Consider the following 115343-nt stretch of genomic DNA (forward strand, 5'->3'; position numbering starts at 1 on the left):
CGAGTTCTCCGTCTGCATAGCCTGGTCTATCAGTTCATTTTGAATGACCTGCAATGCCGACAATTCTTCATTCGTAGTTTTGGTCAGTCCCCACAGGGCACTCCTCGCCACGCGATAGTCAGAATCGAAAGCATACCGCCGAGCAAAGCCCAGGAAATCACCAGTAGCCTGGATATCCTGGTATATCTCCCGCGCTCCGTCCTCGGAAAACGTCTGTCTCAGTCTCTCGCTCGTCATGGTCATATCGTATTAATAATCCGTTGCAGTTCTTCCAGGAACCGGGCGGCGTGCTTGCCGTCCATCTGGGCATGGTGAAACTGGAAGGAGATGGCCCTGTTAGTATCCTTGGGATTGATTTCCTGTTTCATTTATTTCTTTACTCTTGAATAAATGATTTCAGTTTCCCGTTGAACATCTCAGCCTGCTCCATGTGGATAAAATGGCCGCAGGTGGTCAGTTCGGTGTAGTCGAGATGGGGATACAGCCGTTCCATCTTCTGACGATTGTCAGGATCGAGACCGCTGTTCTGCGTGCAGACGACCATTGTCTTCACCAGGATAGGCTTTTGTGACCACCACTGGCGCTCCACCAGGTTGCGCATGGTGCTCGATGCCACATACTGCGGCGTCTTAGGCATCACGCTCATGGCATAGTCGGTGATGCCCTGAGGCGTCTCAGGACCAGCCAGCGAAGTGACGAATCCTGTGATAACCTCACTACATTCAGGTCCGTCGAAAGCATGGCCAAACTGATTCACGGCTTCCACATATTCAGGCGTTTCTGTACCGTCGTAGAAGCAATAGACGCCATCGATATCAACAAGACTGCCCTGTCGGCCACCCTTCAGTACCTGACGGCAGACAGGCGTACCAAGACTATGTCCCACAAGGACAACATCCCCCACATTTTCCTTGTCCAGCACCGCATTGACGGCCTTGGCAAAGAAGTCGAGCGTGTACTCCACATGTGGCTTACTGCTCTCGCCATAGCCAGGCAGGTCAATGAACAGCAGGCGCAGATGACTGTCATCGCTCAGTCCCTCGAACTGCTTCTCCCAAGTATTGAGGTCGCAGCCGAAGCCATGAACGAAACAGATGGTCTTGTCGCCATCGCCATAAGTCTTATAATGTACGCGAACGCTATCGTTGACCGTTGCATACGCTGAGTCGATATCACCCAGCTTCTCTGGTTTCACACAACATCCTGTCAGCATCAAGCCCAACAGGAATAGTAAAAATACTTTTTCTTTCATTGCATTTATTTGTTTTGATGTTGCAAAAGTAGTGTTTATCACCGATTTCACCAAACAATTGGGATAAACTGCACAAAAATGTGACGAATAACTTGGAATATTCGCCATCTTTCCTCGACCTAGAACTCCACGCGGTAGGCGATGTTGGGGAAGGTCAGCGAGGTGAACTTGTCGACAATCTCGTGGGTCTTCAGGTCGAAGGTCTGTCCCTGGAAGGTCTTCATCTGCAGGTATTCCAAGATGATGTGGTGCGCCGTGTGCTGCTTGTTGATGGTGTATTTCACAGAGAAAGCATAGCCCACGTTCATGCCTTTCTGCTTGGTGTAGGGATCCATGCCCTCGTCAATGGGAACAGACTTGTCAGGACGCTTCATCACATCCTCGAAGGTGATGCCGTCAGGGATGGGCGTATAGCGGTCGCCACCCATCATGGTCAGTCGGCCGTTGATGCCGAAGACGTTTTTCTTGGCCTTGCCGATCATCCACTCCTTACCACCAAGGATATTGGTGATATAGCGGCGATCATGGCGCGAGTGGTGCCACTGGCCCTGTGCGTCGCGATACTCCGCCTTAAACAGCGTGGCCGTCACCATGCCATAGAATCCGTCCTTCAGATAGCGCTCCAGCGTGAAGTCGATACCATAGTTGCGCCCGGCACCCTCGTTGACCAAGGCACGGTCCTGGAAGAAGTTGCGATGATTCAGGATAGAATAAGTACTACCCATCATTCCCGACGTACCGTCGCCTACCCGTAGCCTTTCTACAGGTACATCAAACAGCCACTGCCAGTAGGGCTCAATCTTCAGCATGATGTTCTCGCCCAGGCGCTGTGCAAACGAGGCCGAGATATGATGCGAGCGCGTCAGACCGAGGTTCTTGTTGGGATTCTTACCATCCATCAGTACGAAATACGTATCCGTTGTTTCCTTGCGGCTGTTCATCGCATAAGCCACTGAGAAGGTGCTCGATGGCGATATCTTGTACTGCATGCTGACGCGAGGCTCCACCAGCCACTGGTCGTTCAGGTTGAACCACATCACGTTGACACCTGCCACCGTTGACAACCGGCTGCTGAGTGCCACCTTGTGGTTGGTGTAAAGACGCGTCAGGCCCGTATTGCCATCAGAATCATACACACGATAGAGCGGACCGCCCGTCTCGTGGATATAGTCCATCCAGGTGCTGAAATCCAGGTGCTGATGTTCAAAACCATTCTGCATGGTGTATCGTGAAGAGAATTTGTGTTGGTGCTGGGTGCTGATAATCACGTTCCACTGCGAGTTGCGACCAGCCATCTCAGGCGTCATGTTCATCTCCGTGGTGTAGTCGTTGACGCCCAGTTTACGATAAGAGCCCGTAAAAGCCACGCTGGAGTGGAGCGTGCCGCCTGTGCGGAACCGATAGTTGTGCGTGAGCCCCACGGCACAGTTCTTCTGGCGCGACCACGAGTCGTTCATGTCCCACAGCGTCTCCCATTCCGACACGTCGGGCACCTCGTTCTCATAGCGGTCTATCAGTCCCGTGAACCACAGGGCGAAGGTGCCGGCACTCCTGGTAGGCATGTTCAACTTGAAACTCAGGTCCTGATAGTCCAGCGTCTCCTTCTCCATATTGATGGCATGCAGTTTCTTGGCTATCTCCAGGAAACTGTAGCGGTAGTTCACCAGATACGACGCCTTCGAGCCCTTTGCCAGCGGACCCTCGGAGGCGAAATCAACGCCCAGTGTGCCCACCTGGATGGCATGCTCGTACTTCGTATTATTACCCACGCGCATCTTCATGTCGAAAGCACCTGAGAGGGCATTGCCATACTCGGCAGGCATGGCCCCCGTGAGGAAGTCGCTGTTGGCCAGTACCGTACCGTTGAGCGAGGTAAACACACCGCCGCCAGCCTCGGTTATCTCGGCAAAGTGGTTGGGATTAGGCACCTCTACCCCCTCAATGCGCCATTGCAGCATCTGGGGCGAGTTTCCATGAATAGAGATGCCATTGGTGGCACCGCCTGTGGCCACGCCGGCAAACATCGAGGCCGTGCGGGCAGGATCGGCCATACCGCCTGCATAGCGACTGGCCTCCTCAACGCTGAACATGCGAGCGCCTACCTGCGCCATGTCATTCAGCGGCAACTGTTTGTTAACGCGAGGCTTTACCACCACCTCGCCCAGTTCGGCGACATTCTCGCACATTCTCAGCGTGAGTACCAGTTCCTTACCCGACGATACCAGCTGTTCCTTCAGCAACACGGGTTCATAGCCTATGAAAGTGGCACGAACGGCATGTCGGCCCACGGGTACATTATTAATGACAAAGTTTCCGTCTGTATCAGATACGGTAGCCAGGGTGCTTCCGTTTTCCACCGTTATCGTCACACCTATCATTGGTTCGCCAGAGGCCACGTCGCATACATGTCCGCGAATGGTCTGTGTAGCGGTTTGGCTGACCTGCGCCATCATCTCCGTAGCGCCAAGCAGCATCATCAGGGCTGCTCCTAAAAACATTCTTTTCATCTTCTTTTTTTCTTACATCGTTATCGATTTGACGCTGCAAAAGTAGGTTTTATTACAGATTCTGCAAAATATCTGGGATAAACTGCATGAAAATGTGACGAATTGTAGGTGATAATTGAATGATATTTTGTAATTTTGCGCCCAACGAATCTTATACATTAAAAAACAAGATGAAAAATTTACTTAGTTTTCTGGGATTTGATGCCTCCACAATGACCATCCGCAAGGAAGTCATCGGCGGTATCACAACCTTTCTGACGATGGCCTATATCCTGGCCGTGAATCCAGACATCCTCTCTGCTACCGGCATGGACAAAGGTGCCGTGTTTACCACTACCTGTATCTCTGCCGTTGTGGGCACCATCGTGATGGCCCTCTACGCCAAGTTGCCCTTCGCACTGGCTCCTGGCATGGGTCTGAATGCCTTCTTCGCCTTCACCGTGGTACTGACCATGGGCTACAGCTGGCAGTTTGCGCTGACGGCCGTATTCATCGAGGGTCTCATCTTCATCCTGCTCACCATCACGGGTCTGCGCAGCTACATCGTCAACGCCATCCCGCTGATTCTGCGACGCGCCATCAGTCCGGGCATCGGACTCTTCATCGCCTTCGTTGGTCTGAAGAGTGCAGGCATCGTGGGATCTTCTGATGCCACGTTTGTCACCATGGGCAACCTCCACGACCCCGCCGTTCTGCTGGGCATCTTCGGCATCTTGATTACTGCCGCCATGCTGGTCAAAAATGTCAAGGGTTCTCTGCTCATCGGCATCCTGGTGACCACCATCGTGGGTATCCCCCTGGGCGTCACCCAGTACAATGGTATCATGTCTACCCCACCCTCTATCGAACCCATCCTCTGGCAGTTCGAGTGGCACAATATCTTCACCGTCGATATGATTATCGTGGTGCTCACCTTCCTGTTCATCGATATGTTCGACACCATCGGCACCCTTATCGGTGTGTCCAACCGTGCCGGCATGGTTGATGACGACGGTAATGTGAAGAACCTCAACAAGGCTTTCATGGCCGACGCCGTAGGTACTACCGTGGGTGCTATGCTGGGCACCTCTACCGTGACTACCTATGTGGAGAGTGCATCGGGTGTCAACGCCGGTGGCCGTTCTGGACTCACCAGCCTCGTCACGGCCCTCTGCTTTGCCGTTGCCCTGCTCTTCGCCCCACTGTTCCTTGCCATTCCTGGTCAGGCCACAGCATCGGCCCTGGTACTGGTAGGTGTGATGATGATGTACGACATCCGCAAGGTCGATTTCTCTGACTATGTGACGGCTATCCCCTGTTTTGTGTGCATCGTGCTGATGCCGCTGACCTACAGTATCTCTGACGGTATTCTCATGGGTGTCATCAGTTATGTGCTGATTCACCTGCTGTCGTTCAAGATGAAGGACAAAGACGCGCGCAACAATATCAACTGGGGCACCATCCTGCTGGCTGTGCTATTTATCTGCCGCTATGCGTTCTTGTAAGAATTTAGGAGTTAAGGAGTTAAAGAAGTTAAGGAGTTAAGACGTCAGTCTTTTCCTTCACTGCACATAAACTATTGTCTTTAACTCCTTAACTCCTTTAACTCCAAAAAAAAATTCAAACAAAAAAATAACAAACAATGAAAAAGATTTTTTCTATTGCGCTGATGGCTGTAGCAGCCCTGAGCGCCAACGCACAAAACATTCAGTTGCACTACGACTTCGGTCGCAACATCTACAGCAATGAGGAGGCCGACCGCCAGAAGGTCACCGCTACCCTGGAACAGTTCAAGGCCGACGACTGGGGTTCATGGTACTATTTCTTCGATGTAGACCTCACCAGCAAGACCACACGCAGCATCTACACCGAGATTTCACGTGAGATTAACCTGAGTAAGAACCTGCCCCTCGCTGCCCACGTGGAGTACGACGGTGGTCTGTGGCACGCTCCTGCCATCGGCAACGGCAGCTACCAGCAGGCTGGATTGGCAGGTATCGCCTACAACGGCCACAATGCCGATTTCTCAAAGACATGGTCTGTACAGGCACTCTATAAGCAGTTCTTCAAGAGCTACGAGGGCACACACTCGTATGCCAGCTTCCAGCTGACAGGCGTGTGGGGACTGAATTTCCTCGACAATAAGATGACTTTCTCCGGATTCATTGACTTCTGGCGTGGCGAGAAAGCCAACAACCACGGATGTCTCGTGATCCTCAGCGAGCCTCAGCTCTGGTATAATGTCAACAAGCACTTCTCAGTAGGTACCGAGGTTGAGTTCAGCAACAACTTCATCGTCAACTACTACAACGACAAGACATTCTTCGTCAACCCCACCCTGGGTGTGAAGTGGAACCTATAATCACAAGGTCAATACATACAGAAAAAGAGCATCATCTCAAATGATGCTCTTTTTCTGTATCCTTACTGGTGTTCTTTTCTATTCTTTCAGATGCTCTTTCTTCTCCTTGCCGTGAACGCTCTTCACCTTCATGCCCAGTTTACCAGGCAGTATGGCATTGAGGGTCACACCAACGATAGCCGAGAGGGCCAGACCCGAGAAATGGATAGGACCAATGTTCACATTGTCATCGGCACCATACTTCACGCCGATGGCAATAACCAGAATCAGGGCTGCCACAAACACGTTGCGTGATGAGTTGAAGTCCACGCTGTCCTCTATCAGGTTGCGCACACCCACAGCCGAAATCATACCATACAGAATCAGGCTCACACCGCCAATCGTGGCAGCAGGCATCAAACCTATCAGGCAGGCAAACTTAGGACAGAACGACAGCAGGATGGCGAAGCAGGCAGCCAAACGAATCACGGCAGGGTCGAACACCTTCGTGAGGTTCAGCACGCCCGTATTCTCACCATACGTGGTATTGGCAGGAGCACCAAAGAGCGATGCTATGGCTGTGGCCAGTCCGTCGCCCATCAGCGTGCGATGCAGTCCTGGTTCCTTCAGGAAGTCCTTGCCCACGGTAGAAGAGATGGCACACATATCGCCAATATGCTCCATGATGGTGGCAATGGCGATAGGCATGATAGCGATAATCGTAGAGATCAGGAACGTGGTGTCCAGATTGTCAAACACGGCCAGGGCGGTCTGCTCTCTGCTGAATGGCAGTCCAATCCATGCAGCCTCGCTCAGCGACGAGAAATCCACCTCGCCCATCGCCACGGCCGTCAGATAGCTCACCACCACGCCTAGCAGGATAGGAATAATCTTGATGATGCCCTTGCCACACACACTGGCGATAATCACCGTGGCCAGCGCCACGATAGCCAGCGGCCAGTTGGTGGTACAGTTCTGGATGGCGCTGCCAGAGAGCACCAGTCCGATGGCGATAATCATAGGTCCTGTGACCAGAGGTGGGAAGAAGCGCAACATCTTCTCTACGCCAAACGACTTAATCAGTCCGGCCATCACGAAATAGCACAGTCCGGCAAAGAACACGCCGATACAGGCATAGTCCAGCGCCAGCGTCTCACTCATTCCCTGCTCTACGCCCAGTGCCTTCACCGACATATAGCCGCCCAGGAAGGCAAACGAAGAGCCCAGGAAGGCAGGCACCTGCAACTTGCTGACAAGATGGAACACCAGTGTGCCGATACCAGCAAACAGCAGCGTTGACGACACGGAAAGACCGGTCAATACGGGCACCAGCACGGTGGCACCAAACATGGCAAACAAGTGTTGAACACCCAGGATCACATACTTAGGCATACCCAGTTTCCTGGCATCTGTAATGCCCTCTTTCTCTACTAGATTCATTTGATTATTGTTTTAAATTTCCGTCTATGGTATGAATTTGCCTGCAAAGGTAATCATATAATTGAAAATTTCCAAGTCTAAAACCAAAAAGAAAGTAAAAAAAATACGGCTCCTGAGGCGTAAGTGCTTCGGGAGCTGTTGTTTGTATATGGAAAGCTTGGGTTAGCCCTCAAAAGCCTCCTTGTATCGGGGCCAGAGCAGTCGGACGATGATGATGAGGTGCATGATGCCGAGCATAGCGAAGCCGATGCTGACCACGTATCGGGGCAGCATCATCTGGATGCCTTGCATGTCGTAGTCGCCCATAAAGAGCTGGAGCACCGACAGGTAGAGGGGATCACAGATCAGCAGGGCGATGGTGGTGTACAGACAGCAGGTGAGGAGAAACGGTGAGTAATTGCCCAACTTGATGCCAAACCACTTGACGAGCACGGTGCTGTGGATGGTCAGTACCCAGGCGGCAAAGATGGTGGCGATAGCACCCGACATGCAGAAATGGGCGAACTGGATATCCGTGAGGCGGTCGCGATAGATGTCCACCTGCACGCCCAGGGGCATCATATGAATCTGTTTGAGCGCTCCATGCCAAAGGGCATAGAAGAGATGGGCGCCTTCGTGGACGCAGTAATAGGTCAGGATAGCTATAAGAGCAGCAAGGTATTGTTTCGTTCTTTTCATTTAGGTTAAATGCTATGTTTGACGCATTATTCGACTACAAAGGTACAATTTGTCCCAGAAACCTGCAAATTTCTGGGACAAGTTATGAGAAAAAAATATTGAATGGGGTATCAATTCAGTTTGAAAGTGATAGGCAGAGTATAGGTGGTCTCAACACGTTTGCCATTCTGTCTGCCTGGTTCCCAGCGGGGCATGTTGCGCACCACGTAAACGGCTTCCTCCTTCAGAGCCTCAACGGTATCATAAAAAGCTTTGGCCTTTTCCGCAGCTTCTTCATCACCTTCTTTTGCATTCTCGGCAAAATCAACACTCACTGTACGGGATGGGGTGCTCACGTCCGTCATCTTGGCGATGGGAGAAGAAACCTTAACCTCTGCAGCCTTTGGTGAGCGCACAAAGCCGGTCTTATCGATAACAAACTTCACAGTGACCTCTGCCTCTACCTGCATCTCGCGAGCTACGACGGGATAACGCAGGTGGGTGCTCAGATACTTCATGATCTCACCTTGTCCGCCAGGGAACGATGGCGCCTGTTCTACCAAGCTGAACGTGTTGTCATCACCACTGGTCATGTCATTGTCCTTATAGCGTGGGTCGTTACTGTCGACATAGCCTTTAACACCCGTCACCTGTATGGGGGTGATCACCGTGTTGGGTTCCATCGTTATTTCCAGTTTGTTGCTGGTAATGTCAATGGTCTTTGTCTTCAGTCCCACGAACGAGACACGGATTTTGTTCTCGGGGTTCTTTACCTTCAGCGTAAAGTTGCCGTTGGCATCGCTGATGGTAACACCCACGATGCGGCCGTAGCCATCAATCTCCACGACATTAGCTCCTGTCAGCGCACCTTTTTCGTCTTTCACAGTGCCGGTGACCTTATCGCCAGCCTTTACGGCCTCTACTGCCTTCACGGCTTTCACTTCCTTCACTGGAGCAGGGTCCTCGACGATTTCAGTCTCCTCTGCATCAGAGGTGATGGCCTCGACGATGGGCTGTTCAATGACCTTGACACTATGGTCTACTGCTTCCTGCAAAGCCTCCTTGGGTTTTGAGAAAGCCATCAGTGAGACACCTATCAGAGGGAGCGTCACGGCAATCCAGGTCATGCGCCACCAGTTAGATTGTTTTTTCTTCATCATAATAATTCGTTTTTTAATGTTAAGATTAAACGAACTGGCGAGTGCGTAGGCCTCCGCTCCCACTGTCCGCAGGATTAATAATCGCTGATAGTCACGGCTCTGAATCCTGTAATGATTGATCACTTCATCGTCGGCTTCATATTCATGTACTATCTTTATCTCTTTCATCACCAGCCAGCATACGGGGTTGATGATGACACATATCATCGTAAAGAGAAGGTCGAGGTGATGGAGCAGCAGGATGTGCGACAGCTCGTGGCGGATGCTGGCACGGCGTCCGAATCCCTCTTCATGGGAGGAGATGACGATAAAGTGCATCCAGCTGAACGGTCCGTACTCGCCATCGTGCTCTACCAGCCATATCCAGCGGCCCAGACGGTGGCGACGCTTGCCGCGCAGGAACCACAGCATCCTGGCATAGGCCTTGCCCCACCCTACGACCTGCGTCAGCACATAGAGCAGATAGACCGCGAGGAGTACCAGGGCTCCTTTCTCGGTGGCCGTGAGACCATCGGTGGTGACCTCGAGCGCCGACTCGAAACTGATGCTGGTCAGCGGCGACTCATCCACCCACGCAGAGGTTCTGCACGACTCGGCCACCGGCTCCACCTGCTGCGACGGGGCGATATGCACCAGGGGCAGGATGGCAGAGAGCAGCGTGGTGGCCAACAGGTATATGCGGTTGAAACGATGGAACGTGGTGCCACTGAAACACATCTTGTACAGCAGCAAGAACAGCAACAAACATGCCGACCACTCCAGAATATATACTACAAATGCGCCCATAACTTCTTACATCTTACTTCTTACATCATACATCACACATCTCACATCACTCCTCTTCCACCATCCGGATCAGTTCCTTCAGCTCGTCGACGCTCACCTCGTGATGCTTCACCAGACGAGAGATGAAATCCATATAGGACCCGTCAAAGAAGCGCGTGATGCTCTCCTTGTTGATATAAGAGACATACTGTTCGCGCGAGACGGCAGCCTGATAGGTATAGAACCGAGGACTCAGTTCCTGATGCTTGATCATGCCATGCTGCTCCAACCGGCGGATATAGGTGGCAATGGTATTGAAATGCGACGTAGTATCGGGCAGGTGCTGAATGATATCACGCGTAGAAAGCGAGCCGTTTTCCCACAGCACCTCCATGATTTGCAGTTCCTTGTCTGTCAACTTCTTCATATGCGTATTGTTTTAGGACGCTGCAAATATAACTACATTTTGTAATAACCTCCAAATATCTAAATACTTGTTAAGATTTTATTTGTAGTTATTAACGTATTTCCAGACAAAAAAAATCCGTGATTTCTCACGGATATATCAAGGGGGAAGACAAGCGGCTATCTGCGCGTGGCAATGAGGGGCGGGATATCGCGCCGGATGGTGAGAATCCAGTCGTCACCCTCAGAACGATAGTCCACACGGTCGGTATGATTGCCCATGACACGCACCATACGCTCATTGATGGGGCGCCCCTGATGGCGGAGCGTCACCTTCATGCGCTGGGCGGTGACAAAAGCACTGGCATCATACGGACGGTCCTTCAGCTCGTCCACCACGATACCCACCAGTTGTTCCACAATACGCAACGGCTCACAGTCGTCCTGCGCATTGATGATACGACGAACAAATTCCCTGGCGTCCTCGTCCCAATCCAGTCTGTATGTTTTTTCGTTATTCATATCATGGTGTTATAGAAAAGGGACTTCAAAGATAGAAAAAAACTCATTATATTTTATCGCTGAAAGGTCAAAAAGTGATAGAATTTTAAATTAATTAACTTAAAGATAAGATTTTCTGTAAAATATTTGGAAAAACAAAACCAATTTCATATCTTTGCAGCATGTACAACTAAATCAGATTTAAGCCTATGAAACTACCAACCAACAGAAAAGTGAATATCTATGAAGAAGCCAACCGCTGTCTGCTGTGCCAGGATGCACCCTGCACCAAGGCCTGTAAGACGGGCGACCCCGCACGTGCCATCCGCGCCATACGTTTTGATAACCACAAGCCGGCCCTGCTCTGGGTAAAGGATTGCAGCGACGAAGACCTGGAACGTGCCGAGGAGGCCTGTATCCACTACAACTGGCCTATCCGCATCAAGGAGATAATCAGGGCCATCAATCCTGACGACGTGGACAACAGCCACTATCCGTCGCTCGCCATCAGCTTCTGTGGCATCAAGTGCGAGAACCCGTTTTTCCTGGCCTCATCGGCCGTATGCACCAACTACGAGATGGTGGCCAGTGCCTTCAGGGCCGGATGGGCAGGCGTGTTCTACAAGACCATCTGCATGCAGGAGATCAAAGAGGTGTCGCCACGGTTTGACGCGATGCACACCAACGCCACCCACGGCGATTTCTACGGCTTCCGCAATATGGAGCAGTTGAGCGAGAACCCCGTGGAGATGGACTTCGACATCCTGCGCCGACTGAAGCACGACTTCCCCACAAAGGTGGTGGTGGCCAGCATCATGGGACAGACGGAGCAGCAGTGGCAGACCCTGTCCAGGATGGCCGAGGAGGCCGGATGCGATGCCGTGGAACTGAACTTCTCGTGTCCGCAGATGAAGCACAAGGGCATGGGCAGCGACGTAGGTCAGAGTGCCGAACTGGTGAACACGTATACGGCCTGCGTGAAGCGGAGTGTGAAGATACCCGTGATTCCGAAGATGACGCCCAACATCACCCATATCGAGGAACCGGCGATGGCGTGCATCGAGGCGGGTGCCGATGCCATATCGGCTATCAACACCATCAAGTCGGTGACGATGGACGTGGATGCCGAGGTGGCAGGACAGCGCACCATATCGGGCTACTCAGGACGTGCCGTGCGTCCCATCGCCCTGCGCCATATTCTGGAACTGGCCCAGATGCCCAGGAAGACACAGTTGAGCGGCATTGGCGGCATCGAGACATGGAGAGACGCCCTGGAGTTTATCCAGTTGGGCTGCCACAACGTGCAGGTATGTACGGCCGTGATGCAGTATGGCTACCGCATCATCGACGACCTGACGCTGGGCATGCAGCGCTATCTGGCCAAGCGGGGCCTGACATCACTCGACGCCCTGGTGGGCGAGTCGCTGCCACTGTTTATGAAGCCCGACACCCTGAACCGCGACACCATCATCTATCCGAAGTTCAACAAGGACCTGTGCGTAGGCTGCGGGCGCTGCGAGATATCATGCAACGACGGCGGACACCAGGCTATCACGTTTGACCACGAGACGCGCCAGCCACGACTCAACGGTGCGAAATGCGTGGGTTGCCACCTCTGCCGACTAGTTTGTCCGGCGGGGGCCATCGGACTGACGAAACGCGTGCCGAAGAAATAAGGCAAATCAGCGTCTTCAACGCATAAAAACGGAGAAAGATAACACGTAAATGAAATAAAATTGCTAACTTTGCAAGAAATTTACAAAGTTAGCAATTTTATGTATTTTACAGGCATAACCATCGCCGTGATGACATTCCTCACCATCGGCATCTGGCATCCCATCGTGATCAAGACAGAATACTACTGGGGCACCCGTCCCTGGGTTCTCTACCTGATAGTAGGCATATGCTGCTGTGCAGGCGCCCTGTTCACGGACAACGTCTATCTGTCGTCATTCCTTGGCGTCTTCGGCGCCTCGTCCCTCTGGGCTATCGGCGAACTCTTTGAGCAGAAGAAGCGCGTAGAGAGGGGATGGTTTCCCATGAATCCAAAGAGAAAGAGTGACTACAGGCAAGCCTGAGTCACTCTTTTACAGTTTTACTTGTTAATCCTCAACACCGGCGCAATCTTGTTGCAAGGCTTGGGTAGTTGTACCTCAAGGCCTGCAGCCGTCTGGCGCGCCTTCAGCTTACCATAGCCCAGCAGATAGACACTGCTGATGGATTTCTTGAAATGGGGTCCCTTCTTAGCCAGCGACTTGATAAGCAGTTTGCCATCCTCAGGCCAGCCCATCGCTGTGACGTAAAGATATTTCCGTGTCTGGTTGAAGCGAATGTCGCGATAGTCCATCCCGTTATACTGCGCCTCGTTGAAGCCCTGGTCGCTGATCTTGATGTCCTTCTCGGCCACAGGACCCTCACCAAACTTCACCCACGGACGGGTACCGAAGATGCTCTCGCCGTTCTGCGTCATCCAGGGTTCCAACTCATCCAGGAAGGCAGCCGCCTTCTCATCATAGGTGCCATCGCCACGCAGGGGGATATTCAGCAGCAGGTTACCATTCTTTGATACGATATCCACGAGTTGCTTTACAATATTCGTCGCTGTGCGATAGCCGCGACGATAGGTACGTGTGTTGTAATGCCAGTCGCCAATACAGTTGCACGTCTGCCAAGGCTGCTCAATCATCTGATTGGGAGCGCCACGCTCCACATCCCACGTCAGCGCTTTCTTTTGGTCCTCGTTTAGAATCTTGCCAAAGACCACGCCGCGCGGATTCTTGTTATAGAGGTGGGCTGCAATCTTCAGGCCACAGTCGCTCAGGGGATAGAACGGCAGCACGGTGACATCGAAATAGATGAGGTCAGGCTGATAGCAGTTGATGGCATCGAGGGTACGGTCATAGAAGTTGGTGACAAACTCCTGTGACGGCGGACAGGCACCGTGGCTCCAATCCCATTGGGAGTGGACACGTCGGTTGTCCCACGAGCCTTGACTCATGGGGTGTTGCTGCTGATAGAGCATCTGGGGGTCCAGTCCTTCCCACCATTTGCCCTTGCCGTCGGCCTTTGTCAGGTTACCGTCGTACCACACACCCGCCTTGTCGCCTTCAAGGTCATAGCGCCTTGAGGGCTCGAACCAGGTCCACGCATGGTCGGCATGGAACGAGATACCCAAGGGTAGTCCCTGCTTCTTGGCAGCCTTGGCCCATTCGTCCAGGATATCACGCTTAGGACCGATATTCTTAGAGTTCCAGGGCTGATATTTGGAATCCCACAGGTCGTAATTGTCGTGATGATTGCCCAGCACAAAGAAATACTGGGCGCCACAGCGCTTATAGCGCGCCACGAGACTGTCTGGATTCCAGCGCTCGGCCTTGAATAGGGGGAGCACATCCTTATAGCCAAACTCAGAGGGGTGGCCATAATGCTCACGGTGGTATTTGTACTGGTCGCCGCCCTCCAAATAGAGACCGCGGGCCATCCAGTCGCCGCTACCCTCTACACACTGGGCACCCCAATGGGCCCAGATGCCGAACTTCGCATCACGGAACCACTCTGGTGTCTGGTGCTGCTCGAGCGACTGCCACGTAGGTTCAAACTGTCCCGTCTGCATCTGTTCGTGCACTTCGCTGACGGGAATCCGGTAAGTTTCCTGAGCCGTCATCGTCATCGCGCAACAGCCCAAGAGCATTGTTACTGAAAAAATCTTCATTCTATATTATTCTGTTGGATTTAGTTTCCGATACATCATTCCATAGACGGCACATGCCACGAAGCAGACAAGGGGCACGATGTAGGCTATCTGGTAGACCTGTGCGTTATGGTGCATGATAAATGCCGTGAACTGAGGTACGCAGGCATTGCCCACGATAGCCATCACCAGGAAGGCAGAACCCGACTTGGTCTGCTCGCCCAGTCCGTCGATGGCCAGGGAGAACTGCGTAGGATAGATGATGGACATAAAGAAGGACACGGCCAGCATCGCATAGAGACCCACATAGCCGCCAAACACCATGATGACCACGCAGAGCACCACATTGGCCAGGGCATAGACGGTCAGCATATGCTCGGGCTTGAAGCGTCCCATCAGCAGGGTGCCTATCCATCGGCCTACGAGGAAGGCCAGCATATAGAGGCCAAAGAAGGTGGTGGCTGTATCCTCGTCGATGCCGGCATACGTACAGCAATAGACCAGGAAAAGACTGTTGACCGCCGTCTGACCGCCATTATAGAAGAACTGGGCTATGACGCCCCAGCACAGATGCGGTTTCCTCAGGGCAGAGAAATCGATGAGCTTGCCCTTGGCTTCCTGTTCTTCATCGCCAACCTTGGGCAACTTCACCCACACCAGGATCAGGGCCACGAGAATCAGGGCCGATGCCAGCAGGAGGTAAGGCAGTTTCATGGAGTCGGTCTCCGTCTGGATATAGGCGTCCCATCCGCCCAGATAATCGGCAGGCAGGGTGTCGCGCGTAAAGTCGTTGCCACTGAGCACCAGTTTGCTGAGGAACATGGCCGAGATGAAAGCGCCCAGTCCGTTGAACGACTGCGCCAGATTCAGTCTGCGGGGTGCCGTATGGGCATCACCCAGCACGGTGACATAGGGATTGGCTGCCGTCTCGAGGAAACACATACCCGTGGCAATGATAAAGAAGATGCACAGATAGACGCCGTAGCTCTTTACCATGGCTGCAGGGAAGAACAGCAGACCACCCATGGCGGCGATGAGCAGACCCGTGATGATACCCACCCTGTAGCTATACCGGCGCATGAACATGGCGATAGGGATAGGACAAACAAAATAGGCCAGCCAGTAGGCACTCTCGGTAAACGAGGCCTCAAAGGTGTTGAGTTCGCATGTCTTCATCAACTGACGAATCATCGTAGGAAGCAGGTTACTGCTGATTGCCCATAAAAAGAACAGGCAGAAAATCAGGCCCAGGGCCACTTTGTTATGTTTCATTCTATCTCAAGCTTTAGGTTTATGAAATTTTGTGGGCACAAAGGTAATAAAAATCTGCCAAAACGAATAAGACAAAAAGAACTTTTTATAGCACAAAATGAAAAACGCCCCTCAATGCGGGATGCATCAAGGAGCGTGTCGGAAAGGAAACGTGAACCTTCTTTAGAAATGCATACGCAAATCTACGCCAGCATGCAGGGGATTGCCCTGATGGGCAAAGCTCTGATTGGTCATCTGGCTGTTCACGAGGAATGTATGATAGTTTGTGTTGGTCAGGTTGCGGCCCCAGAAATCCACCTCTACCTGGTTCAGACGGAACATCAGGTGGGCGCCCAGTGTGGCATAGAACTTCTGGTACATGTCATTATTGGCCTCCCAGTAGGTCTTACCCTGTCCCTTGACATTGAAGCCCAGGGTGATGCTGCTCAGGATATCATCCTCTACATCGAAACGGTAGTCGCCGTTCACGCTGAACTGATGCAGAGGGATGAAAGGCACGTACATGTCCTTGTAGCTGATGAGGTTGTGCGCATTGTCATAGTCGTCATACTCCTTGAACTTGGCATGGGTGAAGCTGTAGGTGGCACCCCACATCAGGTGGTTGTCGAAAGCCTGTCCGCGAAGGGCCGTCTCCACACCGCAGCTATAGCTCTTGCCGGCATTGTCGATGATACGACCGAAGCCATAGTCGGCACTCATACGTGAGATTTGCTGGTTGCGGATCTGGGTATAGAAGAGTGCCACGTCGGCCTTCACCTTATGGTCAAAGAGATTCAGGTGAGCGCCAGCCTCGTAGTTCCAGGTGGTCTCTGCATCATAGCTGATCTGCTGGTCCTTCTGAGCCTGGTCGTCGGCCGTATGCTGCACCTTGCCGTCGCGGGGGAAGTTGGCACCCAGCGAGCGCATCTCCATCTGGAAGATATCGCTGAAGCCCTGGAAGTTATAGCCACCTGCCAGATAGCCCTTGCTCACCACGGCATAGACATTGGAACCATCCTCGCAGAGGCGGCAGGTCAGGCCGAACTTAGGCAGGAGCTGGTTGGAGGTCTTCTTCAGGGACGACTCGAACGTTGACTCGTATGGGATATTCATCACCATAGGTGCCGGACGACCGGGAATCGTCATGGTCATGGTGATATCAGCCAGGGCGCTGGTCAGGTAATCGTTCTTGATCTGATGATGCTCAAAGCGCAGGCCCAGGGTAGCCATCAGACGGTCAGAGAGATGCAGGTTGGACTCATGGAACACGGCTGCATTCATCTGAGGGGTACGGAAATCGCCAGGCACGCGGAAATTATCGAAGGTCATCTGATGCGTAGCGGGCAGTACGCGCTGCATCATGGCGTTGAGCATGTCGGTCATGCCCTGGCCAAAGCCTACAGGGGCATCGATATGGAGCCACTGGTAACTGCCGAAGACACCCGTGGCGTGCTGCCAGCGACTGGCGTTCTTTGAACGGAACACGATCTCCTCGGTCACGGCATTCATCTTCTGTGTCTGCTGCAGGCTCAGATAGTCCGTTGGCACATAGTCCTGGTCCATCTTCATGCGGTCCCAGAGGTACTGGTGACTGGTTGTTGACGTCAGCAGATAGCCGTTGAGGTCGTAGGAAACGGTCAGTCCTGTATTCACCATCTGACGACGATAGGTATTCATGAAAGTGGTAGAGGGGTCGGCCGTCTCGTCCTTGTCAGCATCATAGGCACCATAGGGAAAACCGTTCTGGATGGTGAACTGATAGTCGCTGGTCAGGTCGAAAGTGAGTCTTGAACTGGGTTTCCACATCAGGCGCACCTTGGCTCCAGCCTCATCAATCTTGTCGTTGCTCTCGTTCAGATTGGTGTTGTGGAAGAAACCGTCCTCACTATTATAGAAGCCTGCCACCATAAAGGCGAACTTATCGCAGGGACGGTGATAGTGAGCCACCTCGGCCTTGCGGCCCTGTCCGAGGCCCATACCCAGACCCAGGTTCACGTCCGTGCCCTGATAGTTCATGGGGTTCTTGGAATAGATACGTACGATGCCGCCCTCGCTATTGCCACCATAGAGGGTGCCCTGAGGACCACGCAGCACGTCAACTCGGTCGAGCTGGTAGAAATGGGTATTGAAGGCCGACTTCGACATCAGGGGGATATGGTCGTAATAGATACCTACGGCCGAGTTGTTCAGACGTGAGCCGATACCTCTTATATACATAGAGGAGGTCAGGCGACTGCCATACTGGGGCATGACGAACGAAGGGACATAGTCAGACAACTGGCCCAGGCTCTTCACCTGGAGCGTCTGCATGTCCTGCATGCCGAAGGCACTGCTGCTCATGGGCTGCTGACGAAGGAACAGGCCCTCCTTGGGCTGGGCCACTACAACCACCTCGTCGAGGTCGATCACACGACTGGTATCGTTGACACTCTCAAAAGAAGCCTCCTTCACATTATCAGCAACCACCATGGTGGCCGACAACAGACAGAGGCTTGTTATAACAATCTTTTTCATCCTTAAAAAATATACCATAAAAAACTGGATGCAAAGGTACGGCGATCTTTGCATCCATGCAATCCCTATTTATATGGATTTTTATTTATTTGCCAATAAACTTTGCAATGGTCTCCAGGCACTTGGCACTACTGATGGGCTTGGTTAGGAACTCATCACAGCCTACCTCAAGCGCCAGCATACGGTCGCTGTCGAAAGCATTGGCCGTCAGAGCCACCACAGGCAGGTCTGGCATCTTCTCCTTAATCAACTTGGTAGCCTCCAGTCCGTCCATTACGGGCATCTTGATATCCATCAACACCATGTCGAAACCACCAGCCAGCGCCATGTCTACAGCCTCACGTCCGTTGACGGCACGCTGGAATTCGTAGTCACGCTTCAGGATGTAGGTCATCAAGATGAAGTTACTGTCATTGTCTTCTGCTACTAGGATTTTCTTCATACCCAAACATGTTTAGTTAGTTAATTTGTTACAAAAGTAATCATTTTCCCTGACATTATTTGCATCTTTCATAACTTTTAACTAATTTTGCACGATAAGAATTGACAATCACCAATTATATTATAACTAACAACATGAATCTGAAACTCTTATCTCTCGCATTCGCCTTATCAGCATCACTCGCTGGCGAGGCTCAGCACGTGATGGACGTGAATGCAAAAAAACTGGGAGCACCAGTACAGTCAACCATGTATGGTATCTTCTTCGAGGATATCAACTATGCTGCTGACGGCGGTCTCTATGCGGAACTGATTATGAACCGCTCGTTTGAGTTTCCCAACAACTTTGCCGGCTGGGACATCTCAGGAAACGTATCGCTGAAGGACGATGGTCCCTTTGAGCGCAACCCCCACTATGTACGTATGGCTCCTGCAAGCCACAGGGACAAGCACACGATGATTGAGAACCAGGGTTTCTTCGGCATCGGCGTGAAAGGTGGCGAGGAGTACCGCTTCTCTGTATGGGCCCGCGTGCCCGATGGCGGCAGTGCCAAACTGTGGATCGACCTGGTGGACAACGCCACGATGGGCGACGACCAGAAACTGGGCAACGCCAGCGTGGACGTCAGTGGCAAGGAATGGAAGAAATACACGGCTGTCATCAAGCCCAAGCGCACCTTTGCCAAGGCACATCTGCGTGTGTGGGGCGACAGTAAGGCAACGACCGACGTAGAACACGTGTCACTGTTCCCCGTCAAGACCTGGAAAGGTCGTGAGAACGGCATGCGTCAGGACCTGGCACAGGCACTGAACGACATGCATCCTGGTGTGTTCCGCTTCCCTGGCGGCTGTATCGTGGAAGGTACAGACCTGGAGACACGCTATCAGTGGAAGAACACCGTGGGACCTGTAGAGAACCGTCCCCTGAACGAGAACCGCTGGCACTACACCTTTACAGGACGCTACTTCCCCAACTACTACCAGAGCTACGGACTGGGCTTCTTCGAGTTCTTCCAGCTCTGTGAGGATTTCGGTTGTGAGCCCCTGCCCGTCATCTCATGCGGCCTGAGCTGTCAGTTCCAGAACCCAGACCCCACGAAGCCAGGCGTACACGTACCTGTAGACCAGCTTGACGAGTATATCCAGGATGCACTCGACCTGGTGGAGTTTGCCAATGGCGACGTGAACACCAAGTGGGGTAAGGTGCGTGCCGACATGGGACATCCCGCTCCTTTCAACCTGAAATTCCTGGGCGTGGGCAACGAGCAGTGGGACTACGACGAGAAGCACGGCGGCTATGGTCCTGTGTTCACCGAACGCCTGAAGAAGTTCAGCGACGCCCTGCGTGCCAAGTATCCCACCCTGAAGCTCATCGGCACCACTGGTCCTAACAGTGAGGGCTGGGACTTCGACCTGTTGCAGCCTCGCATGAAGGAACTGAAGGTGGACCTTTACGACGAGCACTATTATCGTGACGAGAAATGGTTCCTGAGCCACGGCTTGCGCTACGACTCATACGACCGCAAGGGTCCGCGTGTGTTTGCCGGTGAGTATGCCTGTCATGGACGCGGCAAGAAATGGAACCACTACGAGACCTCACTCTACGAGGCAGCACATATGACTGGTATCGAGCGTAATGCCGACCTGGTGCACATGGCTACCTACGCTCCCCTCTTCGCACATGTGGAGGGATGGCAGTGGCGTCCGGATGCTATCTGGTACGACAACCTGCGCTCTTTCAAGTCCGTCAGCTACTATGTGCAGCAGATGTTTGCCATGAACAAGGGTACCAACGTGCTCCCGCTCACCATGGACAAGAAGCCCGTTGCCGGTCAGGAAGGACAGGACGGTCTGTTTGCATCAAGTGTCTTCGACAAGACCACAGGCGAGGTTATCGTCAAGGTTGTGAACACCTCTAAGCAGGCTCAGCCTGTCACATTGAACCTGCAGGGTATCAAGGGCAGTCGCACCGCCGAGACCCTGACACTGAGCTGGAGTGGTTCGATGGACGACGAGAACACGCTGGATCAGCCAGAGAAGATTACGCCAAAGACGGGCAGCATCGGTTGCACAGCCGACAAGAAGCAGGCAGTACTCAACGATGAGTTGCCAGCCATGTCGTTCCGCATCTACAAAATCAAGAAGTAACCGCTGACAAGCAATCAATAAAAAGCCTCCAGCCCTGGCATCACAGGACTGGAGGTTTTTTCTGTCTGTCTGGAAAACCTATTCTTGTATCAGGGCGTCAAACTCATCCGGTTTTCCCACGATATTAAACACGCTCTTCAGCAATTGCTTGCGTCGCGAATACAGGTTCTGGGGCGTGATATCCATGAAGGCGGCAACCTCAGAGAGGGCGAAACGCAGACGGATGAGCATGCAGATACGATAATCGGTATCTTTCATGTTGTGGTTGGGGTCAACCTTCTTCCTGAAATCAGGCAGGTACTCGTCGACCGCCATTTCAAGCGCGTTCCAGTCGTCCCTCGAAATACTTTGCAGGGGATGCTTGCCCAAGTCCCTGAAACGAAGGTAGACATCCGACTCGTAGATTCTGTTCTCCTGTATTCCGTTCTCCTGCGAATCCTGTTGCTGGGGTTTCTTCTTCCGCTTCAACAGGAAGCCAGCGACACCCAGGAGTGCCAGAAAGACCAGTCCGCCTACAACCCAGATGAGACCACCTGCCGACTCCGTTTTCTCTTCCTGGAGCAGAAGGGCCTGACTGTGTACCCTTGCAAGCAGATGACGGTCGCAGTCCGTTGCCGTCGTATCAGCACAAGCCTCAGCCTTCTGAAACTCATCAAGAGCCTGACTCACCTCCCCCATCTCGGCATAGGTCCGCGCCAGGATATAATGACCCAACATCTGTTCGTTGGGCGTACCATGCCCATCAAAGTATTCACTCAGACTAATCGCCAATGTATCACCAGGCACCAGGATATCGTCCTGCTGCTGATGATTCCCGCATCCCAGTGACAAGAGAGAGAGACAGGCGAAAATGATGGCGATGAATCTGTGCACGATACCCTGTTTTGAGCGTTAGTAACTGGCAGTACAGGGAATACCCATGGCTATCACACGGTCGCGAATGGCATCCAGCTCCTCATGAGTAGCTTTCTGAAGCAGACGGTCAGGCGTCTCGCGGTCTATTGTATAGATCATCACCTGACTGGGTGCTATCTGCCTGACGGCCTCCAGCCAGGGACCTACATACGCCTCACCCGTATTGTCACTATGGTCGCCCTTCATAAACATGGTCTGGATAATCACATGACTATTGAAGCGCTTCAGGTCCTCTATCACCTGGTTGACATCATAGTGGCCACAAGGACGGTCCACCTTATTAATATATATAGGGTCGACGGTATCCAGTTTCAGTATGTTATTGTCCACACGCATCAGGGCATCATGGACAGCCTGACGGTGAATCATCGTCGAGTTACTGAGCACAGAGACCTTGGCATTGGGGAAATACTTGTCGCGCAGACGCAGCGTATCATCGATAATCTCAGGAAACTCAGGATTGACCGTTGGTTCACCATTGCCTGCGAAAGTCAACACATCAGGCGCAGGTCCGTTGGCCAGCATATCCTTCAGTTTAGCCTCGAGTGCCTCGGCCACCTCCTGACGACGAGGCATTGGTTTGGTGGGACGATGATCAGCGTTGAAACCACATTCACAATAGATGCAGTCAAACGAGCACACTTTGCCATCGGCAGGCAAGAGATTGATACCCAGCGAGATGCCGAGTCGACGACTATGAACAGGCCCGAAAATGGGCGAAGGATAGATGATTGTTGACATAATTGATGCAAAAGTACGCAAAATATTTGTAAGTTCCAAATAAATTCCGTACCTTTGCACCCGCTTTTCGGAAAATCCGATGCATTCGACGACGCGATTCGTTGTGATTAAGGCGCTGAGCGTGGGAAGAATGTTATGGCAACAACTTATTAATCATCAAATTACAATTATGTATCTCGATCACGCAAAGAAAGAAGAGATCTTCAACGAGTTTGGCAAGGGCAATACCGATACTGGTAGCGCTGAGAGCCAGATTGCACTGTTCACCTATCGTATCAAGCACCTGACTGAGCACCTGAAGCAGAATCACAAGGATTTTGTTACCGCTCGTTCACTGACCAAGATGGTAGGTCGTCGTCGTAAGCTCCTGAAGTACCTCTACGTCAACGATATCAATCGTTATCGTGCTATTGTGAAGGCTCTGGGTCTGCGTAAGTAATCCCACCTCACAAGGAGAAAAACAAGCCCCGCCAGTCATCAGATTGGCGGGGCATTTTTTTATTTTCTTATCTCGTTGAGCGGAATCATCACAAAATCCCGTTCCTCCATCAATGGATGAGGGATTTTCAACCCTGGCTCATCCATATGGAGATCGTCATAGAGCAGGATATCGATGTCAATGGGACGATCGTGGTAGATGGGAGGTCTGAGGTCTGAAGGCTGAAGGCTGAGGTCTGAGGGGCGCTCCGTGGCATGTGTCTGCGTCTTGCCCAACAGATGTTCGATACACTGATTGGCAGTCAGGACATCATAGGGTGAAAGGGATGTCTCCACAAGAATCACAGCATTGACGAACTGGTTATCTGACTCATACCCCCATGGTTCGGAATAGAAAAAAGCAGACTGGCGCACCACGGTGCCAATCTGCTCATTTATCATCGAAATGGCTTTGCGCAGGTTTTCCTCCTTGTTTCCCAAATTGGAACCAAGTCCCAGATACACCTGATGCAAATTCTCAATTATCAATTCTCAATTATAATCAATCGTCCACTACCAACATGGCATCGCCATAGCAACCGAACTTAAAGCCGTTCTTGATGGCAATCTTGTAGGCCTCAATGGTCAGCTCATAGCCAGCGAAAGCGGCAGTAGCCATCATCATTGTAGACTCAGGATGATAGAAGTTGGTAATCACAGAGTCAGCCAGACCAAAGTCATATGGAGGGAAGATAAACTTATTCGTCCATCCGCTAAACTCCTTCAGCATGCCATCCGTACCTACAGACGACTCCGTAGCACGCATCGTGCTGACACCAACGGCACAGATATGATGACCCTCCGTCTTAGCACGATTCACAATCTCGCAGGTCTCTAGAGAAATCTCAACCTGTTCGGAGTTCATCTTATGCTTGGTCAGGTCTTCCACCTCAATAGGATCAAACGAACCAAGACTGCAGTGAACGGTGAGGTAGGCAAACTGATATCCGCGAATCTCCATCATCTTCATCAGCTCACGACTGAAATGAAGACCTGTGGCAGGTGCCGTCACAGCACCCTCGTTCTTTGCGAAGATCGTCTGGAACTGTTCCATATCATCTGGTTCAGCCTTACGACGGTCTACGATATAGCGAGGCAGAGGAGCCTCACCCAGGGAGAACAGTTCGCGCTTGAACTCATCGTGAGGACAGTCATAGAGGAAACGCAGCGTACGTCCACGACTGGTTGTATTATCAATGACCTCAGCCACCATGGGACCCTCGCCGTCGAAGAACAGCTTATTGCCGATACGGATCTTGCGTGCGGGCTCTACCAGCACGTCCCACAGACGCAGCTCCTCATTGAGCTCGCGCAGCAGGAATACCTCAATCTGAGCATCAGTCTTCTCCTTAGTACCATAGAGACGAGCAGGGAAAACCTTTGTATCATTAAATATAAAAGTGTCTCCTTCATCGAAGTAATCAAGCAGGTTGCGGAATGTCATGAACTCCTCAGTATCGTTGCCATCAGCATCCTTCTTGAAGATTTCAATCTTCCCGCTCTTACGGTGCACCACCATCAGTTTACACTGGTCGCGGTTGTACACGCGATCAACAGTACCGTCCTCATTCTCAAAAGCACGGTGAGGCGGGTAAAGAGCCACCAACTCCTCAGGTAGTTTGAATTTGAATTGTGATAGTTTCATATATTATACAATAACTTTTTATTTGTTAATATGTTACTGTGTCTTTAAAGATGGTATTTTGTCTTCCAGCCATGCAGGGAATTCATCCAGTGTCAGACAGTCCTCTATGCGCACATCGCCCAGACGAGTACGACAGAGAGCTGTCAGGAAGGCACCACTTCCCAGTGCCTCGCCGATATCACGGGCCAGGGAGCGGATATAGGTACCCTTTCCACAAGCCACACGGATGCTCATCTGCATCGTCTCAGGGTTGAAATCAGTCAGTTCTATCTCATCGATATGAATCGTCTTTGCCTTCAGTTCCGCCTCACTGCCCTGACGTGCCAGTGTGTAGGCACGATGCCCGTCGACCATCACAGCCGAATAGATAGGAGGCACCTGCTGGATATCGCCAACAAACTGTGGCAGCACACTTTCTATCAGTTCGCGAGTGATATGGCGCGTGGAGTAGGTCATGTTCACCGTATGCTCACGGTCGTAGCTTGGTGTCGTAGCTCCCAGTTGCAGCGTTGCCGTATACTCCTTGGAAGCCAGTTGCAGCGACTCAATACGCTTCGTGGCCTTACCCGTACAGAGAATCAGCACACCTGTAGCCAACGGGTCGAGCGTACCGGCATGGCCAGTCTTCAGTCGCTTCACATGCAACGCCCTCGACAAGCGGGTACGAACATAAGCCAGCGCGCCGAACGACGACATCCGATAGGGCTTATTGATATAGATAAATTCGCCTCCGTGGAAATCCATTAGCCAACCAGACTATAGGTGATAGCAACCAAGCCTACGATGGCACAGTAGATGCCGAAGTAAACCAACTTACCTTTCTTCACGATATTAATCATCCACTTACAAGCCAGGCAACCACTGAGGAATGCAGCCACAAAGCCGATAGCCATGGGCAATGCGCCAACACCGCCAAAAGCCTCCTCGCCCTTTGCAAACTTCATCACAGAGAGCAGGGCCTGACCCAGAATAGGCGGAATCACCATCAGGAAAGAGAACTGCGCCAGCTTTTCCTTCTTATTGCCGAGCAGCAGACCTGTAGCGATGGTGCTGCCTGAACGCGACACACCAGGCAGTACGGCGATGGCCTGTGCGATACCGATAATCAGGGCATCAAGCCATGAGAGATGATCCTTCTGACGAGGTTTTGCGAAATATGTGAACGTGAGCAGCGCTGCCGTCACCAGCAGACAACAGCCCACCAGCAACAGATTACCAGTGAACAACTCCTCAATCTGGTCCTTGAACAAGACGCCCACAATACCTACAGGAATCATAGATACCACGATATTCAGCGCATACTTCGTCTCTGCGTTCATCTGGAATTTGAAGAGACCACGCATAATCCAGTCGATCTCACTCCACAATACCACCAGTGTAGACAGTACGGTAGCTACGTGAAGCATCACGTCAAACGTCAGGTTCTCTTCAATCTCAACACCCAGCAGCGCATTGCCAATCTCCAGATGGCCACTGCTGCTCACAGGCAGATATTCTGTCAAACCCTGGATGATACCCAGAATCAATGCTTGCAACCAATCCATATCCGATTACTTACTTTTGTGCACCACGGCATAAATCATTGAAACGAAACCAAACAGACACACCAGCGGAGCCACCTTGATACGGCGTGCGCTGAAAATATCGGGGTTGTATGCCTGATCAGTAGAACCGTCACCAGCCATCAGGATGAATCCGATGACAACGATAACCATGCTAATGGCCAACAGGATGAAATTCATTCGTCCGAATGCAAAATCTTTCTTATCCATTTATATAAATAATTCTTAATTCTTAACTCTAAATCTTATACAGTTCTCCAGCTGTCATTCGCAGGAACTTATTCACAGACAACAGCGTGCAGAATACGGTGATGACGAAGCCGAACACAAAGACTGCAGCAGCAGTGATTGCCAGTTCACGCCACGTCATAATCTCCTCAACATGAGGCATGAAAGGCATCAGCATATAGATGATACCACCCAGGAGCGAACAGGTCAGCAAAGCCGAGATAACACCCACCACAACAGCCTGTTTCAAGAAAGGTCTGCGGATAAAACCCCAAGACGCTCCCACCAGTTTCATGGTGTGAATCAGGAAACGGCGAGAGTAGATGCTTAACTGGATAGAGTTGCTTATCAGCGTATAACATATAAATATAAGTAGTACCGACAAGCCCAGCAATGCAATGCTGACAGGTTCCAGGATACGGTTCATACCGTCAATCTCATCCTTGGTATAGGCCACATCCACCACGCGTCTGTCCTTCAGCAGTCTCTTCACAATCACAGACAGCGAGTCCGTATTGGCATACTCGGCCTCCATGGTCACCGTGAGTTCAGGTGAGAAAGGATTGCTGCCCGTAAACTCCGTAGGATCGATACCCATCTCTTCCTTAGCCATCTTCAGGGCCTCCTCACTGCTGATGAAAGCCACCTGGTGCGCATAGGGCTTCTTTTGAATCATCTTTCCCAAGGTAACACCATCCTCCTTGGCTATCGTATCACCAAGGATGACGCTGATCTCCACGTTCTCCCGTAAGTTCTTCTGTAAGTTGTGAGCTGTCAGTACAGAAAGCATGACCAAGCCCAAAAGTGTCAGCACCATCGTGGTACTGATGCACAAGGTCACCATCTGCAGCCCGTGCCGACGTTTCTCCAGATTCCTGCTTTTTCTCATTTAAATAAGAGCCTATGAAGGCAAATTCGTAAAATAATTCTGCAAAGGTACTATAAAATGGTATAACAGCAAAACGTTTTAAGAATTATTTGCATTCATCTTTTGATATGAGATAGCATTTTGCGATATATCAAAAAATAATTGGCTTTTCATCACCATTAATTCACAAAACTTTTGTACCTTTGCAGCCCAAAACATATAACGTTATATAGAAATAGGTATGGCTGAAGTTAAAAAGATTAAGACTGCATTGATTTCCGTATTCCACAAAGATGGATTGGATGAGTTATTGAAGAAGTTGAACGCTGAAGGCGTTAAGTTCTTGTCTACTGGTGGTACCCAGAAGTTTATCGAGGAGCAGGGCTATCCCTGTCAGAAGGTGGAAGACGTGACCACTTACCCCTCTATCCTGGGCGGCCGTGTAAAGACCCTGCACCCAAAGGTATTCGGAGGTATCCTGGGACGCCGCGACAATGAGGGCGACCGTGAGCAGATGGCAAAGTACGAGATTCCAGAGATCGACCTTGTTATCGTTGACCTGTATCCTTTCGAGCAGACCGTAGCTAGCGGTGCCAGCGAGGCCGACATCATTGAGAAGATTGATATTGGCGGTATCTCACTGATCCGTGCCGGAGCCAAGAACTTCAAGGACGTCGTCATCGTACCCTCTAAGGCTGAATACAGTGTATTGCTCGATATCCTGAACAAGAAAGGCGCTCAGACTGACATCGAGGACCGCAAGATGTTTGCAGCCCGTGCATTCGGCGTGAGCAGTCACTACGACACAGCCATTCACGGTTGGTTTACAGCCAACAAATAAGAAGAGACACATTTCGTAATCTTAAATTTTCAGAATGGGATTTTTTAGTTTTAGACAAGAACTGGCCATGGACCTTGGCACGGCCAACACGATTATAATCAGTGATGACAAGATCGTGGTAGATGAACCATCTGTGGTGGCACTCGACCGCCGTACGGACAAGATGATTGCCGTAGGACAGATGGCCAAGATGATGTATGAAAAGACACATGACAATATCCGCACCATCCGTCCCCTTCGCGACGGTGTGATTGCCGACTTCTCTGCCTGCGAGCAGATGATGCGCGGCCTGATCAAGATGGTGCATACAGGTCATCATTTCTTCTCACCCTCCCTGCGTATGGTGATTGGCGTGCCCAGCGGTTCTACTGAAGTGGAGCTGCGTGCTGTGCGCGACTCTGCCGAGCATGCCGACGGACGTGACGTCTATCTGATTTTCGAGCCTATGGCAGCAGCCATCGGTATCGGCATCGACGTAGAGGCCCCCGAGGGTAATATGATTGTGGATATCGGTGGTGGTTCTACCGAGATTGCCGTCATCTCCCTTGGCGGTATCGTATCCAACAATTCCATTCGTACTGCAGGCGACGACCTGACAGCCGACATCCAGGAGTATATGTCACGCCAGCACAACGTGAAGGTATCTGAGCGTATGGCCGAGCGTATCAAGATTAACGTAGGTTCTGCGCTGACCGACCTGGGCGATGAGGGTCCTGAGGACTATATTGTCCACGGTCCTAACCGTATCACCGCCCTCCCCATGGAGGTTCCCGTGTGCTATCAGGAGATAGCCCACTGTCTTGACAAGACGATTGCCAAGATTGAGAACGCCGTGCTCTCTGCTTTGGAGAACACACCCCCTGAGCTGTATGCCGATATCGTAAAGAACGGTATCTACCTCAGCGGTGGCGGTGCCCTTCTGCGTGGTCTGGACAAGCGTCTGGAGGACAAGATTAATATTGAGTTCCACGTGCCCGAGGATCCTTTGCATTCAGTAGCAAAGGGTGCCGGTATCGCACTGAAGAACGTTGACCGTTTCTCATTCTTGATGAGATAGGATGCACAACCTACTGGCATTCCTTAGCAAATACTACCACTGGCTCATCTTCCTTTTACTGGAAGTGGTCAGTGGTGTGATGCTGTTTAAATACAACAGTTATCAGGGTAGCGCATGGACTTCGTCAGCCAACGCAGTGGCCGGCAAGGTCTACGAATGGCAGTCGGGCATCGAGCATTTCTTCTCCCTCTCCAAGAGCAGTGAGCAACTGACCCAGCGCAACCTCTTCCTGGAGGAAGAAGTGCTGCAGTTGCGCAGGAGTCTGGCAAAGGCTACAGCCGACTCTTCCTGGTTCCAGAAGCACGAGACGGCACACCTCAGCAAGTATTCACTGATACCCGCCAAGGTGGTGAACAATTCCATTCATAAGAAAGACAACCTCATCACCATTGACAAAGGCAGTGCCGATGGTGTGAAGACAGATATGGGCGTGGCTTGCGGCAACGGTCTCGTTGGCGTGGTCTACCTCACCAGCGAACACTATTCCGTGGTGATTCCCGTGCTCAACCACCTGTCGCATATCAGCGTGACCATCCGCAACCGCGGCTATTTCGGTTACCTGACGTGGGACGGCGGCAGTCCTGTGGTGGCCTATGTGGAAGATATCCCCCGCCATGCACAGTTCAAGAAGGGCGACTGGATAGAGACCAGCGGCTATTCCAACATCTTCCCTGCTGGCATCTCTGTAGGCAAGATTGTGGATATCAAGGACTCCGACGACGGACTGTCCTATCGTCTGAAGCTGAATCTGTCGACCGATTTCTCCTGCCTGCGCGACGTATGCGTCATTACCGAACAAGGCTTTGCCGAGCGTATGCAGCTGCACGAGGCCGCCGTGGATTCCATGAAGAGTAGACAATAGAAAAAACTAGCATTTCAGAAGTATGATGACGGACATGATACAGCGTATAGTCATGATGGTAGTATTCTGCCTGGTACAGGTCATGGTGCTCAACCGCATCCATGTGTTCAACTGTGCCACTCCCTTGCTGTATGTCTATTTCGCCATCATGTTTCCCCGCAATTATCCCCGTTGGGCTATCCTGCTGTGGTGTTTCGCCCTCGGCCTCATCATCGACACCTTTTCCAACACCCCTGGCGTAGCCTCAGCATCCATGACGCTGATAGGCGCCTTGCAACCCATGTTGCTGGAACTGTTTCTGCCGCGTGATGCCGACGACCACCTGAAGGTATCCGCAGAAACGATGAGCGTGGGTAAGTTTGCCCATTTCTCCAGCATCCTCACCCTGCTGTTCTGCATCGTATTCTTTGCCCTTGAGTCGTTCAGTTTCTTCGACTGGCTCTACTGGCTGCAATGTGTGGCAGGCAGTACCATCCTCACCGTTATTTTCATTTTCACACTCGAGTGTTTCAGAAAAAGTAAGTAAGCAGACGTGAAGAATTACGGACTGGAGTATAGACGGTTTGTGATAGCTGGCGTGGCAACCTTCATTGTCATCGTCTATATCATCCGTCTGTTTACCCTTCAGCTGATGAGCGACGACTACAAGAAGAACGCCGACTCCAATGCCTTTCTGAAGAAGATAGCCTACCCCTCGCGAGGCGTCATCAAGGACCGCAACGGCAAGTTGCTGGTCTACAACCAGCCTTCGTATGATATCATGGTGGTGATGAACGAAGCCAAGAACCACCTTGACACCCTCGAGTTCTGCGAGGCCCTGGGTATCACCCGTGAAGAGTTCGACGAACGCATGGAGGCCATCAAGGACCGTTCGAAGAACCCCGGCTATTCACGCTTCACCGAACAGATGTTCATGAGTCAGCTCTCCGACCACGACTTCAGTGTGCTGCAGGAGAAGATGTACCGCTTCCCTGGCTTCTATGCCCAGAAGCGCAGCATCCGCCAGTACGAATATCCCTATGCTGCCCATGTGCTGGGCGACGTGGCAGAGGTGTCACCGTCAGATATTGAGGAAGACGACTACTACCAGTCGGGCGACTATATCGGCAAACTGGGTGTGGAGCGCTATTACGAGAAATACCTGCGCGGCGAGAAAGGCGTGCAGATTCTGTTGCGCGATGCCCACGGACGTATCCAGGGCAGCTATAAGGACGGCGAACTGGACCGTCCCCCTGTGCCGGGCAAGAACCTGACCCTGGGTATCGACATAGACCTCCAGGCCCTAGGCGAACGATTGCTGGAAGGCAAGATCGGCTCTATTGTAGCCATCGAGCCCAAGACGGGCGAAGTACTCTGCATGGTCAGTTCCCCCACCTACGATCCCCGTATGATGGTAGGACGCCAGCGTTCCAAGAGTCACATCGAACTGAGCAGGAATTCCTGGAAGCCCCTGCTCAACCGTTCCATCATGGGACAGTATCCCCCTGGCTCCACCTTCAAGACCACCCAGGCCCTGACCTTCTTGTCGGAAGGCATCATCACCCCACATACAGCCTATCCCTGCTATCATGGCTTTGTGTATAAAGGTCTGCGCGTAGGTTGTCACGGCCACGGTTCCCCCCTACCCCTCGTTCCGGCCTTGTCCACCTCGTGCAACGGCTATTTCTGCTGGGGACTCTACCATATGATGGGTAACCGCCAGAAATATCCCACCGTACAGGTAGCGATGGACAAATGGCGCGACTACATGGTGTCTATGGGCTTCGGCTACCGACTTGGCATCGACCTGCCAGGCGAGCGTCGCGGACTGATACCCAATGCCACGTTCTATGATAAAGCCTATAAAGGTTCGTGGAACGGTCTCACCGTCATCTCCATCTCCATCGGACAGGGTGAGGTCAACGCCACGCCCCTGCAGATAGCCAACCTTGGTGCGACGATTGCCAACCGCGGCTATTTCATCACACCCCATGTGGTCAAGAAGATTGAGGACAACAAACTGGATACGCTCTATACCAACCGTCGCTATACGATGGCCAGCAGACAGGCCTACGAAGCCGTGGTGCAAGGCATGCGCTCTGCTGCGCTGGGAGGTACCTGCCATGAACTGGCGAAATACGACTTCATGGCCTGCGGTAAGACCGGTACCGCCCAGAACCGTGGTCACGACCACTCCGTCTTCATGGGTTTCGCGCCCATGGACGACCCCAAGATTGCCGTTGCCGTGTATGTGGAGAACGGCGGATGGGGTGCCACCTATGGTGTGCCCATCGGCGGACTGATCATGGAGAAGTACCTCCACGGCGAACTCTCAGAGGCTTCAAAGGCCAAAGCTCAGGAAATACAGGATAAACGAATTAACTATGGTACAGCCGACAGATAGAAAATACAGCGTCATACGTTCCGTTGACTGGTGGACGATTGTCATCTACGTGGCCCTCTTGTCACTGGGATGGCTCAGCGTCTGCGGTGCCAGCTACGACTATGGCAGCGACACCGAACTGCTCTCGCTCTCTGCCCGTTCCGGCATGCAGATTGTGTGGATCGGCACCTCTATCGTGCTAGGCACCGTCCTGCTCCTGCTCGACGACCGCCTCTACGACACCTTTGCCTACGTCATCTTCGCCATCCTGCTCCTGCTGCTCTTTGCCACCATCTTCAACCCCCATAGCATCAAGGGCTCCCGATCGTGGCTCGTGCTCGGTCCGCTGCGCCTGCAACCGGCTGAGTTTGCCAAGTTTGCCACAGCCCTCGCCCTGGCCAAGTTCATGGGCACCTACGGCTACGACATCACCAGGCCGCGCGACTTCATCAAGACGCTTGCCATCATCCTAACGCCCATGCTGTTTATCGTGATGCAGCGCGAGACAGGTTCCGCCCTGGTCTATCTCGCCTTCTTCCTGATGTTCTACAGAGAAGGCATGTCGGGCAGTATCCTCTTCACGGGCGTGGCCATGGTCCTCTATTTCGTCATTGGCATCCGCTATGCCGAACCCACCCTGTGGCACACCCCCACCTCCATTGGCTATTACGTGGTGTTCCTGATGATACAGCTCTTCTCTGCCGTGATGATAGGCGTGTACTGCCAGCGATGGGACAAGACCATCCTGTGCCTCAGCATCTGTATCGGCGTCACCCTGGTGAGCACCCTGTTCTCCTTCTTTGTGGTGCCGTTCAACCTGTTCTGGGTGCAACTCCCGCTCACCCTTTTCCTCATGGGCTACCTGTTGTGGCACGGCCTTCGCACGCGCGTACATAATTATTTATGGATACTGGCCTTCTCAGCCGGTTCACTTGTATTCTTCAATTTTGCCGACTACGCACTCAATCATGTCCTTGAGCAGCACCAGCGCACCCGTATCAATGTGCTTCTCGGACTGGAAGAAGACCTGAAAGGTGCCGGTTACAACGTGCACCAGAGTGAGATTGCCATCGGCTCCGGCGGACTGGAAGGCAAGGGTTTCCTCAATGGCACACAGACCAAGCTGAAGTACGTGCCCGAACAGGATACCGACTTCATCTTCTGTACCGTTGGTGAGGAAGAAGGATTCGTAGGCGCTGCCGGCGTACTGCTGCTGTTCCTCACCCTGATACTACGCCTGATCCACCTGGCCGAACGCCAGCCCACCACCTTCGGGCGCGTCTATGGCTATTGCGTCCTGTCCATCTTCCTGTTCCATGTCTTCATCAATGTAGGTATGGTATTAGGTCTCACCCCCGTGATAGGCATCCCCCTGCCCTTCTTCTCCTATGGCGGTTCGTCGCTGTGGGGCTTCACGTTCCTGCTCTTTATCTTCCTGCGTATCGATGCAGGGCGCAACGCGGCCAACAGGTAATCAACTGATTACCCCTCGTCGGCCCTTGTCATACTGAACCCCACATCCTTGATGCCAGGCAGGTTCTCCCTGTGCATATAATGACGGATGCTCACGCGCAGCGTGTCGCCATCCTGCAGTTGCATGCGCGATACAGGCGCCGTCAACTGCCTGTAACTGACGCCCTCGCCCTCGCCGTGTCCCTTCTCGTCCGTCAGGTTCATATAGACCGTATCCTGACGATGCGCGCCCGACGGCTGTGCCTCCTGCGACACGATCAGGGCGATGTTCATATAGGGATAGATTCGCGTAGAACGAATCCCCACCTCCTCTTCAAACGTGCCACCCTCGCGCACAGGCACCACATACGCCACACTGTCCCTACGTTCCCATCCCTCTGTGCCGATGTTCTCGTAGTGACTGTAAACCGTTTGGCGGCTGCAACCGGTCAGTACCAGTTGGGCCGCCATCAGTATCAGCATACTATTCCTGAGCAGGTTTCTCATTTCTGTGCTGTTCGCCTCTGTGCTGTTCGCCTCTTGGTTGTCCACCATTGGGTTGTCCGCCGTTGGGCTGTTCCCCCTTAGGTCTCTGAGGCTTCTTTTTCTTCTTTTTCTTCTTGGCCTTGTCGAAGCGGTGTATATCGTCGCCAGCGAGCAGGTCCACAGGCGCATTCTCCTGCTGCTTCTTGATTTTCTCCTCATCGGGCTGCAGGTCGGCAGGCTTCTGTCCGCGCTTGTTCATCTCGATGATCTCCTTGGCGCGCTGTGCCGTGATGGTCTCCAGGTTAGCGGCGATGCGCTTGTCCGTAGAGTACGTCACCAGTCCTGCCAGGATATCAGCCTTGAAATAGTAGTAGTCCGAGTCGAGCGTCTGCAGCACCACCTCACGGTTAGGCAGCACCTTGCCAGCCTCCATGTAGTCATCCACCTCGTAGTTCAGGCAACATTTCAGTTTGGCACACATACCAGCCAGCTTCTGCGGGTTCAGCGAGATATCCTGATAGCGGGCGGCACCCGTGCTCACAGAGACGAAGTTCTTCATCCATGTGGCGCAGCACAACTCACGTCCGCAGGGACCCGTTCCGCCGATGCGGCCAGCCTCCTGGCGCGCTCCGATCTGCTTCATCTCGATGCGTACGTGGAAGGCAGCAGCCAGGTCCTTGATCAACTGGCGGAAGTCCACGCGCTCGTCGGCGATATAGTAGAAGATAGCCTTCTGACCGTCGCCCTGATACTCCACGTCGCCAATCTTCATGTCCAGTCCCAGTTTCTTGGCAATCTCACGGCTCTGGATCATCGTCTCATGCTCGCGTGCCTTCGCCTCGTGATACTTGTCCATATCCACCTGGCGTGCCAGTCGGTAGATGCGCTTGATATCATCGGCACTCTTCAGGTTGGCCTTCTTGATCTGCAGCGTCACCAGTCGTCCTGTCAGCGTCACCACGCCGATATCATGACCCGGACTGGCCTCCACGGCCACGATGTCACCCTTCTTCAGGGGCAGGTTGTTCACATTGTGGTAGTAGCCCTTGCGGGTGTGCTTGAACTGCACCTCCACCAGGTCGGTCGTCTCCAGGTTGCCAGGCACGTCGGCCAGCCAGTCGTACGTATTCAACTGACGGTCCTGTCGGCCCACGGCAGCTCTGCAGAGTCCACGGTCACAACCGGTTCGTATCTCGTATGTTCTTTGTTTCTCTTCCATGTATCTTATTTTTGAATCAACAATACAATCATTTTCAGGGCGTAGTCAAAGAAGACTATCTTGCCGTTGGCATTCTGACCTATGTCACGTATGGCCACGTTGGTCAGGTCGTAGAGCGGCAGGATGTTCGCCTCATTGATGAAACGGGCAAAGTTCCTGGCAAAGTCCTCCTCTTCCTGCGTCATGTATACCAGTTCCTCCTGACGGAAGTTGTACATGAAGTTCTCGCGAAGCATGCGCAGCACGTACAGCATGAAGGCTTTCTGCTTCTCACGGCCCAGGTTGCCCAGCGTCTCGCTCCATTTGCGCAACTCGCGTACCTTACGCTGGTAGGCCAGTCGCATCAGCATCACGAAGAGGTCGAAGAAAGCCTGATTATCCGTGCCCACGCTCAGCGCCTCCATCGCCTTCAGCCACGAGCCGTTGGCCAGTCGGCTGACGCGCTGTGCCGCGTTCTCGTCAATACCCCTGCGCTCTATCAGCGCCTGTCGGATGGTCTCAGCGGGCAGTTTCTTCACATCGATGCGCTGCACCCTGCTGCGGATGGTCTCCAACAGCTTGTCGGGCTCTTCACACACCATCAGGAACACCGTCTGCGAGGGCGGTTCCTCTATGAGCTTCAGCAGCTTGTTCGCACATTCTATGTTCATGCGCTCGGGCAACCAGATGATGCTCACCTTGTAGCCGCCCTGACTGGACTTCAGACTCAGCTTCCTCACCAGCTCGTCGCTCTCGCCGGCCGTGATGATAGCCTGCTGGTTTTCCGCCCTCATCGCCTTGAGCCATTCCTCAACCTTGAAATACGGCCCCTTCATCAGCAGGTCGTGCCACTCGTGGATGAAATCATCACTCACGGGCTTGTGGTCGGCACTCATCGAGGGCAACTTGATGGTAGGAAATGTGAAATGCAGGTCGGGATGCTCCAGTTTCTGCACCATCGCATTATCCTCGCCCAGCAGATACGAAGCAAAAGCCACCGCCAGTGCCAGCTTTCCCGTACCCTCAGGTCCGCAAAGCATGATGGCATGCGGCAGACGCCCTTCCTCGACCATCTGCACCAGGCGCTGCTTCACCTCCTCCTGTCCTATAACGTCACTGAAGTTCATCAGTCTATCGTCTTAACTCCTTTTAACTCCTTAACTCCTTTATCTCCTTAACTCCTTCACAATCTCCACCACGCTATCCACGGCACCCACCGTATAGAAATGGATGTCGTTGACGCCATGGGCATATAGCTCCTGACACTGCTTCACGGTCCATTCCACGCCCAACTTACGCGCGTCGGCATCCGTCTTGCACTTCACTATCTCGCGGGCCAGTGCCTCTGGGATGTCGCAATGGAAGGTGCGCGGCACCACACTGAGCTGTGTCAGCTTTGCCAGCGGTTTGATACCAGGGATAATGGGGATGGTGATACCCATCTGGCGCGCCTTGTCCACAAAGGCAAAGTATTTCTCGTTGTCGTAGAACAACTGCGTCACGGCATACTGTGCACCCAGGTCCTGCTTCTCCTTCAGATACTGCATATCCATCTCCAGGTTGGGCGCCTCCTCGTGCTTCTCAGGATAGCAGGCCACACCGATATCAAACTTAGCCCCCGGGTTCTTGATGGCCTCACCATTGGCAAAGAATCCCTCGTTGAAGCGCTGCACCTGACGAATCAGGTCGGTGGTGTGGGCATGACCGCCCGGCGTAGGCGTGAACACGCGGTCCTCCTTCGCCTTGTCACCACGCAGCAGCAACAGGTCGGTGATACCCAGGAACTGCAAGTCCAGCAGTTCATACTCGATATCCTCAATCGTAGCGCCACTACAAATCACGTGGGGCTGCACCGGAACCTGGAAACGCTGCTGAATGGCTGCTGCCACGGCAATGGTGCCAGGGCGCAGACGCATGCGCTGACGCTCAAAGCGCCCGTCGCTCAGTTCCTTATACACATACTCGCTGTGATGCGTCGTAATATTAATGAATGCAGGATTCAGCTTACAAAGCTTTTCGATATCGGCAAAAAGCTTGTCTGTGCCCGTCCCCTTCAGAGGGGGCAGCACCTCAAACGAGAACTGATGCTCGTCGCTATTCTTGGTTATCAGGTTTGCTACGGCCATAATTGGGTGCAAAGATACTAAAAAATTTCTTTTTTCGAGCATGATTTAGGAATTATTGCTGCAAAACGCCTATGAATCGGGCTATTGCACCCTCACACCCTCGAAATTAAAATACGGCTCCTGAAGCGGAATGCTTCGGGAGCCGTTATTGTTTTGTCGGAAAGAACCCGGGTTAGTAGGCCACGAAACCGCCGTTGGGCTGCATGGTGATCTTTGCCTTGCCCTTCTTCAGCTTCAGGGGACTGATGGCGATGCCGGTGACGGCGCCCTTCTTGTCAACCTGGTCACAGAACTGACGGGTGACATCGAAGTCGTCGAGGTCGAGAGTCAGCGTGAGGGGCTCCTTCAGGGCATTCAGACCAGCCACATACCACTGGTCACCATGACGGCGGGCCAGCACGACATATTTGCCAGGATAGCCATCCACATAGCGGGTCTCGTCCCACGTGGTGGGGATAGCCTTGAGGAAATCCAGTTCGGCCTGAGGCAGCTCCTGCAGGTTATTGGGCTGCATGGCGATGCACTGGATGGCCGTCTGGTTGGTGAAGGCCGAGGCAATCTCGAAGGCATCGGTGGTCTTACGCGTATGGCGCGTCTTATTGTCCTTCGACATATACTTATTCATGATGACACCACCCCAGTCCATCGTGGCCACCGCATTACGGCAGAAAGGATGCATGGTGAGGTCGAAGGGCTGACGCACGGCAGCACCCTCGTTGAAATACACATTCTCGCTGGCCAGCACAGCCTCAGAGGCCACGAAGTTGGGATACATGCGCTCCCAGCCACGAGGCAGCGTGCAGCCATGGAAGATACACTGGATGCCGTAGCGGTTGGCATCGAAGAGGATATCCTCGTAGAGCTTCATCGTCTCCTGCTTGTCGCCACCGAAGAAATCGACCTTGATACCCTTCACGCCGATGCTCTGGAGCCAGGCCATCTCGCGCTCACGTGCCATGCTGGTGTTCAGACAGTCGCGTGGCGTCTGCGGCGCATCGTTCTCGAAGCCGTTGGAGTTGTACCACAGCATCAGCGACACACCCTTTGACTGCGCATACTTAGACAGTTCAGCCATGCGCTCACGACCGATGTTCTGGTCCCACCAGTTGTCCACCAGGCAGAACTCATAGCCCATCTCAGAAGCCAGGTCGATGAACTTCACCTGATCGTCGTAGTTGATGGAGTTGTCCTGCCAGATCAGCCATGACCAGGTGTAGCGGCCGTATGATGGCTGAGGGGTGATGGATGAGGGCTGAGGGGTGATGGATGAGGGCTGAGGGCTGAGGGCTGATGTTTTTGCGACAGAATCGCTTTTGGTATCGCCAGGGGCACAGGCGGCACAGTCGGCGCTCTCCTGGAACTCCTCCAGATTCTCCATGGTGCCGAAGGAGTAGCGGGGTGCTACCACATCATAGGCAATGGTAGTCTCGACGATAGGCGCCAGCGTGTTGCCCACGGTGATAGTACGCCAGGGCGTCTTGCCAGGCAGGGCGATACCCGCCGTGGTGGTGCCGATGCCATTGTTCTCGCCTGCCATGGGGAAAGCAATGGTGTAAGGATAATCAGAGAGGTGAGAGCCGCAATACTGACTGCTGACACCCGTCTCAGAGATGAGCACCCAGCCACCCGGCTCTGTGGCCTGCGACTTTGCCGCAGGCAGCTTAAACAGGCAGGGGAACGTATAGCCCTCGCCATACTGCGAACGGGCCGTCATGGGCATGTCGGCCTTGTACTCCTCCTCGTAACTGGGTTTGGTACGCTCCCATCCCACCATCGCCTTGCTCTGAGGCGTGAGGAACGTGGTGGTACCATCGGGCAGGACGAAGCCCGTGGACTCATGCTGAATCACGGCACTCTTGGGATTGTCATCCTTCTGACGAGGGATATGATAGCGGAAAGCCACGTCGTTGTTGCTCACAGAAAACTCCACCGTGATCTTCTGACCGGCAGCATTCTTGAAACTGACAAACAACTGGGCAGCCACGTAGTGCATCCACGAACGCTTCGTCTGATGCATCTGATAGAGACGGTCAGCACCGCCCATCCTGGACGTGGTGATTCGGAGCTTCTGGGTGAAGTCACCGAAGTCGGCCTTGAATCCCAGTGGCGAGGGCAGCAACACCTGTCGGCCGTCGTACTTGACGGCATAGGTAGCACAGGGGCCGTCGTCACTCACCGTTACCACCAGTTTCCCGTCGGGCGAGGAGATGGCATCCTCACGAGCCGAAGCAGTTAAAGGTAAGAAAGTAAAAAGGTAAAAAGGTAAAACACCCATTACCGCCTTTCTTACCAATGATAATTTCATCTGTTTCTTCATTTTATTTCTTTTTTAGGAGTTAAAGGAGTTAAAAGGAGTTAAGGAGTTAAGGAGTTAAGACGTTAGTCTTTTAAGATTCCGTAAACTGTCTTCGCAATCTGCGCATCGCCAGCCTCGGTGGGATGGATGCCGTCAGCCTGCATGGCCTTACCATCGGCATTATTGAAGATGGAGTGCAGGTCTATCACCTCCAGATGCTCGTCCTGTGCCACTTTGTTGATGATAGGAATGATCTGATTGACGATGACTGAATCGCTGATATTCCATGAAGGTTTGTAGGCAGGGATTGGCGTGCAGAGGATGATGCGCGGCTTGGCAGAGCGCTGCATCTTCTTCGTGGGCTTGCCCTTCTTGTTGAGCACGGGCACCTTCGGGTTCAACTGGTCAATCATTGAGCGAAGATTACTCTCGAACTCATTGCCATGCTGCCAGTTCTCAGGTTTCGAGTCGTTGGTACCCAGTTTGATAATCACCACATCAGCCTTGAACGCCACGGCATCGCGCCATGCCTGTTCGTTCCAGATAGGCTGGTCACCCTTCTTCAGGAGCGTGCGGGCACTGCGTCCGTAGTTCTTCACCACATAGTCGCTGCCCAACAGCTTCTGCAACTGTCCGGGCCATGCCTTTGCATCACTCATATCGATGCCGTGGCCATCGGTGATACTGTTGCCGATACAAGCCACGCGCACAGCATCACGACGAGGCGCCTTGTGGCAGTTGAGCCAGGCGGTGAGGTCGCTCAGCATCTGGTCGTGGAAAGGCCAGGTAGAACGGAAGCCGAAGCCGTGGCCCCCACTGGGATAGACATGCAGCGTACAGTCGTTGCCCATACGGCGCATAGCCGAATAATAGGCCACGCCATTGGTTACAGGCGGCACCACACCGTCGTCGTTGGCCGTGAGGATGATGGCAGGAGGCGTCAGATGGCGCACCACCGCATTCTGGTTGGAGAACAGGCGTACCAGTCGCTCGTCCTTCTGTCCGTCCTTGCCCAGGAAGTTCACACACGAGCCCTTATGACTCTCGCGCTCGTTCATCGAGATGACAGGATAGAAGAGGATAGAGAAATTTGGACGACAGTCGTACTCGCTATGTGTAGACACGGTAGAGGCCAGATGACCACCAGCCGAGAAACCCATGATACCCACATCCTCAGGATTGATGCCCCATACCAGGGCAGAGTCCCTCACGGTGCGGATAGCCTGCTGGGCGTCGCCCATAGGGATAGAGCGGTCGCCACCAGGCATGCGGTAGGTGAGCACGAAGAAGGCGATGCCCTGACGGTTGAAATACTCAGCCCAGTCGTGCCCCTCGTGCTGGGTAGCCAGGTGGCTATAGCCGCCACCAGGACAGTCTACGATAGCGCGTCCTGAAGGTGTCTCTGGCAGATAGCCCACCATATTGGCCTTGCCGTCGGGGGTGATATTCACTGTGATTTTCCGTGCTGTCTGTGCCTGGAGGGTCAGTGCCAGCAGCAACAATCCAAAAGAAACAATCTTTCGCATCTTAGTCTACGTTTTAAGTTTTTCTGTCGCAAAGGTACGAAAAAAAAGTAGAACCACAAAAAAAAGGCCCCCGAATCACTTCGGGAGCCTTTGTTTGTAACCACTGTTACACCTTGTAAACCAAATATTCTTTTATCAATATGAATCTTATTTATACGGCAGGTAACAGTTCTGCGTGGTGATACCAGGGGCATTGTTCTGCAGTTTGGTGCTGAGCCACTTGTCACCGAAGTTGCCACCATAGAGGCCCGACTGGTTCTTGTGGAGTGCCAGACGTCGCAGGTCAGAGAAGCGAGTGCCCTCAAAAGCAAACTCCATGGCATACTCATCGCAGAGCAGGTCTTCCATCGCATTGATATAGTCGTCCTTGGTATAAGTAGTCAGACCGAGACTGAACTTACTGTTGATATCAGCCAACTTAGCAGCGAGGACATTACTGTAGCGATAAGTAGAATAGAGATCTTCCACAGCACCGGCGCCATGCATGTGGATACCCACGAACGATTTCTGCGCACCGTTTCTGAAAATCTCAGAGTTTTCCTGAGCCAGGAAAGGCAACTTCGTGGTCAGCAGTTCGTAAGACTCAGGCGTCAGGTAATACTTGTCATCCAAGTGCGACTGGGTCATATCGAGCACCTTATTGCCGTCGCCATCCAGAGAGTCGTTGCCCTCAGCATCCTTCAGATAAACCTCCAGATAACGATAGTTGGGCAGTTCGGTGTGCAGACCGTTCTTCAGCACGGCGAAGGCGGCATCAGGATAGCCCATGCGGTTGATAGCCTCGGCCAGGTGGAGCCACACCGTGGCGTTACGATACAGATAGACATAAGCCGTAGAGGGCTTGTAGGTATAGACGAAGGTGGAGTCGGCACCAACACCCTGACAGATGCTCTGGGCACGGGCATCACCCACAGCCACATTCTTCACAATCCAGTTGAAAGGCGTCACCTTTACCTGCTCAGTATAGTAATAATACTGGGCACGACGGGCTGAATCGCAGTAGGCCTGTGAGGGCACAATCTGGATATCCTCGGTCTTGGGACAATCAAAGATACTCTCCATAGGATCGTTCACATCTACCGTAGATGTTCTCTCGGTACCATAGTAATTATAACCGTAAGAGGCAGGGATATCAGTCGTCTTACCCATGGTGTAGTTCACGGCCATGGGGATGTAAGAGATCACATCGCCTGGTGAGGCCGCATGTGTAAACGAGTTTTCCCAAATAGGCGTATTATTAAATATGGATGAATTCTTTCCGTCGTTAAAGTCGGCTGGCCATTCAGTGAAGTTCTTGAATATTGGACTATAGCGACTATAGGAGGGAGACATATAGTTGTTGTAGTTTACAGAGATATTGGAAGTATTCAACTGTCCCTCGTAGCGCAGGTACTGATAGTAGCAGGTGGCTGCTTTCTCGTACTCACCCAGTTCCAGGTAGATATCTCCCAGCACCACGTTGAAGGGCACGAAGCACTTCTTTGGTGAGAAGAATTTCTCGCCTCCGCCCCAGTTGAGCATACCAGCAGAACGTGAATTCTGGTTGAAGGTAGGCACAGCCAACTGTTCGTCGGTATAGCGGGCTTTCAAGGTCTCCATCATCTTAGCTTCTTCTGTCAGGATAGTGCGATAGTCGGTCATCTGCGTATTAGCATTGATCTGACCGATGGTGGTGACAGGGTCGGTGACATAAGGCACCTGACCATACTGACGAGTCAGTTGCAGGTAGGTCCATGCACGGAAAGATGCCACAGCGGCATACTCGTTGCACACCACATTACGGGCACCTGTGGCCAATGTGGTATCACGATGAGCCAGATAATAGTTACAGTTGTTGATTACCTTATAATAAAGGTACACACTGTCGTACTTATTCGTGGCATCGGCCGTAAACGATGCCAGGTTGCGCAGGTGAGTGGTAGCCTTGGAAGTGGGGCTCACCAGATCACCACGCATCTCGTTCTGATAGTAATACTGATCGGCCAGTTCCTGCATGGCCTGCATGATGCCATAGGCATAGAATACAGAGTCTGTCTTCTGGTCGAGGGCAGGGTCGAACAACTGGCGTGAGCTGTCTGACTCAAGCATATCTGAGCAAGAGGAGACCCCCATCCAGCCTCCCCCTATGAGGGGGAGGAGGATATAGACCATAAAACGACGTAACTCCTTTGTCTTATTATATATATAATATTTCATAATCTTTATCAATTAAGTATATTTTCTATTTGCATTTCCAACTACTCCCCTCCATTCAGGGAGGGGCAGGGGGAGGGTCTACAGGTTTATCTTCACACCCATAGAGAAGATGCGTCCCTGGGCGATGGTGCCGCAGTCGATGCCTTGGTAGAGTTGATTATTGCCAGCGGCAAACTCAGGATCGCTACCCGTATACTTCGTCAAAGTGAAGAGGTTACGACCTTCGGCCCATACAGAGATACCCTGGAGCCATGACTGCCAAGCCTCGGGCATAGGCACCTGATAAGTCAGCATCACACTCTTCATACGCAGATAAGAGCCATCCTCAATCCAACGGTCAGAGAAGCGGTTGTTACCCATGGGGTCGCCATAGTTCAGACGAGGCAGAGAGGTCTGCTGACCCTCGTAACGCCAGTGGGCAATCTCGGCCACCTGCTGGTTGTAGAGCGTAGAACCACTATTCAGGATAGAGCGCTGATAGTTGTACACATCATTACCCAGACTGTAGTTGAAGGTCATGCCCAGCGTGAAACGCTTCCAGTTGAGGTTAAGGAAGATATTTCCGTAGATATCGGGATTGGGATCGCCGATGATGGTCTTGTCGCGCTCGTCAATCTGGTGGTCACCGTTCAGGTCATCGAAAATCACGTCACCAGCCTGGAAATACTGCTGAGCACCAGTCTCGTCAACCAGATAGAGGGCTGCAGCCTGTGCATCGGCAGTAGTAGAGAACACGCCCTTGGTCTTGTAACCATAGAACACACCGACAGGGTTGCCTACAGACGTCAGGATATTGTCGGTGCCATAGATAGAAGATGTGTAGTTGCCATTGGCCAGTGCCTTCACCTCATTCTTGTAGTGGCCCACGGTAGCACCGATCTCCAGATGCCAGTCCTTCAGTGAGATGGGCTTACCGTTGATACCAACCTCGAAACCAGTGTTGCGCAGTTCGCCGTCGTTGGTCCAGTAGTTATTGATACCACCGATAGGATTCTCAAAACTCTTCAGTGCCAGCAGGTCCTTGGTGTTGTGGATGAAGTAGTTGGCATTAAAGCCCAGACGGTTGTGCAGGAAGTTGGCCTGCAGACCGATATTGAACTTAGACGTGGTCTCCCACTTAATCTCCTCATTACCTACATTGGTGAGCTGTGTACCAATCTCCTGATAGTTGTAGCGAACAGCATTGAACGAAGTGCGTGCAGCATAGTTGCTGATGTCGTCATTACCACTCATATCGAAGCCCGCATTCAGGCGCAGGTAGTTGATACCAGCATTCTTGGGGAACCAATCCTCGTTAGAGAGCACCCAGCCCAACTGCACGCTGGGGAAGATGGCCCATTTCACGCCAGCCAGTTTCACACCGCCGTTGGCATTAGAGCCAAAACGGCTGTTAGCCTCGGCCAGCAGAGAAACAGTAGCGAAGTATTTGTTCATGTAGTTATAGTCGCCAGAAGCATACCACTGCATGTTCTTCCACACATCATCAACACCAGCTACAGTATCATAGACATCATTACCTGTAGCCAGTTTGGGGTTCTTATCATCCTCACCCTTGGTAGAGTACTGTGTTGACAGGTCGCTGTTGTCGTAAGAGAAATAGGTGTAGCGGAAACCACCCGTTGCAGCGATGGTGTGAGCACCGATTTTCTTTTTCCAGTCCACATGCGTATTACTCAGCACATTAATCTCCTTAGAGAAGATTGAGGCGGTCTTAGAATAAACAGTACCCAGGTTCTTAATGGCAAACGAAGGCATACCGATGTTGGGACGGTAGTAGGCCTGTGAGTTGCGATTCAGATAATAGCTGAAATGAGAGGTCACTGACCAGTCACTGTTAATCTCATAGGTAGGAGCGATAGCCACGTTGAAGAATGTGTTCTCGTTGCGGTTCTTACGCTCACCGTTACCATTTCTCATCAGTGCCAAGGGGTTGGCCTGTGAATAGTTGCCTTCCTTCAGAGTGCTGTACAAATCATCGGCATCGGCCAGCAGCGAGGTGAAGGCATTGATATTCTTGTTGTACTGATAGGGATTGAGCAGCGGACTCTTAATCAGCGACAGGAAGGCAGGCGAGGTGATCACGCCTGAGTTCAGGTCTTCAGCGATACCGTCGTCGAAGAGGTTCGTGTTTGTACGTGAGAACGACATGTCGAACTTCGTGGTGAGGTTCCACAGCAGACGGATGTCAGTATTGAAACGTACGTTGATACGGTCAAAACTGGTTGACTTGATATTCTTCATCGTCTGGATGTAGGCCACAGAGAGGTTGTACATACCGACATCATCACCACCCTGCACATTGATACTGTAGTTGTGGGTCAATGCAGTGCGATAGACATACTTGCTCCAATCAGTATCATTATGATAGGTATTATAATAGTAGCCGTCCTTAGCATCGTTGAGGAAATTGAACTGCAAGGGGTTCGTTGAAGAACCAATACGGTTCTGCACCTCAGCGATAGTACCCAACTGTTCCACAGCATAGTTACGGTACTGCGCGGCATTCATCATCTTAGGATAACTGGGCGTGAAGGTCCACCCTACTCCCAGTTTGGCATCGATACGAGTGGCCATGGAGTGACCGCGCTTGGTATCGATGATGATGACACCATTGGCACCACGGGCACCGTAGAGGGCAGTGGCATTCTTGAGCACCGTCACCTTGTCGATATCCTCAGGAGAGATGGTTGACAGCATATTGAAGATGTCGCCCAGATGCAGTGAACTGCGGCTCTGCTGCATGTCGAGCTCCACGCCATCAAGGATAACGAGGGGCTGGGCATTGCCGTTGAGCGAACTGATACCACGGATAAACATGGCGGCTCCCTGTTCCAAGTTGCCGGAATGCATGTTCATACGGATGTCGCCACCCAGTTTGGCGGTCATCTCTTCATCGATAGACAGACCGTTGCCGTTAGAGACAAAACTGTTCTGAGCGGTGATGGTAGTACCATCGGCATACATCGTGGCAAAGGCATCACTCAACAGGTAGATGCTCACGCGCTGCTGCTCGTCACCAGGTTTGATGCTTACCTGCTGAGAGAGGTAGGTAGGTGTCTGCACGAAGAGGGCAGTAGTGAAGGTTGGCACCTTGATAAAAAACTTACCATCATCATCGGTCATGGCTACATAACGCTTGTCGTTAAGTGCCTGGATACGTACACCTGCCAAGGGCAGTTTGGTGGCGTCGTCAAACACAATACCTTGCACATTGCAGGTGGGGTTATTGTCAACAACCTGTGTGCGCTTAGGAGCTTTGAAACCAGTGGATTCCTCCTCGGCATCGACGTCGTCCTGAGCATAAGCCACCGAACATGCTGTCAAAGCAATGGCACAGAGTGAGAGTCTGAGACTCTGACGCTGTATGTAGTTATATATCATACTTTTCATCGTTGTCATTATTCATTAGAAGCGTTAGTCCAGTAATCGTTATACTCCTTTGGTACGAGATAAACACCTGCCACACGCATCTGCTGGTCGTACTTCTTACGGTTAGCAGAAGAGGTATAGCTCTTGGTGTGCATCATCATCAGACTGGGATAAGCATCCAGGCCGTAGTAGCACACAGGGAAGGTGAACTCACCCAGGTCGAAGACATTCACACGACCGGGGTCGCCGATGCAAGTCAGTTTCTTAGTATCCGTACCATTGTCTGTGGTCATCTCCAGATCCTTAGCGGCTCCCTGAGGCAATACAGTGAGCTGCTGCTTGTTGGCAGCATCCGTCCAACTGAGGTAGAAGCGCAGGTAGTAAGGCTTCACATCAGCCGCAGGTTCCTCCACCTGAGCAGGAACGGTAACAACATAGATATGATAGGTAGCAGAGCGAACGCCTTCGAGGGCGAAGTTGAACTCTGGCTTACCTGTAGTACCCTCGACATTGGCACTATCCACAGCCACGTATGAGAAGAAACGAGAAGTTTTGGGGAAGAGCCACTGATGGAACATCGCAGGCACCTTCGAGAAGAGACTGTCGCGACCTGCCAGACTATCCAGAGGGATATTGTGCGTGGTCAACTTGTTCACCTTCATCGTTGCGTCAGGACGCATAGTTCTAATCACCGGATTATAACTGTTCCATGAGTCGAAAGTCAGCGAGTCGATAGTACGTGTGATACCATTACTCATCTCATTGATGGCAAGCGTGTGGTCCAGCACCCTATCGGCATGACGCAAATAACGTCCGTTCGTAGTAACCACCGTGTCCTTGCTTGTCAGTGTGCCCTGACCAAACAGCGGACCGTTCTGAGGATAGCTGGCAGAGAACACCAGGTTGTTTACAATATTGCGGCAGGTCAGCGAGTCCTGCAGCTCGCTGGTTGCCTCAGAAGCCTTGTCGGCCTTGGCATCGGTAGCCTTGATAGAAGAGGCAACAGTGCTCTTCTTTGCAAGATCCATGTAGTCCAGCTTGGCAATATAGTTGTAGCAGGGATTGATGGCTGAGTAAGCAGCGTTCCATGCCTTGTCGTTGGGAATCAGCATGCAGAATGTGCTATCCTCATCTTCCAGGTCGGCTTTCATAATAGTACGAATCACGTTGTTACGCTTCTTCATCACAGAGTCCAGATAGGTCTGCTTACCATCACGCAACGGACCAATGACAGAGGCATTGACATCGAGGTAGTACTCGTCATATTTCTGGATATACTTCTTGATGGAGTCGCATCCCTGCAGGTTGTCAATATTCTCATAGAGGTTATTATGGAACTCAGACATACCGTTGAGCTTGTGCATCACACCATTATTCGAAGCGATATTGACAGCGTTATAGCTGTAGCCGTCGAATGAGGTCTGAGTGAAGGGATGGTGCTTCATGTTGAGCGACACAATAGTGGTGCTGTCGAGCGCAGCAGAAACAGGATAGTTATACTCCGTGATATGCTGCTGCATAAACTGCTTCAGCACGGTAGCACTGTCGCTGGCCATCAAGCGGTTATACTCTGCATCGCTGATAGCATCATTAACGGGTGCCCATACGGTGTAGAAACGAGGACTGTTGAGAACCTCCGAGAAACTGCATTTACGGGCAAGATCAGCAAAACGGGTCAGCTGCTGATCGTTGGAGATATTCTCCCACAACGTGTTGTTGGCTCCAGTCTGGTCACCACCAAACACGCCAGGCACCGTATTGTAGTCATCATAGTCGGAGCAGGAGACCCCCACCCAGCCTCCCCCTGTGAGGGGGAGGAGTATATAGACCATAAAACGAAGTAACTCCTTTGTTTTATTACATATTAGATGTTTCATATTATTATATTTTTAATTTTCAATTTAATGTCTAACCACTCCCCTCCCTGCAGGGAGGGGTCGGGGGTGGGTCTTTAATACCAGTCCTCAGACATAGACTGACTGTTCACGATATCCAGAGGTACCAGTTCCACGAAGTCGAACGACCAACCCAGGTTGGTATCGTTCACCAGGTTCTTGATGCGCAACCAGTAGTCCTTACCCTGCTCAAAACGCTGGGCAGTGATAATGCGGCGCAGCATCATCGTACCATAACCAGTCTCTGAACGACAGCTGGTAGAACCGATAATCTGACTAGCTGCAGAATAGATATCGTCTGGCGAATAACTCAGAGGATCGGTAACAGAATTGTATGTACCACGAGAGAAAGATGCCGGAGCACGCATATAGCCACGTACATGCATACGCTGGTCGCTCTCTACGCCACAGTCTGAAGTCTCGTCGTCGGCGCGGTTAATCAGATCCTCATAACCGATGGTAGCATCCTCGTAAGGATTAGCACAAGCATCGAAAGGAATACCTACAGCCACCATGTCCGACTGCTTGGGTGAGTTACCCAGGTAGAACTGCATCAGGCCACCACGAGCCATTGGCGGATAGATGATACGCAACTCGTAGTCACCTGTCGGCACGTGAGGCAGTTTGATGGCGAAGTCATACACGTCCCATCCCTGGAACTGGTCTGAGTTGTGTGCACGCCAAGCACCCATCACGTTGAAACGGAGCAGTGTGCCGGGGTTGTAGCATACGATATTATCGAAATAGGTGTTGTGGAAAGCCACACGGTTACCGTCACCACCACCATTCATTGAACTAACCTCGGCAGCTGTTGCACCACGCAGACCATTATTGATCAGCTCATAGAGGAAGGTAGAAGAATCCAGGCGCAGACGCTCGTGGAGGCCGTCCTTGGCATTCTGGTCGTACTTCAGGATACCCTTGATACGGTGGATATAACCATTCAGTGTCTCCACGCTGTTATCACGATCCACGGGCACGCCCTTGAAGATGAGCTGGTGGTCCTCATCACCATCGCCCAGGGCACAGAGTCCCAGTTTCTTTGTCAGCGTATTGTTTGACAAATAGCGGTTCAGCCACAGGTTCTTGGTGCTCTTAGGATTCGTCTCCCACACCTTCAACAAGGTATTGGGCAACATTGTCTCAAAATACTCCTGAGGTTCATAGCCGAAGCAGAAGTTCCATGAGCCATCCGTCTGCTTGTTCTTCTCATAGACAATACGGTCGATAGGCATACCTGCACGCAAGATGTGGTAAGCCACAAACATATTCACCACGTTGAAGGGGTTCGTATAGTCGTCGCCCGTGCTGATGGTGATATTCTTCTCGTTGATATAGTCATACCAAGCACCACAGTTGCCATACCACTCCACGCACTTTGCCTTCAGGTCGTCAAAGTTATTGATACCTGCAGCACGGAACACGTCGTCGGTCTCAGCAAAGACGGTCCATTTAATCATACACTCCTTAGGATAATAAAGTGGGTTGCCGTCACGGTCATTATGGTTGGTACCCAGGTCATAGGTCTTCACCGTGCCGTCGGCATTATACTTCTTCTCAATCAGCAGTGTATCCGTATAACCAGTAGCCTCAAGAGCAGCATAGAAGATGCTCAGATCCTTCTCACCCTCTACACGCAACTGGTCGTCTGTTGTACGGTCTGAACGAGGAATCACATTCGAGCATACATGAAGCACACCATTGATGGCCTCGATATCACCGTCAATGATAGCTGAGACATCGTTCAGACTGGTGAGTCCCACGAAATCAGGGAAATGGGTATTGTTATACTCGTTGTCCAAGAACACACCCACACGGATGCTACGACCGGTCTTCATCGTGGTCCATGTCGTCGTAGTACCGTCGAGGTCAACCTGCAGATGCTCTTCACCAGAGAGGTGGAAGCGTGCAATGTCCTCACAAAGCGAGTCGGACATCAGATCTACCTTTGACATCACATCCAGGTTTTCCCAGTTGCCATCCTCCTTAATACCATTATGTTTAACCTTTGCCTTTGAAATGAGGTACGACTCGTCATTATACAGACTGTCGAGATAAACATTCACACCATCATTCAACGGAGCAAAACAGGTGTACTCACCATAGGTTGCCATATACTTATCGAAGCCACCCTTCTCAAGGATACGGTAGAAAGCAGTCAGATCGCTTCTGTCGCGCAGCAACTCTGCAATAGTCTTATCGTCTGTAGAGAAGAGGTTTGAGCCGTCGGGTTCCTCAGTACAAGAGGAGACCCCCACCCAGCCTCCCCCTATGAGAGGGAGGAGTATATAGACCACAAAACGAAGCAACTCCTTTGTTTTATTTATAATTATTTGTTTCATAATCTTTAATTATTTGTTTTCATTTTACACGTCTGCCTACTCCCCTCCATTCAGGGAGGGGCAGGGGGTGGGTCTAATATTTCGCAGCTGATTTGTAGACAGGGTTCTGCTGAAGGTTGGTGTTCAACTCTACCTCGTCCTGATTGATAGGCATATAGAGATAGCGCTCATCACGCATCTTTGCCTTCATAGCAGAAGGAACAGCATACTTGCGCAGGGCCAGTTCAAAGAATTCCGAACTATTTGGCACCACCGCATAGTCCTTGTCAGACAGTTTCTTTGTCAGATCAGCCTTGGTTGTCATGTGGCGATAGTTATAACGCATCAGGTCAAACCAACGCTTACCCTCAAAGCACAGTTCACGTGCACGCTCAGCCAGTACCAACGACTCCATCTTATCCTTATAAGTGCTATACTTCATAGCGTATGACGACTTGTTGGCATCCGACAGCGCACGGTCGTTCACAAACTTACAGATATCGAAGGCAGCCTGATTGTATGTCTCATCGGCTGCTCGGCTGTCAGCCAGTGCTGCCTGCTTCTCAAACTCATAGAGCTGAACAAGGGCCTCGGCCTTCATCAGCATCACGTCTGTAAGACGATACAGAATCCAGTTCTGCATCACGTTGGCACGTGTCTCGCGATGACTGTCGGCAGCATTGTTCACACCGGCAGAGACGGTAGCAACGAACTTACGTACGCCAAACTGCTCAACACTTGAGCTGGTGGCATCGTAAAGATACTCGTAGAGACGCTGGTCCACACTATTGAACCAAATGCCAGAACCGTCGGACTTCACCGTACCGTAGAGGGGTGCTGCCTTCAGGTAGCCATAGCTGTTGCTGCTGGCATTGTTGTAACGGTAATACATCTGGTCCAGTCCCTTGTTGGTAGCATTTGAATTGCGGAACTGCAGTTCAAAGATGCTCTCGTCAGCATTCTGACCATTCTGACCGAAGAGGTCGCTATACATGTCATCATAATCAGACAGGTAATAGTCCTTCTCTACATCATCCTCGCCCCAGCGACGACGCTGTCCACTCTCCTCGTAAGCCTGCTTCTTAGCCTTGATAATGGCATCGCAATAGTCCACACACTTCTGATAGTCGGCAGCATCGCGGTTCACAGAAGCACGCCACAGGTAGATATCAGCCAGCACAGCATTGATACCATCCTTGTTCAGGTAGCCCTTATCGCGCCAGTCGCCATAGGTATTACCAGGAATAGCATTCTTTGAAGCCTCCTCCAAATCGCGGATACACATTGTGAGCACAGAGTCGGGCGTAGCCTGAGGAGCATTGAGGTCGGCACTGCTGTTCATATAAGCACCCGGTGTCACGGGAATATCGTGGAACACCTTTGTCAGATAGAAGTAACAGAAAGCTCTCAACGCCAATGCCTGGGCCTTGTTGGCCTCATAGTCACCACGAGTATAGTCAGGGTCAACGGCAATCACGTTCTCAGCCTTTTCCAACACCAAGTTACAATAGTTAATTGCCGAGTAGAAAGGATACCAAGAGGTAAATGCATTCTCGGTCTCGATATTGAGAGAATAAATCTGCTGCAGGGCTGTACGATAGGCAGCACCAGTAGGCAGTCCGGTTGTCATATTCAATTCGTCAGAGCGGAAGTCGCCCCAAACAATCATATTGCGTATAGCAGTCTCGTCGCGCAACTGTGCATAGGCAGTTGACACCACGGCATCCACCTCGCTCTTCTTCTGCCAGAAGTCATCATCGACAGTCTTATTGTCGGGCAGGATAACTGTGTCAACACAAGAGACCATCGCAACACTTGCCAGCATAACAGAAAATATCTTTTTCATAATTTTCATTTCTCAGTTTTCAATGTTCAATACTCTTAGAAACCAAAGTTCAAGCTGGCAGTGATAGACTTAGACCTTGGTGTAGTAGCACCGTCAGATGCTGGTGAATAGGTACCGGCACCAATTTCCGGATCAATACCACTATACTTTGTCCAGCAGAAGAGGTTGTTCATAGTCACGTAGGCCGAGAGATTATTCAAACCAAATTTCTTGATAGCACTCTTAGGCACGCTGTAAGACAACTGCAAATTGTTCAGACGCAGGAACGAACCGCTCTCTACGAAGCGTGAGCTCACCTGGTAGTTGTAACCTGTACCATAGAGGGCACGTGGGATAGGTGTCACGTCACCATCCTTACGCCAACGGTAGGTCACAGAAGAGCACTGGTTCTGAGTGCCATACATGCTCTCCAGTCCCATACGTGCGGTGTTGATAATCTTGTTGCCCCAACGGTAGTTGAAACGTGACACAAGTTTCCAGTTGCCATACTGCAGTGTCAGACTGAAACCACCCTGCATCTTAGGCAGTGAGTTACCCAGATACTTGATATCAAGTTCGTTGATATTACCATCGTGGTTCACATCCTCATAGATGGCATCACCACCCTTGAACTCATATTCCGTATCACCATAATAATAGGTAAGACGCTTGGGCACACCAGTATTGGTCATGATAACCTTACCGTTTTCGTCGGTAGCTACAGGGAAGGTCTTGCCTTCAGCCAACTGCTGGTTGATCCATGCCTCGTAGTTCCAGTCGTAAGACTCGCCACGCGCTGCGGCCTGAGTCTGCAACTGCTGCTGCTTGGTGTTATAGTTCTGCAGGTAGTCGTAAGAATACTGGAACACACCCTTGCTGTTGAATCCATAGATAGAACAGAGAGGATCGCCCACCACAACACGGTTCAGGATTGAAGCAGAACCACGCTTACTGTAGCTGGGCTGAGAGTTCAGGTTATCCAGCACGCGCTGATCCATCTCCAGCAACTTGTTGATGTTCTGAGCCATGTTGAAGCTGGCAGAGAGCGAGAACTTCTTGTACGTGATAATCTTATTGGCAGAAACAGACATTTCCCAACCTCTGTTCTCCATCTCACCCACGTTACCGTAAGAGAGTGTTGTAGAGGTGTTCCATGCAGCTGATGTAGGAATGGGGATACCCTTCATAATCAGGTCCTTGGTCTTCTCCTTGTAGAAGTTCAGGTCCACCTCGAACTTATCATCCAGGAAACCGATGTTAAGACCAATGTTTGTACCAATCTTCTTCTGAGGACGCAGGTCATCGAGCTTCATGCCACTCATGGTGGTGAAGTAGCTGGTGCCATAACGTCCGGCACGAGAGGTGTACTGGTTGAAGTAGTTGTCCACAGAAACGCTTGAGCTACCAGTGATACCCCATGAGCCGCGGATACCAAACATAGACACATATTTCTTCAGAGGAGTGAAGAATGGTTCCTCACTGAGGTTGTAACGCAGCGAGACAGAAGGAGAATAGAACCAGGGGTTCTTTGGACCGAACTTAGAGTTGCCATCACCACGCAGTGAGAAGCCTACGCTATAGCGTGACTTGTAAGAGAAGTGGGCATTATAGACAAAGTCCTGCCATGCCGACTTCGTAGCGCTGGGCTGGTTGTTCATGTCGTTCAGACGTGCATCAATCGTAGCAGACTCCATACCGTTGGGAATAGAGCTCTGCGCAATATACTGATAGGTATTCTTCTGTGTACCAGCCTCATAGCGTGCAAACATCGTCAGGTAGAAATCCTCGTTCTTGAATGCAGGCGTATAGGTCAGGGTGACACGAGAACCCATCTTGAACTGGTTAGTCTCTGTATTGGTCAGGTAGTTATAGTTGGTATCCGTATAACTGCCGTTTGACAGGCTGCCAGGCATATAGGTTGGCTTAGAATAGGCATAGATATCAAAGTACACGCGACCATCGAAAGTCAGACGGTGCTGTCCGGTGCCTGTTCCAAGCAGTTCGTACTTCAGGTTGAAGTCGGGCACAATGCTATAGGTCTGTTCCTTCTGCCAAGAGCTGTTAGCATAAGCCACAGGGTTACCGATAGCCACGACGTCGGCCAACTGTGTAGAAGTGTAGTTACCATCGTCAGGTGTCATACCTGTCACGGTGGGGTTCATCAGGAAATACTCGCCCGTGTTGTTGTTATAACGGTCGTAGCGATAGATGCTGGCGTTAGGAGCCATAGCCAGAGCCATAGCCAGCAGGTTGTTGTGCGAGCCACTGCTCTTACTACTACCATAAGTATAGTTCTTCAGGTTGTCTGTATAGGTCAACGCAAAGTTGGTAGAGAAGCGGATACGGTCAGACACGTTGTAGTCCAACACCAGACGGGTGGTCAGACGGTCCATCTTCTGCTTGATAACAGTACCCGTCTGATGGTTGTAGCTGGCAGAGATACGGAAAGTAGCTTTCTGACCACCACCAGAGATATTGAAGTTAGCCTCGTGCTGCTCACCAAACTGCTTGATAGCGCTCACCCAGTCGGTGTTCTTGTTCCAGTTGTTTGCCTCGGCCCAAGACTCAGCAGGCACGTAGTTGATTTCGTTGATAGTAGAAGTAGCCGATGAACTCTGGGTGGGATTATAGAACTCCTCCTTCAGCATCATGGTGTAGTTGTCACCATTCAGCAGGTCGTAGCCGGCAGGCATCCAAGTGCCAGTGAACTTATAGCCCAGTGTCACTTTAGGTTTACCGCGAGCACCACGCTTGGTGGTAATCTGGATAACACCATTAGCACCCTGAGAACCCCAGATAGCCGTAGCAGCAGCATCCTTCAATACGGTAATGCTGGCAATATCGTCCACGCTGACAGCCAACATAGAAGAGAACTTCTCCTCGTCCATATTCTCGGGGTCGAAGTCAGCGGCATCGTACTCAAAGATCTTGTCATCGACAACAATCAGAGGTTCTGCACTACCACTCAGCGTAGAGACACCACGCAGACGCATAGAAGTACCGGCACCCAGGTTACCAGAGTTGGTAACGATATCCAGACCGGCGATCTCACCCTGCAGGGCCTCATCGGCAGAGGTAAAGGCCATACCTTCCACCTCAGCCATATTCATGGTCTGCTGTGATACAGAGACTTCGCGCTTATCGATATTCAGACCTCCAGCGTTGGTGCGGCGTCCAACAACCTTCACCTCGCCGAGCACGGTCTTATCGTCCTCCAACTTAATCTTGAAGGTCTTCTGGTTACCAATAGGGAGAATCTTCGTCTTACTACCTACATAGGAAACGACGAGCTTATTCTTCGGGTTCTTAATCTCCATTGAGAAATTACCCATCATATCAGTCTGCGTGGCGCTGATAATACGGTTGTTACCGTCGCGTTCCACCACGTTGGCCATCATAATAGGACCCATGGCATCTTCCACCGTACCTGATATGACTCTACTCTGTGCCATCATCACCTGAGCGATGAAGGTAAACAGGATTGTCAATAGGAATTTTGACTTTGACATAATTATCAATTTTCAATTATCAATTTTCAATTATTAATACTTCCCGTTGCTGTTATAGCACAGAGGTGTACCAATGCCGTGAACGGTGACAAAAGAAGAGGTCTCGATAGCCTTGTACTTACCATACGTAGCATTAGTCTTCTCTACTGTCGTGATATCACGTGCTATGAGGTTAGCCAGGTTTGAAGAGGCATTCACAGTCACCACCTTGCCAGAGGCATCCTTCACATTGAGCTTGTCGCCACCACCAGTCACGATCAGTGTCTGAGCGATACCAAGAGCGTTTGAGCAGAAGGTAGAGAACGAAGGCTCAGGCGTGGTGAGTCCTGTATTGGGATCGTAATTCTTGAAATAGCGATCAGCAAAGAGCGAGCTATTCTGAGTGTGATAACGCACGAAGCGTGACATCTTATCCAACTGAGCCTTCACGTAGGCAGCAGCAGCTTCCTGAGAAGCGAAGCCATACTGGTCCTTCACGCTCTCCCAGTCGTTGACGATAGCCAGCACATCCTTCCACTTGGGCAGACCCATATCCTTCTGTGCCTTCACCATAGCCTCGTAGGTAGGTGCATAAACGGTGTAGTTGTAGGCACTGAGCATACCCCAGTTATCGTTGTCATCGATGACGCGGTAAGCCTTCATCTTTGTCTTTTTCTGTGCATCCTTATCGCTGTCGCTAACGATACCTGCAAAGGTGTAGAGGTCTTCGTTATTGAACTGCAGACAGAAGTTCAGGAAGTGGTCGTATTCAGGAGCAGCCGCGTCATAGTCGGCATCCTCGTCGTAGAACTCGGAACGCGACAGGGTCTGCATCACGCTGGTGATAGTAGGCTGGAGCGGATAGTTCAGACGATAAACAGTACCGTTCTCAATCTTGGCATCAGCACTGTTGGCATCAAAGGTCTCAGTGATGGTTGACCACTGTGAAGCATCCTTCTGCTGCAGTCCGCCTGCCACCTTATTGCCGCTGACGATGACAGCACCGCCATGCTTGGTCTTATAATACTTATTACCATAGAGGCCATACTGCGCCTTACCCTTACCAGTCTCTGTAGAGTCGGCAAGCACAATGGTGCAGTAGTCCAGCATGTCCTTAATCTGACTGTTGAAGATACCACTCTCGATATTGATATCCTGTGCACCGGCAGTCTCAACATACGAGCTGAGTTCGTTGTAGGGACCACTCTGATAGATATATTTCTTCACCAGCACGTGGAAAGAACCGTCGGCCTGGGGGTCGAAGCGGAAGCGCAAGCCCTTCAGTCCGTCGTCGTCCTTCACAGAGGTGGGGTCGATAACAATGAACTGTGTCTCATTATCTGTAGGAACAAACAGGCCATAGCGGGCCTTCATTGAGAGCAGATAGTAGTACATATCGGCACCCAGTTTAGAAGGTGTACCAGCAGTAGTCTGGTGGTCGTTGAGCATCTCACCCATCGTGCGCATATCCTTATATACAGAAGCAGGACCGAGCACAGAGTTATACAACTTTGGTCCGAAGAGCTTACCCATCTTGTAGATGACGCCATTGTTGGCAATCGTCACGTCGTAGTTGCCGTTGCTCTTCTTGTTGATATCATCCTTTGTCACATCGAGAAACTCGAAGGCATCGTTCTGAACAGTAGAGAACGAACTGGGCACTGTCTTTGTGAGATAAGGTTTCATCACATTGTTCAGCACGCTGGCAAAGATTGAAGGGTCGTTATTGTAAACAGCATCGAGGTGCGCATTGAGGTTGGCTGCAGAAATCTCGAGTGAAGGCACACCCAAGTTCTTCAGGATATAAGCAGCCTCCTTCAGGAAATACTCCTCTACGGCCTTGTCGTCAGGAGCCAGGAAGGCAGCAATCTCTGCATTATCGTCGCTGCTGCCGCCTTTCAGCGTGGGGTTATAGTTGTTCCAACCTGGGTCGAAGTTGAGCAACTGGTTGTCGGCTACCGTCATACCACGTACGGGCTGGGCCAACTTGGCACGCTGAGAGTTCTTACTCAGATAGCGGATAGCAAACACGGTGTCCTGTGTGGCTGCGTTTGATTCGCTGTTGTACTGCTCCGTCAGCGTCATGTCGGCATCGGGGAAGCTGTAGTAGTCCAGCATACGAGAGATGTACTTCGTATCATCGCCGGCACGCAGCACCTCTGCCATGTTACCAGGATTCACCAGTACCTCGTCAAGCTGATGGATATAACCGTTTTGGCAGACTACGTCGCCCTTGATCACCTTGTGGTTGAAGATATAAGCATCACCCTCGTTATACGCATGACCAGTAAGCACCTCGAAGTCGCTCTCGTTGCCTGCGATGGTCATATTGTTGTTCAGCATATACTCGCCCGTGAGGTGCACCATAGGAGCCACGGTATTGTCGAATACAGCAAGCATAGAATTGCGGTCGGCCGTCTGGAAACGAGAAAAATACTTGTTGTTTGCAGGCATCTGCTCGGCCTTGAAAGGTGCCACAGCATAAGTCAGACGCATGTTGGTGCCGTGCTTCACCAGCTGGCCCTGCAACATATTGCCTGCGCTGTTCTGGCTGTTTGAAAGTGTACCCACCAGAATGGCATTGTCGAGCATAGTAGAGAAAAGCAACTCAGCTTTCTGAGCATGTGTCAGCTCTTCGTAGCTGCTGACACCAAACTTGTTGTTACCGCCTTCAAAGAATTTGGCGAACGCTTCATCATTGGCAGGGAAGATAGTCTTACTACCCGTTCTACTCAGCACATCGGCATAACCCAGATCATCAATCAGTTTGCAATACGTCTTAAACGTACCCTGCAGTTCCTTGGGCTGCTGAAGCTCTTTGTAGATACTCTCGCCAAGCCATGATGGCAATTCTCCCTCAGGTACCAAGAAGTCCTTTGAGCAGGACCCTAGGCCTAAGCACATAAGGGATGCGTATAAAAAGAGTTTTTTCATAAATAAGTTTGTTTGTTATAGTGATTTTGTTGATTTGTCTGTTAGTATTAACATCGCCATAGGTTTCAAGTGCCATCAAGGCACAATAACCAGTTTGCAAAATAACAAAAAATAATTGAAACTTACAACAATTTAACTTTCAAATTTGCGAATTAAGCATTTTTCAAAGATTTAGACGCAAAAAACAGAGCCAAGGAGGAACTATTCCTAAAGGAATAATAAAAAGAAAAACGGGAATGCCCGTCAAAGCATTCCCGTGAGAATTATGTTAGGGGAAGTTTTTTACTTCACCAGCATACCATTGATAGCATACTTGCCATTGATGATGATGCGACCGTTCTTCAGCACCTTGGTAGGAGCCTTCACCTTAGCAGCGGCATTCACCTCAGTGATACCTGTAACGGCATCAGCCTTGATGCGCTGGATCTTCAGGTTGTCAAACCAGCAACGACGATCAGCATTATTATAATCACTCTTTACGATAAACTTAGCCATCTTAGAACCATCAAATGCTACGGGAGTGGTAGTCTGTGATCCTTTTGCAGCCACAGTAGAACAATACATCAACTGTGTACCGTAGTCAACGACTACCTCAAAATGGGTCTTATTAGAAGCTGCGGCAATTGCTGCGTTGAAATTGTTACGATCACCGATTCCCGGAATATAAGTTGCAGAGTAATCCAGACCGAAAGTATTAGCACTTGCTTCTCTATTATACGAAGTGAAGAAGAACTCTGCAATAGCGTCTGTACCATTCTTAAGAACAAATCCAGCATACTTACCTACAAGATTACCGAAGTAGTAATCAAAGTCTATCTTCAGAATATCTGTACCACCAACCTGCTGATCTTCGGGGATATCCACAACGGCTTCGCCATTACCCACGCGGAGTGTGTCGGCAAGAATACGTTCGCCGTTGCTAAACAAACCTTGTCCATAAGTGGTACCAGAAGCATCTTCAGTATAGTTTGGCAATACCATCTGATTAACTGCACCAGGAATAATCCATTGAGATACATCGGTTCCTTCTACACTGACTGTAGTCTCTGTAGCCATTTGAGAGAAATCAATGTCAGCGACAGTTGCAATTGCACTTGCAGGAACAGTCGTCTTGAACAATTCAACAGCCTCTGCCAACTCGGCATTAGCAGCCACGATAGCAGCAGCATTCTCTTCGCTGTACTGACCAGCCTTCATCTGTGCCTGAATGCCCTTTGCCTTGGTAATAGCTGACTGAAGAGCATCCATGCCTGTAGCTGCATTATAGAGACGGTTACTCAAAGTAGCCTCAGCTCTGTCAATGGCAACCTGAATTGAAGCAAGCGTGTCATTCACAGCAATGAACTTCTTGTTAGCAGCAATGATATCCTTTACAGCTGCCTGATAGATAGTACATACTAAATAGCCAGTCTCTTCAGTGGTTGACTTTGCATAATCATCTTCAAAAGTAGCGATGATAGCATCCTGATCCATCAGCTCATAAGCAGCAATCTTTGTCTCAACAGAGTCAACACAAGCCTGCAGTTCTGCCTTACCCCAGAGATATTCTGCATTTGCAATATTCTCCTTAGCGGTGGTCAGTTGTGTGCGACCAGTAGTAATCTGCTCGCGTACATCAGCCTCATAGCCCAACTGTTTCTGGCTATACTGATTTTCGGTCTTACCAAAAATGGAAGCATTACGAATGTATGTTACAGAACCCTGTGTCAAATCCTTGTGAGTGTCCTTACAATATGCCTTAAAGCCAATCTCATATTTGCCGGCCTCTTTAATCTCTGCAGTAACAAAGAACTGACTCATCTTAGTAGGATATAGTCCCTTAACAACAGATGCGATAGTATCTGGAGTCTCCTGGCCGTCAACAATTTTCACAATATATGCTACACCATAAGCAGGCTTCAAACCATCTTCATCACTCCAGTCATTTTTCTTAGGCTCACGCAAACATGCCCTACTCTCGATACCAAAAACATAAGAACCGGGATCAAGATTTTTCTGTGTATAAACACCCATTGGGCTATCAGGAGAACCATTATTCCATTTTGCACCATTTTGGAAGTGACCTAAATCAGCGCAACCCTGGTCAGCTTTTTCCCAGAATCCACGACCTTCAGGCAGACAATTCCAATCACCCCAAGTAATGGCTTTCTGAACTTTTGCCAACCAATTGCTGAATTTAATATCGACTTTAGGAGTACCTGCACCATTCGTTGTTGCAGTGTAAGCACCATCAGGCAAGAAGTCGTCCATATTGGCCTTGATAAATTCATCAAGAACTTCCTGAGCAGTACCCAGAGCCTCATCCAACGTAGCCTGACCTGACTCGTCGCCGATAGCCTCAAGATTAGAGATAGTCTCATTCATAGAGAAATCATCAAGCAAGCCCTCTGGCCAGGCATAGCAGTTCTTGTAAATTTTCAGTTTCTCCAGCATAGCGTCACGCTGACGCAGGTCAGCAAACTGCACAGCAGGAGCAATCTGCACGTCAGCGATCTCGATGTTGGTAGCCATACCAGTGAATGAGATAAAATAGGTACGAGAAGTACCGTCACCTACGATAGCATAGTTGAAAGTCTGCCAATTATCGGTCAATTCCTCAGCAGTATTGACTACAAGCACATCATTAGTACCACCAAAAGTATTATCAGAGTTACCCTCAACCTTTGCAAGGTTTGTAGAAACGGCATAAGTCTTTACACGAGTTGAAACAGCTGTTGCACCTTTCATCTTGTAGCTTACGACATAAGCTGTACTTGCATCAGAAGGTTCAAACTTGAAGTACATACCTTCACCTGCAGTTGCATCGAGACTTACCACCGAGTTCAGACCCTCTGCATAGCCATTGGCATTAACATTGAAGTTGTCAGCCAATGTCTTGTCATTAGAAGCTGAAACTACAGTCCAACCTGATAAATCCTGGAATGCGTTGTTAGCATTCACATTAGCACCCGTAATCTGGAAACGTCCTTGAGGGGTATAGACGAACTCACCCCGCTCAAGTGCGTAACCTGAAGCGACTGCACTCATTGCCATAAAGGCCAAAAGTAAACGTTTTTTCATAAGTTTTGTTTTTAGTTGATATTTAAAAATGAATAATATTCGTAGTTTTCGGCTGCAAAGATAGTGCTTTTCTTGACTTACCGCAAGAAAAGCACTACCTAAAATTTGACTTTTTCCTATACTTTTTGTACTCTACTACCTAATAATGACCTTTTTACCACCACGAATGTAGATTCCTGCCTTAGTTTGCTGACCATTTATCTTGCGCCCCTGCAGGTCGTAAACATTCTTTGAATCAGCATCGATAAAAGAGGAACGAATGCCTGTACTAATTGCCGTTACGCTGATGATGCCTTCGCTGATACGACTGGTATCCCATGTATAGGCTTCTGGCAATTCGAACTTAGGCGTACCACTGAACGTGCCGCTGACTGTCCAAAGCTTTAATTCATCACCCACATTCAGTTCACGACTGGCAGTAAATGTCACCTTAATTGTTCCGTTTATGGTGAGGTTCTTCGTGGTAAGCGTAGAGTTTTTCGACGCATTCACCAGGAAGTTGACTACGGCACCATCGTTAACAGTAATGGTATTATTACAAGTAATAGTACCAGGAGAGGTTTCAATGACTGCCGAAGCGCAAGGAACCACTTCTCCCCCACTCTGCACACTCAGGTTGTTGAGCAGCATCTGTCCAGCTAGACGTCCACTGCCTTTCACGATGGTGTTGTTTGAACCATTCAGCAACGAGGCTGGCTTATACTTATAAGCTGCCACCGTACCATTCTCAATAGTGAGCACACCATTCATCTTACCTTCCGTCATCGTCATCTTACCCGTACCACGTTTAGTCAGAGGCGATGCGCTCACAGCTATCGTATTGCCATAGTCATCAGTACGTTCCGAGGTGATACCCACCTCAGTAGTCAGTGTAAAGTTCTCATCACAGTCCACAATCCATGTGCCCGTACCAACCAAGGCCCCCGTACCACCAAACTTCTTCACGCGGATGCTCTTGCCCTGATTCTGCAGGCGAGCATTGGCATTCACATTAACCACAGCCTTTGGCATACCGTTGGTATTACCCAACAGAAACTCTGGATCATAGCTCTTCTTGTTCTGACGGTTGTTCTTACCTATATTAATAGTACCCTCGAAAGCACTCCAGTTACCATTGAAGTAGGCTCGCACGCCACCTGTATAGACATTGAAAGTACCAGCACCTGTGAGTGTACCAGTATAGGTAGAACGGAATCCGCTGTAGAAAGAACCCGTCTTACCTTGTGGTACGACAAAATTTGTGGAGTTGTTGATATTGGTACTCTCGTTGTTTGCACCCCATATTGTGCCACCCTGGAACTCTACAGTTTTTGGCAGTGTCTCAGTGTATGACGAATTGTAATTGCTGGTTACAGTACCTGCCTTGACAACCAATTTGGCAAAGGTATTCGTCACCGTACCCAACTCCAGCGAACCAGCACCAGTCTTATTGACTATTGCACCACTGCCCTTGATGGCCTTGTTGAAGATAACACTCTTGCCATTGGGCACCTCTATCGTTGTTTCACCACTGACATTCAGCGTCTGGTCTGTGATGATTGTACCATTGGTTACCAACGTGGTACCATCATTCAGTGTGATTGGTGAAGATGCACTACCCAGTGAACCCCAATCCTGACCAGCATTATTAGCCAGCATAGCCACCGTCAGCTTACCACCATTGACAACTGTAGAGCCGATATGATTCCAGTTATTGAAAATGACATTCCCATTACCATTCTTGATGATGGATCCCATTCCTACGATACTATCACCAGAAAGCGTATAGTTCGTTGTCTCATTATTAAATGTCACCGACTTAGGACTGACGGCACCACTGATAACAACATTGGTAGAAGCTGCGTTATCATCGAAGACTACATCATCGCCTGAAGCCATATAACTGGCCTGTCCGTCATAAAGGAAGTTCTCGCTGACAGCCTGTTGCCAGATGCTGTTATCACTGATTCCATTCCATGTTACCTGTCCAGCCTCTCGCATGCCCTCAACAACAAGCAGCAGTTTACCATCCTGATAAGCCAGAGAAGCCTTGAGACTATTGCCTATGCCCTCAATGAGCAGATCAGACACATCACCATTAACACTACCGATAGAACCCAACTCGTAAGTGCCAGCTTCCAGTGTGCCTGCATAGTTAAGCAGAATCACAGGCGTCTTATAGCGTGGACCGAACTCTTTCCAGACGTCATCCGTTTTGGCTTCGACGGTCAGCGTATTGGCATTGATTTTATCCAGCTGTCCGTTGCTACCGTCAATGACGATGCGGGAACCAAAGCCCAGTTCCAACGTAGAGGCAGTAATAGCCCCCACATTATCCTTTCCGCCAGGATAAATGGTAGCGTTATAGTCAGCCTTCAAGCCTCCCATAAACTGTCCGCCATTACTAATCAGCGTGGTATGACGATTCAGCCACACAGGACTTGACTCCATCTTACCATCAAACACTAGTGTTCCCTGCCATACATTCGTCTCGCCAGTATGCTTCTCTGTGACATTAGGCAACACGAGAATGCCTTCACCTTGTTTAATAATACGCGTAGCACCACTAAAGGCACCACCAGTAAGCGTTGTGGTATAGGTCTCAACAGTCTGGGCAGGTTGCTTAGGGGTACTTGCCACAGCCTGCTGTGCGCCACTACCCTTCACCCATGCAGGTGCATTCACCGTTAATATATAAGGTGAAGCCCCATCGGCTACAGCGATAGACTTGTTCTCATAACCCGAAATCAGCAGATGGTCATCCGTAGTCTGAATAGTTCCCGATACCTCCGTACGTCCTTCCATCACTACAGCAGGAGGCTCTTTGGTGATACCCTCCATCTCACCAAGGAAGAAACTGGGGTGAGGCGGCTGGTTATAGCCTACCGACTGCCACGCCATGGCATTACGATATTCATGGTCGGCCCACAAAGTGGTGATACCCCAAGGGGAAGGATAACTCGTAGTCTGAATGATCAGTTTATCGCTGGTGCGGGTAACAATCTCCTCACGCCAGTCACCAAGGATATCGCCCAAGAAACAGGGATTGTTCTTTGAAGAGTTGTTCAGGTTACCCTGTCCCATCCAACAACGGCTGTTGGCATAACTGCGGTTTGTCCCTACCTCATTCTGACCAGGTGCCTTATAGACACATGGTGATTTCTCTGTACCTGGTGAGTCCATGAACTCGTCGAGCAAATCGCCATCCCAATAGACACGCATATTGACGTGATCATCAGAGAAGCCTGTGTGATTAGAAGCCTTATCAGCTACGAGACTGATGCCAGCCCCACCAGAGACACCTATAGCACCAGGAATATTATGATAGAAATTGCCTGCCATACAACGACCATTGTCACTGCCGCCACCTGTGGTATAGCGCAAGGTTGACGTAGTGGCATCGGTATAGGCAATGCCTGGCACCGTAGAACCCTCCAAACAGACGAACTGTTCCAATCCCCAACGATAGGGATCCAAATCACCGCAATGCTGGGCATCACCATGACCAAAGCCCGTGGTAGAGAGTCCATAGCCCGTATCGTCGATCATCATGGAGCCGAATACGATCTCATCGCGTCCATCCATATCCACATCAGCAATGGCGAAGTTATGGAAACCATTACCAAACCAAGGAGAATTGCCGTCGTAGCAATTCCAGCGCCAACGCTGCGTCAACTCGTGGGTCTCCTTGTTCACATCAAGGGCACAGAACTTATGGCGCGTATAACAGCCACGTCCCAAAAAGATACTGGCATTACGACCATCCAGATAAGGTGCACCAAAGTAATGCTTGGTTGCACGGTGGCCTGTATCGTTAGCACCCCAAACCGCAGCATAGTCGCTCTCGCCACTCTCAAAACGAGGTAGTGGATAGGCCTCAGGCGTCCAGTTGGCATTACCATCCCAAGCATAGGGCACACCCGTAGCACCATCCATATATAATAGGTATTCTGCACCAGCCTTGGTATATTCATCACGTGGCGCATAATAGTTCATGTTGCCAATCTGGATATCACCCTTCGTAGCCGTATGGATAATCATATTATCGGCACCACGCATCAGAGCCTCGGCCTTGCCGTCCTGATCCCAGTCATAGAGAATCAGGTCAAACTGCTCATCAGGTCCTGCCATCAGGTTGGGTCCCATATCTATGGACCAGAGCAGCGTGCCGTCCATCTTATAACACTCATGACGGTTGAAGTCGGTCTTGTTGGTTGACTCACGCAGATTACCAGAGTCGTTACGACGCTTCACCACGAACTCCATCTGTCCGTCGCCATCGACATCGGCCACCGAACAGTCGTTCAGCGTATAGCCAGAAGTCACATCATCGCCATTACGATTAGTCACCGCCGCCACAGGAATTTCCCAATACTGGTGATCCCAAGGCGTGCATGAAGCAGCCAGGTCAGTACGTTCCGTTCCCCTAATCACAGGCACCACCTTATAGACGGATGTCTTCGTACCACTATTGTCCTGATAGTTTGAAACCGTCAGGTTGCTGGCAATCTTCTCTGTGCCACGATACAGATTATATTTCGTGTCGTAGTATTCAGTAGGCAGGATACGCCAACTGACGAAAATACCAGTTCCAGACACGCCATAGCGATCATCCTGACCTGTCTTGTCACCCTGAGGAATAGCCACAAGACCACGTGACAGATTGTCGGCAATGCGCTGTGCATGAGCATTCACAGCTACCACAGCCATAAAAAGTCCCAATAACACCTTTTTCATATCTTTCTTTTTTTGATTTGTTTGTTTTCTCAGTTTACTTTCTTATCACCTGTTCAACGCCCTCTTCCGTCGGCGCATCCAGATGTCGTATCACGTCATTCTTCACGTCATCAAGCAGCACGGCAGGCCGATAGTCAGGAGTTCATAGCGGAAAGTCACATCATTCACATACAACCCATCTACATGACGGGCATAGAGTCCATAGGCAGGCGTCCATCCAGCGAATTTCGGCTCAGGATAGTTCGTGCCTTGTTCACGATAGTTCTTATCTGCCAAGTCCTTTGTGCCATCGCCTTTAAAGTAAAGACGAATGTTTGACAACCACACATTCTTCACAGGAACGCCAGGCATACCTGTAACGATGATGCTGCAAAGCGAGTCGCAGTCATCGGCTATGACATTGGATATCTGGATATCGCGAGCCGTAGAAGGTGTCGTCACCTCCTTGGGACCTCGATTTCGACAGCCCGTAGTAATATAAATAGGATAATGATGTACGTGACTCATCGTGATGTTCGACACCACGATATTCTCCATCCGGCCCTGATCCACCTCCTCGAAAGCCAGTCCACTACTATACATAAAGGTGCAGTTGGTAAGTGAGATATTGCGATAGCCGCCATTGCTCTCCGTGCCCAACTTAAAGCGTCCGCACACCCAGTTGACAGGTTCGGGGATATAGGTGCCGTCAAGCAACGTGCCACATTTATAGCCTGTGATATTACAGTTGCTGATAGCGATATGCTCACAGAGCACAGGCTTCTTCAGGGCATACGAGGACTTGAGCACTAAGGCATCGTCACGCGGTGTGTTGATACGACAATTGGTAATGGTCATATATTTACAACAGTCGATATCGAAGCCATCACGATTCGTGTCGATAGTTACATTATCAATGGTTGAGAGGTCGCATCCTGTCATGATAATGCCAAAGTGACCTCCACGATAGATGGTGATGTCACGAATCGTCACCTGGCGACATAGTTTCAGAGCGATAGCCTTGTCGCCTGTGCCGATAGAGCCACCCTGGATATTACCGCTATTCTCTGTATCCTTGTGCGTGAGTCCCTTACCGTCAATCATGCCGTGACCAGTGATGCTGACGTTTTTCTCGCCTTCAGCCCAGATCAGCGAATTATGGAAATAGGTATGTCCGCCATCCTGATACTCTGGGAAATCGAACGGCTCTGATGCGTCGTAGGCATTCATCTTTGCAGGTGCTGCCAAGATGGTGCAGCCAGCCGAAAGATGCAGGTCGATATTGGACTTCATCCTGATACTACCACATAGATAGGTGCCTGCAGGCAGTAACACCTGCCCTCCTCCATCGCGAACAGCAGCCTCAATGGCTGCATTAATCGCAGGTGAGTCCAGCGTTTGTCCGTCACCTTTAGCACCAAAATCACGCACGTTGTAAACGCCTGTGGCAGAAACTGCGCCACAGCACAAAAGAAAGAATAGTTGTATCAGTAGTTGTTTCATAGACGTAGTTGTTGGGTGCAAAGATAGTGCATTTATTGACTTAAAGCAAGAAAAGCACTACCTAAAATTTGCCTTTTACCTATAGTTTTTGAACAAACACGTTAAGAGAAAGGTATTATCTGCAACATTATTCTTATTTCCACGACGTGGGATAAGAAAACGACCCTCGCTCTGGAATCAGAAGCGAGGGCAGTAAGAGTTCTAAGGTCTATTTGCTCGACAATCAGGCGTAGTCTGGGACTATCAGAATACGCATGGCAGGGCAAGCAACTGGTAATAGAGGGTACGGGCCAAGCGCTCGTGCCCTTTATCATTGGGATGCAGGCGATCAGTGTCTGCATTGTTGAAATAGGAAGCGTACTGGTCCATCAAGGGGAAGAGTCCACCCAGGGCATTCCAGTCAATAACGGGGACTGCCCAGATATTGCCTGCCTGCTTCACAGCCTCAACATAGACATCCAGATACTCGCCACACTGGTTGGTATACGACTCGTCGCACTGCCAGTTCTTCTCGTTAGCATGGAAGTCGGCACGATGGATAGGCGTGAGGAGCACTATCTGCTTCGTGGGGAAGGTACGCTTCAGGGAGTCCATAGCGATATTGATACGTCCGCAATAGGTATTGGGATCCATTGACGGGGTGCGCTGACGGCGTGTCACCATCTTCTTAGGCTGTCCGTGTCCGTACTCCACCTGTGCCTCGTGCTCGTCCCACCACTTACCAACTGGCACACCATTATTATAGTCGTTGGTACCCATGAAGACAATGATGGCATCCACATCCTGTCCATGTTCACGGAGCAGCTTATCCGTCTGACGGGGGATATCGTTCCACTGGCGTCCACTCACGCCATAGACGTAGGCCTCGATACCGAGCCAGTCAGAGAGCAAGCCCCAGAATTTCTTCTTCGACGCCTTATTATTGGGGTCGGTAATAGAATCACCGAAATAAGCCACACGCTTACCCTGCCAAGGGTGCTGAACGATGGTACTGGGCTGGGCAAAGCCTAATGACAGTTGACATATGACAAATAAAGAACTAATCAGTAAACGTTTCATATCTTATTCGTTATTTATTTACAGGAATTACATAAAACTGTCGATTGGGACAGAAGTCTATCATCCACTGGTCAACGATGATGTGCTCATCGAGGGCTTTTATCTTCAACGTATGCGGACCCTTGGCCAGATGAACAGGTGTCTTATTCAACGACTGTCCCCGCAAGACACTCTGTTTCCAGCGCTCCGAGCGATAAGGCGTCTTCAGCGAGATGACGACAGGCTCTTGGTCATCAATCGTCACCTGATAACGCAGGTCGCCACGATTGCTGGGCTGGGTAGGTATCATCGCGGTATAGAGAACGGCCTCGCCCTCGGATGGGCTATCGAAATCGTACATAAGTGCAGCATCTTTTGTTAGAGCTACGGCATTCATCGAGTGACCCAGCATGGAGACTACAGACACGCCATTTGAGGCTGTCTGGTAGTCGCAGGCATTGCGGGCTATCAGGCGTCCTATGGAAGGATGCTGCGGGAACTTGGTATGCACTTTTCCAAAAACGGGCAGGTCGCGAGGGGCTGCCGACATCAGGCCACGCCATTTGCCGCCATTCATGGCATTATAGCGCTCTGTCAACTGTTGTATTTCCTCGTAAGCTTGCAAACTGGCGGGCTCATTAGCCAACATCTTCCGGGTCATTGCCGCAGCAGCATGAACGGGATAGAGCACATGGGCGAAGTAGGCATCCTGACGTCCCACATTCACCAACGGGCGCCAGGTATCAACAACTGCCTCTATACGGGCAAAGGCTTCCATGCGCTCATAGCCTTCCTGCAAGGAAAACTCCGTATAGTCAGGTACCGACTTTCCTCCAGGATACTTCTTCTTATCGAGTTCAACCTGCGTCCAGCCCATAAACTCTGGCTTACGAATAGCATTGAGATGATAGAACTCCTTCATAGCAGGAAAGACAGCATTACCAACCTGTGCTCCAAACTGCGTACAAAGCCAACGCTGCAAATGCAGATCTAGTGGAGAGTTTATATCCCATGCCAAATCCAGAAACAGCTCCAAATCATACGCCGCCACCTTCGGATCATGCACGTTGGCAATCCAAAGCTTACGACAGTTGTGGTCATAGGCCGTACGCATCTCATGATAGATAAGTCCGGGCTGGGTGGTAGTCAGCCATAAGTAATCATGGGGACGTCCCCAGTAAGAGAGATGATAATAGACGCCTCCCCCACCCCTGCGCTTCTGCTGGTTGGCATCGGGCAGGCGTGTCAAGTAACCATAGTTATCGTCGCACCACATCAGCGTGACATCATCGGGCACACGCAGTCCGCTCTCCATAATCTCGAGCACCTCCTTATAAGGAATAAAGACCTGAGGCACCTGCTCCACATTCTTACTGTAGTACTGCCGGATAAGTTGGCGCTGATCGTCGATGACCTGCTGAAGAGCCGCGAGTTGTTCCTGTTTGGTCTTCACACCTTCCATCGCCCCGTCGTGGATGCCACGCATGCCTATGGTAAAGAGTTTCTCTGAACCTTTCACCTCCTTCAGGCGTTCTATCCAATACTGTTGTACCTGCTGGTGATTGGTGATATAGTTATACGAGCCACGGGTATCACGGTTCCACTCTGCCACATTGTTTCTGAGCAAAGGTTCGCAATGGGAAGAACCTACAACAATACCAAACGAGTCTGCCATCTCACGATTACCAGGTACGGTAAAGAAGCCTGGCGTGCCTTCGTGCATAGCAGGCCAGATGGTATTGGCACGCAGACGCAACATCAGTTCAAAGAGCCGACGATAGGTCTGCGGTCCCATCTTATCCTTGGACCACTGACGCAGGCTCCAGTCCTCATCATTAATGAAGATGCCTCGATAAGCCACAGAAGGTGTATGCTCTATACAGAAGGTGTCGGCCACAGAGATTGGAGTAGATCGGGAATAGGGACGCACATCACCCCACCACACCCAAGGAGAGACACCAGCCATACGCGATAGCTCCAACAGCCCATAGGCCGTGCCACGGGCATTATGTCCCTCGACAACGAGTTGACCTTTCTGCACACTCAAACAGAAGCCATCATCACTGCCCTTGCCCTGAATGATACGGATGGCGGCCTCACGAGCCGCAACAGGTTTCATGCCTGTCACCAGTTGCATATCATCACAAAACATCCGGAGGGCTTGCTTCACAACAGGGTCAACCCTGCCTGCCAGTTGGTAACTGACAGAATGCTGCCCGTCGAACCACACCACATTGGAGGCCATCGAAGAAAGGCATACACCAAGAAAAAGGAGTATCAGTAGTCTGTGTCTCATCTTACTATTGAAGTATTGTTCCTGTCAGTGAATAACGGTGACCTGCCTGCTCTATCACAAGACGCCCGTTGACGATATGCTTAAAGGGGGTGCTGCTGCCAGCCACAGACTCACGGATGGCTTCCACGCCAGAGGTGACAAGACTGCCAGCCTCCAGTTTGATGCAGTCATAGAGAATGCCATTCTTGCCACCTGTGTTACTGGTCTGGAAGGTAATGAGGTTAGTGCCTACCTTCAGATCGGTGCAGGGGAAGTCAACGGTATAGAGATAATGGCGGCCGCTGTTCACGGCACTGCGATAGACTGAGGCATCCTTATAGCCTGGCTTCCACGTGGCTTTCACCGTACCGTTGAGCTTCACGGCAACAGTGGCTTTCTCACTGGCACATCCTGCGATAGAAGCCGTGAGGTAAGCACGCCCGGAGGGGCGCTCATCCACATTGAACTTCACCGTCCATGTGCCGTCCTTGGTCTGGGCATAATACCAGTCGGTATTCTCCTTGCTCTCGCCAATGGTATAGGTCAGCGTCTGTGGCACCTGTTCCCAAAGGCCATACTGACGGGGGACATCACTCAGGCAGAACTCGCTGCTGCGTCGGTCGTTCTGACCAATCATCCACAGCATCTCACTATATTTCTTGGGTGTCCACGAGATAGTGCCCAGGTCATTGTCGCCTGCGCTGACGGTGATATCATCCTGCTCCAGCATATCGGTCACCTCGCCAGCCTTCGCGTAGGCAAAGAGGTTATAGTCGCCAGGACGTACATGCTTCAGTTCAAAATCGCCATTTGCGTCGGTCAGTGTCCAGAACTGATAACCGTGCATCATTGTCAGGGGATCTTTTCCCTTCTCCTGAGCCAGGATAACACGTACGCTGTCGTTGCGCTGGCCTGTGGTCACATTCAGATGACCACGCACCGTACCGCGCTCACGGGGATAGAGGTCGTTCTCGAACCACTGGTAGGGCCACTCTGCCACCTCCTTTGCCCACTGGTTACGGGCACTGGTCACAGGATTCTTACTGTAGGTCGTGCAGATAAGGAACGGGCCATAGAGTTTCTGCTCGCCCTCGTTCAGCACCATTGCCTGTCCACCGAAGTGCTCGCCTTGCAACATCTGGATGGTGATGGGCGACTTACTGGTGGCATGGACGGTGAGTTCCTGACGCTCGCATCCGCCATTAATCCATTCGTAGCTCACGGGGATATTATAGAGGCCATAGTAGGTATTGTCACGCAGGCCGTGCAGGGTATCGCGCTCAATATAGTTGGCCCAGTTATATTTTGTATAGACACTACCATCGCTCAGATAATAGGTAGCGTCCTGAATCGTATTCTCTTCCTTTTCGGCAGTAGCCATCTCGCTATTCGAGGGGATACGTCCGTTCATGCGCCAGTCCACGTAGCCATTCAGCATATTGTCGCTCAGGCGGGCACAGACACGTGCCTCCTTGATTGGCTCGTTAGCAGAGGTTGCAGTACCCGTAGCAATGACATACGAATAAAGGCCGGGCACACCTTTACGCATGATAAATCCCTGTTCAAAAATGGTGTTGCCGGAGGTAGCGCTATAGAGCACCTCACAATGTTCAGCAGTATTCTTGATAACAGTCACCTTCGAGGGACTGAGACCTTTGTTGCCTTCGGATGTGGTATAGTCGAAATAGATGCCATTGCTCGACAGGAACTCTGTACCCTTACGCTGCAATGAACTGACACGTCCGTTGCTGTTAATGGTAATACTCCACGTGCCGTCAGACATCTTGGTTGTCATGCCGCTGACTGTCATCGTCACATCACCATCGGCTGCCATAGCACCCAACGACAGAAGAAAAGCAGATAATGATAGTAGTAGTTTAGTCATAAGTTTTAATAAAAAGCCACGAATTTCGCGGGGTATTCATCCAACGAAATTCGTGGCCGTATTGTTATATTTGAATTACTTTACCTGTACACCAACAGCGTTGAAGGTACCAGCTGCAGTCTGAATCAGGATGCGACCATCCTTAGCCACCTTGCGGGCCACAACCTTCTTAGCGTCCTTCACCTCGCTGATGCCATCGGGATCCTCAGGAGCATCGGTAGAAGCGTAGATCATGATTGCATCAAGACCTGTGGTATCATTACCACCAGCCTTCAGAGTGATATTAGTTGCCTCTGTGATCTCAAACAAGTCAGACTCGACCTCTGAGAAGTTTACGAGGGTTGATGTGAGATAAATCTCATTCTCTACGCCCTCACCCTTAGTCAGAGTTACGGTATAACCAAGAGCTGATGTTGCATCGAAGATCACGGCACGAACTTTATATGAACCGGGCTGCAATGTGCAGAGATTCACATCCTCAGCAAAATAAGCTGATTTACCCATAGAAGAACGCACTACGGCATTATTACTACCGCAAAGCGTAGCACCTGTGAGGTCCTCACCTTCTGAGAGGAATGCGACACCTGAGAAGGCGGTCTTGTTGTAGTTGACAACAAACGTTGTATCACCTTCGCCATTCTTCAAATCAAACGACTCTACGAATTCTGAACCTCTTGTTCCGTGAGTATAAGCATTGCCATCGGCATCAGTCAGCCAGAAAGGATATTTTACTTTAACGGTTGAACCAGTAGTACCTTCTGTCTTTCCTACAAGTTCTTTAAGAGTGACCTCTTTCTCCTCATCTACAAATTTTGCTACAACATTATAGTTGCGAGGAAGCTTTTCCTGACCTTCCTCAATAGTAATAGCAGTCATCAAGGTATTACCAATCTTGAAGGTCACATCGCCTTCAACCTGAACCTCAAATTTATGACTGGCCAGACCAGAACCCATAGGAATAGAGTCTTTCAATCCTGTAACAGTAGACACCAAGCCTTCTGGAGCAAGAGCGCAACCGTCCATAGCCTGAATATAAGTATTATTTTTTGAAGAACGTAAAGCGCTAAATGTAATAACATCGCCTACTTTACAATCGGGGATGACCAGCATTTGATTGTTGTTATTAAAACAAATGCGGTCTTTATATGAACCATTATTATACTCACCTACATAGAACGATTTATTGCCAAACTTAAACAGCAAATCTTCAGTCATAGGCAGGGCTGTACCATCTGGGAGCATGATCTCTTCGTAGTTACGGGAAGGAACATACCAGCGATTCTTGCTACCAACAGGCTGATACTTTGTCGCATCACCTTCGGTATTGGCATTACCCTCTTCCATAATTTGAGTACAAGATTTTTCGTCAATTACAAACGTCCATGACATTTTGCGCTCAGAACCACGAGTCTTGAAGTTCAGCTTGTAACCACCTTCTGCAGCAAGCTCAGCACCATCAACCTTCACAGATGTAATTGTCAAGGTATATTCTGTGCCTGGCTCCAAGCCGTAATCATCAGCAAAGTCAATAGTGATACCACTTGCGAGAGTACCCTCTGCATCAAAATCATTCTCAGGACCGAAATTACCTGCAATGAAGAGAGTTGACGCTGTAGGATCCTCAACTCCTGTAACATCAGGGAATGTCACAGTAATCTTACCTGTTGTGGGATTCAGCTTAGCACCATCCTTGATGCTAAACTTGATGTCGCCCAACACTACCTGAGCCATAGCGCTCATGCAGCAGAAAAATGCCATAAAGGCAAGCGTAGAAATTTTTCTCATTAGTACTTATGTTTAGTTAGATATATATCCGTAGTTTGGTAGAATCCACAGTGTGCGTACACCACAGAAGCGTTGCAAAGGTACATAAATTTCCATTAGCTTATTATAAAACAGTTCAAATTTTAAAAGATTTAACATTCTGCAATCTCAACTTTATTATAAAAGGTGTACCTTTGCAAATAAATGAGACAGGAATACTACATTAAAAACTAACGATAAATATGAAAAGAATCAAACTACAAACATTGACCCTATTGTCTTTGACGGCACTTAGCATCCAGGCACAACACACGCCTGCGAGCCAGATGGAGAAATTGGATCGCGGCCTCACGGTCATCCCATCGACTAACACAAAACATTTTATCTCGTGGCGTATGCTGGGCACTGACAATGAGGACGATATCCGTTTCGACATCCTGCGCAATGGCATTGCCATCGCCAAGGATGTCTATACAACTTGCTACGAGACAACGGGTGGCAACGCCAGTTCTGAATACCGGGTGGTGACGAAAGTGAACGGCGAGGCTGTTGACACTTCCAATATCGTGAAGCCCTGGGCCAAGAACTATCTGCCACTGACGTTAGACCATCCCGCAACAGGAGCCTTAGGCGGTACTTACTCGCCCAACGACTGTTCGGTGGGCGATGTCGATGGCGACGGGCAGTATGAGATATTTGTGAAATGGGACCCCAGCAACTCAAAAGATAACTCCCAGGGCGGCAAGACGGATAATGTCTATATCGACTGCTACAAGCTGGACGGTACCAAACTGTGGCGCATTGACTTGGGGGTAAATATCCGAGCCGGTGCCCACTACACGCAGTTCCAGGTATATGACTACGACGGCGACGGCAAGGCGGAGCTGATGTGCAAGACGGCACCCGGATCAAAAGACGGTAAAGGGCTTTACGTGAATCAGGCGGCTACCGACGAGAAGATAAAGGCGGCATCAAACACAAAAGACTGGCGCAACAGCGATGGCCGCATTGACGGCGGACAGGAATATCTGACCGTGTTCAACGGCCTTACAGGAGAAGCCATCCACACCATTGCCTACTACCCTACCCGCAATGCGAAAGCCGAACTGAGCGAGGCCACGGGCTCGTTCAACTGGGATGACCGTTCGGGCAAGACTGATAAGGCCAGCTATGGCAACCGCGGCGAACGCTACCTCGCCGCCACAGCCTATCTCGACGGACCCGACAGCAATCCTTCCGGCATCTTCTGCCGTGGCTACTATACCTACGCCTATGTCTGGGCAGTGGATTTCGATGGTACTCAGCTGAAGACACGCTGGCTCCACATGAGCGACACAAAGACGCAGTACAAGGTGATGGATGCCAGTGGCACCACAAAGACGTATACTGGAAAGACGTGTTTCTCCGGACTGGGACGCTACACAATGTACGCCAACGGCAACCACAACATGTCGGTTGCTGATGTCGACGGCGACGGAAAGGATGAGATTATCTGGGGTTCGGCAGCATGTGATGACGACGGAAAGATGCTCTATGCGGTAGGTTTCGGTCATGGCGATGCAATCCATCTGGCCGACCTCGACCCGGACCGTCCTGGTTTGGAACTGTTTGATGTACATGAGGAGAAAGGTACGTATGCCTGGGATATGCACGATGCTGCTACCGGAGAGATTATATGGAAGGGCGGACAGAGCGGACAGGATAATGGACGCGGCTGCGCTGCTGACATCGTAGCAGATAAGAGAGGACAGGAATTCTGGTCGGCTTATGGCGGATTTGACAGCAGTGCACGCATCCAGAACCCATTTAATGCCATCACAGGAACACAGGTGGGCACCAGCAAGCCGTCAATGAACTTCCGTATCTACTGGGATGGCGACTTGCAGGACGAACTGCTTGACGGTGTGACTATCTCGAAATATGGTGGTTCTACACTGGGCGTCGGTTCCACACCGATTGGCAATATCGGCAGTCCGTCATCATGCAACGGCACAAAGGCGACACCGTGCCTGTCGGCAGATATCTTCGGCGACTGGCGTGAGGAGGTTATCCTATGGAGCACTACCGACAATGCCACACTGAACATCTACAGCACTGTCACTACCAGCAACTATCGCATGCCTACCCTGATGCACGACCATACTTACCGTATGGGCATCTGCTGGCAGAACACGGCCTACAACCAGCCGCCTCACCTGGGCTACTACCTGCCTGATGCCATGCAGCCACTGTTCCTGGAGAAAGAGTTTACCGTCAACATGGGTGAGGAATTTGAATTTAACATCAAGACCCGCTACGTCAAGTCGGTGACGCTGAAGACCAGCACCCTGCCTGATGGTACCAAGAAATCATACCTTCTGCCCGATGGCATGACGCGCTCTTTCGACTCCAACAGCAAGATATACACGCTGAAGGGTGTCGCAGACCAGGCTGGCGACTATGAGATTGCCATAGGCTTAACGCAACTGGGCGGTGGCAGCGTAGCCGATACGATTACGATTCACTCGGTAAATACCACTGGTATAGAGATGGTGAACAACGAGCCTGTATCCAACGATTTGTATTACGACCTGCAGGGACGACAGCAAAAAGCCCTAAAGCCAGGCATCAACATTATCCGCCAAGGCAATAGGGCTAAAAAGATTTTCGTTAAACCGTAAACGTTTTAATTCGAACAGACTTATTTCGAATGCATCAACCGACCGTCGCTGGTAACCCCGGCGGCGGTCATTCGTATGCGGGTCTCCTTACCGTTATTATAGAATGTGGCAGTGAAACGTCCTTGTTCATCGGTCACGGCATTGGGATTCCAGTAGAGGGTGCGACGATAGTCTACTGGCTTCTCATCGAGCGCGCGATTGCTATAGTCGGGCTGATAGAAATCCTCAGCCATATTGAAGCCCCTGAATACAATATGACGGTCACGGAACGATGGTTGCACGCCATCATTGGGAATTGTTTCCATCTCCACCGTAGCGTCAGCCAACAGGCTGCTGACTACCATTGTGGAGTCTTCCGTACGGGGTTCGTAGTCAGAGAACACACGAATATTCTGCAGGCGCTTCAACTTCAGTTTCTTATAGAGCGACTGTGAGGTGCGATTAGCACGGAAGATACCGGCCTTCTCTGCATCTGAAGCACCATTCGTAACAGGGGAATAGTTACGATAATAAGTTGAACCGTCAATACGTCCATCAACATTGAACTTCACATAGCGGTTCATATTTCCATACAGATACTTACATACCTGTACAGGGAACTGGCGCATATCCAGTTTACCGAATGAAAGTCCGCGATCGGTAACCTCATTGTAAAGTTCATAGGCATCCATCACGAAGGCAGGCTTTTTCCAGTCAATAGCCCTGCGGCCACGGCGACGACCTTTCACATTAATATTCTGCAACTGATGCACATCATTCTCCATAGAGAATTCTGACACAGTATCAATTAGCATCTCGTCAGTATATTCCGGCTGGTGCTTCTCGTAATAGGTATAGTCATGAGTGTACATGGGGAAGAACAACTCACGCTTCACATAGAAATCGGGGAAGGCATCCTCGTCCAGGACCTTCGAATCCTTTCTGGCCATCATACTCTTCTTGATAGAGTCGTTCTCCTTATAGGCTTTCATATTCAGATAAGCACTGCCATAGAATGGGGGCACGTCAAAAAGGAAATGTCCTCCCTCTGTCTTCTGCACACCGCCAACAAAGACACCACCAACAGAAAGTTCAGCCTCTATCAGCACCTCATGCCGCAGATTGCCATGATTCACGCCCAGGTGATCATTGGCATTACCGATAGAACCATATTCAAAAGTCGAAGCTGACGTCCAGGTATCTTCCATGTCGGGAATCTCGTCCGTAGATGACAACAGGGCATCTTCGCTATCAGTATTATCCCCAAAAGGATCAACGGGGTCTTGTTCTTCTGCAGCCTTACGTCCCAGCACACCTACGCCATCCTGCCAGTTGAGTATTTCGTCGGGTTCAACTTCATTCAAGCTTAGCATCTTATAGACATAGCCTTCTATCGTCATACCTTTTTCCGGCTGATAGCGCATCTGACGAGCCGTATCACTCAGTTCCGCCCAGTTATACTTACGCCAGCCCTGTACCATCATCAGCAGATCCAGATGGCGGCGGTGCAGAGCATCATCACTCTCAAAATAATGGGCAGGGTAAGCTATAAAACCTTTCAGCTCACTGGAAAGGAGCAGGTCGGTCATAATATTACCGTCATTATAGGTTGGCTCGTCCGTATTGGTATCAAAGATGGAAAGTGAGAATACCGTGGGTTCTGTCGTTGCAGCCAACTGCACAGGGATATCTACCTTCTCATAAGGCTGATAGGTATGGGTGGGATCGATCTCTGCTGTGACGATATTTCCATCATTCTCATGACGATTAACAAAGAACAGGCGGTCTGCCAGAATCTGACCGTTGCTGTCAAAGATGGTCAGGTCATTCACGCCAGTAGACAAGGAATCGATGGGAAGAGTGATTCTGGTTGTACTAGTTAAACTAGTTGAACTAGTCGTACTAGTAAACCCTGTGATACCTGTAAAATACTTCAGCTTTCCCCTGCACAGCACAGAAAGGCCATACTCACACTCAGGAAGCAGCTGACGCATATGAATCGTGACCTGATTATCCTCCAGTTGTATGGCAACGCCCTCCTTTTCAGCCTTTGGCAGACTGAAGCTATATTCTTTGTCATGGAAGGTAAAACGGGCCTTAAGGCGCTTGTCTGACGGCGTCACCGTAAAGGAGCCACGTCCCATATACTCCGTCTTGATTTCCATATCCGGCATACCATCGGCACTAAGTGTACCCGTGATATTGGCTGCCTCTCCATGCTGGTTGACGGCTTCGAAAGCCACACGGTTTTCCACGCCCTGTATCAGATGGCCACCCTCGGGGTAGAATGTTACAATCAGGTCTTCCTTCTTCTGCTTAGGAATACGGGTCTTAGGACGCTGGTACATACTGCGCACATCATAGTCGCCAGCCTCCTCTGGTTTACTGTATATAGGAAACACACGCGAATAGAGGCCGTCCCATACACGGAAATAGTCGGCAGCCATCTGCTTATTATAGAACGACCAGGTCTCATCCCTACGATAACGATGATGACGCACATTGAAATTGAGCATCCAGCGGGTATAGGCGCGTAACTCATAATAACCAGAATAGAGCGAGTCACGCAACGTGAACTGTCCGCAGGTATACCCCTGAGAGTTGATGATAATATTCTGACGCTCCACAACCAATCCGTCGGGCGACAACAGTTCCACATACAAAATACGGCTCATATCGGTGGGCTGCAGATTATCAGCCCTCACGACATAAGCCTTATACCATAGTGTGTCACCAACGAAATAGCACTGGTTATCCGTATGGACAAACACCTTTTCCTGTATCTGCGAAACCGACGAATGTTCTAATGCCTGACGGATATCATCAATACCACCTGCATACGACCTGACAGCCGTCAAAGAAAGCAATAGGATAGAGAGTAGTAATTTAGTCATTGTGCACATCTTTTATATGAATGACGAAAAAAGGCCAGTTTCGTTTAACCAGCCTTTTCAATTTTTATGATTTTAATTTAAAGGAATGTTCAATGCTATTCAACTCTTCCACGAAAGCCTTGTCCAACTTCATGCGCTGCTCGATAGCTGAGCAACTGTGAATCACTGTAGAGTGATCACGGCCACCAATCAGCTGACCGATACGTGATGCTGGCATCTTCGTGTATTTCTGAGCCAGATACATTGATACCTGACGCACCTGCACATAATCGCGCTTCCGACTCTTACTGAGCACATGCTGCTGAGAGACGCCAAAGTGCTGACATACCTTTTCCAGGATATCATCAATGGTAAGGGGATGATTGTCCACCTTCACGGCACGCTTGATAACGCGCTCAGCCAGGTGCATGTCAATATTAGAGTTATAGACAATACTGTAGGCCATCAGGGAATTGAGCACACCCTCCAGGTCACGTACAGAACCGTTGGCTGTCTGGGCAACAAACTGGATCACCTCCATAGGAATCTTCAAGCCATCACGACGGCACTTTGAATTCAGAATATCCACACAAAGCTGCACGTTAGGTTTCTCAAGCTCTGCAATCAGACCACAAGAGAAGCGGGTGAGCAGACGGTCCTTCACGCCAACCAAGTCCACAGGGGGACGGTCACTTGCCAGAATAATCTGCTTGCCAAGGCGGAACAGATGATCGAAGATGTGGAAGAAGGTATCCAAAGTCTTGGGAGAATTAACCCATTCCTGAATATCATCAACAATCAGCACGTCAATGGTCTGATAGAAGTTAATGAAATCATTCGTGGTATTCTGACGCACAGAGTCCGTGAACTGTACCTGGAACAGACGGGCAGAGACATAAAGCACACGCTTCTGCGGATACATACGCTTGCACTGCACACCAATGGCATTGATCAGATGGGTCTTACCGCAACCGGAAGGACCATAGATAAAGAATGGGTTGAAGGTCGACTTACCCGGATGCTCTGCGATAGACAGACCTACCGTGCGTGGCAGTTTATTGGAGTTTCCCTCAATATAATTATCAAACGTCTTCTTGGGATCCAGCTGAGGATTCAAGTTCTGGGGCACGGCTGCATCAAGAACCGTAGGCGACTTATTGCCACGTGTTGTTGGACGGGGTGCCTCGATATCACTGGGTGCATCACTCTCCCACTCCTGATTCTTCTTATTCTCCTTGTCGGTAACCAAACGGTACTTCAGACGCACATTAGCCTTGAAACTATTCTGAAGTGCCCACGCCATCAGACGCACGTAGTACTGCTCCAAGTATTCGTAGATATACGGACTTGGAACCTGCACCAATACGGTCTTCTCTTCCTCGTCGTAAGACTCGAAGACGATTGGCTCGAACCACGTTTTAAAGATCTGCTTCGTGACGTTCTGGCTGATGAGATGCAGGCAGTTGTCCCAAAGCGCCTTATGACTATTTTGCATCTAGGCGTTATTATTTTTTAGTTGTTTACTATTAAATTCGCTATTCCTTAATGGCAAGATTATGACTTGCGAGTGCAAAGTTCGCAAAAAAAATCGAAACCTGCAAATAGTTAAAAAACAGATAATGTGTGTACAAATAACGTAACTAGCTATATTTAGGGTAATTATAGTGTTTCACGCTTTTTCGTCAAGAAAAGGCCTTGTGGGATATAAAGTACCTATTTTTCAATTAGTTACAAAATAGCAAATGGGCGTTTCCGCCCATTTTACTATTTAGACAAAATTAAATTTACCTGTCTTTTCTGCCAAAAATAGAGAAGTGTACATAGCGTTTTGGATGCAGTCTCATATCCATCAGCAATGAATCAGCACTACGCATCGTAGCATTCATGTTGTTATAGAGACCCGGATCACGCATCAGCAATCCAAGTGTACCTTCATTACTGTTCAACTTAGCCGTGGTCTGCTCCAGGTTACCCACAGCACGGTCTACCTTCTGCATCGTGGCTCCAAAATCCATCTCATTCAACTGACGGGTCACGCCCTCTGTATTTGTAAGCACACCATCCACCTTTGCCAGCATCTGGGGCATCTGATGGTTCAACTGTGAAGACAACTGGTTCAGTTCATTGGTAGTAGAACCAAGATTTGTCGTAATCTGATCCACGTTATGGACAGAACGCGTGATTGCAGAATCATGCAACAAAGTATTCAGTGCGGCTAGAATAGAATCCAACTTGGGCAACATGACTTCTACCTGAGGTATCATATCTGCAGCCTTATCCATCAATCCACTGGCCATACCACCATCAATGGTATCACCTTTTTGCACCAAGTCAATAGGATTGGGGCCGAACTTCAGTTCCAATTTCACATTTCCAAGCAGGTCACTTGAGATTTCTGCTTTAGTGCCTCTCGGCAACATCAGGTTCTTGTCGAGCCCCATAACAGCAACGATATTGTTTGGCTGAGAATAGTCGTACAGGACTTTTTCCACCACGCCAACTTTATAACCATTAGCATAGACGGGACTAGAGGCCGACAAGCCACTAATATCAGAGAAACGTACATAATACTTATCTGCAGAAGAGAATATATTGAGTCCCTTCAAAAACTGCATGCCAGCAAACAGAATGACAATACCTACGATAGCAGCCAATGCTATTTTTACCTCATTTGTCAAAAATTTCATAGCCGAATATTTTATTAGATTTCTTACTTCTTTTGTTGTGACTCTCTGATGGCCTTCTGGGTATCCATCTTCTCACCATTCTTGAAAGCCACTATAAATGCCTGAGGGAACACCTTTACCACTTGTGCACGGAGCTGTCTGACTTCCGCATAACTCTCCGTAGAGCCCACAGTATATTTCCAGAGTCCACCCTCCTGGTAACTGTCTACGCCATCCAATCCCTTGAAACGGGCATCTCCCGCCTTAATCCTGGTATTGCTTGCCAGGAACTGAACCTTGAAGACAGGCGCAGCAACGGCTACCGTCTTGACGGTATCAGCTTTTGCAGGCTGTGCCGGCTTTACAGACGTCTTTTTTTGTACAGGCTGTTCCTGTTTGACTGGAGCCTCCTGCTTGGCTGGTGCATTCTGCTTAACAGCAACCTCCGGTGTTTCTGCTGGCACAACAGGTGCTTCCTGGACCTCCTGCTTGACGGGTGCTTCTTCCTTTACGCTTTGCTCAGGAACTTCAGGCTCCTCCACCTTTACCGGCATAGGCTGATGGGTAGCCCTGGCCTTGTATTCCACGAAAGCCTGATAGATACCGCGTCCCATGGCCTCCTGATTACTTGGAGCATTCAGATAAGCCTCTTCCGATGGTGTCGTAATATAACCCAATTCTATCAGGCAGGCAGGCATTGATGTCTCACGTAACACAAGGAAGGCATCCTGCTTCACGCCCTTATTGGGACGATTAGCCGTGCGGCAGACATTCTTCTGGATTCCCTTTGCCAGTTCAACACTCTCCAGCATGTTCTTATCGTTGAGCACCTCAAACATGATATAGCTTTCAGGTGAACGGGGATCGAAACCGGAATAATGCTGCTGATAATTATCCTCAATCAGGATCACATCATTCTCACGCATAGCAGCACTGAGTTTCTCGCCTGAGCGACGCATACCCATGGTATAGGTCTCCAGACCCGAGATAGGTTTCTTGCTGGCTACAGAGTTGGTATGTATACTGATAAACACGTCAGCCTTATTCCTGTTGGCAATAGCGGCACGCTCATGCAAAGGGATAAACACATCCGTCTTACGTGTATAGATGACCTTCACGTCAGGACAGTTCTTCTCCACATAACGTCCAAAAGCCAATGCCACCTTCAGGTTGATGTTCTTCTCATACGAGTATTTTCCAGGAGCACCTGCATCCTTACCTCCGTGGCCGGCATCAATCACTAGCGTAAATGGACGTTTCGCCGCAAATGAAGTCACGGCGAAACAGCATATCAACAATAGAAAAACATAAAATTTTCTACTCATACTTTATAGAATCAACTGCAAAATTACGGCTTTTTTGCGAAAAACCCGACAATCATTACAGAGTTTTATCATTTATTAAATGTACACTGACTCCAGCTCCTGCAGAGTCAGCCCCCATGGGTGGATTCAGTTTCGTTAATGTCAAGTCTACAGACTCAGCCAGGGGAAATTCCTTGAAGACAGCCTTTCCTATACGGCCCACCACATGTTCCAATAAGCTTGAAGGACAAGCCATCTCCCGTTTCACGAGTTCAAGCAGCAGGGCATAGTTCAACGTGTCTGAAACGTCATCAGACTCCATCGCCTTATATATATTATAATGTACGCGCAAGGAGACGGAATACTCGCCTCCCACCCTACGCTCCTGTTCCAATACGCCATGATAGGCATAGAGGCGTACATCATTCAGGAATATACTACTCTCCGACAGCTTCATTCGTCTTGCGTATCATCAACATCGCTACTGCCCGGTGCATACTTCTTCAAGGCACGCTCCACGCCGTTTTTCCAGGTATTGATACTCTCTGACTGCAACTGCAGCGAGCCAACCAGCTTAATCACATGCTCTATAGGCATCCTGTAACGCAGCACGCCACTGATCAGTTTGGCATAATTCCAGTATTCAGGATTGAATTTCTCCGACAAACCCTCTACCGTAATCTTATAGCCACGGGTATTCTCAAACTGGAAGTCATAACGTTTAGTGCCATCAGGATTTGTCTGCTTGACAATCTTACCCTTAGTCACAGACTTAGGCAGCACGATACCTTCGTCATCATCCTGCAATCCTGTGAAGATTTCGTATGGGTATCCGTCGAGCAGACCAACCAGAGCCACCCATTTCTCCTTGTTGTTCTGGAAACGCACCACGTCACATTCCAGTGCCATAGGACGAACCTCAGTAACCTGAGGGCCCAGGCAAGCACTCAGATTTCCAACAGGTTGTATATCACGGAAATGCTCTCCCAAGCGTTTCATCTGTTCCTCCGTAACGGGTTTCTTACAGCCTTGTTCACGTTTCAGCAGTTCACTAACCAGACGTTCCTCGCCACCATAGGCAGCTACCAACGCCTGAAGTATTGCGTCGCTCGACGTATTTTTCTGTGTATCCATTTTGTTGCTTTATCTATATCTTGACATTTTTATTGCTGCAAAGTTACTATTTAGTGGACACAAAACAAAGAAAAATAAACCTAATTTTTGTTTTGCGTCCGTTTTTTCGTACTTTTGCATCCAAATTAAGCACCAAAAAGACTTGGAACAGACAACGATGGAACTAAACGAACTGATTACCTCCATAAATGATGCCGTATGGGGCTATGTATTAATCTTCGCACTTGTAGGATGTGGAATATGGTTTACATGGCGTACGCGCTTTGTACAATTCCGCATGGTGGGCGAGATGATACGCCTGCTGACAGACTCGGCAGTAGATACCATAGAGGATCAGACACGAGGAAAGAAAGACGGAGAGTCAGGCAAGCGGAAGCATATCTCCTCATTCCAGGCCTTTGCCGTTTCTGTAGCCACCCGTGTAGGCACTGGCAACCTGGCAGGCGTAGCTACAGCCATCGCCATTGGAGGACCAGGCGCCGTCTTCTGGATGTGGATTATTGCCTTGGTAGGCTCTGCCACCGCCTTCGTAGAATCAACCTTGGCCCAGCTGTTCAAGCAGAAACACAAAGACTCGTTCATTGGTGGACCGGCATACTATATCCAGCGGGGCCTGCACCAGCGATGGATGGCTGTGCTGTTTGCCATACTCATCACACTGCAGTTCGGACTATCCAACAACTCCATACAGGCCAACACCATCTGCGGCGCCATGCAAGAAGCTTTCGGCTGGTCCCCCGTCTGGGTTGGAATCATACTGGCTGTTCTCGGCCTGTTCATTGTCTTTGGCGGCATCCAGCGTATCGCTCATGTCAGTGCGGTACTGGTACCCGTGATGGCTATTGGCTATGTGGTATTGGCGATTGTTGTCATCGCCATGAATATCAACCTGATTCCCCACGTCTTCAAGGTTATCGTACTTGATGCCTTTGGCATTGAACAGATTGCTGGCGGCGGTATTGGCGCAACCATCATGAATGGTGTCAAGCGCGGTCTTTTCTCCAACGAGGCTGGTGAGGGCAGTGCTCCCAACGTGGCTGCTACCGCAACGGTATCACATCCCGTCAAGCAAGGCCTCATCCAGGCATTGGGCGTCTTCACGGACACACTACTGGTATGCTCATGCACGGCATTTATCATCCTGATAAGCGGACTCTATAACGTCCCGGAACTCAACGGCATCGCACTCACACAGTCAGCCCTGCAATCAGAGGTAGGCAGCGCCGGTCCCGTCTTTGTAGCCATTGCCATCTTCCTGTTTGCCTTTTCAAGTATCATTGGCAACTACTATTACGGTGAGGCCAATATCCGTTTCATCACCCCTAACACGAAAGTGATGACAACATACCGTATTTTCTCTGCAGGCGTGATGGTCATATTCGGTGCTTTGGCCAGTTTCGAACTGGTATGGAATATCGTTGACTTCTTCATGGCCTTCCTCACGGCCTGCAACCTCATAGCCATCGTGCTCCTGGGACGCTATGCCTTCCGCCTGCTCGACGACTATCGCAACCAGAAGCGCCAGGGTATTAAAGAGCCTGTATTCCACAGGGAATTACTACCTGAACTGGAAAAAGAACTTGATTGCTGGGAATCATAAATAAAAGATATCGATATGAAAAACTTACTCACACGACGCAGCATTCGCAAATACAGCGAGAAAGAGGTCAGCGAGGAACTGCTGAACCGATTAATGAATGAGGCTGCACGCACACAGACCATGGGCAACCTGCAGCTCTACAGTGTAGTCATCACCCGCTCCAACGAGATGAAAGCGAAGTTGGCGCCTGCCCATTTCAACCAGCCTATGGTGACCGAGGCGCCTGTCGTACTCACCATTTGTGCTGATTTCAACCGCACTTCCACCTGGGCACGTTGTCGTAATGCCAACCCTGGATACGATAACTTCCTGTCGTTTATCAATGCTGCCACTGATGCACTGCTCTACACGCAGACACTCTGCAACCTCTTTGATGAAGAGGGACTGGGCTATTGCTACCTGGGCACCACCGTCTATCAGCCGCAACAGATTATCGACGTTCTGCGTCTTCCCCAACTCGTCATGCCAGTAGCCACCATCACTGTTGGCTGGCCAGCCGAAGAGCCTCCCCTCTCCGACCGTCTGCCACTAGAGAGTTTCATTCACCAGGAGACCTACAACGATTATCTGGCTATGGATATTGACAGATACTATGCTGCGAAGGAGGCTTTGCCTGAGAACCAGCATTTCGTGGAGATAAACCACAAAGAAACACTCGCACAGATCTTTACTGACATCCGTTATACCCGCAAAGACAATGAAGCTATGTCGAGAGGACTCATCGACGCCCTTATTCGCCAAGGTTTCCTTCCCCGCACCATAAAAATAGGGCACTTCTGATTGAAGCGCCCTATTTTTTTATAGATTATCTATTCTTAATCCTCAACCACAATAGGCTTGTACTTTGGCACAAGACTCTTCATGATGAACCAACCGATAAGGTAAGCCACAGCACAGATGCTGAATACTACCATGTAAGCAGCAGGTTTGCCTTCAAAGCCCATGACGGTGAATGCACTGCCCTGACTTGAAGCCCAGTCGAAGAACTCACCAGAACCTTTATTGATAGCAAAAGAACCAAGGCCACCGGCCATAGAACCAATACCTGTAATGGTTCCAATAGTTGACTTGGGGAACATATCACCGATAGTAGAGAAGAGGTTGGCAGACCAAGCCTGGTGACCAGCGCCAAGGATACCAATCAGGATAGCAGGCCACCAGGCGCTATAAGCACCGAGAGGCTGTGCAAGCAGTCCCAACACAGGGAAACAAGCAAAGATCAACATGGCACGCATACGACCCAGATAAGGATTCATACCACGCTTCTCTACAAAATAGGTAGGCAGATAGCCACCACCAATAGACACGACCGTCACGATAGCATAAAGCGTTAGGATAAGCAGAATACCCATCAAAGAGTCTGAGGTATAGCCATACTGGTCAGAGAAATAGGCGGGAGCCCAGAACAGGAAGAACCACCACACACCATCTGTCATCAGCTTACCAACGATAAATGACCATGTCTGCTTGAAGGTGAAACACTTCCAGAACGAGATTGTCTTCTCCTCTTTTGCCTCATGCTTATTCTGCACCTCGGCAATGTCATTATCCTGCTCGATATAGTTGAGCTCAGCCTGATTCACATACTTGCTCTTATGAGGCTTCTCGTAGAGCCACATCCAAAGGCCCATCCATACGAAGCCCAGCACACCGATAATAATAAAGGCCATCTCCCAACCCCAGGCACGAGCCAGCAAGGGAATCGTGGCTGGTGCAGCCAGTGCACCTACAGAGGCACCACTATTAAAGATAGAGGTAGAGAAAGCACGGTCTTTCTTGGGGAAATACTCTGCCGTCACCTTGATAGCTGCGGGGAAGTTACCAGCCTCACCCAGCGCCAGCACCATACGACAGGCCAGGAACATATACATGGAGATGGTTGCCAGCATCACAGCAGCATCACCGGTCAGCTGACCCAGTTCTGCAATAGACGTATAGCCACCCCATTTCATGGCAGCCCAGCCACATCCGGCATGCATGCAGGCACCCAGTGACCACACGAAGATGGCAATAAGGTAACCCTTCTTGGTACCCATCCAGTCAATAAACTTGCCTGCAAAGAGATTTGCAATGGCATAGAAGATTGAGAAAGCCGCCGTGATATTACCATAGTTGGAATCAGTCCAGTGGAACTCAGGCGAGATAAAGTCTTTCCACGTCAGGGAGAGAACCTGACGGTCCATGTAGTTTACGGTTGTTGCAAGAAACAACAAGCCACAAATAACCCAACGGAAGTTGGACATTTTTGTTTTTGTTAAAGCGCTCATTTTTTTATAATTTAGTTTTTTAGCCCTTTCAAAATTCCATTATCGGATATCGATAACGGGAATATTGTCCTTATCATTATAATACAGGTTCTCGCCAGCCATACCCCAGATAAAGGTATAGTAATAGGTACCTGCAGCAGCATGCATTGACCACTCCGGACTCATGATAGCCTGATCGTTGTGCAACCATACCACACGACTCTCCTCTGGCTGGCCCATGATATGAGCGATGGTCTGTTCCTGAGGCAGGTTGAAGTAATAGTAAGCCTCAATACGGCGTCCGTGAGTATGAGGAGGCATCGTGTTCCAGGCAGCACCGGGGTTCAACTGTGTCAGTCCCAACTGCAGCTGACAGGGACCTTCCTCCAGCACATCATTCACAATCAACTTATAAACAGTACGGTTGTTGCACTCCTCCAGAGAACCTACAGGTCCCCATACGGCAGCTTTCAGAGAACCCTTACGTCCGTCAAGCGTAATCCATTGTGTCTTATAGTGCTGATGAGCAGTGGCCGAGTTCAGATAGAACTTTGCAGGTTTCTTGGCATCCTTTGAACGGAAGAGCACCTCCTTGTTCACATCCTTACCCTTGCCGATATGACCACGGCCAATGTAAAGGGCTTCTTTGGGAGAGAGTGCATATTCCTTGCCGTCAACGATAACGAAGCCATCACCCTCACCACAGTTCACGATACCAATCTCGCGATTGTAGAGGAAATATTTCTCCTTGATGTTATTATCCACATCAAGACCCAGTTCCCAGAAGTTCTCCAGCTTCAAGGTCTTTGTCACAGGCATGGCACCACCAAAGATAAAGCGGTCGTAGTGTGAATAGGTCAACAGGATAGAGTCAGCCTCCATCACCTTCTCCATCACGAAACGCTCACGAAGCATCTTCGTGTCATAGTGCTTCACATCCTCAGGATGACATGCCGTTTGGAACTTCACGTGTTGTGCGCCCACAAATCTGTCAGCTTCCTGTGCATTGGCAGCAGAAAGAGAAAGAGCAATAGCCCCTGCAATTGAAAGAAATGCTTTTTTCATCATATACATTATACTTAGTTTAAAATTCTATTGTTTTTAGAAACTAATTGCCGTAATACGCATAATTTATTTCGTAATTTCTCATTTTTATGTCTCTGATATATAATCACGGTAATTATCTTGATTCAATAGGACAAACATATCATATTGCGGTAAAAAAAGATATCGCTCTGCATGAAGACTTGTTTCTCCAAAGTTCAAGAGAATCCCCCTATGCTGTTTAGTAATACGCATATAGTTAAACAATTGAGCCCGATGGTCGGAAACAACTTCTTCTACAGACTTCAATTCTATCACAATATCTTTGTAATAAAAATCAGCGTAATAGATTTTGTCTAACAATACACCTTTATAATAGGAATAAAGAGGTTTTTCCCTTTCCGCATCCATTCCCCTTAATTTAAATTCTTTGGCAAGAGATTCTTGATATATAGCTTCAGCCATACCACGGCCTAACGTATTATAGACCTCCATGGCTGCACCTACGACATCATACATATCCATGTATTCTTTTTTTGTCATCTCAATCTCTTAGAATTAAATTATAAAAATTACGAGATAATTATGCGTATTACGGCAATTCGTTTCTTAAAATCACAAATTTATTTTGAATTCTTTTCCTCACGAACGATGCGCAGGCGGTTCCACGCCACCATGGCAACTGTAATGATTGTCAGCACGCCCATGCCAATCCACTGCAGGTATTTCACACAAGCATAGACAACATAACCAAAGAGCGAAGAAGCGAAGTCCATGGCACCAGCCTGGAAACCTTCAGGAATCTGAGCAGCCTTATCCTGTGTAGCCTCATATACAGTATTGGCAGCCAGCGTAAAGGCAGGAGCCATATCCGTCACGAAATAGAGACCGATGGTTACAGCCACCAGGCCAACGATAAAGGTCTTTACCACATTACCCTTAGTAAAAGGCAATACCATCACGAAGACATAGAACATGCCAGCCAGCGATGCCAATGGCAGGAACTGGTTATCGGCCTTCGACAAGGCGATAGCCAGAATCAGCGTCACAGGAATCAGCAACAATGACACGACAAGTGTCGTAGGATGGCCAATCACCAGTGCCGGTGACATGCCAATATAAACCTTCTTACCCTTGAATTTCTTTTTCACCACCTCCTGAGTCTTCTCAGAGATAGGCATCAGTCCATCGATAAACAGACGGGTGATACGCGGAATCAGTTCCATAACGGCTCCCATCGTCACGCCAAGGAAAAGCACAGACTTCACAATGCTCATCACGGCGTCTGATGTAGAAGCAAAACCTGCGGCATACTCCTCAAAATTGGTGAAGTGGTCGAAATGCGCAGCTGCACCTATCAGGGCACCCACGATGACACCAAGCACCAGAGGTTCACCCAGCACACCAAACTTTTTCTTCAGTCCCTCTGCATCGATATCCAGTTTTGAGAAACCTGGGATACGGTCGAGCAACCAGTTGATGGCGATGGCAAACGGGGTAAAACTCTGACAGAAAGGCTGAGGGATAGAGATGCCCTCCATATTCTCGTAGTAGCCCTGGAAACGGTCGGCTGTCAGGTCAGCCATCACCAACGTGACGATATAACAACTGATAGCAGCAAAATAGCCCCACAACAAGCTCTCGTCCATCACGAAATAAGCCACGGCACCAATGAAGGCAAAATGCCAGTAGTTCCACAAGTCGATATTCACCGTGCGGGTACATTTCGTAACCAGCAACAGGAAATTGATACCCAGGCAAATGGGGATAATCAGTGCACCCACCGCTGTATTGTAAGCCACAGCGGCAGCAGCAGGCCATCCCATGTCAAAAACCTTCAAGTCCAGGTTGAAGATCTTGGAGATGGCATCCAGTGGGGTATTAAAATTCGTTGTCAACAGAGCCGTCACGATGCCCAGTCCAACAAAACCGACACCCACATAAAGACCACTCTTGAGCGACTTGCCGAACTTCATGCCGATGCACAAGCCGATGATAGTGAAGAGGATCGGCATCATGACCGACGCTCCTAACTGAATGATGTAACTGAAAACTTGTTCCATTTCTTATACTTTGTTTGTTTTAGCGTAGATTGGGCGCAAAATTACAAAATAATTATCAATTTCCCATTATCCATTATCAATTATTTGCAATTAATCCTGGAAATAGACACGCTTCACGCGGTTGCTGACACTGGTAAGTACCTCATAAGGGATGGTCTCCAGCACATCACTCAGCACCGTTACAGGCAGGTTCTTACCAAAGATTTCCACGCTGTCACCTTCCTCGCATTGGATGTCTGTCACGTCAATCAGCGCCACATCCATACAGATATTGCCTACGTATTCGGCCTTTTGTCCGTTCACCAGACAATAGCAATGACGATTACCCAACTTACGGTTCAGTCCGTCGGCATAGCCAATAGGAATAGCTGCGATCACACTGTCACGCTCCAGTTTTCCCTTGCGGCTGTAGCCCACCGTCTCCTCCTTGGGCACACGGCGCAACTGCAGAATCGTGGTCTTCAATGTTGATACCGTAGAGAGGATATTATTGGTACGTGGGTCAACGCCATAGAGGCCAAGTCCCAGACGACACATATCCAACTGTCGCTCAGGGAAGTGCTCTATACCTGCCGAGTTATCTATATGACGGAGTATCTTGTGCGAGAAAGCAGCCTGTATCTTCTGACTGGCCTCATCAAAAACACGGAACTGCGTTGCCGAGAAGTTATCGAAGTCGTCACTGTCTGAGCCCACGAAATGCGAGAATACAGAACGGGGAATGATGGCCGACTGATGTTTCAGCGAATCAATCAGTTCATCGATATCCTTCTTGGGATCAAAGCCCAGGCGGTGCATGCCGGTGTCCAGTTTAATATGCACAGGCCATCCTGTGATACCCTCATGACGAGCAGCCTTCACCAGCGCATTCATCAATCGGAAAGAATACACCTCTGGTTCCAGGTCATAGTCAAAGAGCGTCTTAAACGATGACATCTCCGGGTTCATCACGATGATATTCTGGGTGATACCAGCCTTTCGCAGCGTCACGCCCTCATCGGCCACGGCCACTGCCAGATAGTCCACGCGGTGGTCTTGCAGCGTCTTGGCAATCTCCACGGCGCCGGCGCCATAGGCATCAGCCTTGATCATGCACACCATCTTGGTCTCGGGCTTCAGGAATGAACGGTAATAGTTCAGGTTGTCCACCACCGCATTCAGATCCACCTCAAGAATCGTCTCGTGCACCTTCTGTTCCAACAGGTCGCTGATGCGCTCAAAACCAAACGGGCGGGCGCCCTTCAGCAACACGATCTCATCACGCATCGACTTAAAGACACTACTCTGCACAAAATCATCCACATTGGCAAAGAACCACTTCTGACCAATCTCTATCTGCGCAGCCTGACTGGAAATCTCCGGTCCGATACCTACGAACCGGTCGATACCACGCTTGGCTATCAGTTCCGACACCTCACGATACAACTCAGCCGACGACTCACCCGTCTGATAGATATCACTCAGAATCAACGTCTTACGTTTTCCTTCCTGTTCCGGACGACGGTTCATGAAGTCCAGTGCAATATCCAGGGAGTTCACGTCACTGTTATACGAATCATTAATCAACGTCAGTCCGCGCTGTCCCTCCTTCACTTCCAGTCGCATGGCGATAGGCTCCAGCTTTGGCATACGTTCGGCCAGTTCCTCGGGTGTCAGCCCCAGCGTCAGCGCCACCGTAGCACAAGTGATGGAGTTCTCGATACTGGCCTCATCGATAAACGGGATATCATAGCTGCCTTCTATACCTTTATATACATATGACACATGACTACCCTCTGTCTTGACATACATCGGAGCCTTATCGTTGAAACGGGACCATCCGATACGGTCGCCCTGATACTGCGAACGACGCACGCAACGGCTCACCGTGTCATCATCAGAAGGATAAATCATGGTCTCCGTATTGCGGAAGAGCTGGAGCTTCTCCATACATTTCTCGTCCATATTACGGAAATTCTCCTGATGGGCACTACCCAATGAGGTCAGGACACCGATTGTTGGCTGAATGATATCATGCAAGGCCAGCATCTCACCCGGTTCACTGATACCTGCCTCCAGCAAAGCCACCTTCGTCTGCTCGTTCAACAGCCAGACTGACAAAGGAACGCCAATCTGTGAGTTATAGCTCTTTGGCGAACGGGTCACCTTCATGGAGGGCGACAAAATCTGATACAGCCACTCTTTCACCCAGGTCTTACCGTTAGAGCCCGTGATACCTACCACAGGGATATCAAACTCATCACGGTGACGCTCGGCCAGGCGCTGCAAGGCAGCCAGTGGCGATGGAACCTTCAGAAAATTAGCATCAGCGAACTGTGCCTGATAATCCTCTGGCACCTGTTCTACTACAAACGACCGAACCCCACGGCGGTAGAGTTCGGATATATATTTATGACCGTCATTGCGTTTAGTGCGCAAGGCGAAAAACAAAGTCTGCTCAGGGAAACACAGAGAGCGACTGTCAGTAAGCAACCAACCTATGGTTGCATCCTTTTCACCATAGCGACGCGCCCCTATCAGGGTTGCCACCTTTTCAATTGTATATGTCATAGTATCGTATTTTAATTTTCAAGACGCAAAGGTACAATAAAATTTTCAATTATCAATTATCAATTATCAATTTTTATTTGTACCTTTGCAGCCAAATTTCAAACTTATAGATAATCAGGTAATATGATTCTTTTCTTCAAGACCCCTCAGAAGAGCGTGATTGCCACGCAGGTGGACCATCAGCTCACACAAGCAGAAGTACAAGAACTTTGTTGGCTCTATGGCAATGCCGAGCCTGTTGACGCCCAGACTATGGAAGGTTTCTTCGTCGGTCCGCGTCGCGAAATGGTGACCCCTTGGTCAACGAATGCTGTTGAGATAACTCAGAATATGGGACTCAGCGGCATTTCTCGTATAGAAGAGTATTTTGCTGTTGCTTCGAAAGATGCCGAGCACGACGAGATGCTTCAGCGCATGTACGAAGGACTGAATCAGGATATCTTTACGATTAACATCAAGCCAGAGCCCATTAAGTATGTGGACAATCTGGAGGAGTACAACGAGAAAGAGGGACTGGCTCTCTCTCCTGAGGAGATTGAATACCTCCACGGACTGGAGAAGCAGAACGGCCGTCCTCTGACTGACTCAGAGATTTTCGGTTTTGCACAGATCAACTCTGAGCACTGCCGTCACAAGATCTTTGGTGGTACATTCATCATTGACGGCCAGGAGATGGAGAGTTCGCTCTTCGCCATGATTAAGAAGACGACGCAGGAGAACCCCAACAAGATTCTCTCTGCCTATAAAGATAATGTGGCCTTTGCGCAGGGACCTGTCGTAGAACAGTTTGCTCCTGCTGATCAGTCAACCAGCGACTGGTTCCGCATCAAGGATATCGAGAGCGTTATCTCGCTGAAGGCTGAGACCCACAACTTCCCCACAACCGTAGAGCCATTCAACGGTGCTGCAACAGGTACTGGTGGTGAGATCCGCGACCGTATGGGCGGTGGCGTAGGTTCATGGCCTATCGCAGGTACAGCTGTATATATGACAGCCTACCCCCGTCTGACTGACGATGACAAGCTGACTCGCGACTGGGAGAACATCATCCCCGTTCGCCAGTGGCTGTACCAGACACCTGAGCAGATTCTGATCAAGGCTTCAAATGGTGCTTCTGACTTCGGTAACAAGTTCGGTCAGCCACTGATTTGTGGTTCTGTGCTTACCTTTGAACATCAGGAGCCCAACGACACCAAGTATGCTTATGACAAGGTTATCATGCTGGCTGGTGGTGTTGGTTATGGTACTAAGCGTGACTGCCTGAAGAAAGAGCCTCAGAAGGGTAACAAGGTGGTCGTAGTAGGTGGTGATAACTACCGCATCGGTCTTGGTGGCGGTTCTGTATCATCTGTTGATACCGGTCGCTACAGCAATGGTATCGAGCTGAACGCCGTTCAGCGTGCTAACCCTGAAATGCAGAAGCGTGCCTACAACCTGGTGCGTGCGCTCTGCGAAGAGGATGTGAACCCCGTTGTTTCTATCCACGACCACGGTTCTGCCGGTCACCTGAACTGTCTCTCTGAGCTCGTTGAGGAGTGCGGTGGTGAGATCGACATGACCAAACTGCCAATTGGTGACAAGACTCTGAGCTCTAAGGAGATCATCGCTAACGAGAGTCAGGAGCGTATGGGCTTGCTCATTGACGAGAAGCACATCGAACATGTGCGTAAGATTGCTGAGCGCGAGCGTGCTCCGCTGTATGTGGTTGGTGAGACCACAGGCGATGCCCACTTCTCATTCAAGCAGGGCGACGGCGTTAAGCCATTCGACCTGGATGTGGCTCAGATGTTCGGTCACTCACCCAAGACCATCATGAAGGATAATACTGTAGAGCGCCACTATCAGGACGTTACCTACAGTCAGGATAAGATTAACGAGTACCTCGACCGCGTGCTCCAGCTTGAGGCTGTGGCTTGTAAGGACTGGTTGACTAACAAGGTCGACCGTTCGGTTACAGGTAAGATTGCACGTCAGCAGTGTCAGGGTGAGATTCAGCTGCCTCTGAGCGACTGCGGTGTTGTGGCCCTCGACTATCGTGGCGTGAAGGGTATAGCTACAGCCCTGGGGCATGCGCCTCAGGCCGGTCTGGCTAATCCTGCTGCCGGTTCTGTGCTCTCTGTAGCTGAGGCACTGACAAATATCGTCTGGGCTCCACTCGCTGAGGGTATGGATTCTCTCTCACTCTCTGCCAACTGGATGTGGCCCTGCCGCTCTCAGGAGGGTGAGGATGCCCGTCTGTACGAGGGTGTTAAGGCGCTGAGCGATTTCTGCTGCGACCTGCACATCAACGTACCTACAGGTAAGGACTCTCTGTCACTCTCTCAGCAGTATCCTAATGGCGAGAAGATTATCTCTCCAGGAACAGTCATCGTATCTGCCGGTGGCGAGGTTTCTGACATCAAGAAGGTGGTAAGCCCTGTATTGGTTAACGACAAGAATGCATCTCTCTATCATATCGACTTCTCATTCGACGAGCAGCGTCTGGGCGGTTCTGCCTTTGCCCAGAGTCTGGGTAAGGTAGGCGACGATGTGCCTACCGTGAAGAACGCTGAGTACTTCGCAGATGCCTTCATGGCTGTTCAGGAGATGATCAACCGCGGATGGATCCTGGCTGGTCACGATATCTCTGCCGGTGGTTTGATTACTACCCTGCTCGAGATGTGCTTCGCCAACCAGAAGGGTGGTATGCATATCAACCTGCACGACATCTGCAAGGATGGCGACGTAGTGAAGGCCCTCTTCGCTGAGAACCCCGGTGTGGTTATCGAGGTAAGCGATGAGCATAAGCAGGAGTTTGCCGACTTCATGGAGGAGCAGGGTGTAGGCTTTGCCAAGATTGGTTACTCGGTACCTGAGAGCCGCAACATCGTAGTAAAGGCTGGCGACAAGGAGCTGACTTTCGACATCGATGCACTCCGTGACACATGGTATAAGACTTCTTACCTGCTCGACCGCAAGCAGAGCTTCAATGGCAAGGCTGCAGAGCGTTTCGCTAACTATAAGAAGCAGCCTCTGGAGATGAAGTTCAACAAGGACTTCACTGGCAAGCTCTCTCAGTATGGCATCTCTGCCGACCGCCGTCAGCCCTCTGGCATCAAGGCAGCCATCATCCGTGAGAAGGGTACCAACGGTGAGCGCGAGATGGCTTACTGCCTGTACCTGGCTGGTTTCGACGTGAAGGACGTGATGATGACCGACCTGATTTCTGGTCGCGAGACACTCGAGGATATCAACATGATTGTATTCTGCGGTGGTTTCTCTAACTCCGACGTACTTGGTTCTGCTAAGGGTTGGGCTGGTGCCTTCCTCTTCAATCCTAAGGCTAAGGAGGCACTGGATAAGTTCTATGCCCGCGAGGACACCCTCTCACTGGGTATCTGTAACGGTTGTCAGCTGATGGTTGAACTCGGCCTGACAGGTGCCAAGGGTGCCAAGATGCTGCACAACGACTCTCACAAGTTCGAGAGTGAGTTCATCTCGTTGAGCATTCCCCAGAACAACTCTGTGATGTTCGGTTCTCTGAGCGGCAACAAGCTCGGTCTGTGGGTAGCCCACGGAGAAGGTAAGTTCTCACTGCCCGAGGCTGAGAGTGCTTACAACGTGATTGCGAAGTACAACTATGCTGGCTATCCCGCTAATCCTAACGGTTCTGACTACAATGTGGCAGGTATCTGCTCTGCCGATGGCCGTCATCTCTGCATGATGCCTCACCTGGAGCGTGCCGTATTCCCCTGGCAGAACGCATGGTATCCAGCTGACCGCCGCAATGACGAGGTAACACCTTGGATTGAGGCCTTCGTCAACGCACGTAAGTGGGTAGAGGAAAGAATCTAGGAGAATTCTGGAAATCCTAGGCTTTCCTAGGATATCCTAGGTTATCCTATAATATGAAAATAATGAATATCTATTGGGATTCATTTAAGACTTTCTTTCACATTGGCATATTCACCCTTGGTGGTGGATATGCCATGATACCCTTGATAGAGGAGGAAGTGGTAAACAAGAAGAAATGGGTGTCGCGTGAGGAGTTTCTCGACCTCATCGCCATTGCACAGAGTTGTCCGGGTGTCTTTGCTATCAACATCAGCATCTTCATCGGCTACAAACTGCGCAAGATTCGTGGCGCCATCGCCACCGCCCTTGGCACTGCCCTACCCTCGTTCCTCATCATCCTCATGATAGCCATGTTCTTCCATCGTTTCGAGGATAATCCCGTGGTAGCAGCCATCTTCCGCGGCATCCGTCCTGCGGTGGTAGCACTCATTGCCGTACCTACGTTCAATCTGGCCAAGAGCGCCAAGATATCGTGGGTCAACTGCTGGATACCGATTGCAGGAGCGTTGCTGATCTGGCTTTTGGGTGTATCACCAATTTATATTATCCTAGCGGCAGGCATCGGTGGCTATGTCTATGGCAAATACATCAAGCCAACGGAATGATTTGAAGAAAGAATTCGTGTAATTCGTATAATTCGTTGTTAAAAAAGAAAATGGACATTGTTCTTCTATACATACAGTTGTTTGTCACCTTCTTCCAGATTGGTCTGTTTGGATTCGGAGGAGGCTACGGCATGCTGTCACTTATTCAGACGAAGGTAGTGCCCGACTGGATTACCACGACCCAGTTTACTGATATTGTGGCTATCAGTCAGATGACCCCCGGCCCTATTGGCATCAACTCTGCCACCTATTGCGGCTACATGGCTTGCCATAATGCCGGACTGAGCACATCTATGTCAATCCTTGGTTCCTGCGTTGCTACATTTGCCCTTGTGCTGCCATCACTCATCCTGATGATTATCATTGCCAAGATGTTCATCAAATACATGAACACACCCGCAGTACAGTCGGTCTTCAATGGCCTGCGCCCTGCAGTCGTCGGTCTGCTGGCTGCAGCCACCCTCTTACTGTGCAACAAGGAGAATTTCTCCGCACCCAGCGAGGATATGTGGCAGTTCTGCATCAGCGTGATTCTCTTCGCCGCCACGTTCATCGGCACCAAGGTATATAAGGTGAACCCCATCCACATGATAGCGATGGCAGGTTTCGCAGGCCTCCTGCTGCTCTACTGACAATTCATTCATTAATCAATCAATAATTAACTAAAAACTACAAAACTATGACTAAAAGACATCTTCTCCCGTTCTGCATGATGGCACTGTGTACCATCTGTCTCCATGCCCAGCCTCGCAACCACCACCGTCGCATGGCCTTTTCCACGGATACCGTGATGGCCCACGACCCTGTGATGGCCTACGAGAACGGCACCTATCACCTGCTTTCTACAGGCATGGGCATTCAGTGGGCCACGTCGAAAGACCGCAAGACATGGGTGATGCAACCCACGCCGTTTATCGAACAGATTCCGCAATGGACACACGACTCCGTACCTGGTTTCCGCAACCATGTATGGGCTCCGGATATCATCCGTTGGCACGACCGCTGGTGGTTGGCCTACAGCTGCTCCACCTTTGGCAAGAACACTTCAGCCATCGGTCTGATGTCAGCCTCATCACTCACAGGGCAGTGGAAAGATGAGGGTTGTATCGTGGCCTCCAAGGAGAAACGTGACAACTGGAATGCCATTGATCCCTGCTTCGTTATTGACGACAACGACCAGCCATGGCTCACATGGGGCTCTTTCTGGGACGGCATACAGATTGCAAGATTAACTCTCTCTCATTTTTCATCTCTCATTTCTCCCCCCGTCACCATTGCCCGTCGTTACCAGCCTAACGATCCCAATGCTGCCGAGAACCCCACGTCCAAGTTTGCCGGACGCAATGCCATTGAGGCACCTTTCATCTTGAAGCATGATGGCTACTATTATCTCTTCGTTTCGTGGGACTACTGTTGTCGTGGTGCCCAGAGCAACTACCGCGTAGCCGTAGGACGCTCAAAACAGGTAACTGGTCCTTATCTCGACCGCGAAGGTCGTGACATGCTTCACGGCGGAGGCACTCTCTTCCTGGAGGGCGACAAAACGGAGTTTGAGGCCGCAGGCCATTGCGCAGCCTACGACATGAACGGCGAGAGCATCTTCATCTGCCACGGCTACTCTGCCCGTCTCAATGGTGCCGCCCTGCTCATCCAGAAGCCCATCAAATGGACCCGTGACCAGTGGCCGTACTTGGAATAGACCGCCTTCTCATCCCAATCCTACAAGTTTCACTTAGAAAAACAGGCAATTCGTTGAACAGATTTTCCCATGTTTTTTCATCTGCTTATCTTTGCATCGTGAAATATGGTTAGTGATTAGCGAAAAGGTTAGAGTTTATAGTTAAAGGTAAAACATTGTTTTAGGTTATCATTAATAATCAGGAAAACTTAATTCTAATTATTAGGTTATTTTTTTTCATAGCAAAAATGGTTGAGGGATCCCCGTCGTGAGATGGGGATTTTTTTTGTGCTATGAAATAGCATCCATATTTCAATAAAGCCTTTATCCTATTCTCAAAAGACGTGTATCCGTGGCAATGCAAATGTCATGTGCCAAATCATTCAGGGAATGAAAACGCTCATAGTCAGAATCACCAGGCATCAGCTTAGGCGACAGAATCAACAGCTTACCTGTAGCACAAGCATAGAACCGTTCCTTTGATGGTTTCCAATAATCCGTGATCTGCTCTTTCTGCAATAATATAAGTGGCAGACGATCGTCCAATGCCGCATCAACAACACCCTGTTCGCCCTTTGAAATACCAGGCGTAACCAACACAGCCCCCTCTTCCGCCCGCTGCAGCAGCTGCGCTTTTGCTTCTGCATACTCAGGAGTCAGATGCGTCAGCCTGCCCTTCTTATCCTTACGATGGAAAAATACCTGAAGCCTTTCTGGGTTCTTCAGCAGGAAGAGATTACCAAAAGCAGCATATTCACGGTCATGTATCCACAGATGCAGGCAGCGTTGCATCAAGTTCGGATGCTCCTCCCTCAGCCTTGCCCTGAACGGATTCTCGTCCATATAGCGACAGATATTTCCAAGCATGCCATCGCCCATAAGGATACGGTCATGATAACCATCCTCAAACAAGACAGGACGCTTGCCAGAGGGAGACGCCTCTGCCACAGTCATAGCAGACACACCATCCGCCATGACAGCCTCATCCTGCAACTTCCACCAAGCCCTGGTACATCCCGTCTTAAAGCCACGCACGATGCTACCCAGATGCTTTCCCTGAGGCAATTGCTCCTTCACAGCTAACAACAGGTGTACATGGTCAGGCATCAGCGCCACCTTACACACCTCCACCATGGGGTAAAACTGAGATATCTTTGACAGCTCCTCATGGATAATCTGGGAGCCAAGCCTGGAATACTCCAGATGAGGAAAATCCGCCGTTCCCCTTTTCCCCCTTGAATGTCCTACAATACAACCAAAGAGGCGCTGCCGCCCTGCCACCACCATGGTTACCATGTATAACCCAGGACGACTATAGTCATGAAAAAAGGCACGACGGTGCCCATTGTGCTTTATTTCCGAAAGCACGATTCCTGCAGCAATCTTCTCCTCTTTTGTCACCTGTCTTAATGATTAAAGTATTTACAACGCAAAGGTACTACAAATTTACCAAACCATCAAACAAACAAGCAAAAATCCGCCCTTTCTCCCCCTTATCACCGTGGCCAGCGCTTTTCCTTCCCCCATCACCGTGGCCAGCGTTTCTCCGCTGGTTCATCAAAGACCAGTCCCCTTCTATACTTGTTTATCTTCTCTTATTACAAGTTCCCTTGGTATCTTAACATTCTTCAGTCTCTCATACCATATTTTAGAAGAACCAGCGAAATGCTTCTGGGTATGTCCGCTGATAATGTAATAATTGGCGGTGTACAGGTCCATTATATTGAGGAAAATACTCTTGATGCGTGAACACTTCTCATTGATGGAGTTATTCAATGGATCCACCAGCATGTCCACACTCTCCGCAATAGTCTGTTTGTCCATCAACTTTGCCGTGGCCATATAATATCCAAGAAGTTCATTGCGATATTCACAGAGTTTCTTGAACTCAATGCCCTCAGGATGATTCAGGAACAACAGATAGACGGCCTTGTGAACAGGCGTCATCTCCACCTCCTTATTGCCGTAGTCTACAAGGATGATCCTGTAGTCTTTTGTGACAAGCAGTCGGCTTAAACGGCTCTTTGCTGCTTCGATGCGTAACTCCTCCAAGACAGACACACCAATAGCGCGCAACAACAAATCGTTGCGTCCAGCAGCAACCAGTTCCCTTACCAACTGGGAAAGTTCTACAGCAATTTCCTCAGGTGTCCTATCCGTCATTGTCATTATTCATCAGCTTCTTGAGCGATACTCTTCATCCATTGCGTAAACTTCTCAAATGCAGTTGGCTTACGTATAGGCTTAGGCTCTTCCACGACAACAGAAGGCTCCGGTTCTGGTGCAGGCTCTACAACAAAATTCGGCTCTGGTGCAGGCTCGTGGACGGGCTTTACTATGGGCCTGTAAAGCAGTGGTATCAGACTCTCATAATAGGCATCATCCTTTACTTCAACCTCATTGCCGACAACCTCTTCCATCCCGGTTGCCAAGATAGTAACCTTCGCATCTTCGCCTATGGAATTATCAGTCGAGATACCCCAGATTACCTCAATCTTTGGATCCAGTTTATCGAAGAAATCATCAATCTCCTGCATCTCAGGCACCATGATAGGCGCTTCTTCACTAGAATAGATATTAAAGAGAATACGCTTAGCTTTCGTGATATCACTACCATACAAAAGCGGTGAATTCAGGGCGTTTTTGATAGCTCTCTCCACACGCCCTTCTCCGCTTGCCCTGCCCATCGCCATGATAGCACCTCCACCATCACGCATGGTCGTTTCCACATCGCGGAAGTCCAAGTCGATACCACCATTGCTGTTGACGGTTATCAATTCCGATATACCGATTACCGCTTCCTTCAGGATATTGTCAGCTCTGGCAAACGACTCTTTCACAGAGATAGGTGTGTCAGCATAGACATCACACAGGCGTTCATTGTTGATAATCAGGAGTGCGTCAACGTTCTTTCGCATTTCGTCAACACCCTTCAGCGCACGGATAATCTTCTGAGTCTTCTCAAAGTAGAAAGGAATGGTTACGATGCCGATGGTAAGCATACCCATTCTTTTCGCCACACTGGCCACAACAGGTGCCGAGCCAGTACCTGTACCACCACCCATGCTTGCCGTGATGAAAACCATCTTAGTCCCATCGCTCAGCAGCTTCTCTATATCCTCAATATTCTTCTCCGCCTCCGAGCGCCCAACTTCGGGTTTGCCTCCAGCACCAAGTCCCTCTCCCAATAGAATCTTGACAGGAACAGGCGATGGAGCCAATGATTTACTATCCGTATTACAAACGGCAAACGTCACCCCAGGGATATGCTCGTCATTCATGTTGCGCACAGCGTTGCAACCGCCTCCACCAACACCAATCACCTTGATGATGCCTTGCATCTTATCCTCTACAGGACCAAAATCTATTAATATATCATCACCCATAACCTCGTTTTCTTTATTTTCCTGCAAAGTTAAGCAATTATTATTTCATTTGCAAATTATTGCAAGGCTTGCAACTTATCATTGAGTGCCTCAGATCCTCCCGTCAGTCAAATCGATAATCCATGTTTCTTTGATTCTGTCTATATAGGTACAAAAGTATTTTGGAATAAAGATCTCAGCTATCAGCCACACTCTAGCCTCGCTCGTGAGTGCTCCACGGAGCAGCCTAGGAGCAGCCTAGGAGCAGAGTGATTGCTGCCTAAGAGCAGGCTAAAGCATTTTTTACTATCCTATAGAAGACGGATTGCAAGTCAGTAATATCGTTTTTGCTTCTAGGTTAATCAGCCCTCAGACATCAGCCATCGGCCATCTTCCATCGGAGCGAGACACTCACCCGTCCCCTCTGTACTCCCGGCCTACTACTGCTATACTAATTCTTCGGCATTCTCTGCCGTTGGGTGACGACGGTGTACCAAACGTTTCACCAATCCACCCAGGAAAGCAAAAAGGATATAGGAAAAAAGACCGGCAATAATACCATCAGTGATACTTCCTGTGACAGGCATCAGCAAGATGGTGAGAAAAGCCGGCAACATCTCTCTAGTATTGGTAAGCGAGATATGGCGCACAGAACCAAAGAGATAAAGACCTGCCATGACCATCACAGGCGCAGTGGCTGCAGCAGGGATCGACAGGAATAGAGGAGCAAGAAACAGACTGGCGGTGAAACACAGCGCCACAACAAAGGCAGAAACACCGGTACGACCGCCCTCTGCAAATCCTGTGGCACTCTCTGCATAGGTCGTCACAGTGCTACATCCCAGACACGCCCCCGTCACCGTAGCGAGAGCATCACTAAGCATGATGGAACGCAGATGCGGAATACGACCATTCTTACGCATCAGTCCGGTGCATGCCATGATACCCACTATCGTTCCCAAACTATCAAAGACGTCAAAAAATAGCATGATAAGCACACAGACCCAAAGATCCGGTTGCAACAGGAATTCCGATGAAAACTGGCAGAAAAGTGGTGCTGGTGATACCGGCATCGAAAACACATCATCAGGAACCGTTGTCACTCCCATAGGAATACCGATAAGTGTCACTGAGACGATGCCGAGCAGCAGACCGCCCTTAATTCGCAGAATGGCAAACAAACCCGTCAGGATGAGTCCTATAAGGAAGAGAATGGCTGCTGGGGTGCTCAACGTCTCCAAATGATTGAATACAGTTCCGTCGGCCAGCATACCACTACTCTTGAAACCCAACATAGCAATGAAGAAACCGATGCCAGCAGCAATGGCATACTTCAGTGAAGATGGCACAAGCTCAAAAATGATCTGACGGAGGTTACCGATACAAAGCAGCACAAACAGTATTCCCTCAATCAGGACAGCCGTCAGGGCAAACTGCCAAGGATAGCCCAACGACAGACAGACCGTCTGAATAAAAAAGATGTTGAGCGTGAGACCTGGAGCCTGGCCAAAGGGACGTTTGGCGAGAAAAGCCATGAGCAGCGTGCCCACGATAGTAGCCAGAATAGAAGCAGTGAACACGGTGTCAACGGGAAAGCCCAAAGCTCGGAGTGGTTCCATCATGGCAGGCAACAAAGCCAGGATATAAACCATGGTGGTAAAAGTGGTCAGACCAGAGACTATCTCTGTTTTAAGGCTATGGCGATGAACGGAGAAGCCCATCAATGCAAGGAATCTTTCTTTCATACGTCGAAATGGATGGGTATAATAAGATCGAATTTTGCCCCGCGAACATAACTTGTATCAAGGGTCAGAGTGCCATGGATGCGCTCGGCAATCATGCGTGCAATAGAGAGGCCAAGTCCTGTGCCAGGAACAAAACTATCGAGTTTTGAGAAACGCTCAAACACAAAATCCCTCTTATCTGCAGGAATACCAGGACCAGTATCAACTACGGAAATACAAAGATGGTCATCGGAACTATTCAGACAAAGCGTGATACCGCCCTGGCTGGTAAATTTCACCGCATTGCTCAACAATTTCTGAAGAATGGTATTAATCATATGCGGATTGGTCCTGACAATCAAATCTTCATCCACCTTATTGTCAATATTAAACGTCAACGTGGCGGGAACCAGCGGACGAAAAGCATCAGCAGCAAATCCTACAATGGCAGTGGCAGGACAGTCCTCAAGAGGTGGAGTGGAACAATTGCTCTCCAAGTCGGAAATCAAGATTAAGTCGTCAAGGATGGTAGTAAGTTGTCGGGTATTCTCCTGAATGCGAGTACTGAGCTCAAGTCTCTCTTCCTGAGGGATGTCAATGCCAGGCGTAGCCAGCACCTGACTGAATCCACTGATAGCATTCAAAGGAGTACGAATCTCATGAGTCATGCTCTGCACAAAAGATGTCTTAACATTCAGGGCCTGCTCAGCACGGTCGCGCTCCACGGCCAACTGCTTGTTCTGCGCCACCACGACATTGCGCTCGCGCTCCAGTTGCCTGTTCTTTATCGACAACCTATGATTCCAGCGGTTGTTGATAACCAGAAAGACCAACATAGCGGTAATGGTCAGAATCATGGCTAATCCACCCGTTGTGAATCGCGAACGCTGTTGGAGCAACTCGTTTTGTGACCTCAGCTCATTGAGTATGCCAAGCGAATCAACTTGCACGGCATCAGCCCATACGGGCATCGAGATAAAAAGCAATGTCAGGGACAGAAAGACATAAGCCGACACCTTATAGAATCGCATAACTCAAATGATTTTGCATTATTTGCTGGCAAAGATACGAAAAATCAAAACAAAAAACAAAGAAAAAAGACGTAAAAATAAGCACCGCACAGTAAATTATGCAAAATTTGATGCATTTTTATCAGTTATTCGGCCAAATATTGATATTTTTGTAAGTATATTCATCGATAAACTATCAAAACAATCACAGGAAGCAAACGACAAAAGCATATGAATGAAAAAAACATCACTACTCTGCAGGCAGCCTTTTCATCCCTATCAATAAATTTCACTTAGAATTATCATTAATAATCAGGAAAACTTAATTCTAATTATTAGGTTATTTTTTTTCATAGCAAAAATGGTTGAGGGATCCCCGTCGTGAGATGGGGATTTTTTTTGTTATAGACGTTTTGGAATTCTTGGTTATTATTGCGCTGATTGTTCTTGTTCTTTCAACCACAATTCTATCCAGTCTTTGATAGTCTGGATAAACAGTTTAGCATCTGGCATCAATTCGTCAACGGTTTCTATACTATGATTAAAGAAATCGTCATAATCACCAGTGGAACGCTTTGAAAACAGACGACTGAAATACCTTCCTAGTTCTGGAGTAAGGATACCTTCTTGAACAATAAACTTTCCCAGATTCATTCGTACGCCGTCATGTGACTTTACCTCAATACCATTAGCTATTAATATGGCTGTTGCAGCATAATAGCAAGCATAATATAACCTATTTACTGCAGTATTATAAAAGCCATTGGCTCGATGGGTCTCCACCTCTGCCAATGTATTTTCTGCACTTTCAATACGATAGCGTACAATACTTATTCTCTGCTCTTGGGTTAACGTTTTGTTCATAGAACCACTCCTTCGTTTTCCACGTTGATATAGAAAGGACTGACATTAGCGCCCCATTGGGATTTTGGTATAATTAGCGGATTGATAATAACGCCAGACTGCAATTCCAACTGATAAAGAGGTGCGAAAATGGCATCCTCATCTTTCCCTGTCACAGTTGGCTGATCTACCAAAATCAACAAATCTATATCTGAATCAGGACGAGCATCACCTCTGGCTTCACTACCGTAAAGCCTTGCTTCCATTTTGTAAGGAACGCTTTTCAGAGCCTCCTTTATGGAATTGGTGATTTCCGTTCGTCTCATATCTGTTGCAAAGATAGAAAAAAAAACAATAGTCTCCAAATATTTCAATAAAAAATCCCATAATGACGACCCACTTATGCTATACGCAAGATCGAGTCCACACACCCTATGACTATATATTTTATCGCTTTCTACACCAACTGGCATGGATAGCAAAATTCTCGCTATGCTCGCCAAGCGCCCTCTTACATCTTCCCTCTTACATCTCCCGCCATCAGCCCTCAGACATCAGACCTCTTCCCTCGCTTTAGCCATACTGCTGCCATAGTCTAGCCTTACTCTAGCCTTACCCTAGCCATACTGCTGCCATACTCTAGCCTGCTTCATGAGTGCACCACGGAGCAGCCTAGGAGCAGAGTGATTGCTGCCTAGGAGCAGAGTGATTGCTGCCTAAGAGCAGGCTAAAGCATGGAATCAGGCCTCAAACATCAGACTTTTCTCATCGGAGCGAGACACTCACCCGTCCCCTCTGTACTGTTTCTGCTAGCCATTATTCTCTTTAAGGTATCCATCAATTTGTTATATAGGACACCTACCTTTATTATTCCTTGTTGTTTCTTTCCACAAGGATTCCTTTGGGCGATGAAGTCACAAAATCTATCCTTAATATCTCGCAAATCCTCAGTCAGATAGACATCACATTTTTCAGCAATGTCATCAGGTATAGGATACCTGCATGCAGCAATAGCACCTGCCATACAGCCGATAGTATCAGAGTCACCACCAATAGAGATAGCCAGGCGTATCACTTCTTCAAAGGAATTACCTTCCAAGAAAGCAATAATCGCTTCAGGAACACTTCCCTGACAAGAAACATCAAAAGCGTAATTGGGACGGATCTCATCTATGGTCCTGCTAAGATTATACCCAAACGTCTGCTCCACATACTCTTTGATTTTCTGTTTCGATTGTCCTTCCTTGCAGAGATATACACTTGCGGCTATTGCCTGTGCCCCTTTTATACCTTCAGAATGGTTGTGACTGACAGAAGCCGTAATACTTGCTAACTCCAAGGCCTCATCCAGCGTTTTAGCATACAGACCTACAGGGCTGACACGCATGCCTGCACCATTACCCCAACTTTTATAGGGCTGGGGATTCTCCTGTCTTAGCCAACAACTAAAGTTGCCACCATATCCTGCTCTCGGATAGCGACGTCCAAGTTCCTGCATACATCTTATCAGATGCCGGGGACTATGTTCGGCATCTTCCATGAGCCATTTCGCTACAGCCAGCGTCATCACTGAGTCATCCGTAAACTTAGTCCATTTTGTAAACAACTCAAAGTCTGTTGACTTCGTGTTATAAAACTCATATGGTGATCCTATGATGTCACCTGCTAACGCCCCTAACATTTTCACCTTTCCCATAGATACTTTTCTTTTATTTTGCAAATATACGAAATAATTCTCAAACTTGTTCCTTACACTCATTCATTTCCATGATGTTTTCTTCCATTGATAATTATGACTATTCGAGTCACCATATTGCTCTTTACGTACTTGATTCTTCACCCATTGCAGGTCACTCTTCGTAGAGACATTGAATATTCCTGCAATCTTTTGCTTATCCTTACCTGCTTTATATCGCTCACGAAGCTCTTTACGAATAAGTGCAACGTTACCACTTTTCTTATCCTTGAACTCCTCTATCAACTCATCTATTGGCAGATTTCTGATGCGCTCCTCTCGTTTACCAACTTTGTCTGCAAACAGTACTTTAAAAGCAGTCTGCTTCAGCGAATGCTTTTCGTCTAGCAATCTACTGCGATAGATACTCACCAATTCTTCCCTCGTCAGGTTTGGCAAAATCGACAGGCATTCCCTCAGCACATTCTCATCCCACTTAGTGAAATGGAATTTCTTCACTTGCTGAATAATGTACTCGTAATCCGTCATATGTACTACAAAATTAAATTTGGTTGCGAAGTTAGTCATTTCTAACTCCGCAACCAAGCAATTTTGCTCCGCAAGGCTTGTGAAAATATGATTTTTTACTACCTTTGCAGACTGATTATGATTACACCTGCAGATTTCATAGAAGATGAAATATATGGTCAGCGCTTACTTATTAGTGTAAACGCTGACCAACGAGAATTACATAGCAATATCCGAGCAGCCCGTGCCATTCTTCATTCTTTTGCAGATATCACTATCATTATCAATTCTCATACATTTTCTTTTGGCCATAAGAATCCAGAGTATACCATTGACGGAGAGCTAGGCGACAGAAAAGGTATTCTAGGAGAGAGGGGGATTACGGCAAGTTTTAAGGCTGCAAAGAAACAGGGCTGTAAAATTGTTGTCATTGATCTTGACGAACATATTTTGCAAGTGCGTTCCTTCGAACTATCAAAATACATTTCCAGAAGGAAAGCTGATTTTGTGAATGGCATGATTGCCGAATGCTTTGTGGTATACAATGGTGAAGCCGTTGTGGTGAATGCAAGTATACAGACACGTCAAGAGATTATGTCAACCATTGAACAGCTCAATCCAGGGGCACCGTCCCATTAAAAACAAAAGCCGCAGGTACTCGACCAACGGCTTTGTTATATTAGAACGGTTGCGGAGCTTGATAAAATCGCGCCTATATGCAACTCTCATTCACGCTGCAAAGATAGGAAGTTTTTTTGTAACTTCCAAATATTTGAGCCTTTTTTTATTCCCAAACTACCAAGTCGTGAAGTAGGGAGTTTTTCTTAGCTGTGATTGTCTTGCATCTATCATGTGTCCCTGTTCTCAGCTATCACCCATACTCTAGCCTCGCTCTTGAGTGCACCACGGAGCAGCCTAGGAGCAGCCTAGGAGCAGAGTGATAGCCGCCTGAGAGCAGGCTAAAGCATTTTTTACTATCCTATAGAAGACGGATTGCAAGTCAGTAATATCGTTTTTGCTTCTAGGTTAATCAGTCCTCGAACATCAGCCATCGGCCATCTTCCATCGGAGCGAGACACTCACCCGTCCCCTCTGTACTTTATGCCGAAATAGAAATGACCTGATGGATTTCCTTGACGAAATCCTTTAGACTGACAAAATTATCGCCAAAGGTAACTCGCCAGTTGAATGCCTTTAACGGATACTCCAGGAAGTTCTTCACCTCGATATCGCCATTTACGCTGACATAGTCGAGAATATTCTTAAGATATCTTTCTTGGTCTGAAGTCAGGTTATTGTCGTTGATAAACTTCTGATATATCAGGAGGGCCTTCTTTCTGTCTATGCCATTGACAACACGAATGAATGCAGCCACATTTGTTTTATATGGATGCCCCTCTGCCAGTTCGTCAAACTCTTCACGACTGCCAAGTTCCTCAAAGAAGACTCGCTCCAGTTCTTTGAAGTCCTCTGCTGTCAACTGCTCAAACTGCTGTATCTTCTGAAGTGTAGGATTACCTGTGTTCTGGGCCAGATAATCTACCACTCTCTGCTTGTAAGAAGTACGGATAACAGTATCTTCTCCTCCCTCTACTGTTACGTATGGGTCTTCAATGTCAATAATAAACTTCTCTTTCTTCCTAGTACCTTCCAGCAGCTTTATCAGGTCTCTCAGTTCTGTCCTGACTCTTTCAAGACTGTCTAGGCTTTCATTCGCCCAGAATTGTGGTTGCTGAACCAGTCGTATTGTGTCTATACGCTTCATCACAGCAGGTATTGAGCCCTTCTTTTCCAGATGGGCAGCAACATTTACTACAACCTGCCTAAACTGTCCCACACGAACTGTAGAGTCGATATGAGCCAACTGAAGATGAAGCATGATGACATCAAATTTCTTTGCCGATTCATCATCGTCATCTTGTGGTATCAGCTTCCCTATTTCCTTCAGGCGCAACACATCTACCTCTGAGATATAAGTCCATTTATCCTTGTCTCGGAAGGGCTCTATGATGTTCCAATATGGGCGAGCATCCTTGCGCTCTTTCACAATGCCGTTTACCTGTTGATACAAAAGCACCTTCAGGTCATCATGCATCTTCTTGTCAAAAGCCTTCTCCTGATGCTCAGCACTCTGCAGTTCCTTTGCGATATCCAGTCGCAGAGAGAAGAGTCTTTCTGTCAAAGACTTGCTGTTTGAAGCATCTATGCCATCAGGTTTCTTTGAGAAATAATCAAAGTTGCCGCACCAGTCAAAGATATAGAAGCATTCTTTGTCCTTACCCTCTCCGAAGATGTCAGGACAAAGGCGAGTACCCCGACCTATCATCTGCTCAAACTTTATCTTTGACTTCACAATCTTGAAGAAGACCAGATTCAATACTTCTGGCACATCAATGCCTGTGTCGAGCATATCCACGCTGACAGCTATCTGAGGCATGCTTTCCGCAACCTTGAATTTTGCTATCAGCTTATCATGGTACTTCACCTGATTGTCTATCAACTGACAATAGTCTGCTCCACGATTAGGGAATAGTGCGTGGAAGCGTTCTACTATTCTTTCAGCATGCTTGTGATTATAGGCAAAGATAATCATCTTTCCTATATCTTCGCCACTCTTAATCTTCAAGCCGTTTTCCATCAGCTCTGACAATACATTGTCTATAGTATCATCATTGATGAGGTAACGGAATATCTCGTTTCCTTCAATATCTCGATGGTATTCCGCATTGGGGTCAATGCCCTTCAGCATCTTCTCGTAATCCCAAACCTTTTCCAGTTCCTCACGCTGTTCAGGAGTCAGTTCGTCATACTTGATGCCTTTGTTTATCATCTTCGAGTAATGACGCTTTGCCTTGTAAGACACAAGGTATCCGTCATCTACTGCCTCGTCAAAGGTATACTCAAAGTTGGGTTCATTCTCCAGCTCCAGCAATCTGAAGGTATTCTTGTCTATCTCGTCGCGAGGTGTTGCTGTCAGACCTATCAACAACGAATCGAAGTATTGGAAGATGGCTCCATACTTTCCAAATACAGATCTGTGGGCCTCATCTATGATAATCAGGTCAAAATGTCCCACGCTGAACTTCACATCATACTCATTGATGTAGTTGATCATCGTCTGGTAGGTGGAGAATATGAACCGGGCGTCCAAGTCTGGCTCATCATCGTCTGATAATGACGCCATCGACTCACTGGGCAACAGTTTTTCAAAGTTACCCCTTGCCTGACTGACCAATTCTGTTCTGTCAGCAAGGAACAACACATTCTTTATCCAGTCGTTATTCGCCAGCAGCTTGCATAGCGAGATGCTCACTCGTGTTTTTCCTGTACCAGTAGCCAGCACTAGCAATCCACGACGATGCTTCATGTTGAGCCATTCCACCAGACTCTTGATGGCTGTCTTCTGATAAGGTCTGTCAGTAATCGTCTCGTCTATGGTCAAGTCCTTGATGCCAGCCCTGCCACGTTTCTGCATGATATATTCCAGGTCGTCATGACTATGGAATGATATGACATCCCTGTCAGGATATCCCAAGCCGTCAATAACCTTTGTCACATAACCATTGGTATAGTAGATGACAGGTCGGACACCATATTTCTTTTCCAAACATTCAGCATACAGTATTGCCTGCGCTCTGCCTTTTCCTGCATTCTGTATGGTACTCTTTGCTTCTATGACTGCCAAAGGCTTACCACCCCTGCTAAACAGTACATAGTCGCAATAGCCCTTACCGCTTGGCGTTGGCATGCCTTCCACCTCTACCTCAATGCAGGCCTTTCCACCTTGTATGTCGCCCTTGACAGTCAGGATATCCCACTTTGCTTCATTCAGCATATAGTCTATGAGACATCTTCTTGTGACAGCCTCGCTGGCAAGCGACTCCTTAGGTGTTTCTACAGGCTTGACAGGGTTTTCTATCACCTCCTTGGGAACACTGTCAACAACCTCTTGCGACACTTGTGGCTCAGGAGTAGTTAACACCTGCATTCCAGGCAGCACTTGCGGCACCAGGGTAGCAT

At 49.7% G+C, this 115343-nt stretch carries 81 protein-coding genes and 1 pseudogene (2 of these 82 only partly in view); 20 read left to right on the forward strand and 62 right to left on the reverse strand.

Annotation, left to right across the window (positions count from 1 at the left end; all coding sequences use genetic code 11):
* The 4 genes from L6468_RS11595 to L6468_RS11605 form a co-directional block, all read right to left on the reverse strand.
* Positions 1-237, reverse strand: the start of a protein-coding gene (locus tag L6468_RS11595; RefSeq protein WP_237793361.1) for a hypothetical protein. It extends 279 nt beyond the left edge of the window; 237 of the gene's 516 nt are visible here — the first part of the coding sequence; the start codon lies at positions 235-237; its stop codon lies beyond the left edge, outside the window.
* Between the two features lie 2 nt (positions 238-239).
* Complete coding sequence (locus L6468_RS14725) at positions 240-368, reverse strand: hypothetical protein (protein WP_255380656.1); 129 nt, start codon at positions 366-368, stop codon at positions 240-242.
* 8 nt (positions 369-376) lie between these two features.
* On the reverse strand, positions 377-1252 hold the full coding sequence (locus tag L6468_RS11600) for an alpha/beta fold hydrolase (RefSeq protein WP_237793362.1): 876 nt from the start codon (positions 1250-1252) through the stop codon (positions 377-379).
* Positions 1253-1371: 119 nt separating this feature from the next.
* A complete protein-coding gene (locus L6468_RS11605) occupies positions 1372-3759 on the reverse strand; it encodes a TonB-dependent receptor (protein WP_237793363.1) in 2388 nt (795 codons plus the stop codon).
* Between the two features lie 170 nt (positions 3760-3929).
* Here L6468_RS11605 and L6468_RS11610 point away from each other — a divergent pair, with 170 nt between their 5' ends.
* Together L6468_RS11610 and L6468_RS11615 are read left to right on the forward strand one after the other, a co-directional pair.
* A complete protein-coding gene (locus L6468_RS11610; RefSeq protein WP_237793364.1) occupies positions 3930-5243 on the forward strand; it encodes an NCS2 family permease in 1314 nt (437 codons plus the stop codon).
* Positions 5244-5380: 137 nt separating this feature from the next.
* Positions 5381-6100 (forward strand): DUF5020 family protein, encoded by a 720-nt coding sequence (locus tag L6468_RS11615; RefSeq protein WP_091818881.1) that lies wholly within the window; start codon positions 5381-5383, stop codon positions 6098-6100.
* 78 nt (positions 6101-6178) lie between these two features.
* Here the strand turns inward: L6468_RS11615 and L6468_RS11620 are convergent, their stop codons facing one another.
* The 5 genes from L6468_RS11620 to L6468_RS11640 all read right to left on the reverse strand — a co-directional run bounded on the left by L6468_RS11620 (position 6179) and on the right by L6468_RS11640 (position 11028).
* On the reverse strand, positions 6179-7519 hold the full coding sequence (locus tag L6468_RS11620; protein WP_237793365.1) for a uracil-xanthine permease family protein: 1341 nt from the start codon (positions 7517-7519) through the stop codon (positions 6179-6181).
* A gap of 162 nt (positions 7520-7681) precedes the next feature.
* Entirely contained in the window at positions 7682-8197 is a 516-nt protein-coding gene (locus L6468_RS11625) for a hypothetical protein (protein WP_237793366.1), read from the reverse strand.
* Positions 8198-8307: 110 nt separating this feature from the next.
* A complete protein-coding gene (locus L6468_RS11630) occupies positions 8308-10122 on the reverse strand; it encodes an energy transducer TonB (protein ID WP_237793367.1) in 1815 nt (604 codons plus the stop codon).
* A 46-nt stretch (positions 10123-10168) separates the two neighbouring features.
* The gene (locus tag L6468_RS11635) at positions 10169-10528 is read right to left on the reverse strand and encodes a BlaI/MecI/CopY family transcriptional regulator (protein WP_091818884.1); all 360 of its coding nucleotides are present in this window, start codon (positions 10526-10528) and stop codon (positions 10169-10171) included.
* 158 nt (positions 10529-10686) lie between these two features.
* On the reverse strand, positions 10687-11028 hold the full coding sequence (locus tag L6468_RS11640) for a hypothetical protein (protein WP_237793368.1): 342 nt from the start codon (positions 11026-11028) through the stop codon (positions 10687-10689).
* A 188-nt stretch (positions 11029-11216) separates the two neighbouring features.
* Here L6468_RS11640 and preA point away from each other — a divergent pair, with 188 nt between their 5' ends.
* Positions 11217-12683 carry an NAD-dependent dihydropyrimidine dehydrogenase subunit PreA gene (preA, locus tag L6468_RS11645; protein ID WP_091818886.1) on the forward strand — a complete coding sequence of 489 codons (1467 nt, stop codon included), beginning with the start codon at positions 11217-11219 and terminating at the stop codon, positions 12681-12683.
* 99 nt (positions 12684-12782) lie between these two features.
* Entirely contained in the window at positions 12783-13085 is a 303-nt protein-coding gene (locus L6468_RS11650; RefSeq protein ID WP_091853788.1) for a DUF4491 family protein, read from the forward strand.
* Between the two features lie 17 nt (positions 13086-13102).
* On the opposite strand, the gene L6468_RS11655 is transcribed toward L6468_RS11650, so the two are convergent.
* The 4 genes from L6468_RS11655 to L6468_RS11670 form a co-directional block, all read right to left on the reverse strand.
* Complete coding sequence (locus tag L6468_RS11655) at positions 13103-14719, reverse strand: alpha-L-fucosidase (RefSeq protein WP_237793369.1); 1617 nt, start codon at positions 14717-14719, stop codon at positions 13103-13105.
* Between the two features lie 6 nt (positions 14720-14725).
* Positions 14726-15970, reverse strand: a complete 1245-nt coding sequence (gene fucP / locus L6468_RS11660) for an L-fucose:H+ symporter permease (protein ID WP_091818889.1) — start codon at positions 15968-15970, stop codon at positions 14726-14728.
* Between the two features lie 162 nt (positions 15971-16132).
* A complete protein-coding gene (locus L6468_RS11665) occupies positions 16133-18463 on the reverse strand; it encodes a TonB-dependent receptor (protein ID WP_237793370.1) in 2331 nt (776 codons plus the stop codon).
* Between the two features lie 85 nt (positions 18464-18548).
* Positions 18549-18905 carry a response regulator gene (locus L6468_RS11670; RefSeq protein ID WP_091818891.1) on the reverse strand — a complete coding sequence of 119 codons (357 nt, stop codon included), beginning with the start codon at positions 18903-18905 and terminating at the stop codon, positions 18549-18551.
* A 134-nt stretch (positions 18906-19039) separates the two neighbouring features.
* Between L6468_RS11670 and L6468_RS11675 the strand changes: the two genes are divergently transcribed.
* Entirely contained in the window at positions 19040-21052 is a 2013-nt protein-coding gene (locus tag L6468_RS11675; protein ID WP_237793371.1) for an alpha-L-arabinofuranosidase C-terminal domain-containing protein, read from the forward strand.
* Positions 21053-21130: 78 nt separating this feature from the next.
* Here L6468_RS11675 and L6468_RS11680 read toward each other — a convergent pair whose 3' ends face one another.
* Together L6468_RS11680 and L6468_RS11685 are read right to left on the reverse strand one after the other, a co-directional pair.
* Positions 21131-21925, reverse strand: a complete 795-nt coding sequence (locus tag L6468_RS11680) for a hypothetical protein (protein ID WP_237793372.1) — start codon at positions 21923-21925, stop codon at positions 21131-21133.
* Between the two features lie 18 nt (positions 21926-21943).
* The gene (locus L6468_RS11685) at positions 21944-22708 is read right to left on the reverse strand and encodes a radical SAM protein (protein ID WP_237793373.1); all 765 of its coding nucleotides are present in this window, start codon (positions 22706-22708) and stop codon (positions 21944-21946) included.
* A gap of 169 nt (positions 22709-22877) precedes the next feature.
* On the opposite strand from L6468_RS11685, the gene rpsO reads away from it, so the two are divergent.
* Positions 22878-23147 (forward strand): 30S ribosomal protein S15, encoded by a 270-nt coding sequence (rpsO, locus tag L6468_RS11690; protein WP_091818894.1) that lies wholly within the window; start codon positions 22878-22880, stop codon positions 23145-23147.
* A 59-nt stretch (positions 23148-23206) separates the two neighbouring features.
* Here the strand turns inward: rpsO and folK are convergent, their stop codons facing one another.
* From folK to L6468_RS11720, 6 genes are read right to left on the reverse strand one after another with little or no spacing between them, the layout of a single operon-like run.
* Entirely contained in the window at positions 23207-23668 is a 462-nt protein-coding gene (gene folK, locus L6468_RS11695; protein WP_431356701.1) for a 2-amino-4-hydroxy-6-hydroxymethyldihydropteridine diphosphokinase, read from the reverse strand.
* A gap of 19 nt (positions 23669-23687) precedes the next feature.
* Positions 23688-24830: a tRNA preQ1(34) S-adenosylmethionine ribosyltransferase-isomerase QueA gene (gene queA, locus L6468_RS11700; RefSeq protein WP_237793375.1), complete on the reverse strand. Its 1143-nt coding sequence runs from the start codon at positions 24828-24830 to the stop codon at positions 23688-23690.
* 33 nt (positions 24831-24863) lie between these two features.
* On the reverse strand, positions 24864-25574 hold the full coding sequence (gene truB, locus L6468_RS11705; protein WP_091818897.1) for a tRNA pseudouridine(55) synthase TruB: 711 nt from the start codon (positions 25572-25574) through the stop codon (positions 24864-24866).
* Positions 25574-26374, reverse strand: a complete 801-nt coding sequence (locus tag L6468_RS11710; protein ID WP_237793376.1) for an undecaprenyl-diphosphate phosphatase — start codon at positions 26372-26374, stop codon at positions 25574-25576. Before L6468_RS11710 ends, truB begins: the two co-directional genes overlap by 1 nt.
* A 6-nt stretch (positions 26375-26380) precedes the next feature.
* On the reverse strand, positions 26381-26602 hold the full coding sequence (locus tag L6468_RS11715; protein ID WP_091818899.1) for a DUF3098 domain-containing protein: 222 nt from the start codon (positions 26600-26602) through the stop codon (positions 26381-26383).
* 28 nt (positions 26603-26630) lie between these two features.
* On the reverse strand, positions 26631-27509 hold the full coding sequence (locus L6468_RS11720) for a cell division protein FtsX (RefSeq protein WP_237793377.1): 879 nt from the start codon (positions 27507-27509) through the stop codon (positions 26631-26633).
* 220 nt (positions 27510-27729) lie between these two features.
* On the opposite strand from L6468_RS11720, the gene L6468_RS11725 reads away from it, so the two are divergent.
* Genes L6468_RS11725 through rodA form a run of 6 tightly spaced genes read left to right on the forward strand, consistent with a single transcriptional unit; the run spans position 27730 to position 34084 of the window.
* Positions 27730-28329 carry an IMP cyclohydrolase gene (locus L6468_RS11725; protein ID WP_091818901.1) on the forward strand — a complete coding sequence of 200 codons (600 nt, stop codon included), beginning with the start codon at positions 27730-27732 and terminating at the stop codon, positions 28327-28329.
* A gap of 34 nt (positions 28330-28363) precedes the next feature.
* Positions 28364-29386 (forward strand): rod shape-determining protein, encoded by a 1023-nt coding sequence (locus tag L6468_RS11730; protein ID WP_091818902.1) that lies wholly within the window; start codon positions 28364-28366, stop codon positions 29384-29386.
* A gap of 1 nt (position 29387) precedes the next feature.
* The gene (gene mreC / locus L6468_RS11735; RefSeq protein WP_237793378.1) at positions 29388-30248 is read left to right on the forward strand and encodes a rod shape-determining protein MreC; all 861 of its coding nucleotides are present in this window, start codon (positions 29388-29390) and stop codon (positions 30246-30248) included.
* A 22-nt stretch (positions 30249-30270) separates the two neighbouring features.
* Positions 30271-30774 carry a rod shape-determining protein MreD gene (mreD, locus tag L6468_RS11740; RefSeq protein WP_091818904.1) on the forward strand — a complete coding sequence of 168 codons (504 nt, stop codon included), beginning with the start codon at positions 30271-30273 and terminating at the stop codon, positions 30772-30774.
* A 6-nt stretch (positions 30775-30780) separates the two neighbouring features.
* Entirely contained in the window at positions 30781-32631 is a 1851-nt protein-coding gene (gene mrdA, locus L6468_RS11745; RefSeq protein WP_237793379.1) for a penicillin-binding protein 2, read from the forward strand.
* Positions 32612-34084: a rod shape-determining protein RodA gene (gene rodA, locus L6468_RS11750; RefSeq protein WP_237793380.1), complete on the forward strand. Its 1473-nt coding sequence runs from the start codon at positions 32612-32614 to the stop codon at positions 34082-34084. Before mrdA ends, rodA begins: the two co-directional genes overlap by 20 nt.
* 8 nt (positions 34085-34092) lie before the next feature.
* Here rodA and L6468_RS11755 read toward each other — a convergent pair whose 3' ends face one another.
* From L6468_RS11755 to L6468_RS11850, 20 genes are all read right to left on the reverse strand, one after another.
* Positions 34093-34569, reverse strand: a complete 477-nt coding sequence (locus L6468_RS11755) for a gliding motility lipoprotein GldH (protein WP_237793381.1) — start codon at positions 34567-34569, stop codon at positions 34093-34095.
* On the reverse strand, positions 34547-35767 hold the full coding sequence (locus L6468_RS11760) for a PSP1 domain-containing protein (RefSeq protein ID WP_091818908.1): 1221 nt from the start codon (positions 35765-35767) through the stop codon (positions 34547-34549). Before L6468_RS11760 ends, L6468_RS11755 begins: the two co-directional genes overlap by 23 nt.
* 5 nt (positions 35768-35772) lie before the next feature.
* Positions 35773-36873: a DNA polymerase III subunit gene (locus tag L6468_RS11765; protein ID WP_237793382.1), complete on the reverse strand. Its 1101-nt coding sequence runs from the start codon at positions 36871-36873 to the stop codon at positions 35773-35775.
* A gap of 39 nt (positions 36874-36912) precedes the next feature.
* Positions 36913-37872, reverse strand: a complete 960-nt coding sequence (gene metF / locus L6468_RS11770; protein WP_237793383.1) for a methylenetetrahydrofolate reductase [NAD(P)H] — start codon at positions 37870-37872, stop codon at positions 36913-36915.
* Positions 37873-38044: 172 nt separating this feature from the next.
* The gene (locus L6468_RS11775) at positions 38045-40189 is read right to left on the reverse strand and encodes a glycoside hydrolase family 97 protein (RefSeq protein WP_237793384.1); all 2145 of its coding nucleotides are present in this window, start codon (positions 40187-40189) and stop codon (positions 38045-38047) included.
* Between the two features lie 62 nt (positions 40190-40251).
* On the reverse strand, positions 40252-41694 hold the full coding sequence (gene axeA1 / locus L6468_RS11780) for an acetylxylan esterase AxeA1 (protein WP_237793385.1): 1443 nt from the start codon (positions 41692-41694) through the stop codon (positions 40252-40254).
* 147 nt (positions 41695-41841) lie between these two features.
* Positions 41842-43890, reverse strand: coding sequence for a RagB/SusD family nutrient uptake outer membrane protein (locus tag L6468_RS11785; RefSeq protein ID WP_237793386.1), 2049 nt, complete (start codon positions 43888-43890; stop codon positions 41842-41844).
* Positions 43891-43968: 78 nt separating this feature from the next.
* Positions 43969-47280 carry a SusC/RagA family TonB-linked outer membrane protein gene (locus L6468_RS11790; protein ID WP_237793387.1) on the reverse strand — a complete coding sequence of 1104 codons (3312 nt, stop codon included), beginning with the start codon at positions 47278-47280 and terminating at the stop codon, positions 43969-43971.
* Between the two features lie 8 nt (positions 47281-47288).
* The gene (locus L6468_RS11795; RefSeq protein ID WP_237793388.1) at positions 47289-49136 is read right to left on the reverse strand and encodes a fasciclin domain-containing protein; all 1848 of its coding nucleotides are present in this window, start codon (positions 49134-49136) and stop codon (positions 47289-47291) included.
* Positions 49137-49210: 74 nt separating this feature from the next.
* On the reverse strand, positions 49211-51496 hold the full coding sequence (locus L6468_RS11800; protein ID WP_237793389.1) for a fasciclin domain-containing protein: 2286 nt from the start codon (positions 51494-51496) through the stop codon (positions 49211-49213).
* Positions 51497-51569: 73 nt separating this feature from the next.
* The gene (locus tag L6468_RS11805) at positions 51570-53321 is read right to left on the reverse strand and encodes a RagB/SusD family nutrient uptake outer membrane protein (protein WP_176757040.1); all 1752 of its coding nucleotides are present in this window, start codon (positions 53319-53321) and stop codon (positions 51570-51572) included.
* A gap of 35 nt (positions 53322-53356) precedes the next feature.
* The gene (locus tag L6468_RS11810) at positions 53357-56809 is read right to left on the reverse strand and encodes a SusC/RagA family TonB-linked outer membrane protein (RefSeq protein ID WP_237793390.1); all 3453 of its coding nucleotides are present in this window, start codon (positions 56807-56809) and stop codon (positions 53357-53359) included.
* A gap of 33 nt (positions 56810-56842) precedes the next feature.
* The gene (locus L6468_RS11815; protein WP_237793391.1) at positions 56843-59722 is read right to left on the reverse strand and encodes a fasciclin domain-containing protein; all 2880 of its coding nucleotides are present in this window, start codon (positions 59720-59722) and stop codon (positions 56843-56845) included.
* Between the two features lie 282 nt (positions 59723-60004).
* A complete protein-coding gene (locus L6468_RS11820; protein ID WP_237793392.1) occupies positions 60005-62782 on the reverse strand; it encodes a hypothetical protein in 2778 nt (925 codons plus the stop codon).
* 135 nt (positions 62783-62917) lie between these two features.
* Positions 62918-67498, reverse strand: a complete 4581-nt coding sequence (locus tag L6468_RS11825; protein WP_237793393.1) for a rhamnogalacturonan lyase family protein — start codon at positions 67496-67498, stop codon at positions 62918-62920.
* Positions 67499-67600: 102 nt separating this feature from the next.
* Positions 67601-68980 carry a rhamnogalacturonidase gene (locus L6468_RS11830; RefSeq protein ID WP_237793394.1) on the reverse strand — a complete coding sequence of 460 codons (1380 nt, stop codon included), beginning with the start codon at positions 68978-68980 and terminating at the stop codon, positions 67601-67603.
* A 243-nt stretch (positions 68981-69223) separates the two neighbouring features.
* Positions 69224-70039 carry an SGNH/GDSL hydrolase family protein gene (locus L6468_RS11835; protein WP_237793395.1) on the reverse strand — a complete coding sequence of 272 codons (816 nt, stop codon included), beginning with the start codon at positions 70037-70039 and terminating at the stop codon, positions 69224-69226.
* 10 nt (positions 70040-70049) lie between these two features.
* Positions 70050-72314, reverse strand: a complete 2265-nt coding sequence (locus L6468_RS11840) for a glycosyl hydrolase 115 family protein (RefSeq protein WP_237793396.1) — start codon at positions 72312-72314, stop codon at positions 70050-70052.
* Positions 72315-72318: 4 nt separating this feature from the next.
* Positions 72319-74178 carry a polysaccharide lyase family protein gene (locus tag L6468_RS11845; RefSeq protein ID WP_237793397.1) on the reverse strand — a complete coding sequence of 620 codons (1860 nt, stop codon included), beginning with the start codon at positions 74176-74178 and terminating at the stop codon, positions 72319-72321.
* A gap of 75 nt (positions 74179-74253) precedes the next feature.
* Entirely contained in the window at positions 74254-75963 is a 1710-nt protein-coding gene (locus L6468_RS11850; protein ID WP_237793398.1) for an Ig-like domain-containing domain, read from the reverse strand.
* Between the two features lie 221 nt (positions 75964-76184).
* Between L6468_RS11850 and L6468_RS11855 the strand changes: the two genes are divergently transcribed.
* Positions 76185-78602: a rhamnogalacturonan lyase gene (locus tag L6468_RS11855; RefSeq protein WP_237793399.1), complete on the forward strand. Its 2418-nt coding sequence runs from the start codon at positions 76185-76187 to the stop codon at positions 78600-78602.
* Between the two features lie 20 nt (positions 78603-78622).
* Here the strand turns inward: L6468_RS11855 and L6468_RS11860 are convergent, their stop codons facing one another.
* The 6 genes and pseudogenes from L6468_RS11860 to L6468_RS11885 all read right to left on the reverse strand — a co-directional run.
* Positions 78623-81475, reverse strand: coding sequence for a hypothetical protein (locus tag L6468_RS11860; RefSeq protein WP_237793400.1), 2853 nt, complete (start codon positions 81473-81475; stop codon positions 78623-78625).
* A gap of 64 nt (positions 81476-81539) precedes the next feature.
* Positions 81540-82949, reverse strand: coding sequence for a chromosomal replication initiator protein DnaA (dnaA, locus tag L6468_RS11865; RefSeq protein ID WP_091818483.1), 1410 nt, complete (start codon positions 82947-82949; stop codon positions 81540-81542).
* A gap of 289 nt (positions 82950-83238) precedes the next feature.
* On the reverse strand, positions 83239-84141 hold the full coding sequence (locus tag L6468_RS11870; protein ID WP_237793401.1) for an MlaD family protein: 903 nt from the start codon (positions 84139-84141) through the stop codon (positions 83239-83241).
* Positions 84142-84164: 23 nt separating this feature from the next.
* Positions 84165-85445 carry an N-acetylmuramoyl-L-alanine amidase family protein gene (locus L6468_RS11875; protein ID WP_237793402.1) on the reverse strand — a complete coding sequence of 427 codons (1281 nt, stop codon included), beginning with the start codon at positions 85443-85445 and terminating at the stop codon, positions 84165-84167.
* A gap of 55 nt (positions 85446-85500) precedes the next feature.
* Positions 85501-85881, reverse strand: coding sequence for a dihydroneopterin aldolase (gene folB / locus L6468_RS11880; RefSeq protein WP_237793403.1), 381 nt, complete (start codon positions 85879-85881; stop codon positions 85501-85503).
* A gap of 38 nt (positions 85882-85919) precedes the next feature.
* A pseudogene (locus L6468_RS11885) lies at positions 85920-86366 on the reverse strand (adenosylcobalamin-dependent ribonucleoside-diphosphate reductase); the annotation flags it as partial.
* A gap of 349 nt (positions 86367-86715) precedes the next feature.
* Between L6468_RS11885 and L6468_RS11890 the strand changes: the two are divergent.
* Positions 86716-88158 (forward strand): alanine/glycine:cation symporter family protein, encoded by a 1443-nt coding sequence (locus L6468_RS11890; protein ID WP_091818510.1) that lies wholly within the window; start codon positions 86716-86718, stop codon positions 88156-88158.
* A 15-nt stretch (positions 88159-88173) separates the two neighbouring features.
* A complete protein-coding gene (locus tag L6468_RS11895; RefSeq protein ID WP_237793404.1) occupies positions 88174-88938 on the forward strand; it encodes a nitroreductase family protein in 765 nt (254 codons plus the stop codon).
* 35 nt (positions 88939-88973) lie between these two features.
* On the opposite strand, the gene L6468_RS11900 is transcribed toward L6468_RS11895, so the two are convergent.
* The 5 genes from L6468_RS11900 to L6468_RS11920 all read right to left on the reverse strand — a co-directional run bounded on the left by L6468_RS11900 (position 88974) and on the right by L6468_RS11920 (position 96061).
* Positions 88974-90425, reverse strand: coding sequence for an MFS transporter (locus L6468_RS11900; RefSeq protein ID WP_237793405.1), 1452 nt, complete (start codon positions 90423-90425; stop codon positions 88974-88976).
* 39 nt (positions 90426-90464) lie between these two features.
* On the reverse strand, positions 90465-91469 hold the full coding sequence (gene kduI, locus L6468_RS11905; RefSeq protein WP_091818509.1) for a 5-dehydro-4-deoxy-D-glucuronate isomerase: 1005 nt from the start codon (positions 91467-91469) through the stop codon (positions 90465-90467).
* Positions 91470-91556: 87 nt separating this feature from the next.
* Positions 91557-91991, reverse strand: a complete 435-nt coding sequence (locus L6468_RS11910) for a GxxExxY protein (protein ID WP_091818476.1) — start codon at positions 91989-91991, stop codon at positions 91557-91559.
* 80 nt (positions 91992-92071) lie between these two features.
* Positions 92072-93511: a PTS galactitol transporter subunit IIC gene (locus L6468_RS11915; protein WP_091818474.1), complete on the reverse strand. Its 1440-nt coding sequence runs from the start codon at positions 93509-93511 to the stop codon at positions 92072-92074.
* A gap of 90 nt (positions 93512-93601) precedes the next feature.
* Complete coding sequence (locus tag L6468_RS11920; RefSeq protein WP_091854751.1) at positions 93602-96061, reverse strand: bifunctional UDP-N-acetylmuramoyl-tripeptide:D-alanyl-D-alanine ligase/alanine racemase; 2460 nt, start codon at positions 96059-96061, stop codon at positions 93602-93604.
* Between the two features lie 123 nt (positions 96062-96184).
* Here L6468_RS11920 and purL point away from each other — a divergent pair, with 123 nt between their 5' ends.
* The 4 genes from purL (at position 96185) to L6468_RS11940 (ending at position 102199) form a co-directional block, all read left to right on the forward strand.
* Positions 96185-99895 carry a phosphoribosylformylglycinamidine synthase gene (gene purL / locus L6468_RS11925; RefSeq protein ID WP_237793406.1) on the forward strand — a complete coding sequence of 1237 codons (3711 nt, stop codon included), beginning with the start codon at positions 96185-96187 and terminating at the stop codon, positions 99893-99895.
* A gap of 62 nt (positions 99896-99957) precedes the next feature.
* The gene (locus L6468_RS11930; RefSeq protein ID WP_237796679.1) at positions 99958-100500 is read left to right on the forward strand and encodes a chromate transporter; all 543 of its coding nucleotides are present in this window, start codon (positions 99958-99960) and stop codon (positions 100498-100500) included.
* Between the two features lie 50 nt (positions 100501-100550).
* Positions 100551-101132 carry a chromate transporter gene (locus L6468_RS11935; protein ID WP_237793407.1) on the forward strand — a complete coding sequence of 194 codons (582 nt, stop codon included), beginning with the start codon at positions 100551-100553 and terminating at the stop codon, positions 101130-101132.
* 47 nt (positions 101133-101179) lie between these two features.
* Positions 101180-102199, forward strand: a complete 1020-nt coding sequence (locus L6468_RS11940; RefSeq protein ID WP_431356689.1) for a family 43 glycosylhydrolase — start codon at positions 101180-101182, stop codon at positions 102197-102199.
* Positions 102200-102502: 303 nt separating this feature from the next.
* On the opposite strand, the gene L6468_RS11945 is transcribed toward L6468_RS11940, so the two are convergent.
* The 9 genes from L6468_RS11945 to L6468_RS11985 all read right to left on the reverse strand — a co-directional run bounded on the left by L6468_RS11945 (position 102503) and on the right by L6468_RS11985 (position 111344).
* Positions 102503-103579: a transposase gene (locus tag L6468_RS11945; RefSeq protein ID WP_237793408.1), complete on the reverse strand. Its 1077-nt coding sequence runs from the start codon at positions 103577-103579 to the stop codon at positions 102503-102505.
* A gap of 174 nt (positions 103580-103753) precedes the next feature.
* Positions 103754-104341, reverse strand: coding sequence for a hypothetical protein (locus L6468_RS11950; RefSeq protein WP_091818508.1), 588 nt, complete (start codon positions 104339-104341; stop codon positions 103754-103756).
* Between the two features lie 5 nt (positions 104342-104346).
* Positions 104347-105564, reverse strand: coding sequence for a cell division protein FtsZ (gene ftsZ / locus L6468_RS11955; RefSeq protein WP_237793409.1), 1218 nt, complete (start codon positions 105562-105564; stop codon positions 104347-104349).
* A 425-nt stretch (positions 105565-105989) separates the two neighbouring features.
* Positions 105990-107288, reverse strand: a complete 1299-nt coding sequence (locus tag L6468_RS11960; RefSeq protein WP_237793410.1) for an NCS2 family permease — start codon at positions 107286-107288, stop codon at positions 105990-105992.
* Positions 107285-108298 (reverse strand): sensor histidine kinase, encoded by a 1014-nt coding sequence (locus L6468_RS11965; protein ID WP_237793411.1) that lies wholly within the window; start codon positions 108296-108298, stop codon positions 107285-107287. Before L6468_RS11965 ends, L6468_RS11960 begins: the two co-directional genes overlap by 4 nt.
* Before the next feature lie 408 nt (positions 108299-108706).
* Complete coding sequence (locus L6468_RS11970) at positions 108707-109141, reverse strand: HEPN domain-containing protein (RefSeq protein WP_237793412.1); 435 nt, start codon at positions 109139-109141, stop codon at positions 108707-108709.
* Positions 109138-109446, reverse strand: a complete 309-nt coding sequence (locus L6468_RS11975; RefSeq protein ID WP_091818507.1) for a nucleotidyltransferase domain-containing protein — start codon at positions 109444-109446, stop codon at positions 109138-109140. The genes L6468_RS11970 and L6468_RS11975 overlap by 4 nt, the downstream gene beginning before the upstream one ends.
* 428 nt (positions 109447-109874) lie before the next feature.
* Positions 109875-110816, reverse strand: coding sequence for an ADP-ribosylglycohydrolase family protein (locus tag L6468_RS11980; protein WP_237793413.1), 942 nt, complete (start codon positions 110814-110816; stop codon positions 109875-109877).
* A 63-nt stretch (positions 110817-110879) separates the two neighbouring features.
* Positions 110880-111344: a hypothetical protein gene (locus tag L6468_RS11985; RefSeq protein WP_237793414.1), complete on the reverse strand. Its 465-nt coding sequence runs from the start codon at positions 111342-111344 to the stop codon at positions 110880-110882.
* A gap of 87 nt (positions 111345-111431) precedes the next feature.
* Here L6468_RS11985 and L6468_RS11990 point away from each other — a divergent pair, with 87 nt between their 5' ends.
* Positions 111432-111962, forward strand: coding sequence for a hypothetical protein (locus tag L6468_RS11990; RefSeq protein ID WP_237793415.1), 531 nt, complete (start codon positions 111432-111434; stop codon positions 111960-111962).
* 460 nt (positions 111963-112422) lie between these two features.
* On the opposite strand, the gene L6468_RS11995 is transcribed toward L6468_RS11990, so the two are convergent.
* Positions 112423-115343: the 3' portion of a type I restriction endonuclease subunit R gene (locus tag L6468_RS11995; protein WP_237793416.1), read on the reverse strand. Its footprint extends 421 nt past the window's final position; 2921 of the gene's 3342 nt are visible here — the last part of the coding sequence; its start codon lies off the right edge, out of view — the gene reads right to left on this strand; its stop codon occupies positions 112423-112425.

The organism is Prevotella communis (assembly GCF_022024115.1).
GTDB classification, from domain to species: domain Bacteria; phylum Bacteroidota; class Bacteroidia; order Bacteroidales; family Bacteroidaceae; genus Prevotella; species Prevotella communis.

Excerpts from the sequence above, each read along its gene's own strand:
- L6468_RS11615 (WP_091818881.1), top strand. The coding sequence starts at position 5,381 with ATGAAAAAGATTTTTTCTATTGCGCTGATGGCTGTAGCAGCCCTGAGC.
- L6468_RS11920 (WP_091854751.1), bottom strand. The coding sequence starts at position 96,061 with ATGACATATACAATTGAAAAGGTGGCAACCCTGATAGGGGCGCGTCGC.
- L6468_RS11940 (WP_431356689.1), top strand. The coding sequence starts at position 101,180 with ATGACTAAAAGACATCTTCTCCCGTTCTGCATGATGGCACTGTGTACC.
- truB (WP_091818897.1), bottom strand. The coding sequence starts at position 25,574 with ATGGATTTCCACGGAGGCGAATTTATCTATATCAATAAGCCCTATCGG.
- L6468_RS11815 (WP_237793391.1), bottom strand. The coding sequence starts at position 59,722 with ATGAAAAAACTCTTTTTATACGCATCCCTTATGTGCTTAGGCCTAGGG.
- L6468_RS11785 (WP_237793386.1), bottom strand. The coding sequence starts at position 43,890 with ATGAAATATTATATATATAATAAGACAAAGGAGTTACGTCGTTTTATG.
- L6468_RS11975 (WP_091818507.1), bottom strand. The coding sequence starts at position 109,446 with ATGAGACGAACGGAAATCACCAATTCCATAAAGGAGGCTCTGAAAAGC.
- L6468_RS11710 (WP_237793376.1), bottom strand. The coding sequence starts at position 26,374 with ATGGATTGGTTGCAAGCATTGATTCTGGGTATCATCCAGGGTTTGACA.
- L6468_RS11825 (WP_237793393.1), bottom strand. The coding sequence starts at position 67,498 with ATGAAAAAGGTGTTATTGGGACTTTTTATGGCTGTGGTAGCTGTGAAT.
- purL (WP_237793406.1), top strand. The coding sequence starts at position 96,185 with ATGATTCTTTTCTTCAAGACCCCTCAGAAGAGCGTGATTGCCACGCAG.
- L6468_RS11730 (WP_091818902.1), top strand. The coding sequence starts at position 28,364 with ATGGGATTTTTTAGTTTTAGACAAGAACTGGCCATGGACCTTGGCACG.
- rpsO (WP_091818894.1), top strand. The coding sequence starts at position 22,878 with ATGTATCTCGATCACGCAAAGAAAGAAGAGATCTTCAACGAGTTTGGC.
- fucP (WP_091818889.1), bottom strand. The coding sequence starts at position 15,970 with ATGAAACATAACAAAGTGGCCCTGGGCCTGATTTTCTGCCTGTTCTTT.
- dnaA (WP_091818483.1), bottom strand. The coding sequence starts at position 82,949 with ATGCAAAATAGTCATAAGGCGCTTTGGGACAACTGCCTGCATCTCATC.
- L6468_RS11830 (WP_237793394.1), bottom strand. The coding sequence starts at position 68,980 with ATGAAACAACTACTGATACAACTATTCTTTCTTTTGTGCTGTGGCGCA.
- L6468_RS11875 (WP_237793402.1), bottom strand. The coding sequence starts at position 85,445 with ATGAGTAGAAAATTTTATGTTTTTCTATTGTTGATATGCTGTTTCGCC.
- L6468_RS11795 (WP_237793388.1), bottom strand. The coding sequence starts at position 49,136 with ATGAAACATCTAATATGTAATAAAACAAAGGAGTTACTTCGTTTTATG.
- L6468_RS11810 (WP_237793390.1), bottom strand. The coding sequence starts at position 56,809 with ATGTCAAAGTCAAAATTCCTATTGACAATCCTGTTTACCTTCATCGCT.
- L6468_RS11960 (WP_237793410.1), bottom strand. The coding sequence starts at position 107,288 with ATGAAAGAAAGATTCCTTGCATTGATGGGCTTCTCCGTTCATCGCCAT.
- L6468_RS11765 (WP_237793382.1), bottom strand. The coding sequence starts at position 36,873 with ATGAACTTCAGTGACGTTATAGGACAGGAGGAGGTGAAGCAGCGCCTG.
- L6468_RS11850 (WP_237793398.1), bottom strand. The coding sequence starts at position 75,963 with ATGAGAAAAATTTCTACGCTTGCCTTTATGGCATTTTTCTGCTGCATG.
- L6468_RS11685 (WP_237793373.1), bottom strand. The coding sequence starts at position 22,708 with ATGTCAACAATCATCTATCCTTCGCCCATTTTCGGGCCTGTTCATAGT.
- L6468_RS14725 (WP_255380656.1), bottom strand. The coding sequence starts at position 368 with ATGAAACAGGAAATCAATCCCAAGGATACTAACAGGGCCATCTCCTTC.
- L6468_RS11605 (WP_237793363.1), bottom strand. The coding sequence starts at position 3,759 with ATGAAAAGAATGTTTTTAGGAGCAGCCCTGATGATGCTGCTTGGCGCT.
- L6468_RS11630 (WP_237793367.1), bottom strand. The coding sequence starts at position 10,122 with ATGGGCGCATTTGTAGTATATATTCTGGAGTGGTCGGCATGTTTGTTG.
- kduI (WP_091818509.1), bottom strand. The coding sequence starts at position 91,469 with ATGAAAAAAGCATTTCTTTCAATTGCAGGGGCTATTGCTCTTTCTCTT.
- preA (WP_091818886.1), top strand. The coding sequence starts at position 11,217 with ATGAAACTACCAACCAACAGAAAAGTGAATATCTATGAAGAAGCCAAC.
- L6468_RS11650 (WP_091853788.1), top strand. The coding sequence starts at position 12,783 with ATGTATTTTACAGGCATAACCATCGCCGTGATGACATTCCTCACCATC.
- L6468_RS11990 (WP_237793415.1), top strand. The coding sequence starts at position 111,432 with ATGATTTTTTACTACCTTTGCAGACTGATTATGATTACACCTGCAGAT.
- L6468_RS11800 (WP_237793389.1), bottom strand. The coding sequence starts at position 51,496 with ATGAAACAAATAATTATAAATAAAACAAAGGAGTTGCTTCGTTTTGTG.
- L6468_RS11915 (WP_091818474.1), bottom strand. The coding sequence starts at position 93,511 with ATGGAACAAGTTTTCAGTTACATCATTCAGTTAGGAGCGTCGGTCATG.
- L6468_RS11895 (WP_237793404.1), top strand. The coding sequence starts at position 88,174 with ATGAAAAACTTACTCACACGACGCAGCATTCGCAAATACAGCGAGAAA.
- L6468_RS11640 (WP_237793368.1), bottom strand. The coding sequence starts at position 11,028 with ATGAATAACGAAAAAACATACAGACTGGATTGGGACGAGGACGCCAGG.
- L6468_RS11715 (WP_091818899.1), bottom strand. The coding sequence starts at position 26,602 with ATGGATAAGAAAGATTTTGCATTCGGACGAATGAATTTCATCCTGTTG.
- L6468_RS11985 (WP_237793414.1), bottom strand. The coding sequence starts at position 111,344 with ATGACGGATTACGAGTACATTATTCAGCAAGTGAAGAAATTCCATTTC.
- L6468_RS11600 (WP_237793362.1), bottom strand. The coding sequence starts at position 1,252 with ATGAAAGAAAAAGTATTTTTACTATTCCTGTTGGGCTTGATGCTGACA.
- L6468_RS11805 (WP_176757040.1), bottom strand. The coding sequence starts at position 53,321 with ATGAAAAAGATATTTTCTGTTATGCTGGCAAGTGTTGCGATGGTCTCT.
- queA (WP_237793375.1), bottom strand. The coding sequence starts at position 24,830 with ATGAAACTATCACAATTCAAATTCAAACTACCTGAGGAGTTGGTGGCT.
- L6468_RS11755 (WP_237793381.1), bottom strand. The coding sequence starts at position 34,569 with ATGAGAAACCTGCTCAGGAATAGTATGCTGATACTGATGGCGGCCCAA.
- metF (WP_237793383.1), bottom strand. The coding sequence starts at position 37,872 with ATGGCCGTAGCAAACCTGATAACCAAGAATAGCGACGAGCATCAGTTC.
- L6468_RS11910 (WP_091818476.1), bottom strand. The coding sequence starts at position 91,991 with ATGACAAAAAAAGAATACATGGATATGTATGATGTCGTAGGTGCAGCC.
- L6468_RS11860 (WP_237793400.1), bottom strand. The coding sequence starts at position 81,475 with ATGACTAAATTACTACTCTCTATCCTATTGCTTTCTTTGACGGCTGTC.
- L6468_RS11840 (WP_237793396.1), bottom strand. The coding sequence starts at position 72,314 with ATGAGACACAGACTACTGATACTCCTTTTTCTTGGTGTATGCCTTTCT.
- L6468_RS11870 (WP_237793401.1), bottom strand. The coding sequence starts at position 84,141 with ATGAAATTTTTGACAAATGAGGTAAAAATAGCATTGGCTGCTATCGTA.
- L6468_RS11775 (WP_237793384.1), bottom strand. The coding sequence starts at position 40,189 with ATGAAGAAACAGATGAAATTATCATTGGTAAGAAAGGCGGTAATGGGT.
- L6468_RS11890 (WP_091818510.1), top strand. The coding sequence starts at position 86,716 with ATGGAACTAAACGAACTGATTACCTCCATAAATGATGCCGTATGGGGC.
- L6468_RS11675 (WP_237793371.1), top strand. The coding sequence starts at position 19,040 with ATGAATCTGAAACTCTTATCTCTCGCATTCGCCTTATCAGCATCACTC.
- L6468_RS11970 (WP_237793412.1), bottom strand. The coding sequence starts at position 109,141 with ATGAACAAAACGTTAACCCAAGAGCAGAGAATAAGTATTGTACGCTAT.
- L6468_RS11620 (WP_237793365.1), bottom strand. The coding sequence starts at position 7,519 with ATGAATCTAGTAGAGAAAGAGGGCATTACAGATGCCAGGAAACTGGGT.
- L6468_RS11950 (WP_091818508.1), bottom strand. The coding sequence starts at position 104,341 with ATGACGGATAGGACACCTGAGGAAATTGCTGTAGAACTTTCCCAGTTG.
- axeA1 (WP_237793385.1), bottom strand. The coding sequence starts at position 41,694 with ATGCGAAAGATTGTTTCTTTTGGATTGTTGCTGCTGGCACTGACCCTC.
- L6468_RS11625 (WP_237793366.1), bottom strand. The coding sequence starts at position 8,197 with ATGAAAAGAACGAAACAATACCTTGCTGCTCTTATAGCTATCCTGACC.
- mreD (WP_091818904.1), top strand. The coding sequence starts at position 30,271 with ATGATGACGGACATGATACAGCGTATAGTCATGATGGTAGTATTCTGC.
- L6468_RS11820 (WP_237793392.1), bottom strand. The coding sequence starts at position 62,782 with ATGAAAAAACGTTTACTTTTGGCCTTTATGGCAATGAGTGCAGTCGCT.
- L6468_RS11835 (WP_237793395.1), bottom strand. The coding sequence starts at position 70,039 with ATGAAACGTTTACTGATTAGTTCTTTATTTGTCATATGTCAACTGTCA.
- L6468_RS11980 (WP_237793413.1), bottom strand. The coding sequence starts at position 110,816 with ATGGGAAAGGTGAAAATGTTAGGGGCGTTAGCAGGTGACATCATAGGA.
- L6468_RS11635 (WP_091818884.1), bottom strand. The coding sequence starts at position 10,528 with ATGAAGAAGTTGACAGACAAGGAACTGCAAATCATGGAGGTGCTGTGG.
- L6468_RS11760 (WP_091818908.1), bottom strand. The coding sequence starts at position 35,767 with ATGGAAGAGAAACAAAGAACATACGAGATACGAACCGGTTGTGACCGT.
- L6468_RS11930 (WP_237796679.1), top strand. The coding sequence starts at position 99,958 with ATGAATATCTATTGGGATTCATTTAAGACTTTCTTTCACATTGGCATA.
- L6468_RS11670 (WP_091818891.1), bottom strand. The coding sequence starts at position 18,905 with ATGAAGAAAATCCTAGTAGCAGAAGACAATGACAGTAACTTCATCTTG.
- L6468_RS11900 (WP_237793405.1), bottom strand. The coding sequence starts at position 90,425 with ATGAGCGCTTTAACAAAAACAAAAATGTCCAACTTCCGTTGGGTTATT.
- L6468_RS11935 (WP_237793407.1), top strand. The coding sequence starts at position 100,551 with ATGGACATTGTTCTTCTATACATACAGTTGTTTGTCACCTTCTTCCAG.
- mreC (WP_237793378.1), top strand. The coding sequence starts at position 29,388 with ATGCACAACCTACTGGCATTCCTTAGCAAATACTACCACTGGCTCATC.
- L6468_RS11725 (WP_091818901.1), top strand. The coding sequence starts at position 27,730 with ATGGCTGAAGTTAAAAAGATTAAGACTGCATTGATTTCCGTATTCCAC.
- L6468_RS11965 (WP_237793411.1), bottom strand. The coding sequence starts at position 108,298 with ATGCGATTCTATAAGGTGTCGGCTTATGTCTTTCTGTCCCTGACATTG.
- rodA (WP_237793380.1), top strand. The coding sequence starts at position 32,612 with ATGGTACAGCCGACAGATAGAAAATACAGCGTCATACGTTCCGTTGAC.
- L6468_RS11655 (WP_237793369.1), bottom strand. The coding sequence starts at position 14,719 with ATGAAGATTTTTTCAGTAACAATGCTCTTGGGCTGTTGCGCGATGACG.
- L6468_RS11610 (WP_237793364.1), top strand. The coding sequence starts at position 3,930 with ATGAAAAATTTACTTAGTTTTCTGGGATTTGATGCCTCCACAATGACC.
- L6468_RS11790 (WP_237793387.1), bottom strand. The coding sequence starts at position 47,280 with ATGAAAAGTATGATATATAACTACATACAGCGTCAGAGTCTCAGACTC.
- L6468_RS11855 (WP_237793399.1), top strand. The coding sequence starts at position 76,185 with ATGAAAAGAATCAAACTACAAACATTGACCCTATTGTCTTTGACGGCA.
- L6468_RS11665 (WP_237793370.1), bottom strand. The coding sequence starts at position 18,463 with ATGAAAAAGATTGTTATAACAAGCCTCTGTCTGTTGTCGGCCACCATG.
- L6468_RS11720 (WP_237793377.1), bottom strand. The coding sequence starts at position 27,509 with ATGAGAAAAAGCAGGAATCTGGAGAAACGTCGGCACGGGCTGCAGATG.
- L6468_RS11845 (WP_237793397.1), bottom strand. The coding sequence starts at position 74,178 with ATGACTAAACTACTACTATCATTATCTGCTTTTCTTCTGTCGTTGGGT.
- ftsZ (WP_237793409.1), bottom strand. The coding sequence starts at position 105,564 with ATGGGTGATGATATATTAATAGATTTTGGTCCTGTAGAGGATAAGATG.
- folB (WP_237793403.1), bottom strand. The coding sequence starts at position 85,881 with ATGAAGCTGTCGGAGAGTAGTATATTCCTGAATGATGTACGCCTCTAT.